115 protein-coding genes and 3 pseudogenes (2 of these 118 running past the window's edge) are annotated in these 111,960 nt (G+C 66.6%); 56 read left to right on the forward strand and 62 right to left on the reverse strand.

The annotated features are described in order from the left end of the window. Positions 1-1,782 carry the 5' portion of an NAD-binding protein gene (locus MJO54_RS11235; RefSeq protein ID WP_046285439.1) on the reverse strand. The gene continues 33 nt to the left of window position 1, outside the view, so only the first 1,782 of its 1,815 coding nucleotides appear in the window; its start codon is at positions 1,780-1,782; the stop codon falls past the left edge of the window. A 170-nt stretch (positions 1,783-1,952) separates the two neighbouring features. On the opposite strand from MJO54_RS11235, the gene MJO54_RS11240 reads away from it, so the two are divergent. Then, positions 1,953-3,434 carry a sensor domain-containing protein gene (locus tag MJO54_RS11240; protein WP_165797876.1) on the forward strand — a complete coding sequence of 494 codons (1,482 nt, stop codon included), beginning with the start codon at positions 1,953-1,955 and terminating at the stop codon, positions 3,432-3,434. 16 nt (positions 3,435-3,450) lie between these two features. Here MJO54_RS11240 and MJO54_RS11245 read toward each other — a convergent pair whose 3' ends face one another. After that, on the reverse strand, positions 3,451-4,689 hold the full coding sequence (locus MJO54_RS11245; RefSeq protein ID WP_046285441.1) for an alpha-hydroxy acid oxidase: 1,239 nt from the start codon (positions 4,687-4,689) through the stop codon (positions 3,451-3,453). Between the two features lie 48 nt (positions 4,690-4,737). Between MJO54_RS11245 and MJO54_RS11250 the strand changes: the two genes are divergently transcribed. Beyond that, positions 4,738-5,208: a DUF1810 domain-containing protein gene (locus MJO54_RS11250; RefSeq protein WP_046285442.1), complete on the forward strand. Its 471-nt coding sequence runs from the start codon at positions 4,738-4,740 to the stop codon at positions 5,206-5,208. Positions 5,209-5,211: 3 nt separating this feature from the next. Here the strand turns inward: MJO54_RS11250 and MJO54_RS11255 are convergent, their stop codons facing one another. From MJO54_RS11255 to MJO54_RS11265, 3 genes are all read right to left on the reverse strand, one after another. Further along, positions 5,212-5,694 (reverse strand): cytidine/deoxycytidylate deaminase family protein, encoded by a 483-nt coding sequence (locus MJO54_RS11255; protein ID WP_064888595.1) that lies wholly within the window; start codon positions 5,692-5,694, stop codon positions 5,212-5,214. 63 nt (positions 5,695-5,757) lie between these two features. Then, positions 5,758-6,294, reverse strand: coding sequence for an alkylhydroperoxidase, AhpD family (ahpD, locus tag MJO54_RS11260; protein ID WP_046285444.1), 537 nt, complete (start codon positions 6,292-6,294; stop codon positions 5,758-5,760). Positions 6,295-6,358: 64 nt separating this feature from the next. Next, entirely contained in the window at positions 6,359-6,946 is a 588-nt protein-coding gene (locus MJO54_RS11265; protein ID WP_046285445.1) for a peroxiredoxin, read from the reverse strand. A gap of 116 nt (positions 6,947-7,062) precedes the next feature. On the opposite strand from MJO54_RS11265, the gene MJO54_RS11270 reads away from it, so the two are divergent. Continuing rightward, the gene (locus tag MJO54_RS11270; RefSeq protein ID WP_064888594.1) at positions 7,063-7,995 is read left to right on the forward strand and encodes a hydrogen peroxide-inducible genes activator; all 933 of its coding nucleotides are present in this window, start codon (positions 7,063-7,065) and stop codon (positions 7,993-7,995) included. A 46-nt stretch (positions 7,996-8,041) separates the two neighbouring features. Beyond that, positions 8,042-8,809, forward strand: coding sequence for an enoyl-CoA hydratase/isomerase family protein (locus MJO54_RS11275; RefSeq protein ID WP_064888593.1), 768 nt, complete (start codon positions 8,042-8,044; stop codon positions 8,807-8,809). Here the strand turns inward: MJO54_RS11275 and MJO54_RS11280 are convergent. Together MJO54_RS11280 and MJO54_RS11285 are read right to left on the reverse strand one after the other, a co-directional pair. Next, entirely contained in the window at positions 8,801-9,037 is a 237-nt protein-coding gene (locus MJO54_RS11280) for a (2Fe-2S)-binding protein (RefSeq protein ID WP_046285448.1), read from the reverse strand. The genes MJO54_RS11275 and MJO54_RS11280 overlap by 9 nt on opposite strands. A 9-nt stretch (positions 9,038-9,046) precedes the next feature. Next, a complete protein-coding gene (locus tag MJO54_RS11285) occupies positions 9,047-9,694 on the reverse strand; it encodes a hypothetical protein (RefSeq protein ID WP_064888592.1) in 648 nt (215 codons plus the stop codon). 283 nt (positions 9,695-9,977) lie between these two features. Here MJO54_RS11285 and bfr point away from each other — a divergent pair, with 283 nt between their 5' ends. The 3 genes from bfr to MJO54_RS11300 are packed head-to-tail and all read left to right on the forward strand — an operon-like array spanning position 9,978 to position 13,032. Beyond that, the gene (gene bfr / locus MJO54_RS11290; RefSeq protein ID WP_046285450.1) at positions 9,978-10,457 is read left to right on the forward strand and encodes a bacterioferritin; all 480 of its coding nucleotides are present in this window, start codon (positions 9,978-9,980) and stop codon (positions 10,455-10,457) included. A gap of 16 nt (positions 10,458-10,473) precedes the next feature. Then, positions 10,474-12,519, forward strand: a complete 2,046-nt coding sequence (locus MJO54_RS11295) for an MDR family MFS transporter (protein ID WP_065153393.1) — start codon at positions 10,474-10,476, stop codon at positions 12,517-12,519. A gap of 18 nt (positions 12,520-12,537) precedes the next feature. Further along, entirely contained in the window at positions 12,538-13,032 is a 495-nt protein-coding gene (locus MJO54_RS11300; RefSeq protein WP_046285452.1) for a carboxymuconolactone decarboxylase family protein, read from the forward strand. 7 nt (positions 13,033-13,039) lie between these two features. On the opposite strand, the gene MJO54_RS11305 is transcribed toward MJO54_RS11300, so the two are convergent. Continuing rightward, positions 13,040-13,489 carry a nuclear transport factor 2 family protein gene (locus MJO54_RS11305; RefSeq protein ID WP_046285453.1) on the reverse strand — a complete coding sequence of 150 codons (450 nt, stop codon included), beginning with the start codon at positions 13,487-13,489 and terminating at the stop codon, positions 13,040-13,042. 297 nt (positions 13,490-13,786) lie between these two features. Here MJO54_RS11305 and MJO54_RS11310 point away from each other — a divergent pair, with 297 nt between their 5' ends. Next, positions 13,787-15,550 (forward strand): CocE/NonD family hydrolase, encoded by a 1,764-nt coding sequence (locus tag MJO54_RS11310; RefSeq protein WP_046285457.1) that lies wholly within the window; start codon positions 13,787-13,789, stop codon positions 15,548-15,550. A gap of 4 nt (positions 15,551-15,554) precedes the next feature. Here MJO54_RS11310 and MJO54_RS11315 read toward each other — a convergent pair whose 3' ends face one another. After that, complete coding sequence (locus tag MJO54_RS11315) at positions 15,555-16,031, reverse strand: SRPBCC family protein (protein ID WP_082108342.1); 477 nt, start codon at positions 16,029-16,031, stop codon at positions 15,555-15,557. A gap of 97 nt (positions 16,032-16,128) precedes the next feature. Beyond that, entirely contained in the window at positions 16,129-17,112 is a 984-nt protein-coding gene (locus tag MJO54_RS11320; RefSeq protein WP_064888590.1) for an esterase family protein, read from the reverse strand. A 347-nt stretch (positions 17,113-17,459) separates the two neighbouring features. Between MJO54_RS11320 and MJO54_RS11325 the strand changes: the two genes are divergently transcribed. Next, positions 17,460-18,572, forward strand: coding sequence for a DUF7159 family protein (locus MJO54_RS11325; protein ID WP_105294848.1), 1,113 nt, complete (start codon positions 17,460-17,462; stop codon positions 18,570-18,572). Between the two features lies 1 nt (position 18,573). Here MJO54_RS11325 and MJO54_RS11330 read toward each other — a convergent pair whose 3' ends face one another. Continuing rightward, complete coding sequence (locus tag MJO54_RS11330; protein WP_046286515.1) at positions 18,574-19,122, reverse strand: YceI family protein; 549 nt, start codon at positions 19,120-19,122, stop codon at positions 18,574-18,576. A gap of 125 nt (positions 19,123-19,247) precedes the next feature. Between MJO54_RS11330 and MJO54_RS11335 the strand changes: the two genes are divergently transcribed. The 7 genes from MJO54_RS11335 to MJO54_RS11365 all read left to right on the forward strand — a co-directional run bounded on the left by MJO54_RS11335 (position 19,248) and on the right by MJO54_RS11365 (position 25,044). Beyond that, positions 19,248-19,670 carry a hypothetical protein gene (locus MJO54_RS11335; protein ID WP_046286505.1) on the forward strand — a complete coding sequence of 141 codons (423 nt, stop codon included), beginning with the start codon at positions 19,248-19,250 and terminating at the stop codon, positions 19,668-19,670. A 63-nt stretch (positions 19,671-19,733) separates the two neighbouring features. Beyond that, positions 19,734-20,783, forward strand: a complete 1,050-nt coding sequence (gnd, locus tag MJO54_RS11340; protein WP_109469973.1) for a phosphogluconate dehydrogenase (NAD(+)-dependent, decarboxylating) — start codon at positions 19,734-19,736, stop codon at positions 20,781-20,783. 119 nt (positions 20,784-20,902) lie between these two features. Then, positions 20,903-21,841, forward strand: coding sequence for a DUF4129 domain-containing protein (locus MJO54_RS11345; RefSeq protein ID WP_046286504.1), 939 nt, complete (start codon positions 20,903-20,905; stop codon positions 21,839-21,841). Further along, positions 21,838-22,326, forward strand: coding sequence for a hypothetical protein (locus tag MJO54_RS11350; RefSeq protein ID WP_046286503.1), 489 nt, complete (start codon positions 21,838-21,840; stop codon positions 22,324-22,326). Before MJO54_RS11345 ends, MJO54_RS11350 begins: the two co-directional genes overlap by 4 nt. Beyond that, a complete protein-coding gene (locus MJO54_RS11355; RefSeq protein ID WP_396877033.1) occupies positions 22,323-23,306 on the forward strand; it encodes an AAA family ATPase in 984 nt (327 codons plus the stop codon). The genes MJO54_RS11350 and MJO54_RS11355 overlap by 4 nt, the downstream gene beginning before the upstream one ends. A 23-nt stretch (positions 23,307-23,329) precedes the next feature. Beyond that, positions 23,330-24,577 carry a DUF58 domain-containing protein gene (locus tag MJO54_RS11360; protein WP_240175969.1) on the forward strand — a complete coding sequence of 416 codons (1,248 nt, stop codon included), beginning with the start codon at positions 23,330-23,332 and terminating at the stop codon, positions 24,575-24,577. Next, positions 24,577-25,044: a hypothetical protein gene (locus MJO54_RS11365; RefSeq protein ID WP_082108437.1), complete on the forward strand. Its 468-nt coding sequence runs from the start codon at positions 24,577-24,579 to the stop codon at positions 25,042-25,044. The genes MJO54_RS11360 and MJO54_RS11365 overlap by 1 nt, the downstream gene beginning before the upstream one ends. Positions 25,045-25,048: 4 nt before the next feature. Here the strand turns inward: MJO54_RS11365 and MJO54_RS11370 are convergent, their stop codons facing one another. Both MJO54_RS11370 and MJO54_RS11375 read right to left on the reverse strand, forming a co-directional pair. Then, positions 25,049-26,179, reverse strand: coding sequence for a nitronate monooxygenase (locus MJO54_RS11370; protein ID WP_046286510.1), 1,131 nt, complete (start codon positions 26,177-26,179; stop codon positions 25,049-25,051). Between the two features lie 143 nt (positions 26,180-26,322). Beyond that, complete coding sequence (locus MJO54_RS11375; RefSeq protein WP_105294849.1) at positions 26,323-27,114, reverse strand: HAD family hydrolase; 792 nt, start codon at positions 27,112-27,114, stop codon at positions 26,323-26,325. Between the two features lie 118 nt (positions 27,115-27,232). On the opposite strand from MJO54_RS11375, the gene MJO54_RS11380 reads away from it, so the two are divergent. The 4 genes from MJO54_RS11380 (at position 27,233) to MJO54_RS11395 (ending at position 30,918) form a co-directional block, all read left to right on the forward strand. Next, positions 27,233-27,469: a hypothetical protein gene (locus MJO54_RS11380; RefSeq protein WP_046287077.1), complete on the forward strand. Its 237-nt coding sequence runs from the start codon at positions 27,233-27,235 to the stop codon at positions 27,467-27,469. A 131-nt stretch (positions 27,470-27,600) separates the two neighbouring features. Further along, a complete protein-coding gene (locus MJO54_RS11385) occupies positions 27,601-28,107 on the forward strand; it encodes a hypothetical protein (protein WP_046287078.1) in 507 nt (168 codons plus the stop codon). A gap of 24 nt (positions 28,108-28,131) precedes the next feature. Then, on the forward strand, positions 28,132-29,406 hold the full coding sequence (locus MJO54_RS11390) for a competence/damage-inducible protein A (RefSeq protein WP_064889389.1): 1,275 nt from the start codon (positions 28,132-28,134) through the stop codon (positions 29,404-29,406). A 48-nt stretch (positions 29,407-29,454) separates the two neighbouring features. Continuing rightward, the gene (locus tag MJO54_RS11395; RefSeq protein WP_105294850.1) at positions 29,455-30,918 is read left to right on the forward strand and encodes a lipase maturation factor family protein; all 1,464 of its coding nucleotides are present in this window, start codon (positions 29,455-29,457) and stop codon (positions 30,916-30,918) included. An 11-nt stretch (positions 30,919-30,929) separates the two neighbouring features. Here MJO54_RS11395 and MJO54_RS11400 read toward each other — a convergent pair. The 3 genes and pseudogenes from MJO54_RS11400 to dtd all read right to left on the reverse strand — a co-directional run bounded on the left by MJO54_RS11400 (position 30,930) and on the right by dtd (position 33,581). Further along, a pseudogene (locus MJO54_RS11400) lies at positions 30,930-32,413 on the reverse strand (HNH endonuclease signature motif containing protein). A 261-nt stretch (positions 32,414-32,674) separates the two neighbouring features. Then, positions 32,675-33,103 (reverse strand): DUF2834 domain-containing protein, encoded by a 429-nt coding sequence (locus MJO54_RS11410; protein WP_046286282.1) that lies wholly within the window; start codon positions 33,101-33,103, stop codon positions 32,675-32,677. Positions 33,104-33,149: 46 nt separating this feature from the next. Further along, the gene (gene dtd, locus MJO54_RS11415; protein WP_046286281.1) at positions 33,150-33,581 is read right to left on the reverse strand and encodes a D-aminoacyl-tRNA deacylase; all 432 of its coding nucleotides are present in this window, start codon (positions 33,579-33,581) and stop codon (positions 33,150-33,152) included. A 52-nt stretch (positions 33,582-33,633) separates the two neighbouring features. Between dtd and MJO54_RS11420 the strand changes: the two genes are divergently transcribed. Then, the gene (locus tag MJO54_RS11420) at positions 33,634-33,948 is read left to right on the forward strand and encodes a thiamine-binding protein (RefSeq protein ID WP_046286288.1); all 315 of its coding nucleotides are present in this window, start codon (positions 33,634-33,636) and stop codon (positions 33,946-33,948) included. Here the strand turns inward: MJO54_RS11420 and MJO54_RS11425 are convergent. The 5 genes from MJO54_RS11425 to MJO54_RS11445 form a co-directional block, all read right to left on the reverse strand. Next, positions 33,941-34,600, reverse strand: a complete 660-nt coding sequence (locus tag MJO54_RS11425) for a M15 family metallopeptidase (RefSeq protein WP_064889392.1) — start codon at positions 34,598-34,600, stop codon at positions 33,941-33,943. The genes MJO54_RS11420 and MJO54_RS11425 overlap by 8 nt on opposite strands. Positions 34,601-34,617: 17 nt before the next feature. Then, complete coding sequence (gene yaaA, locus MJO54_RS11430) at positions 34,618-35,364, reverse strand: peroxide stress protein YaaA (protein WP_065153400.1); 747 nt, start codon at positions 35,362-35,364, stop codon at positions 34,618-34,620. Further along, entirely contained in the window at positions 35,361-35,870 is a 510-nt protein-coding gene (locus MJO54_RS11435; RefSeq protein WP_064889394.1) for a phosphatase PAP2 family protein, read from the reverse strand. Before MJO54_RS11435 ends, yaaA begins: the two co-directional genes overlap by 4 nt. A gap of 49 nt (positions 35,871-35,919) precedes the next feature. After that, positions 35,920-36,366 carry an STAS domain-containing protein gene (locus tag MJO54_RS11440; protein WP_064889395.1) on the reverse strand — a complete coding sequence of 149 codons (447 nt, stop codon included), beginning with the start codon at positions 36,364-36,366 and terminating at the stop codon, positions 35,920-35,922. A 98-nt stretch (positions 36,367-36,464) separates the two neighbouring features. Further along, entirely contained in the window at positions 36,465-38,417 is a 1,953-nt protein-coding gene (locus tag MJO54_RS11445; protein WP_046286277.1) for a neutral/alkaline ceramidase, read from the reverse strand. A gap of 194 nt (positions 38,418-38,611) precedes the next feature. Between MJO54_RS11445 and MJO54_RS11450 the strand changes: the two genes are divergently transcribed. Genes MJO54_RS11450 through MJO54_RS11465 form a run of 4 tightly spaced genes read left to right on the forward strand, consistent with a single transcriptional unit; the run spans position 38,612 to position 42,688 of the window. Next, a complete protein-coding gene (locus MJO54_RS11450) occupies positions 38,612-39,901 on the forward strand; it encodes an acyltransferase family protein (RefSeq protein ID WP_240175922.1) in 1,290 nt (429 codons plus the stop codon). Positions 39,902-39,922: 21 nt separating this feature from the next. Next, the gene (locus MJO54_RS11455) at positions 39,923-40,636 is read left to right on the forward strand and encodes an Rv0518 family GDSL lipase (RefSeq protein WP_082108410.1); all 714 of its coding nucleotides are present in this window, start codon (positions 39,923-39,925) and stop codon (positions 40,634-40,636) included. 53 nt (positions 40,637-40,689) lie between these two features. Further along, on the forward strand, positions 40,690-41,667 hold the full coding sequence (locus MJO54_RS11460; RefSeq protein WP_240175970.1) for an NAD-dependent epimerase/dehydratase family protein: 978 nt from the start codon (positions 40,690-40,692) through the stop codon (positions 41,665-41,667). Between the two features lie 49 nt (positions 41,668-41,716). Next, a complete protein-coding gene (locus tag MJO54_RS11465) occupies positions 41,717-42,688 on the forward strand; it encodes a GlxA family transcriptional regulator (RefSeq protein WP_256364636.1) in 972 nt (323 codons plus the stop codon). Positions 42,689-42,716: 28 nt separating this feature from the next. Here the strand turns inward: MJO54_RS11465 and MJO54_RS11470 are convergent, their stop codons facing one another. Both MJO54_RS11470 and MJO54_RS11475 read right to left on the reverse strand, forming a co-directional pair. Next, positions 42,717-44,309 carry a UbiD family decarboxylase gene (locus tag MJO54_RS11470; RefSeq protein WP_240175923.1) on the reverse strand — a complete coding sequence of 531 codons (1,593 nt, stop codon included), beginning with the start codon at positions 44,307-44,309 and terminating at the stop codon, positions 42,717-42,719. Continuing rightward, a complete protein-coding gene (locus MJO54_RS11475) occupies positions 44,306-44,899 on the reverse strand; it encodes a UbiX family flavin prenyltransferase (protein WP_046283201.1) in 594 nt (197 codons plus the stop codon). The genes MJO54_RS11470 and MJO54_RS11475 overlap by 4 nt, the downstream gene beginning before the upstream one ends. Before the next feature lie 245 nt (positions 44,900-45,144). On the opposite strand from MJO54_RS11475, the gene MJO54_RS11480 reads away from it, so the two are divergent. Both MJO54_RS11480 and MJO54_RS11485 read left to right on the forward strand, forming a co-directional pair. Further along, the gene (locus MJO54_RS11480) at positions 45,145-45,867 is read left to right on the forward strand and encodes an SDR family oxidoreductase (RefSeq protein WP_046283200.1); all 723 of its coding nucleotides are present in this window, start codon (positions 45,145-45,147) and stop codon (positions 45,865-45,867) included. Positions 45,868-45,902: 35 nt separating this feature from the next. Continuing rightward, positions 45,903-46,550 (forward strand): HD domain-containing protein, encoded by a 648-nt coding sequence (locus tag MJO54_RS11485; protein WP_046283199.1) that lies wholly within the window; start codon positions 45,903-45,905, stop codon positions 46,548-46,550. A gap of 6 nt (positions 46,551-46,556) precedes the next feature. On the opposite strand, the gene aceA is transcribed toward MJO54_RS11485, so the two are convergent. Next, positions 46,557-48,857 carry an isocitrate lyase ICL2 gene (gene aceA, locus MJO54_RS11490; RefSeq protein ID WP_046283198.1) on the reverse strand — a complete coding sequence of 767 codons (2,301 nt, stop codon included), beginning with the start codon at positions 48,855-48,857 and terminating at the stop codon, positions 46,557-46,559. Positions 48,858-49,052: 195 nt separating this feature from the next. Here aceA and MJO54_RS11495 point away from each other — a divergent pair, with 195 nt between their 5' ends. From MJO54_RS11495 to MJO54_RS11505, 3 genes are all read left to right on the forward strand, one after another. Then, a complete protein-coding gene (locus MJO54_RS11495) occupies positions 49,053-49,418 on the forward strand; it encodes a hypothetical protein (protein ID WP_046283197.1) in 366 nt (121 codons plus the stop codon). Positions 49,419-49,508: 90 nt separating this feature from the next. Then, positions 49,509-51,341 carry a fatty acyl-AMP ligase gene (locus tag MJO54_RS11500; RefSeq protein ID WP_240175924.1) on the forward strand — a complete coding sequence of 611 codons (1,833 nt, stop codon included), beginning with the start codon at positions 49,509-49,511 and terminating at the stop codon, positions 51,339-51,341. A 141-nt stretch (positions 51,342-51,482) separates the two neighbouring features. Then, complete coding sequence (locus MJO54_RS11505) at positions 51,483-52,667, forward strand: PPE family protein (RefSeq protein ID WP_065153403.1); 1,185 nt, start codon at positions 51,483-51,485, stop codon at positions 52,665-52,667. Here the strand turns inward: MJO54_RS11505 and MJO54_RS11510 are convergent. The 3 genes from MJO54_RS11510 to MJO54_RS11520 form a co-directional block, all read right to left on the reverse strand. Further along, positions 52,633-55,515: an MMPL/RND family transporter gene (locus MJO54_RS11510; protein WP_065153404.1), complete on the reverse strand. Its 2,883-nt coding sequence runs from the start codon at positions 55,513-55,515 to the stop codon at positions 52,633-52,635. The two genes, MJO54_RS11505 and MJO54_RS11510, sit on opposite strands and share 35 nt — an antisense overlap. Then, on the reverse strand, positions 55,512-55,943 hold the full coding sequence (locus MJO54_RS11515) for an MmpS family transport accessory protein (RefSeq protein WP_065153413.1): 432 nt from the start codon (positions 55,941-55,943) through the stop codon (positions 55,512-55,514). The genes MJO54_RS11510 and MJO54_RS11515 overlap by 4 nt, the downstream gene beginning before the upstream one ends. A gap of 105 nt (positions 55,944-56,048) precedes the next feature. Beyond that, positions 56,049-56,660 carry a TetR/AcrR family transcriptional regulator gene (locus MJO54_RS11520; RefSeq protein ID WP_240175925.1) on the reverse strand — a complete coding sequence of 204 codons (612 nt, stop codon included), beginning with the start codon at positions 56,658-56,660 and terminating at the stop codon, positions 56,049-56,051. Between the two features lie 80 nt (positions 56,661-56,740). On the opposite strand from MJO54_RS11520, the gene MJO54_RS11525 reads away from it, so the two are divergent. Genes MJO54_RS11525 through tpx form a run of 3 tightly spaced genes read left to right on the forward strand, consistent with a single transcriptional unit; the run spans position 56,741 to position 59,367 of the window. Further along, a complete protein-coding gene (locus MJO54_RS11525) occupies positions 56,741-57,667 on the forward strand; it encodes a metal-dependent hydrolase (protein ID WP_064889407.1) in 927 nt (308 codons plus the stop codon). Next, on the forward strand, positions 57,667-58,812 hold the full coding sequence (locus MJO54_RS11530) for a hypothetical protein (RefSeq protein WP_046283191.1): 1,146 nt from the start codon (positions 57,667-57,669) through the stop codon (positions 58,810-58,812). Before MJO54_RS11525 ends, MJO54_RS11530 begins: the two co-directional genes overlap by 1 nt. Before the next feature lie 57 nt (positions 58,813-58,869). Continuing rightward, complete coding sequence (gene tpx, locus MJO54_RS11535) at positions 58,870-59,367, forward strand: thiol peroxidase (RefSeq protein WP_046283190.1); 498 nt, start codon at positions 58,870-58,872, stop codon at positions 59,365-59,367. A gap of 13 nt (positions 59,368-59,380) precedes the next feature. Here tpx and MJO54_RS11540 read toward each other — a convergent pair whose 3' ends face one another. Beyond that, complete coding sequence (locus MJO54_RS11540) at positions 59,381-60,154, reverse strand: enoyl-CoA hydratase/isomerase family protein (protein ID WP_240175971.1); 774 nt, start codon at positions 60,152-60,154, stop codon at positions 59,381-59,383. 32 nt (positions 60,155-60,186) lie between these two features. On the opposite strand from MJO54_RS11540, the gene MJO54_RS11545 reads away from it, so the two are divergent. The 5 genes from MJO54_RS11545 (at position 60,187) to MJO54_RS11565 (ending at position 65,811) form a co-directional block, all read left to right on the forward strand. After that, positions 60,187-60,561 (forward strand): NYN domain-containing protein, encoded by a 375-nt coding sequence (locus MJO54_RS11545; protein ID WP_240175926.1) that lies wholly within the window; start codon positions 60,187-60,189, stop codon positions 60,559-60,561. Further along, a complete protein-coding gene (locus MJO54_RS11550; protein WP_240175927.1) occupies positions 60,558-61,451 on the forward strand; it encodes a helix-turn-helix domain-containing protein in 894 nt (297 codons plus the stop codon). Before MJO54_RS11545 ends, MJO54_RS11550 begins: the two co-directional genes overlap by 4 nt. A gap of 7 nt (positions 61,452-61,458) precedes the next feature. Continuing rightward, the gene (locus MJO54_RS11555) at positions 61,459-62,274 is read left to right on the forward strand and encodes an SAM-dependent methyltransferase (RefSeq protein WP_240175928.1); all 816 of its coding nucleotides are present in this window, start codon (positions 61,459-61,461) and stop codon (positions 62,272-62,274) included. A gap of 351 nt (positions 62,275-62,625) precedes the next feature. Beyond that, positions 62,626-64,434: a S8 family peptidase gene (locus MJO54_RS11560; protein ID WP_240175929.1), complete on the forward strand. Its 1,809-nt coding sequence runs from the start codon at positions 62,626-62,628 to the stop codon at positions 64,432-64,434. Positions 64,435-64,455: 21 nt separating this feature from the next. Beyond that, complete coding sequence (locus MJO54_RS11565) at positions 64,456-65,811, forward strand: alpha/beta fold hydrolase (protein WP_240175930.1); 1,356 nt, start codon at positions 64,456-64,458, stop codon at positions 65,809-65,811. Here the strand turns inward: MJO54_RS11565 and MJO54_RS11570 are convergent. Beyond that, positions 65,801-67,402 (reverse strand): FAD-binding protein, encoded by a 1,602-nt coding sequence (locus MJO54_RS11570; RefSeq protein ID WP_046283186.1) that lies wholly within the window; start codon positions 67,400-67,402, stop codon positions 65,801-65,803. The genes MJO54_RS11565 and MJO54_RS11570 overlap by 11 nt on opposite strands. Before the next feature lie 188 nt (positions 67,403-67,590). On the opposite strand from MJO54_RS11570, the gene MJO54_RS11575 reads away from it, so the two are divergent. After that, positions 67,591-68,436 (forward strand): lytic transglycosylase domain-containing protein, encoded by an 846-nt coding sequence (locus MJO54_RS11575; protein ID WP_105295719.1) that lies wholly within the window; start codon positions 67,591-67,593, stop codon positions 68,434-68,436. Between the two features lie 4 nt (positions 68,437-68,440). Here MJO54_RS11575 and MJO54_RS11580 read toward each other — a convergent pair whose 3' ends face one another. After that, positions 68,441-68,806, reverse strand: a complete 366-nt coding sequence (locus MJO54_RS11580; RefSeq protein WP_064889414.1) for an Hsp15 family ribosome-associated heat shock protein — start codon at positions 68,804-68,806, stop codon at positions 68,441-68,443. A gap of 12 nt (positions 68,807-68,818) precedes the next feature. Next, positions 68,819-69,421, reverse strand: a complete 603-nt coding sequence (locus MJO54_RS11585) for an FKBP-type peptidyl-prolyl cis-trans isomerase (RefSeq protein WP_046283184.1) — start codon at positions 69,419-69,421, stop codon at positions 68,819-68,821. A gap of 162 nt (positions 69,422-69,583) precedes the next feature. Here MJO54_RS11585 and MJO54_RS11590 point away from each other — a divergent pair, with 162 nt between their 5' ends. Beyond that, on the forward strand, positions 69,584-69,973 hold the full coding sequence (locus MJO54_RS11590) for a TA system antitoxin ParD family protein (protein ID WP_046283183.1): 390 nt from the start codon (positions 69,584-69,586) through the stop codon (positions 69,971-69,973). Then, the gene (locus MJO54_RS11595) at positions 69,970-70,548 is read left to right on the forward strand and encodes an ATPase (protein WP_046283182.1); all 579 of its coding nucleotides are present in this window, start codon (positions 69,970-69,972) and stop codon (positions 70,546-70,548) included. The genes MJO54_RS11590 and MJO54_RS11595 overlap by 4 nt, the downstream gene beginning before the upstream one ends. Here the strand turns inward: MJO54_RS11595 and MJO54_RS11600 are convergent. From MJO54_RS11600 to MJO54_RS11610, 3 genes are all read right to left on the reverse strand, one after another. Further along, complete coding sequence (locus tag MJO54_RS11600; RefSeq protein WP_046283181.1) at positions 70,545-71,558, reverse strand: NADP-dependent oxidoreductase; 1,014 nt, start codon at positions 71,556-71,558, stop codon at positions 70,545-70,547. The two genes, MJO54_RS11595 and MJO54_RS11600, sit on opposite strands and share 4 nt — an antisense overlap. 73 nt (positions 71,559-71,631) lie before the next feature. Next, a complete protein-coding gene (locus MJO54_RS11605) occupies positions 71,632-72,282 on the reverse strand; it encodes a maleylpyruvate isomerase family mycothiol-dependent enzyme (RefSeq protein ID WP_046283180.1) in 651 nt (216 codons plus the stop codon). A 6-nt stretch (positions 72,283-72,288) separates the two neighbouring features. Continuing rightward, a complete protein-coding gene (locus MJO54_RS11610) occupies positions 72,289-72,828 on the reverse strand; it encodes an FKBP-type peptidyl-prolyl cis-trans isomerase (protein WP_046283179.1) in 540 nt (179 codons plus the stop codon). 79 nt (positions 72,829-72,907) lie between these two features. Here MJO54_RS11610 and MJO54_RS11615 point away from each other — a divergent pair, with 79 nt between their 5' ends. Then, a complete protein-coding gene (locus MJO54_RS11615) occupies positions 72,908-73,945 on the forward strand; it encodes a TIGR03617 family F420-dependent LLM class oxidoreductase (protein ID WP_105295702.1) in 1,038 nt (345 codons plus the stop codon). Positions 73,946-73,955: 10 nt separating this feature from the next. Beyond that, positions 73,956-74,843: a hypothetical protein gene (locus tag MJO54_RS11620; protein WP_105295703.1), complete on the forward strand. Its 888-nt coding sequence runs from the start codon at positions 73,956-73,958 to the stop codon at positions 74,841-74,843. Here the strand turns inward: MJO54_RS11620 and MJO54_RS11625 are convergent. The 3 genes from MJO54_RS11625 to MJO54_RS11635 all read right to left on the reverse strand — a co-directional run bounded on the left by MJO54_RS11625 (position 74,840) and on the right by MJO54_RS11635 (position 77,515). Further along, positions 74,840-75,670 (reverse strand): DUF6498-containing protein, encoded by an 831-nt coding sequence (locus MJO54_RS11625; protein WP_434006652.1) that lies wholly within the window; start codon positions 75,668-75,670, stop codon positions 74,840-74,842. The two genes, MJO54_RS11620 and MJO54_RS11625, sit on opposite strands and share 4 nt — an antisense overlap. Before the next feature lie 70 nt (positions 75,671-75,740). Next, positions 75,741-76,664, reverse strand: coding sequence for an NAD(P)H-dependent flavin oxidoreductase (locus MJO54_RS11630; RefSeq protein WP_046283176.1), 924 nt, complete (start codon positions 76,662-76,664; stop codon positions 75,741-75,743). A gap of 50 nt (positions 76,665-76,714) precedes the next feature. Beyond that, positions 76,715-77,515, reverse strand: coding sequence for an alpha/beta fold hydrolase (locus MJO54_RS11635; protein ID WP_105295704.1), 801 nt, complete (start codon positions 77,513-77,515; stop codon positions 76,715-76,717). Positions 77,516-77,647: 132 nt separating this feature from the next. On the opposite strand from MJO54_RS11635, the gene MJO54_RS11640 reads away from it, so the two are divergent. Next, positions 77,648-78,409, forward strand: coding sequence for an MgtC/SapB family protein (locus MJO54_RS11640; protein WP_105295705.1), 762 nt, complete (start codon positions 77,648-77,650; stop codon positions 78,407-78,409). Between the two features lie 92 nt (positions 78,410-78,501). Beyond that, positions 78,502-78,933 (forward strand): cellulose-binding domain-containing protein, encoded by a 432-nt coding sequence (locus MJO54_RS11645; protein ID WP_065153410.1) that lies wholly within the window; start codon positions 78,502-78,504, stop codon positions 78,931-78,933. A gap of 28 nt (positions 78,934-78,961) precedes the next feature. On the opposite strand, the gene MJO54_RS11650 is transcribed toward MJO54_RS11645, so the two are convergent. Together MJO54_RS11650 and MJO54_RS11655 are read right to left on the reverse strand one after the other, a co-directional pair. Further along, positions 78,962-80,212 (reverse strand): HNH endonuclease signature motif containing protein, encoded by a 1,251-nt coding sequence (locus MJO54_RS11650; protein WP_046283172.1) that lies wholly within the window; start codon positions 80,210-80,212, stop codon positions 78,962-78,964. A gap of 188 nt (positions 80,213-80,400) precedes the next feature. Continuing rightward, positions 80,401-80,967 (reverse strand): dihydrofolate reductase family protein, encoded by a 567-nt coding sequence (locus tag MJO54_RS11655; protein WP_046283171.1) that lies wholly within the window; start codon positions 80,965-80,967, stop codon positions 80,401-80,403. A gap of 50 nt (positions 80,968-81,017) precedes the next feature. Between MJO54_RS11655 and MJO54_RS11660 the strand changes: the two genes are divergently transcribed. Beyond that, positions 81,018-81,164, forward strand: a complete 147-nt coding sequence (locus MJO54_RS11660) for a hypothetical protein (RefSeq protein WP_105295707.1) — start codon at positions 81,018-81,020, stop codon at positions 81,162-81,164. Between the two features lie 24 nt (positions 81,165-81,188). Here the strand turns inward: MJO54_RS11660 and MJO54_RS11665 are convergent. The 5 genes and pseudogenes from MJO54_RS11665 to MJO54_RS11685 form a co-directional block, all read right to left on the reverse strand. Continuing rightward, positions 81,189-81,344 (reverse strand): annotated as a pseudogene (locus MJO54_RS11665) (YaeQ family protein); the annotation flags it as partial. Between the two features lie 53 nt (positions 81,345-81,397). After that, positions 81,398-82,696 (reverse strand): IS256 family transposase, encoded by a 1,299-nt coding sequence (locus MJO54_RS11670; RefSeq protein ID WP_240175972.1) that lies wholly within the window; start codon positions 82,694-82,696, stop codon positions 81,398-81,400. A 19-nt stretch (positions 82,697-82,715) separates the two neighbouring features. Continuing rightward, a complete protein-coding gene (locus MJO54_RS11675; RefSeq protein ID WP_350355700.1) occupies positions 82,716-83,210 on the reverse strand; it encodes a YaeQ family protein in 495 nt (164 codons plus the stop codon). 108 nt (positions 83,211-83,318) lie between these two features. Continuing rightward, the gene (locus tag MJO54_RS11680; RefSeq protein WP_046283169.1) at positions 83,319-83,528 is read right to left on the reverse strand and encodes a hypothetical protein; all 210 of its coding nucleotides are present in this window, start codon (positions 83,526-83,528) and stop codon (positions 83,319-83,321) included. Between the two features lie 451 nt (positions 83,529-83,979). Then, positions 83,980-84,510, reverse strand: a complete 531-nt coding sequence (locus MJO54_RS11685; protein ID WP_065153300.1) for an Rv1443c family protein — start codon at positions 84,508-84,510, stop codon at positions 83,980-83,982. 152 nt (positions 84,511-84,662) lie between these two features. On the opposite strand from MJO54_RS11685, the gene MJO54_RS11695 reads away from it, so the two are divergent. After that, positions 84,663-85,286, forward strand: a complete 624-nt coding sequence (locus MJO54_RS11695) for a TetR/AcrR family transcriptional regulator (protein ID WP_065153301.1) — start codon at positions 84,663-84,665, stop codon at positions 85,284-85,286. A gap of 26 nt (positions 85,287-85,312) precedes the next feature. Here the strand turns inward: MJO54_RS11695 and MJO54_RS11700 are convergent, their stop codons facing one another. Beyond that, entirely contained in the window at positions 85,313-85,870 is a 558-nt protein-coding gene (locus MJO54_RS11700; protein WP_065153302.1) for an NAD(P)H-dependent oxidoreductase, read from the reverse strand. A 288-nt stretch (positions 85,871-86,158) separates the two neighbouring features. Here MJO54_RS11700 and MJO54_RS11705 point away from each other — a divergent pair, with 288 nt between their 5' ends. Together MJO54_RS11705 and MJO54_RS11710 are read left to right on the forward strand one after the other, a co-directional pair. Then, positions 86,159-87,076 (forward strand): NAD-dependent epimerase/dehydratase family protein, encoded by a 918-nt coding sequence (locus MJO54_RS11705; RefSeq protein WP_065153304.1) that lies wholly within the window; start codon positions 86,159-86,161, stop codon positions 87,074-87,076. Positions 87,077-87,089: 13 nt separating this feature from the next. Beyond that, positions 87,090-87,248: a hypothetical protein gene (locus MJO54_RS11710; RefSeq protein ID WP_165604589.1), complete on the forward strand. Its 159-nt coding sequence runs from the start codon at positions 87,090-87,092 to the stop codon at positions 87,246-87,248. Between the two features lie 198 nt (positions 87,249-87,446). Here MJO54_RS11710 and MJO54_RS23645 read toward each other — a convergent pair whose 3' ends face one another. Both MJO54_RS23645 and MJO54_RS11720 read right to left on the reverse strand, forming a co-directional pair. Continuing rightward, complete coding sequence (locus tag MJO54_RS23645) at positions 87,447-89,474, reverse strand: serine/threonine-protein kinase (protein WP_065153305.1); 2,028 nt, start codon at positions 89,472-89,474, stop codon at positions 87,447-87,449. Between the two features lie 82 nt (positions 89,475-89,556). Further along, positions 89,557-90,765: an oxygenase MpaB family protein gene (locus tag MJO54_RS11720; protein ID WP_065153306.1), complete on the reverse strand. Its 1,209-nt coding sequence runs from the start codon at positions 90,763-90,765 to the stop codon at positions 89,557-89,559. 105 nt (positions 90,766-90,870) lie between these two features. Between MJO54_RS11720 and MJO54_RS11725 the strand changes: the two genes are divergently transcribed. Both MJO54_RS11725 and MJO54_RS11730 read left to right on the forward strand, forming a co-directional pair. Continuing rightward, entirely contained in the window at positions 90,871-91,452 is a 582-nt protein-coding gene (locus MJO54_RS11725) for a TetR/AcrR family transcriptional regulator (RefSeq protein ID WP_065153360.1), read from the forward strand. A 141-nt stretch (positions 91,453-91,593) separates the two neighbouring features. Next, a complete protein-coding gene (locus MJO54_RS11730; protein ID WP_065153361.1) occupies positions 91,594-92,418 on the forward strand; it encodes an SDR family oxidoreductase in 825 nt (274 codons plus the stop codon). Here MJO54_RS11730 and MJO54_RS11735 read toward each other — a convergent pair. Together MJO54_RS11735 and MJO54_RS11740 are read right to left on the reverse strand one after the other, a co-directional pair. Next, on the reverse strand, positions 92,415-93,203 hold the full coding sequence (locus tag MJO54_RS11735) for an enoyl-CoA hydratase/isomerase family protein (protein WP_064889424.1): 789 nt from the start codon (positions 93,201-93,203) through the stop codon (positions 92,415-92,417). The genes MJO54_RS11730 and MJO54_RS11735 overlap by 4 nt on opposite strands. Continuing rightward, on the reverse strand, positions 93,200-93,835 hold the full coding sequence (locus tag MJO54_RS11740; RefSeq protein ID WP_174549787.1) for a VldE C-terminal domain-containing protein: 636 nt from the start codon (positions 93,833-93,835) through the stop codon (positions 93,200-93,202). The genes MJO54_RS11735 and MJO54_RS11740 overlap by 4 nt, the downstream gene beginning before the upstream one ends. Positions 93,836-94,035: 200 nt before the next feature. On the opposite strand from MJO54_RS11740, the gene MJO54_RS11745 reads away from it, so the two are divergent. The 3 genes from MJO54_RS11745 (at position 94,036) to MJO54_RS11755 (ending at position 98,313) form a co-directional block, all read left to right on the forward strand. After that, the gene (locus MJO54_RS11745) at positions 94,036-94,368 is read left to right on the forward strand and encodes a DUF732 domain-containing protein (protein ID WP_046283159.1); all 333 of its coding nucleotides are present in this window, start codon (positions 94,036-94,038) and stop codon (positions 94,366-94,368) included. 82 nt (positions 94,369-94,450) lie between these two features. Next, a complete protein-coding gene (locus tag MJO54_RS11750) occupies positions 94,451-97,249 on the forward strand; it encodes an aconitate hydratase (RefSeq protein ID WP_065153307.1) in 2,799 nt (932 codons plus the stop codon). Then, a complete protein-coding gene (locus MJO54_RS11755) occupies positions 97,249-98,313 on the forward strand; it encodes a tellurite resistance/C4-dicarboxylate transporter family protein (protein ID WP_105295709.1) in 1,065 nt (354 codons plus the stop codon). Before MJO54_RS11750 ends, MJO54_RS11755 begins: the two co-directional genes overlap by 1 nt. Here MJO54_RS11755 and MJO54_RS11760 read toward each other — a convergent pair. The 8 genes from MJO54_RS11760 to MJO54_RS11795 form a co-directional block, all read right to left on the reverse strand. Further along, positions 98,310-99,788, reverse strand: a complete 1,479-nt coding sequence (locus MJO54_RS11760) for an HNH endonuclease signature motif containing protein (RefSeq protein ID WP_046283156.1) — start codon at positions 99,786-99,788, stop codon at positions 98,310-98,312. The genes MJO54_RS11755 and MJO54_RS11760 overlap by 4 nt on opposite strands. Before the next feature lie 44 nt (positions 99,789-99,832). Next, entirely contained in the window at positions 99,833-100,897 is a 1,065-nt protein-coding gene (locus MJO54_RS11765; RefSeq protein WP_105295723.1) for an ABC transporter ATP-binding protein, read from the reverse strand. Positions 100,898-100,910: 13 nt separating this feature from the next. Further along, positions 100,911-101,750: a carbohydrate ABC transporter permease gene (locus MJO54_RS11770; RefSeq protein WP_105295710.1), complete on the reverse strand. Its 840-nt coding sequence runs from the start codon at positions 101,748-101,750 to the stop codon at positions 100,911-100,913. Beyond that, a complete protein-coding gene (locus MJO54_RS11775) occupies positions 101,747-102,631 on the reverse strand; it encodes a carbohydrate ABC transporter permease (protein ID WP_105295711.1) in 885 nt (294 codons plus the stop codon). The genes MJO54_RS11770 and MJO54_RS11775 overlap by 4 nt, the downstream gene beginning before the upstream one ends. Next, positions 102,628-103,881 (reverse strand): ABC transporter substrate-binding protein, encoded by a 1,254-nt coding sequence (locus MJO54_RS11780; protein WP_165797937.1) that lies wholly within the window; start codon positions 103,879-103,881, stop codon positions 102,628-102,630. Before MJO54_RS11780 ends, MJO54_RS11775 begins: the two co-directional genes overlap by 4 nt. Before the next feature lie 98 nt (positions 103,882-103,979). After that, positions 103,980-105,893: a YhgE/Pip domain-containing protein gene (locus tag MJO54_RS11785; RefSeq protein WP_105295712.1), complete on the reverse strand. Its 1,914-nt coding sequence runs from the start codon at positions 105,891-105,893 to the stop codon at positions 103,980-103,982. A gap of 2 nt (positions 105,894-105,895) precedes the next feature. Continuing rightward, positions 105,896-106,657 carry an ATP-binding cassette domain-containing protein gene (locus MJO54_RS11790; protein ID WP_082957257.1) on the reverse strand — a complete coding sequence of 254 codons (762 nt, stop codon included), beginning with the start codon at positions 106,655-106,657 and terminating at the stop codon, positions 105,896-105,898. 85 nt (positions 106,658-106,742) lie between these two features. After that, positions 106,743-107,630, reverse strand: coding sequence for a sigma-70 family RNA polymerase sigma factor (locus MJO54_RS11795; RefSeq protein WP_046284025.1), 888 nt, complete (start codon positions 107,628-107,630; stop codon positions 106,743-106,745). Positions 107,631-107,702: 72 nt separating this feature from the next. On the opposite strand from MJO54_RS11795, the gene MJO54_RS11800 reads away from it, so the two are divergent. Further along, entirely contained in the window at positions 107,703-108,056 is a 354-nt protein-coding gene (locus MJO54_RS11800) for a DoxX family protein (RefSeq protein ID WP_046284026.1), read from the forward strand. A 1-nt stretch (position 108,057) separates the two neighbouring features. Here MJO54_RS11800 and MJO54_RS11805 read toward each other — a convergent pair whose 3' ends face one another. The 4 genes and pseudogenes from MJO54_RS11805 to MJO54_RS11820 all read right to left on the reverse strand — a co-directional run. Continuing rightward, a complete protein-coding gene (locus MJO54_RS11805) occupies positions 108,058-108,501 on the reverse strand; it encodes a TOBE domain-containing protein (protein ID WP_105295713.1) in 444 nt (147 codons plus the stop codon). 31 nt (positions 108,502-108,532) lie between these two features. Beyond that, positions 108,533-109,333, reverse strand: a complete 801-nt coding sequence (locus MJO54_RS11810; RefSeq protein WP_105295714.1) for a nuclear transport factor 2 family protein — start codon at positions 109,331-109,333, stop codon at positions 108,533-108,535. Beyond that, positions 109,330-109,902: an isochorismatase family protein gene (locus MJO54_RS11815; RefSeq protein ID WP_046284057.1), complete on the reverse strand. Its 573-nt coding sequence runs from the start codon at positions 109,900-109,902 to the stop codon at positions 109,330-109,332. Before MJO54_RS11815 ends, MJO54_RS11810 begins: the two co-directional genes overlap by 4 nt. A gap of 54 nt (positions 109,903-109,956) precedes the next feature. Continuing rightward, positions 109,957-110,271, reverse strand: a pseudogene (locus tag MJO54_RS11820) (DUF2784 domain-containing protein); the annotation flags it as partial. 92 nt (positions 110,272-110,363) lie between these two features. Between MJO54_RS11820 and MJO54_RS11825 the strand changes: the two are divergent. Then, positions 110,364-110,933 (forward strand): RDD family protein, encoded by a 570-nt coding sequence (locus MJO54_RS11825; RefSeq protein ID WP_105295715.1) that lies wholly within the window; start codon positions 110,364-110,366, stop codon positions 110,931-110,933. 16 nt (positions 110,934-110,949) lie between these two features. Here the strand turns inward: MJO54_RS11825 and MJO54_RS11830 are convergent, their stop codons facing one another. Next, on the reverse strand, positions 110,950-111,960 hold the 3' portion of the coding sequence (locus MJO54_RS11830) for a carboxylesterase/lipase family protein (protein WP_065153313.1). It continues 495 nt past the right edge of the window; 1,011 of the gene's 1,506 nt are visible here — the last part of the coding sequence; the start codon falls outside the window, past its right edge; the stop codon is at positions 110,950-110,952.

The following is a 111,960-nucleotide window of genomic DNA, read 5'->3' on the forward strand; positions in this document are numbered from 1 at the left end:
TGCGGTCTGCGCTACGTCGATGATCTCCAGGCCGACAGCCGCCAGCATCTCCGGGATCGCCCGCACGAAGATCCGGTCGACCTCGGCGACCTCGGGTGGCAATTGCTCCATCGGCACCAAGTGCGGGTCCTTCTTGAGCACCGGGTCCTCGTCGCCCAGAGTCCAGCCGGCGTCGAGCTTCTCCTGCATCCACCGGTCGTGCTCCATGGTGCCCAGCTTGTCCATCTCGTCGTCGGTGAACTGGAAGTCGCGGGCATGCCAGTTGCGCAGTGGAGCGATCACGCAGCCGATGCTGCGCAGCTTCACCCCGATGTGGCGGGCCTGGGCACGGCTGGAGTCCTTGAGCGCATCCGCCAACTCCGGCCAGGGCGGCGGCGCCGGCGCGCCCGCGGGTTGCATCAGGCAGTAGCGCCGGTGGATCTCGTGGGCAACGGCCTCCAGTGATCCGCCCTCGACGAGCTCAACGGTGCAGGTCTCCTGCAGGGTCCGGAAGACCGTGACACCGGAGCCGCCGAGCGCCTGCTCCTCGAGCAGGTCGGCCACACCGTAGGCGCGTGAGATTGTCGTGACCACCGGCACCGCGTTGTCGAGCGCGCGGCGCAGGTTCAACGCCGACTCGACGTTGCGTTCGTCGTGATAACCGGTCACATAGGCCTGGGTAACCGGCCAGTCGGTGTCCTGCGCCACCCGATCGATGTCGCGTACCGAGGCGGGCGAGCAGTGGAATTCGCAGACTTCCTCGAGGGCGGGGTGGTTGGACACCAGCTTGGCCACCTTGGCCGCGGCCTGGTCGTCGATCACGGTCACCCGCAGTGGTTGGTCGTCCACGCGTTCTTCGTGCCATTGGCGGGCTGCCTGAAACACCAAACCCGATCCGACACCGTCAAGGTGGGCGACGGCGATGTGGGGACGCTGCACGATCGTCACCGGATGTTCGGCTAGCAGCAGCCGAGCGCCGACGGTGTCGATGTTGAAGAAGTCGACGGCCAACCGGTCATCGCCGCGATTGAACTCCGCGAGTCGTAACAGCACGCACAACCCGGGGTCCTCAATGCGCGCCAGGCAGCGCAAGTGGTCTTTGCTCGAGCGCCCGAAGATCCTGCGTGAACTCTTGGAGTCATCGGCCAGACGGCGTGCCAGCGTGACGATTTCGGTGTTGGCAACGCTGTCTGAAGTCACCGCGAGCAGCCGGGCTGCGCGCCGTACTCCCGCTGATTCAAGGGTCGCGCTGAGCTGGGCATCTCCGATGACGACCGGGAATCCCCAGTTGCGGCAAGTCTTGATTCGAGGGTTGGCCTCGTCGGACTCGATCACAACGGCCCGGTATCCCGCGGCACGGAGCTCGCGGACGAACTCAAACCCGGCGTAGCCCAGACCGCAGACCACCACATGCCCGTGCTTGAACGGGATAAGCAGTTGCTGCACCCGGTCCCGAAACATCGACACCAGTGCTATGAGCGCCGCCCAGCCGGCTACCACCGGTGCCAGGAAGCGTGCGATGTCCAGGGCCGGGCCGACATGGTTCTCCGGTTGCGGAGCCGCGTGCAGGAAGAACAACTTGACCGCGCCATAGACCGCGTCGGAGTACGAATGCTCGCCGCCCTGATAGGAGCCGTAGCCCCAGAACCCCAGCGCGAAGGCAACGATCCCCGCCGGGATCAGCAGCCAGTACCAGTGTGGATCAGTCAGTCCGGTCAGCACCTTGTGCTGCAGGGTCTCCGGCGGCGGGGCTTCGCGCCCGGGCTTGGCCGGAGCACTCGGTTCGGCCGCACGACCGGTCATCGGCGTTTCTCCTCCCGCGCTTTCTTTGCTGGGCCTGCTCGGCCCATCGCAAAAGCGCTCTGTTCTCTCGTACACTAACCCGGACGCAGGACGACCGATATCGGCCTTCAGTCTGACAAACTGGAGAGCAATTCGGTCCGCTTCTGCGCATGCCGGCCCTGGAGAGGATCATGCTGTTTGTCAGTTACGCCAGCCAGGATCGCGCGTTGGTCGATCCGCTGGTTTCCGTCCTGCGCAGCGCCGACCAGCACGTGTGGCTGGACGAAGAACTGGGCGGTGGCGAGGCGTGGTGGCAGACAATCCTGGACCGGATCCGGTGTTGCTCGGTGTTCGTCGTCGCGTTGTCCAACAACTCATTGCGGTCCAAGCCTTGTCAGGCGGAGTTGGCCTATGCGCGGGCGCTGCAACGCCCGGTTCTGCCGGTGCAGATCGGCCCGGTCGACAGTGTGCGTGTCACCCCACTGGCCGCGACCCAGGTCATCGACTACCGGATGCGTGACGCCGCCGCCCACGCTCGATTGGTCGCCGCCCTGCAGAGCCTGTCGCGCCGTGCCGTACCGCTGCCTGCACAGTTGCCGGAGGAACCAATGGTGCCCTTCGCCTACCTGATGCGGCTTTCCTCGGAGCTGTCGGGACCCGAGCTGAGCTACCACAAGCAGGGCGAACTCCTCTTGGAGCTTCGGTCGCGGCTCGACGAGGACTGTCACGATCCCACCGTCCGCAATGACATCGTCCAGCTCCTGTGCCGGTTGCGTGACCGGCCGGACGTCACCGTGCGAACCCGAGCCGACGTCGACGCGGTTCTGGCCGCTAACGACCCGAGCTTCACTGCCGCTACCGTCGGCATGCCGGTCGCCGCGGTAACCGGGCCGCGGCCCGTGATCACCCGCCCGGCGCCCGACGTAGCGCGGGCCGGTACGGACGGTTCGGATCGCGTTGACGCCGACCCGCGGCATCGGGGTGGACCGGTGAAGAAGCTGCTGCTCGCCGGCGCCGCCGTGGCGGTGGCGGTGGCCGGTGCGCTGGCATTCGGACTCACCCGCACGCCACCCGAGTTGCCGACACCGAACCTGGCCGCTGACGATGACGTACAGGCCGTAATGGCAACCCCCGCAATGGAGACCGTGCAGGCCGACCTCGAAGCGCTCAAGCCGGCCGGATCAATAGCGGCGTCAGAGCCGGAATGCCTGGGTGTTCTGTACCCGGGCTTGGACTCGGATTACCGGGACACTCAGGTCCAGCGGGCGGCGTGGAAGGTGCTGGAAGAACCGGGCGGCCTGCAACGGGCCGGCGTCAACGGCCGGCCTTTCGTGGACCAGGACATTGTGGCCTTCGCCCCGAACTCCGGGCGGGCTGCGGCTTTCGTCGAGCAGTCGGTGGCGCGGTGGCAGGCCTGTGCGGGCAAGACGGTCACCGTGACCTATCCCGACCACAACACCTACACCTGGACTATCGGGGACACCGTCGGTGGCGCACCGCGGATCTCGCAGACCTACACCCTGGGCTCCGAGGCATACAGCTGCCAGCGGGTGCTCAATGCGGTAGCTGACACGGTGATCGACGTCAAAGCCTGCGGCGCGCACATCACCGACGAGGCGGATGCGCTCAACGACGTGATCGCCGCGCTGGTGACGCGGGCTCCCGCGTTCTGAGCGAAGTACGCAACCGCTACCGGCGCGGCACCAGTCGCTGTAGCTGGGTGACATGCTGTGGTGTCAGTTCAGCGAGTTCGCTGACCCCGAGCAACCGCATGGTGCGCCGGATCTGTTCGGCGAGGATTTCGATCACGCGGTGCACACCGGCCTGCCCACCGGCCATCAGGCCATAGAGGTAGGCCCGGCCGATCAGGGTGCAGCGGGCACCCAGCGCGACCGCTGCCACGATGTCGGCGCCCGACATGATGCCGGTGTCCAGCAGGATCTCGGTGTCGGCCCCGACCTCGCGCACCACTTCGGGCAACAGCTGGAACGGCACCGGCGCTCGATCGAGCTGGCGGCCGCCATGGTTGGACAACACGATGCCGTCCACACCGCGATCGACCACCGCGCGGGCATCGTCGAGGCTCTGGATGCCTTTTACGACGAATCGGCCCGGCCATTGTGACTTGACCCAGGCCAGATCGTCGAAGGTGAGGCTCGGATCGAACATGGTGTCCATGTACTGCGCGACGGTGCCCGACCATCGGTCCAGCGACGCAAAGGACAACGGTTCAGTGGTGAGCAGGTCGAACCACCAGGCCGGATGCACCGCGGCATCGGCGACCGTGCGCAGCGTCAGCGCCGGTGGGATGGACATGCCGTTGCGGGAGTCGCGTCGCCGCGCTCCGGCGACCGGACAGTCGACGGTGGCCAGCAGGGTGTCGTAGCCGGCTTCGGCGGCGCGGCGCAGCAGCGCCATCGACCGGTCGCGGTCATGCCACATGTACAGCTGAAACCAGCGGCGGGCCCCGGGGGCGGCCGCCGCGACATCTTCGATCGAGGCGGTGCCCAAGGTCGACAGCGCGAACGGGATACCGGCGGCCTCGGCGGCGCGGGCGCCGGCCAGCTCGCCCGCGGTGTGCATCAGCCGGGTGAAGCCGGTCGGTGCGATCGCGAACGGCAACGCCACCGGCGCGCCGAGCACCTCGCGGCTGGTGTCGACCTTCGAGACATCGCGCAGGATGGCCGGATGAAACTCGATGTCCCGGAAGGCCTGTCGGGCTCGTTCCAGCGAGATCTCGTCTTCGGCGGCGCCGTCGGTGTAGTCGAAGGCGGCTCGGGGGGTGCGTCGTTTGGCGAGCAGACGTAGGTCTTCGACGGTCAATGCGGTCTCAAGCCGGCGCGCGGTGCGATTCAATCGTGGCCTGCGGAAACGGATCAGTGGCGCAAGTTCACCGATCCTGGGAACCCGTCGCTTGATCGCCGACATCGCTGACTCCTTCCCTGCTGTACGTCGAACTGTGCCACGGTTGATGTCATGGCCGGAACCTCCGACCCATTCGGGCTACAGCGTTTCGTCGACGCACAGGCCGGTGTGTACGACACTGTGGTCGCCGAACTGCGCGACGGCCGCAAGCGCAGCCACTGGATGTGGTTCGTGTTTCCGCAGCTCTCCGGCTTAGGGGCCAGCGCGATGGCGCAGCGTTACGGCATCGCGTCGCCCGCCGAGGCACGCGCGTATCTGGCTCACGCCGTGCTGGGGCCGCGGCTGCGGGAGTGCGTGGGCTTGATCAACGCGGTGAGCGGCCGGTCCATCGAGGAGATCCTGGGCTGGCCCGACGACATCAAGCTGCGGTCCTCGATGACATTGTTCGGGCGGGCGTGTGAAGGTGGTGGCCACGTCGGCCGGTGCTGCTGCCGCGACTTTCGTGAGGTACTGGACCGCTATTACGACGGGCAGGAGGATCCGGTGACCCTGGACCGACTGGCGTGGCTTGCCCGAGGGTGAGGATTACCGATTTTGGTAGCGGGCCCTAAACAGCGCCTTCAAGTCCTGTTCGAACTCCGGTGCCGGCCCGTCGACCACCGCGTGCGGGGCGACTGCGGTGATCGGCAGCGGGGCGACCGGGGCCGCCGGCACCTGCAGCTCGCGCAGCCATTCGGTCAGTTGCGCCGCCGATGAGGCGTAGACGATCCGGCCCAGTCCGACCCAGGCGTGGGCCGCGGCGCACATCGCGCAGTGTTCGCCGGAGGTGTAGACGGTGGTCTGGATGCGTTGCGCTGGAATGAGATTGGCTACCGCCCACTGGGCGATGGTGAACTCGGGATGGCGGGTGGCATCGCCGTCGCCGGCCCGGTTGCGGTCCTCGAAGAGCACCGTGCCGTCGGCGTCGACCAACAGCGATCCGAACGGATCGTCGCCGTGTATCAATGCCTCGCCGGCCAATTCGACGCAGCGGGCCAGATAACCACGGTCGGCATCGCTGAGCGTCACGAGAGCAAAGTCTACGGCGCGCGCCGGGCATCGCCCGGCGCGCGCCGATAGGGACTGGAACGCCTAAGTAGCAGTTGGGTCGGCGCTGGCGGCGAAGACCGCCTGCGCCACCCCAGCCACGATCGAGGCGACCTTGAGAGCTTCCAGTACCGCTTCGCGGCCGACGCCCGCCTCCCGGACGACCTGTTCGTGGGAGGCAACGCACGCCTGGCAGCCGTTGATGGCCGAGACTGCGAAGCTCCACAGTTCGAAGTTGGCCTTGTCGACCCCCGGGTTGCCGATGATGTTCATCCGCAACCCGGGCCGCAGGTCGTCATAGCTGCCGTCCAGGAAGTGCCGACCACGGTAGAACACGTTGTTCATGCCCATGATCGACGCGGCGCCCAGGGCGGCCTGATAGGCCTCCGCCGACAGGTTGTCGGCGGCCTCGGCCCCGATCTCGGCCAGCACTGTGGCGTTGCGGGTGGCCGCGGCAGTGGCCAGCAGGCTGCCCCAGAGCTGCTCTTCGTTCAGGACCGTGGTGCGGGCGATCGAACCCAGGTTGAGCTTGAGGTCCTTGGCGTACTCCGGGATCGCGTTCTTGAGGTTCTCAATACTCATTGGCGCTGTTCCTCCTCATCCTGGCGCCCGACATCACCGCGAGTGCGATTCATACGGCTGCGATCTACAGGGATTCTTTGAGCAGTTCGCCGACGTTGAGGGTCGCCTCGCCCTTCTTCCAGTTGCAGGCGCACAGCTCGTCGGACTGCAGCGCGTCCAGCACCCGCAGCACCTCGTCGACGTTGCGACCCACCGAACCCGCCGTCACCGAGACGAACTGAATCTCGTTGTTGGGGTCGATGATGAAGGTGGCCCGGTCGGCGACGCCGTCGGAGTTGAGCACACCGGTGGCGGTCACCAGTTCGCGGTTGAGGTCCGACAGCATCGGGAACGGCAGCGTCTTGAGGTCCTCGTGCTGGGCGCGCCAGTTGTAGTGCACGAACTCGTTGTCGGTCGAGGCGCCGAGAATCTGGGCGTCGCGGTCGGCGAACTCGTCGTTCAGCTTGCCGAACGCCGCGATCTCGGTGGGGCAGATGAAGGTGAAGTCCTTGGGCCAGAAGAACACCACGCGCCACTTGCCGGCGTAGTCATCGCTGGTGATGGTGGTGAAGAAGTCGTCGGGCCCGCTCGCGTCGACCTTCGACAGATCGCCCGGGATCAAGGCGGTGAGCCGGTAGGACGGGAACTGCTCGCCGATAGTCAACAGTGCCATGACACTCCTTGTGATGTGAGATTTCTGCATTCGGGGCGCGTTCGACGCCCGCACGCTCCATCGTGCCCTATCTGAATTAAAAATAAAAGGTGATGCCACGCACTATAATTATCGGCATGACCGATGCAAGCTATCAGCCGACGCTCGCCGGCCTGCGGGCATTCACCGCCGTGGCCGAGAAGCACCACTTCAGTCTGGCGGCGGCCGGGCTGGGCCTGAGCCAGTCGACACTGTCGCAGGCGCTGTCGTCGTTGGAGGCCGGGTTGGGCGTCCAACTGATCGAGCGCTCCACACGGCGGGTTTTTCTGACCGCCGAGGGGCAGCAGTTGCTGCCGTACGCCCACGCCGTATTGGATGCGGCGGCGCAGTTCTCGGCGGCCGCCGCCGGGGTGGCCGACCCGCTGCAGGGTGCCATGCGGCTCGGCCTGATCCCGACAGTGGCGCCGTATGTGCTGCCCGCCGTGCTGGCGGGATTGTCCGAGCAACTACCGGACCTGAATCTGCGAGTGATCGAAGACCAGACCGAACGGCTGCTCACCGGACTGCGGGAGGGTGCGGTCGACGCGGCCGTGATGGCGTTGCCGGCAGAGGTGGCCGGGCTGACCGAAATACCGATCTACGACGAGGATTTCGTGTTGGCGCTGCCGCCCGGCCATGCGCTGGCCGGCAAGCGTCGGGTAGCGCCGACAGTGCTGGCGGACCTACCGTTGCTGCTGCTCGACGAGGGCCACTGCCTGCGTGACCAGACCTTGGAGATCTGCCGTAACGCAGGAGTGCGTGCCGAGTTGGCCACCACCCGCGCCGCATCGCTGGCCACCGCGGTCCAGTGCGTCAACGGTGGACTGGGGGTGACGTTGATCCCGCAGACCGCGGTGGCGGTCGAAGCGGAGCGCAACGGCCTGGCATTGGCCTATTTCGCGCCGCCGGCGCCCGGCCGGCGGATCGGGCTGGTATTTCGCACCTCCAGTGGACGCGACGAGTCCTATCGGCGGTTGGCGGGCATCATCGGCCACGTCGTTGCCGCGGGCCACCAGGTCGAGCTGGTCTGAGTAGCGTCGCGGTCGCGGCCCGGTGGGCGGCGTTTAGGCTGCACGGGTGATCCTGACGATCGAAGAAGAGAACCGGGTTCGGACTCTCACGCTTAATCGCCCCGATGCCCTCAACGCGTTCAACGAGGCGCTCTACGACGCCACGGCCGAGGCGTTGCTCGCCGCAGCCGACGACCCCGACGTCGCGGTGGTCCTGATAACCGGGGCCGGGCGGGCATTCAGCGCCGGCACCGACCTGGCCGAGATGCAGGCCATGGTGACCGATCCGGATTTCGTTCCCGGTAAACACGGCTTCCGCGGTCTTATCGCGGCGCTGGGGCAATTCCCGAAGCCGCTGATCTGCGCGGTCAACGGCCTCGGTCTGGGGATCGGAACGACGATCCTGGGCTTCGCCGACCTGGCGTTCATGTCATCGAGCGCGCGACTGAAGTGCCCGTTCACCAGCCTGGGGGTGGCGCCGGAGGCGGCCTCCTCCTACCTGCTTCCGCGATTGATGGGACGGCAGAACGCGGCCTGGCTCTTGATGTCCTCGGAGTGGATCACCGCGGACGAGGCGCTGCGGATGGGCTTGGTCTTCGCGGTCTGTGAGCCGGAGGAGCTACTGGGCGAGGCCCGTCGGCACGCGGAAGTCCTTGCATCCCGGCCTATTTCGAGCCTCATGGCGGTCAAGAGTGCGATGGTCGAGCCGACTAGGGCAGAGACCCTGGCCGCGGTTGAGCGGGAGAACGCGTTCTTCGCCGAGCTCTTGGGTGGTCAGGCCAACGCCGATGCGCTGGCCGAGTTCACCGGCCGGCGAGGCGGCGAATCAGTGTGATCCGACGGGGCTGATGTCCAGCGCGAGATGCCGCAGCGCACCGTTGTCGGCAGTGCGGGGCGCCGCGGCCAGGGTGGCCTCGATGATGCCGCGCACGGTGCAGCGGCACCGGCCGCAGTCGCCACCCGCGCCGCACATCGCGGCAACCTCTTTCGACGTCGACGCCCCGGCGGCGACGGCGTCGGACACCATCTGATTGGTGGCTCCGACACACAGGCATACGTACATGCGATACCCCTACCGACCCTCGCCCACGGGCGCCATCAGATCGATCGAGGTGGCGACCTTCCCGACGAACGGCCCGGGGTAACCACCGATTCCGATGCCGGACATCCACTCCGCGGCGGTGTCCGGGTGGTCGATCCATCGCTGTGCACTTGCCGCACTGTCGATTTCCAGCAGTGTCATCACCTCATGTCCGTCATCGACCGCTTGATACACCCACACTTTGCGCACTCCCGCGCCGGCGAACCGGTCCAATCCGGCGTGCACCTTGGCCATCAGGTCCGCGGGGTCGGCGACGGTGGCAACCGCGCCGACGATCACCTCCGAACGGTCCTGTTCGTCAACCGACGTGGCCAGGTTGATCTTTTCGATAACCTCGCCGGCGAAGATCGCGGGCAGATCGTTGACCCCGGAGCGGTCGAACCATTCGAAGACCGCGGGGGAGCGCAGGAGCTCCTTGACCGAGACTCGGTGCCGCAGGCCGATGGTGACCAGCACCCGGTCCGGCTCGAACTCCGAGGTGTAGAGCACGGCATGGCGGGCACCCAAGTCGACGAGCGGGGAATGGTCCCGCTGAATCAGCGACCATGTCCGACCTACGTCGTCGACTCGGTAGTCCAGCGCCAGCACCAGCGAATGCGGATCGTTGCGGTGAGACATGCCGCTGCCCGAAATGCCGACACGATTGCCGGGCGAAACAAGTCTCATGTTAGTAGAGTCTAACCTAAGTAAGGCGCACCTTGCGCGGGTCCGGTGATGTACGGCGATCTCCCACTCGCCCGAAGACCCAGAGCGGTGCGGCGATTCGACGCGCCGAGACGCGGGTAAACAGCCCACTGCAAGCGATGGCCTGCACTAGATTGAATTTGGCGCGTTACGGCGATGATTCAAGCCCCGTCCGTCGCGGCCGGCATGCGAGGTTCTTCACATCAGAGGAGAGATCATGCAAGGCGACCCCGAGGTTCTCAAACTGCTCAACGAGCAGCTGACCAGTGAGCTCACCGCGATCAACCAGTACTTCCTGCACGCGAAGATGCAGGACAACTGGGGTTTCACCGAATTAGCCGGCCATACCCGCGAAGAATCGATGGAGGAGATGCGCCACGCCGAGACCGTCACCGACCGGATTCTGGTGCTCGGCGGCCTGCCGAATTATCAGCGCATCGGGTCGCTGCGCATTGGACAGACGCTGCGGGAACAGTTCGAAAGCGACCTGGCGCTGGAAATTGACGTGCTGAACCGGTTGCGGCCCGGCATCGTCATGTGCCGTGAGAAGCAGGACAGCACCACCGCCCAGATTCTTGAAACCATCCTCGCCGACGAGGAATCGCACATCGACCACCTGGAAACCCAACTGGAGCTGATGGACAAGCTCGGCGAGGCGCTGTACTCGGCACAGTGCGTCTCCCGCCCGCCGTCGTGATCGGCGCAGCCGGAGTATGACCGCATCGACGCCGGTCGCCGACGATGTGCGACCTGCGCCGGTAAGTCCGCACCGCCGCAATCTGATCTTCCTGGCGATCGTGTTCGGCCTGCTGATGGCCGCGCTGGACCAGACCATCGTGGCGACCGCCTTGCCGACGATCGTCTCGGATCTGGGCAACGCCGGGCATCAGTCGTGGGTGGTGACGAGCTACCTACTGACGTCCACGATCGCGACGATCCTGGCCGGCAAGCTCGGCGACCTGTTCGGCCGCAAGCGGGTGTTCCAGGCCGCCGTGGTGTGTTTCGTCGCCGGATCGGTGCTGTGTGGGTTGTCCGCCTCGATGGGGATGCTGGTCGCCGCGCGGGCGCTGCAAGGCATCGGCGGGGGCGCCATCACCGTCACCGCCGCGGCTCTCATCGGTGAAGTCATTCCGCTGCGTGACCGGGGCCGCTATCAGGGCATGCTGGGCGCGGTTTTCGGAGTGACCACGGTCATCGGCCCGCTGCTGGGCGGGTATGTCACCGACTACCTCACCTGGCGCTGGGCGTTCTGGATCAATCTGCCGATTTCGGTGGTCGTGTTGCTGGTGGCCGGCGTCGCGATCCCGGCCTTGGCGGGCCGCGCCAAGCCCGTCATCGACTACGCCGGAATCGTCTTGATCGGGTTGGGTGCCACGGGATTGACACTGGCCACCAGCTGGGGCGGCAGCCGCTACCCCTGGGGGTCAGCGGCGATCATCGCGCTGTTCGGCGGGTCCGTGGTGGCGCTGGCGCTGTTCGTCTGGGTGGAGAACCGGGCCGCGGCGCCCATCCTGCCGACCCGGCTGTTCGCCGACCCGGTATTCGCGGTCTGCTGCGTGCTGGCGTTCGTCGTCGGCTTCGCGATGCTGGGCGCGCTCACCTTCCTACCCACCTTCATGCAGTACGTCGACGGTGTCTCGGCGATCACCTCGGGCCTGCGCACCCTGCCGATGGTGGTGGGGATGTTGGTGACCTCCACCGGCAGCGGGGCCCTGGTGGGCCGGACCGGCCGTTACAAGATCTTTCCGGTGGTCGGCACCGCGCTGATGACGATCGCGTTCGCGCTGATGTCGCAGATGAATGCCGCCACCCCGGCGCTGCTGCAGTCGGTCTACCTGGTGATCCTGGGAGCCGGTATCGGGTTGTCGATGCAGGTGCTGGTGCTCGTCGTGCAGAACACCTCGAGCTTCGCCGACCTCGGCGTGGCCACCTCCGGGGTCACGTTCTTCCGGACCATCGGCAGCTCGTTCGGTGCCGCGGTGTTCGGGTCGCTGTTCGTGAACTTCCTGGGCCACCGGCTCGGACCGGCACTGAGCAGCGCCGGACTGGCCGCCGGTGCGGCCGACTCACCTGAGGCGGTGCGCCGCCTGTCGCCACAGCAGGCGGAGCCGATTGTGGCGGCCTATGCCGACTCACTCGGACAGGTGTTCTTGTGCGCCGCACCGGTCGCGCTGCTCGGATTCGTGCTGGCTCTGTTCCTGCGCGAGGTCCCGCTCAAGGAGCTGCGCGACAGCGCGGTCGACCTGGGCGACGGGTTCGGCATGCCCACCAACGCGTCGTCGGACGATCTGCTGGAGAACGCGATCGGGCGACTGCTGCACAACGAACCCGGGATGCGGCTGCGCTCCATCGCGCTGCGGCCGGACTGTCAGCTCGACGTCGCCGGGCTGTGGACGGTGCTGCGGATCTACCGGTACACGCAGGTGTTTCGGACCGCGCGGCTCAGTGACATCGGCAAGCGCCTCCGGGTGCCTTATGAGATCCTCGAACCCACCGTCGACCAGCTGGTGTCTCACGGCTATGTGTTGCGCGAAGGCGACCACCTCGGTCTCACCCGCGCCGGTCTGCGCCAGGTCGGGTTCGTGTCCTCGCTGGTACAGGACTGGGTGGTCGACAAACTGGCTCGTTCGCCCGGGTTCGAGGGCCGACCGGATCGCGCCGAGGTCTCAGCCGCGCTAGAGCGGATCGCACGCCGGGCCATCATCGATCCCGACGACGCGGGGGAGTCGGCGGAGTTCAGCAGCACTGCCCACGGTTGACCGCTAGCATCGCCAAGTATGAGCCGAATCGGGACGTTCGCCGCAGACGACGTGATGGGCTGGATGGTCAAATCACCTGACCTGGCAGCGGGAATCGGCGGATTCAGTACAGCGGTCTACACCAAGGGCCGGTTGCCGATGCGCACCCGCGAGCTGGCCCGGATGGTGATCGCCTTCGACAACGAGTGCACGGTGTGCGTCAACACCCGTGACGCCGACGGCCCGGCGGCGGGGGTCGACGAGGAGCTCTACGAGCACGTGTCGCAGTGGCGCACCTGGCCGGGCTACAGCCCGCAGGAGCGGCTCGCCGCCGAGTTCGCCCATCGCTTCGCCACTGACCACACCGGCCTGCGCGACGACGAGGACTTCTGGTCGCGCTGCGCCGAGCACCTCAGTGACGAACTGCTGGCCGACCTCGCGCTGTCGTGTGCGCTCTGGCTTGGTATGGGACGGCTGCTTCGCACGCTGGACATCGGACAGGCCTGCGCACTGACCCTGCCCAGCAGGGCCTGATTCCAACTCAGATCAGGCCGGTGGCGTCGAATATCCACGACATGTCGGCCTCGGCAAAGTCTTCCAGCCAGGTCGGCGGCGCATGGGCCGTCAGGCCGGCCATGTCCCAATAGTCTTTCCACAGCGTGATTTTTCCGTCGATCACCTGGTGCACAGTGACGAAACGCAGCAGCGCGGTCTCCCCGGTGGCCCAGTTCCACGTTTCAGAGTGCTCGTAGAGCACGTCGGCGCCTTCGGCGACCAGCAGGCCCGGATGGTTCTCGTATCCGGCCAGCGGCTCCAGACCGATCTTGAGGCGCTTGACGATGTCGTGTGGCCCGCGGGCGGCTGCAGCCGGACCCACCGGCATGTCGACATAGATGCAGTCTTCGGCCAGAAAGGGTTTCACCGCGTCCCAGTCGCGACGCGATAATGCCTGCCACATCTCGGTGACGATGTGTTTGACGTCAGCCGGCATGCCGATGCCCCTTTCCGGAGAAGCACATGACACGCCGAAATATACGCCGCCGTTGGACAGGTGCCCGGGAGGGGCGGGCGCGGAGTTTAGAGTCTGGGCATGGCTGATCGGCGGACGGCGCGAAGGGTCGGATGGGTGCTGGCAGCAGCCGCTGCAGCGGGGGCAGCAGGTGTCGCACTGCGCAAGCCCCGGTCGGCCGTGCGGGTCCGCCGGAGCAGCCCGTCGCCGTTGAGCCCGGAGTGGACCGCGCCGCCCGCGCGCTACGGCGTCGGGATTCGGCGCAACGTCGCTGTGAAGATGAGCGACGGAGTCGTGCTGCGCGCCAACATCCATTACCCCACCGTCCCCGAGACTGGCGCGCCCGCCGAAGGACCGTTCCCGGTGCTGTTGTCGGTGACCCCCTACGGCAAGTTGGCACCGCCGCCGGCGGCGCAGATCGGCGGCGGTCCGTCACCGCATCTGATTCGGCGGGGCTACATCGAGGTGATGGTCGACGTCCGTGGCACCGGGGCATCTGGTGGCTCGTTCGAAATGTTCGGCGCGGACCAGACGCGCGACGGTGTCGAGCTGGTCAGCTGGGCCTCCACGCTGCCCAACGCCAATGGGCGCGTCGGCATGTTCGGCATCTCCTACCTGGCCATCAACCAGCTGTTCACCGCGGCCGCGGTCGGCCCGGACTCTCCGCTCAAGGCGATCTTCCCGGTGATGGCCGCCAACGACTTCTATCGGGATGCCGCCGCGATGGGCGGGGTATCGCACCTGCGGACGGTGCGCGCCTACGGCTCGATCTACGCATTGCTCAACGTGATCAACCCGGCGCTGGAGTTCTTCACCCCGGGGAGTCATTCGCGGCCCCGGGCCGGCGGGCTTGCCGCGGTACGCCAGCGCGGTAAAGATCAGCGCAGCTACTTCGGACCGCTGATCGCCGAGGCGCGCACCGGTGGCGACGCCGCCTACGACGGGCCGTTCTGGGACGACATGCGACCGGACTTGGTGCTGCCGGAGATCGCCGCCAACAACGTGGCTGTCTTCCTCACCGGTGGCTGGCACGATGCCTTTCAGCGCGGCGCACCGCTGAACTACGCGGCGTTGCAGAACGCCTACACCGGCCGCCCGCCCAATGCGGCGATGCAGCCCGGGCAGCCCCTGACCGACCGCGTCAAACTGATGATGGGGCCGTGGTACCACGTTTCGGATTACGACGGTCTGCACCTGTTGGATCTGCAGCTGCGCTGGTTTGACTACTGGCTGAAAGATGATGCGGCGGCAGCTATCTCGGGCTCACCGTTCACCTTCCAGGCGATAGGCGACCGCCGCTGGTTCCACACCAGGGAGTACCCGATTCCCGAGGCGACACCGACCCGGCTCTACCTGTCCCACGCCGGCCGGCTGACTGCCGACGCCCAGGAGGAGCAAAGCCTGGCCGCGTTGCCGTACCGCTCGCACGGTCCGGTATCGGGGCGCAGCCTCGAACAGTGGTCGTTGGGGCTGAACAGTTTCGCCACCGCCGCAGCGGGCGGCCGCACCCGTCACGACCAGGACAACCGCCGGGTGCAGCGCGGGGCGCTGACCTACACCACTGAGGCATTCGACTCGCCGACCCTGATCGCCGGCCCGATCACGCTGCGCGTGCAGGCGACCGCCGACACCACCGAGACACTGTGGGTCGCCCACCTCGACGATGTTGCGCCGGAGGGCGTCAATCGGCCGCTGACGCTGGGGGCGCTGCTGGGCTCACACCGCGAGTTGGACCCGGACCGGACCTGGTACCTGCCGGATGGCACCGTGCTGCGCCCGCATCACATCAGCACGCGGTCTGCGATGCGACCGGTGGAGCCAGGGGAGTTGACCGCCTACGACATCGAGATCTTCCCGACCGCAGCGCTGATCGCGCCGGGGCATCGGTTGCGACTGACGGTGACCACCTACGATTTCCCGCACTTGGTTCCAACCGCGGCTACCCGACAGGCGTTGGCGGGTGGGCTCTACCAGGTGCATCAGGGCGGTCCCACCCCGTCATTCCTGCTGCTGCCGTTGGCCGACCCGGACAGCCTGGACTGAGCCGCTAGGGCTGCGCGGGCGCTTCTGCGACGTCGCGGATTCGTTCCAGGGTGCGGCGCATATCGCGAATGTTGTTGCGCTGCCGTAGAAAACCGCCAAACACGTAGTAGTACACGGTGGTCAGGAAGGAATTGGCCAGCTGGAACGATTCGGTGACGTCGGTGCCATCCGCAGTGGGGGTGAGCTCGTAACGCCACCGGTTCACCGCGCGGTCACCGGCGAGCACCGCGAAGCCGAAGACCCGATTCGGTTCGCACTCGGTGACCCGGCACGTGGTCCAGTACACCGGCCCGATCCCGTTGCGCCGCACATGCCCGCGGAATCGTGCGCCCACCGCGGGACCCTCAGCACCGTCGAGCCACTGCGCCTCAAAGGTCTCTGGAGAAAACTTCCCGATGTTACGAACGTCGGCCACCAGATCCCAGATCCGCTCGGCCGGGGCCGCCATATGAACTGTCGCCGAACCCTGCATGTTCGCCATCCAATCACGTCGGCGACGCCACGGTAACCCCATCGGCGACAAAGCACTGGGCCCCACCCGGAATCGGGTGGGGCCCAGTGGGATGTCGGTGCAGAACCTAGCTGCCGCCGCCGCTGGCGCCCAGGTGGCTCTGCAGGTCAGGCTTCATGGCCTGCAGCTGCTGGCCCCAGTACTCCCAGCTGTGGGTGCCGTAGTCGGGGAAGTTGAAGATCGCGTTGTTGCCACCGGCCGCGGTGTAGAGCTCCTGGAACTTCTTGTTCTGGCCGATCATGAAGTTGCCCTCAAGGAACGTCGCGGGGATATTGTCGCCGCCCAGCTCGTTCGGACGACCGTTACCGCAGTAGACCCACAGGCGGGTGTTGTTGGCGACCAGCTTGCCGACGTTGACCGTCGGGTCGTTGCGCAACCACGCTGGGTCGTCGTCCGGGCCCCACATGTCTTCCTTCTTGTAGCCGCCGGCGTCACCCATGGCCAGGCCGATCCAGCTCTTGCCGTCCGAGGGGTTGATGTAACCCGACAGCGAACCGGCGTAGGTGAACTGGTTGGGGTGGTAGATCGCCAGCGTCAGGGCCGACGCACCGGCCATCGACAGGCCGACCGCGGCGTTGCGGCTCTGGCTCACGCCGTACTCGGAGGCCAGGTAGGCCGGCAGCTCGCTGGTGAGGAAGGTCTCCCACTTGTAGGTGGAGCAGCCCGCCTTGCCGCAAGCCGGCTTGTACCAGTCGCTGTAGAAGCTGGACTGGCCACCGACCGGCATGATCACCGAGATGCCGGACTGGTAGTACCACTCGAAGGCCGGGGTGTTGATGTCCCAGCCGTTGTAGTCGTCCTGGGCCCGCATGCCGTCGAGCAGGTACAGGCCCGGGGAGCCCTGACCACCGGGCTGGAACTGGACCTTGATGTCACGGCCCATACCTGCCGAAGGCACCTGCAGGTACTCGACCGGCAGACCCGGCCGGGAGAACGCCGATGCGGTCGCCTCGCTACCTGTCAGGCCGATCAGGCCCGGCAGCGCTGCGGCAGCTACCGCGCCGACCAAAAGTCGGCGTGCCCAGCGCAATCCCTTGCTCACGTCTGTCATTCCTGCCCCTTGTCGTCGTGCTGTGGACCGTTCAATCTCTCGATCGCGACGCCACGCGCGCCGCCACTTCGGCATCGGCCCTTACATGCAGCAACGGCCGCAATTTGCAAGTTAAGCGGCCGTCAAGGGATCCGACTCGCATATAGCATACCCGATTTTCGCCCCGGACCCGGTTAGGACAAGTAGTACGACACGCGTAGGCTCCCCTCCGGTAAGCCGACAAGACCACACAGTCCTGAGCTGTCGCCGGTCTGTTCCGGCGCCTCGCCGAGCCCGGTCACGGGCCCGGCGAAGGCCCTGAGCAGACGTGGTGACAGCGCAGATCAGGACGATTGGGGCGCGCGATTTTGGACACCGTACTGGGGCTGGCGATCACGCCGTCGACAATCGGCTGGGTCATGGCCGACGCCGGGGGCTCGGACTGCCCGACGGTTATCGGTGACGAGGTGAATGTCGCCGTCGGCGACGCCGGACCCGACGCGGTAGATCTGGCGGCACAAGCCTCAGCGGTGGCTGACCAGGTACGCACCATGCTGGCCGCGCGCGATGAACGACTGCACGGCGTGGCAGTGACCTGGAGCGATGAAGCGGCCGTCGGCGCCGCGCTGCTGCTCGAGTCGCTGGCCGACGCCGGCTTCGAGCACGTGGTTCCGGTGCGCTACAGCCAGGCCGCTATGTCGCTGGCCGCCGGAATCGGCGCACGACACGCACGGGCCGCGGTATGCGTCGTCGAAGCCGAGGTGGCCAGCTTGGTCCTGCCCGACCAGCCGGATTCCCCCGAAGCGGTTGTCACCTGCCCGATCAACGGTCCCGACGATGTGATCGGCTGGCTGGGTGACACGGTGGCTTCGAGAGGCCAGCGACCGGAGGTGCTCCTGGTGGCCGGATCGGTGCGGGGCATGGACCGACTCGGGCGCCGTTTGGAGTCCAAGCTGTCGATTCCGGTGTTCGTTCAGGGCGGGGCGTTTCAGGAGTTGGCACGAGGCGCGGCCCAGGCCTTGGCGCCGCATGCCGAATTGACTTCGACGCCGCTCGAGGCGCCCGCGGCCGGCGTGGCGGTCGGTAGCAGCGGCCCGCGTCGTGTGCGGTCACTGCCCTATGCCGCAGCGCTGCTGATGTTGGCGGCAGGAGCGGTGACGTTGGTGGCCTCGGTAGCCGCCGCGTTGAGCTTGCAACTCGGCCCGAGCAGGGTAGAGCCGGATGCGACGCCACCGCAGCGCGCCACGGTGGCGCGCGTCGCCGTTCCCGCCGCGCCACCCCCGGCGGCCGCCCCGGCCCTTCCGCCGCCACCTGCCGCCCCCGTGCCCCCGAGCGAGACCCCGGAAGAGGCGCCAGCCGAGCTCGGTTCACTGTGGGATGCACCGCAGGCCGCACCGGACCTGCAGGAAACGTCACCCGATGGCGTCCCCTCGCGGCTAGAACAGGTGCGGGACCACATTTTCGGCCCACCCGGCCGCTGAGTCAGGCTGCGACGGTCCCCGAGAAGGACACCGTCACCTCGTCGGCGACCTGCATGGCCCCCATGAGCATCGAATAGCGCCGCACACCGAAGTCGCTGTGCAGCACCCTGCTGTCGCCGCTCAGCTGCCAGGAACCGTCGGGTTGGTGGGCCGCCCGAAGTTCGACGACATGCGGCTTGCGCCGGCCGTGGATCTCCAGCTCACCGGTGAGCCGATAGCCGTCGTCGGTCGGTTCGATGTCGCTGGACCCGAACCGGATCAGTCGATGTTTCTTGCTGTCGAGGCATTTGAGCGCATTGCCGCGGATCAGCGTCTTCTCCGGTGCGGTTAGCGGAGTCATCCCGCCGTCGCCCTGCAGCACGCGCAGCGAATCGACCTCGACCGCCAGCTCTACTGCGGTAGGCCGGTCACCGGACCACGACACGGTTGCTTCCCAACGCTCCATAACGATGGTCAGCCGATGCCCCATCTTTGCCGCTCGCCCCGCCACATCGGTGCGGACCAGCAGCTGGCCGTGCGATGCGTCGAGCTGCCATTGCTTTCCGGTCATCCGCGGCACTTTAGCGGTCCCGCCCCGCCGGGTTTCGGCGGATTCGCGCTGACGTGCGACGACCACCCGTTAGGCTCTGACGCGTCGCCGATGGGTGGCGTGGATCGACAGACTGAGGGCGAAGAATGATTCGTGAACTAGCTGCAGCTGCTTTCATCGCGGGAGCCGCGGGTGCAGTCGCTATCAGCGCCGCACCGGATGCCGGTGCCTACCCCGGCGACGTGCCGGGGATGGTCGATGGCCAGCGCCAGGGCGACGCCTGCTTCAGCTGGGAGCGCTTCATCTACGGCCACGGCCCCAACGGCCAGGCGCTGGCGTGCCACTTCATCGCCAACCAGTTCCCGGCCAAGGACACCGGTTTCTGGCAGATCTCCTACCCGCTCTACGGGGTGCAGGAGATCGGTTCGCCATGCCCGAACCCGCAGTCGGCCGCGCAGTCGCCCGACGGGCTGCCGTTGCTGTGCCTGGGCGCGCGCGGTTGGCAGCCCGGTATCTACACCGGAGGCATCGGTCCCTACTTCCCGCCGGGGATCGCCCAGGTCGGGTAGGCACACCTGCCGCATCCACCGGTCAGCTTCTGCCCAGACTGGTGCGCTAGCTTCGAGCGGACGATGGCCGCTCACGGTAAGGAGCAGCGCACCATGCAACTGGGGATGATCGGTCTGGGGCGTATGGGCGCCAATCTCGTTCGGCGCATGGTCGACGGCGGTCACGAATGCGTCGTCTACGACCACAACGCCGACGCGGTCAGCGCACTGACCACCGAACCCAACACCACCGGCGTCTCGTCGTTGGCCGAGCTCGCGGCGCAGCTGTCCGCGCCGCGGGTGGTGTGGGTGATGGTGCCCGCCGGTGCCATCACCACCGGGGTCATCGAAGAACTTGCCGGCACACTGGAAGCTGGCGACATCGTGATCGACGGCGGCAACTCCTATTACCGCGACGACATCGCGCACGCAAAGGTCTTGGCCGACAAAGGTATTCATCTTCTCGATTGCGGAACCAGTGGTGGGGTGTGGGGCCGCGAACGGGGCTACTGCCTCATGGTCGGCGGGGATCGGGCAGCGTTCGACCATGTCGAGCCGATCTTCGCGACCGTGGCTCCGGGGGTGGACGCGGCCCCGCGCACCCCGGGACGCGAGGGCGAGATCGCGCAAGCCGAGAAAGGCTATCTGTACTGCGGCCCGTCGGGGGCCGGGCACTTCGTGAAGATGGTGCACAACGGCATCGAGTACGGGATGATGGCCTCGATCGCCGAGGGGCTGAACATCTTGCACCACGCCAACATCGGCAAACAGGATCAGCAGGGTGATGCCGAAACCGCGCCGTTGAGCAATCCCGAGTTCTATCGGTACGACATCGACATCGAGCAGGTCACCGAGGTCTGGCGGCGGGGCAGCGTAATCGGTTCCTGGTTGCTGGATCTGACCGCCAGTGCGCTGCAGAAGTCGCCGCAATTGGAGGAATTCGCCGGCCGGGTCTCCGATTCCGGCGAAGGCCGGTGGACCGTTATCGCCGCCATCGACGAGGGCGTCCCCGCGCCGGTGCTCACCACCGCGCTGTACGCACGATTCGCCTCTCGCCAGCTGTTCGAGTTTGGCGCAAAGGTGCTCTCGGCCATGCGCAAGCAGTTCGGCGGGCACGACGAGAAGTCCGGGTGACCGGCTCGGCCTAACAACGCGGGGCTGTCGGCGCGATCCTGGCCGCTTCCCGCCCTGGCGTGCCAGTATGGGGAATGCCGCGGCGACGGCGGGAAACCCAGGTACCTGGTGCTCCGGTGATGGCCGGTAGCGACAGGGCGACCGTGCGAGTGATCGCCCTGGGCGTGCTGCTGCTCGCGGCCGGCGCCACCACGCGCGGATACCTTCCCGGTGCCGCGCCCGAGTCACACCGCGCGAGCGCCGCTAGCACCGTGGAACCGATTGTGTTGTCGGCGTTGTTGGCGCTATCGGGCACGATCATCGCGGTCGCTGTCGTGCACCGGGCACGGCATCAACGCGCACGGGCCGGCAGCATCGGCCAGTTGTCCCTGACCGCTGGTGCCGGACGAGGACCGGTCTGGCGCGCGGTGCTGATCGTCGCGGCGGCGCTGGCGTTGTGGCTGCTGACCATCGTGATGCTGGCGAAGCTCGGTGGAGGACTCCGTATCGAGCTGCCGGCGGAGGTGCCCGGAACGGGTGAGACGCCACCGGGTACACCGGGTGCGCCGGCCCCGCCGCCGGCCGCACCCAGCGGACTGGCCGGTGGCGCGTCCGCGTATCTGCTGGCCGTGGCCACCCTGCTGCTGGCTCTGCTGGCCACCGCGGTCCTCGCCGCACGCGCCCGGCGCCCACATCCCGCGCTGCCTGCGACCTTCGTGGTCCCGTCGATGGCGGACGCACCGAGTCCCGGTGAAAACCTGGTTCGGGCAGCAGAACTCGGCTTGGCCCGGATCGTCGATCCCAGTCGCGAGCCTCGCGCGGCGATCATCGCCTGCTACGCGGTGATGGAAAGCCACCTGGGCGCCGTTCCCGATATCGCACCCCGCGCCTTCGACACCCCCACCGAAGTGCTGGCGCGAGCCGTCGAACACCATGCCCTGCCCGCGGCCAACGCGACCCGGCTGGTGGAACTGTTCACCGAGGCGCGCTTCAGCGCCCACCTGATGACCGAGCGCGATCGCGCTGATGCGATCGCTGCGCTGCGGCAGGTTCTCGAGGAATTGCGGAATCCACGATGAAAGTGCTAGCGCTGCAAGGTGTCCTACTGATAGTTGGCGCTGAGCTCGTGGCGCTGATGACCCACCAGCGTCAGCTGTTGTTCGCGGCGGCGGGCCTCGCGGTCGCGCTACCGGTCTTCGGTATTCGGCGCCTGCTGACCACGGGAGGCTCGCGACCACCGGCAGATCCGGCGGCGACCGATGAACCCGGTGAGGCCCTGCGCCGGTGGCGCTCGGGAACCGAAGCCAGAATCCGCTGGTCGGAATCGACCAGAGCCGACTGGGATCGGCGATGGCGACCGATCCTGGCGCGGCGGTTCGAGGTCTCCACCGGGCAGGGGAGGGCGAAGGATCCCGCTGCGTTCGCTGCCACCGGGGCGCTGTTGTTCGGCGACGAGCTTTGGCCGTGGGTCGATCCCGGCAACGTCGCACCCACCGGCGACAGCGGGTCCGGCCCCGGACGTGCTGTGCTGGAAGAGATCCTGTGCCGCCTGGAGCAGCGATGAGCACCGGGCTGTCCGGCGCGGCGGCCACCACCGGAGAACGCTGCACCGCGGTGCTCGACGAGATCGAGCGGGCCGTGGTGGGCAAGCGGTCCGCGCTCACCCTGATTCTGACCACGGTGCTCGCCGGCGGGCACGTGCTCATCGAGGACTTGCCGGGCCTGGGCAAGACCTTGATCGCACGGTCGTTCGCGGCCGCGCTCGGACTGGACTTCATCCGCGTGCAGTTCACCCCCGACTTGCTGCCGGCTGACCTGCTCGGCACGACGGTCTACGACATGTCCTCGGGCCGTTTCGAGTTCCGGCGCGGGCCGATCTTCACCAACCTGGTGCTGGCCGACGAGATCAATCGGACGCCGCCCAAGACCCAGGCGGCGCTCCTGGAGGCGATGGCCGAAGGTCAGGTCAGCATCGACGGCAACACGCATCGGTTGCCGTCGCCGTTCATCGTGCTGGCCACCGACAACCCGATCGAGTACGAGGGCACCTATCCGCTGCCGGAGGCGCAACTGGACCGGTTCGCGATCAGGCTGCGCCTGGGTTATCTCTCGGAACAGGGGGAGGCGGCCATGCTGCGCCGTCGCCTGGACCGCGGCGCCGCATTACCGACGGTGCGCAAGGTGGTTGACGCCGACGATCTAGTGGCGATGCGCGAAGCGGTGGAGCAGGTCGGTGTGCACGACGACGTGCTGCGCTACGTCGTGTCGCTGGCCACCGGAACCCGGCGCCATCCGCAGGTGGCTGTGGGGGCCAGCCCGCGATCGGAACTCGACCTGGTCCAGCTCGCTCGGGCCCGCGCTCTGCTGCTCGGCCGCGACTACGTGATCCCCGAGGACGTCAAAGCGTTGGCCACGTCTGCGATCGCGCACCGGATCACGCTGCGGCCGGAGATGTGGGTACGTCGAGTTCAGGGCGCCGATGTGGTGGAGGAACTGCTGCGGCGGCTGCCGGTGCCGCGTACCCCGGAGGCGACACCGACGTGACGCACGACCCAGAGTTGCTCGAGATGGACGTCGTCATGCATTGGCGGGCATCCCCATTCGCCAAGGCGGTGGCCACCGGTGCCGCGCTGGCCCTGGTGCTGGCCGTGGGTGCATCGCGCTGGCAGCTGATCGCCTTTGCGGCACCGTTGCTCGGCGTCTTGTGCTCGTTGGACAGCCAGCGACCCGTTCCGAGCCTGCGGGTACATGCCACGCCGTCGGTGCAGCGCTGCTTCGAGACCGAGTCGGTCGAATTATCGGTCGGCGCAACGGTATCGGACGCCGACATGGTTCACGTGAGGCTGGCGGTATCGGCGCATCCGGCGCTCAGTCTCGAGACCGCGGAGTCCACCGTCGCAGCTGGGAGCCGACATACGGTCACTGCCACCGCCGGACGCTGGGGACGGTACCCGATCCGGGCCATCGTGAGCACCGTGGCCCGGGGTGGTCTGCTGGTCGGGACGGGAACTGTCAAGGTCGCCGAGGTCACCGTATTCCCGCTGGCGCCGCCGCAGGCCACACCGGTCCCGCACAGCGACCTGCTCGACCGGGTCGGGACCCACCTCACCCGGCATCCGGGCCGCGGCGTGGAGTACGCCGACATCCGCGCCTACGTTCCCGGCGATCCGCTGCGCTCGGTGAATTGGCCGGTCAGCGCACGACGCGGGAGCCTGCATGTCACTCAGCGTCTGACCGATCGTGGCGCCGACGTCGTGGTGTTGATCGACGCCTACCCGCAGCCTGCCGGCCCGGCGACCGAGGCAACCGAACGGTCGGTACTCGGCGCGGCGCAGGTGGTGCAGACCGCGTTGCGCAATGGCGACCGTGCCGGCATCGTCATTCTCGGTGGCCGCCACCCGCGGTGGGTCGGTGCGGAGATCGGGCAGCGCCAGTTCTATCGCATCGTCGACGCGGTCCTCGGTGCCGGCGACGGAGTCGAGTCGACCACCGGAACGCTGGCACCCCGGGCCGCGGTTCCATCGGGTGCGTTGATCATTGCGTTCTCCACGCTGCTGGACACCGAATTCGCACTGGCGCTGACCGATCTGCGAAAACGGGGCCACGTGGTGCTCGCGGTCGACGTGCTCGGCGGCTCACCATTCGAGAGCGACCTGGATCCGTTGGTGGCCCGGATCTGGACGCTGCAGCGCAGTGCCATGTATCGCGACATGGCCACCATCGGCGTCGATGTCGCCTCCTGGTCGTACGAGCAGCCGCTGGAGCAGGCGATGCGTGTGGTCACGCAGCGGCGCAGGCCTGCGGCGGTGCGGTGATGGCGCTTTCGCCCGGAATCGACGCGCGCCTGTCGCTGGGGCTGTCCGCCCTGTGCGGTCTGGCCGGCCTGTCGATGGCCGCGGTCGCCGGTTTCGGCGCCTCGGGTTTGGCAGTGACCGCGGCGCTGCTGGCCGCCGGTGCGGTGTTACTCGGGCTTCGCTGGAAAGCGGCGGCGACGATGGCGGTGTTGCTTGCGGCCGTCGCAATCGGTCTGGCCGATCCACCTGATGTTTCGGCGGCGGTGGCCGGGCTGGCCGCGGTCGGCTACCTTGCGCTGCGCCACGTCGGCACACTGACTTTGCCGACAGCGATCTTTGCCCTCGGGTTCACCGTCGCGGGGTTAGTCGCGACGGTGTTCCCGTGGCAGCTTCCTTGGCTACCGCTATTGGCGCCGTTTGCGGTATTCGGCCTTTATGCCGTTGCCGCACAACCGTTTCTGCGCCCTTCTCTGGGCGCCGAGCGGTAATCGATCAGACGCCCGATGCCTCGTTGAGGGCTTCCAGGGTGCCGGTGGCCTCGAGGTATTCCTGAATCCACCGCTCGATGACGGTCGCGGTCTTCTCCACCTTGGTGAACTGGCCGACGACCTGGCCGACCGGGTTGAAGGCGACGTCGACGCTCTCGTTCGGGTACTTGTTGGTGGCCCGCACGGCCATGCCGGAGACCATGTACTGCAGCGGCATACCCAGCGGCTTCGGGTTCTCCGGAGCTTCCCAGGCCTCGGTCCAGTCGTTGCGCAGCATCCGGGCCGGCTTGCCGGTGAAGGAGCGGCTGCGCACGGTGTCGCGGCTGCCGGCCTTGATGTATGCCGCGTGCTGGGCCTCGGTGTTCGAGGACTCCTCGACCATCAGCCACTGCGAACCGGTCCACGCGCCCTGCGCGCCCAGCGCGAGGGCCGCGGCGATCTGCTGGCCGCTGCCGATGCCGCCCGCCGCCAGCACCGGTACCGGTGCTACCGCCTTGACGACCTCGGGCCACAGCACGATCGAGCCCACGTCGCCACAGTGTCCGCCGGCTTCGCCGCCCTGGGCGATGATGATGTCCACGCCGGCCGCGGCGTGCTTCTGCGCCTGTCGTGCGGAGCCGCACAGCGCGGCGACCTTGCGGCCCGCCTCGTGGATGTGCTTGATCATGTCCGCCGGGGGAGTCCCGAGTGCGTTGGCGATCATCGTCACCTTCGGGTGCTGCAGCGCGACCTCGACCTGCGGGGTGGCGGTCGCCTCGGTCCAGCCGAGCAGCTGCAGGCTGTCGGCGTCGGCGCCCTCAACGGGCACACCGTGGTCGGCGAGCAGCTTCTTGCCGAAGTCGAGGTGCTGCTGGGGGACCAGCTTGCGCAGCGATTCGGCGAGTTCCTCGGCGGACTGCCCGGAGTCCATGCCCTCGTACTTGTTCGGGATGACGATGTCCACGCCGTACGGGTGGTCGCCGATGTTCTCGTCGATCCACTTCAGCTCGATCTCGAGCTGCTCCGGGGTGAAGCCCACCGCGCCCAGCACCCCGAAACCGCCGGCCTTACTCACCGCGACGACAACGTCGCGACAGTGGGTAAAAGCGAAGATCGGGAACTCGATGCCGAGTTCGTCGCAGAGGGGAGTGTGCATGACGGACTCCTTCACAGGGCGTGGGATCGAAGTGAAACGTGTTCTAATTAAGTACCAGACGCGGCATCATGAGGCCAGTCGGGCCTAGGTGTGCTGGTGAAACCTAACACTACCGGCAATCGTGTCTTAGAGCATCGGGTGGCTTAGCGCGTGGAAAAAGCGCGCAGCACCGCCACCCCGAAACCGGCGGCGCGTCGCAACGATCGCCCGCCGGTGCGGTCGGGGCCGGTGATGCGCAGCACCGGCCACCCGTGTTCGGCGGCCAGCGCCGCCAGCCTGGGCCGGGGATTGACCGGCCGGGGCCGGCCTACCAGCGCCATCAGCGCGGCATCCTCGTCGCCATCGGCGTAGAAGAAGCTCTGGGTGAGGTCGACCCCGTTGGCCGCACAGAAATCCTGCACGGTGGCCGCCTTCTGCGCGCCCCACACCACGGGCTTGACGATGTCCCCGGTGAGCACGCCCCGCTCGTCGAGCTCGAAGCGGTTGCACAGCACCTGCGCGATACCCAGGAACCGGGCCACCGGTTCGGCGTGGATGGTCAGTGCCGAAGAGCTCAGTACGACGGTGTGGCCGCGCTGCTGATGCGCCCGCACGATCTCGTGCATGTGCGGGTAGATCCGGCTGGTGATGTGGTCGGCGAACAGTCGGGCGCCGACGTCGTTGAGTTCGCCGATGGTCTCGCCGCGCAGGTAGCCCGCCGCCCGCACCAGCAGCCGTTCGAATTGCATACGCCCCAGGCGATACCGCACGGCGGCCTCGACGACGCCGAACACCTCACCTGCCCGGGCCTGGCGCCGGCGGATCCGGTCGCCGGCATGTGCGGTGGCGGTGAAGCCTGAGACCAAGGTGCCGTCCAGGTCGAAGAACGCCCCGACCCGCGCGCCCGATTCGGTCCGGGCGACGTCGGCGATCGGATCACTCGGTACTGCGGTCATCGCCGTCGATGTTACGTCGGCGCCCGGCGCGTCGGGGGCGGTCGCGCGCCGCGCCACCGGAGGACCTATCTGGGCAGCTGATAGCGTGTTTGGCCTATGCGAAAAGAGGGTCGGCTTCATGACCAGTGAGACCACCGCGACCGACGCGCGGGAAACTTTGTCGGAGAAGGCAGAGCAGCAGGGCTGGGCGCGTACCCAGCGTGAGCGTGTCGATGTCTACAGCCGCGGGATCTACCAGGTTCACGCGATTTGGCGCGACAGCACCGCCCTCAACGGCGGAGCCCACTACGAGGACGGCGTCCTGCTGGCCTACACCACCGACCTGGCGAAGACTGCGAGCTGGTTGGCCCGCTGAGGCCGGCTCGGTAACTGCCGCGGCTCCGGTTCGCAACGGTTGCATAAACGCCCCTCGTGTCACACTGGCATCAGTTTTCACACGGCTAACTTCGGTCCCGACCTTGTAGTTGTTGGGATTGGGGAGAAGCCATGTCACGAATCCGTAAGTACCTGACCGTCGCGGCCGGCGCCGCTGCGGGTCTGTTCCTCACTGCGCTGGCGTCCAGCGCCACCGCGAACGCCGACACCGCGCCGATCAACCCGGGGTTGTCCGGCGTGGTCGAGCAGATGGTCGCGTCCTCGACGAGCCTGCCGCAGCAGTTGCTGCAGACCACCACGGGGGCGCTGAGCGGCACCACCTTCGCGCCGCCCGCGACACCCGGGCAGGCACCGCTGGCCACCGCGACCTTCAACGTGCCGCCGTCGCCGAGCGCGATGCCCCAGCAGCAGGCCGCCACCGGGCTGCCCGGACTGGGGAACCTTCCGGCCAGCCTGAGCTCGGTGCTGCCGTTCCCGCTGCCGAACTTCGGTGGTTCGGCCCCGGTGCCTGCGGCACCGACGGCGTTCGCTCCCACTGGCTACCTGCCGAGCGTTCCGGTTGCGCCGGTTGCTCCGGTGACGCCGATGGAGGTCATGCTGATTCCGGGCTTGCCCTGACGCTGACTGCGTAATCTCGGACCGGTGAGCGCACGCGCAGGAATCGTCGTCACCGGTACCGAGGTACTCACCGGACGTGTGACCGACCGGAACGGACCGTGGTTGGCTGACCGGCTCCTAGAACTGGGAGTCGAGTTGGCGCACATCACGATCTGTGGCGACCGGCCCAGGGACATCGAGAGTCAGCTGCGGTTCCTGGCCGCCGAGGGTGTGGACTTGATCATCACCAGCGGCGGCCTGGGGCCGACGGCTGACGACCTGACGGTCGAGACCGTCGCCAGGTTCTGCGGCCGTGATGTCGTGCTCGACGACGAGCTGGAAGCCCGGATCGCCGAGATCATCAAACCGATGATGGCGCGCTACACCGGTCCGGGCGCTCCGGATTTCGCGACGGTCCGGGCGGCCAACCGCAAACAGGCGATGGTTCCGGCCGGCGCGACAATCCTGGACCCGGTGGGCACCGCGCCCGGAGTCGTGGTGCCCGGCTCGCCGACGGTCGTGGTGCTGCCGGGGCCGCCTCGTGAGCTGCAACCGATGTGGCACAAGGCAATAGAGACCGCCGCGGTGCAGGAGGCCTTGGCCGGCCGGACGCACTACGAGCAGCAGATGATCCGGATGTTCGGCTTGCCCGAGTCCGGGCTGGCCGACACGCTGCGGCACGCCCAAGATGCCATCGGCGACTTCCATCGGCTGGAGATCACCACCTGCCTGCGTCGCGGTGAACTGGAGATCGTCACGCGCTACGAACCGGACGCGGCAGGCGCCTACGAGCAATTGCTGACATTGCTGCGCGAGCGGCATTCCCGAGCGATCTTTTCCGAGGACGGTTCGCAGATCGACGATCTGGTGGCGGCGGCGCTGGCCGGTCGACAGATCGCGACCGCCGAATCCTGCACCGCGGGCCTACTGGCGGGCCGACTGGCCGACCCGCCGGGCGCCTCGAACTACTTGGCCGGCGGAGTGGTGTCCTACTCCAACGAGGCGAAGATCGAACTGCTGGGCGTCGACGCGGCATTGATCGCGGAACACGGCGCGGTGTCCGAGCCGGTGGCCGAGGCGATGGCCGCGGGCGCGCTGCGCCGCTTCGGTGCCGACACCGCGGTGGCGATCACCGGCATCGCCGGGCCTGGCGGCGGAACGCCGGACAAACCGGTGGGCACGGTGTGTTTCTGTGTGGCGCTCGGTGATGGCCGGATGACCACCCGGACTACGCGTTTGCCGGGGGAGCGGGCCGATGTCCGGGAGCGCTCGACGACCGTAGCCATGCATTTGCTGTACCGAGCCCTGTCAACCGGCTGACTCCTGCCCCTACCGGTGGTATGAACATCACACCGAGGAGTTGCAGGTGTGAGCACACAGTGGGCGTGGTTGAGCGGTTCCGGGTACTGGCTGGGACGGCTGCTCCTCGAACGCGGGATCGCGGCCATCTACGTCATCGCCTTTGTCGCGGCCGCCCGGCAGTTCCGCGCCCTGATCGGCGAAAACGGTATGACGCCGGTGCCGCAGTACGTGCGGCGCCGCCCGTTTCGGCTGACGCCCAGCATCTTTCATCTGCATTACTCGGATCGCTTCTTCGCGTTCGTGTGCTGGCTGGGTGCTGGACTGGCCGCGGCTCTGGTGGCGGGGGTCGGAGAGTTGGTGCCGCTGTGGACGGTGATGGCGATCTGGCTGCTGCTGTGGGCGCTGTATCTGTCGATCGTCAACGTCGGCCAGACCTGGTATGCGTTCGGCTGGGAATCGATTCTGCTGGAAACCGGGTTGTTGGCGGTCTTCTTGGGCAACGACCGGGTTGCGCCGCCGGTGCTCATCATGTGGCTGGCGCGGTGGCTGCTGTTCCGCATCGAGTTCGGCGCGGGGCTGATCAAGTTGCGCGGCGATTCCTGCTGGCGTGACTTGACCTGCCTGTACTACCACCACGAGACCCAGCCGATGCCCGGGCCGTTGAGCTGGTTCTTCCACCACCTGCCCAAACCGTTGCACCGAATGGAGGCAGCGGGCAACCATGTCGCCCAACTGGTGGTTCCATTCGGGTTGTTCGCTCCGCAACCCATCGCCGGGGTGGCCGCCGGGATCATCATCATCACCCAGTTGTGGCTGGTCGCCTCCGGCAACTTCGCCTGGCTGAATTGGATCACGATCGTTTTGGCGGCCGGGGCTCTCGACGAATCCTGGTTCACCGGAACGATTTCGGGCCTGCAGCCACCGGACATGCCGCGGGCCCCGATGTGGTTCGCCGCGCTGGTGATGGTGTACGCGGCGGTGGTCGTGATATTGAGCTATTGGCCGGTGCGCAACATGGCGTCGCGCAATCAGCGCATGAATGCCAGCTTCACCCCGCTTCATCTGGTCAACAGCTACGGTGCGTTCGGGGCTGTTGGCCGCTCCCGGCGGGAGCTGGTGATCGAGGGAACGGCGGCGGCGGAGCTCACCGAGCGAACGCCCTGGAGCGAATATCACTTCAAAGGTAAACCCGGTGCGGTGGACCGACTTCCGCGGCAATGGGCGCCCTATCATCTTCGGCTGGATTGGCTGATGTGGTTCGCTGCGCTCTCGCCGCGGTATGGGCTGCCGTGGCGTGATGCGCTGCTGCAGCGGTTACTGCGCAATGACCGCGACACGTTACGTCTGTTGCGCTACAACCCGTTTCCGGATACCCCGCCGCGCTTCGTGCGGATCCTGCTCTACGAGTACCGCTTCACCACGTGGGCCGAGCGGCGGCGGGACGGGGCCTGGTGGCATCGGACCCTGGTGGGCGTCTATCTGTCGCCGGTATCGGCTGCCGGGTTGTCCGCTCCGCGCGACTTCCGTTAGTGCCGCGGCGGTCACCCCGCTTCGGGCCAATCGTCGATGGACGATGATTGTTCCTCGGGCAGATCGTCGACCTTGTTGGGGGTCGGGTTCGGTCGGGTGTGGTAGTCGATGACGGCTTCGATGAAGTGGAACGGGTTCACTCGGGGTTGGCCGCGTTCAAGTTTCGGTGGCGGAATCCATGCGACGCGGCCGTCGTCTCCGAGGGTGGTGGTCCAGCCTTGTTCGGTGGACATCCGGTTATCGGGTGCACACGCCAACGCCAGGGCGTCGACGTCGGTTTGTCCGTTGTGGGCCCAGTCCTTTTCGAGATGATGCGCCTGGGACAAATACCCCGATACGGTGCAGCCGGGTCTCGTGCAGCCGCGATCTCGGGCATGTAGCACGATGCGCTGATCCGCTGACGCGAGCCGCTTGCTACGTCCTAGCCAGAGCGCGCGCCCTCGGCCGTCGAACACGCTCAAGTAGTGATATGCGTGCTCGGCCATCCGCAGTAGGTCGGACATGGGGATGAGCGATCCGCCGGCCGTGTGTGCTTTGCCGCTGGTGCGGGAGTCGGTCACCGGTGCGTGGCCGGCGGCGGCGTGTAGCTCGGCCAGGGTGGTGGTGACGATGACGGTCACCGGTAGGCCGTTGAGTTGGCCGAGTTCGCCGCAGGCCAGTAGGGCGCGGGAGGCAGCCAATAGCGCGTCGTGGGTGCGTTGGTCGGGGCGGCGATTATCGCGCTGGATCTGCTCTTGGCTCGGTGTCCCGCTGATGCAGGGGTGCTCGTCGGCGGCGTTGCACATCCCGGGGGCGGCGAGTTTGGCCAGGATCGGCTCAAGGGTGGCGCGCAGTTCCGGGGTGATCTTGCCCGACAGGGTGCTCATCCCGTCGACGTCTTGGCGGCCCAGGCGCAGTCCGCGCTTCGCGAGGCGTTCCCGGTCGGTGAAGTCTCCGTCGGGATCGAGTACGGCTACCAGGTGATCGGCCAGGCGGGCGAAGGTTTCCGGTCCGAATTGGGTTGCCAGTACCGCGAGGTCGCGCTCGGCCGCTGACGGTAGGCAGCACTGACCGTGGCCGGGATTTTCGTCAGGGCCTTGCGGGCGATCGTCACGTGCTCCGGCCCGATCCGACCCGCAGCCTGTGCGGCGGCCAATTCCGGTAACACCGGCTCCAAGGGTTCCCCAGTCACCGCGGCGCGTGGACCGAGCTCGGCGGCTTCGGCCAATCGGCGCCGCGCGCGGGCGCTGCTGATCCGCAATCGCTCGGCCAATGCCTTGGCCAGCGAGCACGCCCCCAAAGCGCCCGGATCGCCGTCGATGACCAGCCGGGCCAGGATTCGGTGATCGACCACCGGCGCCCGCCACGCCAACGTTTCCCGACGGGCCAGCACCGCCATCAAGTCGTCGGCGCTCAAGCCATCCAGCGAGCAGCGTTCGAGCTGGTCATAGGCGGCCTCGACCGCGTCGAGGCACCCCAGAATGGTGTCCCGATCCGCGATCGCATTCCTACCCATATATCGAACATTAGTGCGATTGGCCGACGGAAAGGCTGGCTGATCAGAACCTGTTAGCAGAATCGTCAAGTGTGGATAACTGTGGCCACGGCTGGAAGGTTCTGGAGGTGGCTCATTCGCGACGGCAGGCGGGTCGGTAGAAGCCGACCGAGAATCGAATGTTCTAGGCAGTCCTTACCGCATAGCCGAGCTGACGGTGTAGGCGGTGCCGCCACCGTCCTGGGTGAAGTACTCCAGGATTTCCAGGGCGTTCCCACGGCCCTACCGGGTATCAACCCACAGCGTTGCGCCCACCAGGACCAGGGTGACCACGGCCAGCAGTGCCGCATCGAGGGCACCCAGTCGGGGCGTCGAGGCGCCCTCGGCGGCCAGCCGACGTTCGCGGGCGATCAGAAACAACGGGAAGGTGAAACTGATCGCCGTGAGGAATCCGCCGAAGATATAGGCCCAGACGAACCGGACGTTGTGCTTGCGGGCTTCGGTGACCATCAACACCGCCGCCGCGAGGAACAGCATCAGGATGTCGGCGGTGATCGAGCGGGACGCGGGTGTTACCGCAGTGTCCGGCAGCCACCGGGAGAAAAACGATTCGGTTCCGTCGTAGGCCAGATTCTGGCTCCAGGTGGCGACCAACGCGGCGACGGCAATCACGGCGTAGACGCCACAACGGACCTTGGCTGCTGTATTCATCGGGCCACGTTAGCGCCCACGAACCCGGGCGTAGCGCGGTTTCGCGTCAGAGCTCGAGCAGCACCGTCACCGGACCGTCATTGACCAATTCCACCTGCATATGTGCCCCGAACTGCCCGGTCGCCACCTGCGCGCCCAACCCGCGCAGTGCCTCGGCGAACTCCGCGACCAGAGGTTCGGCGACCGGTCCCGGCGCGGCGGCATTCCACGACGGCCGCCGGCCTTTGGCGGTGTCGGCGTAGAGCGTGAACTGGCTGACCACCAGAATCGGCGCATCGACATCCGCCGCCGACTTCTGATCGTCGAGAATGCGTAACTGCCAAAGCTTTTCGGCAAGTCGCTGGGCCTTGACGGAATCGTCGGCATGGGTCACGCCGACCAGTGCGAGCAGGCCCTGGCCCTCCGGTTCGATCGCGCCGACCGTCTGACCGTCGACGGTGACCCGGGCCGATGAGACACGCTGGACCAGAACTCGCACGGCCTCGATGCTAGGTACGCTCGCGGTGACGCTGTCGAGAGGGGTGAGTGACGTGTCGGTCTTGGTTGCGTTCTCGGTAACGCCGCTCGGCGTGGGGGAGGGAGTCGGCGAGATCGTCGCCGAGGCGGTACGGGTCGTTCGGGAATCGGGACTGCCCAATCGCACCGATTCGATGTTCACCGTGATCGAAAGCGAGAGCTGGGCTGAAGCGATGGCCGTGGTGCAACGGGCGGTGGAAGCGGTAGCGGCCCGCTCACCTCGGGTCAGCACGGTGATCAAAGCCGACTGGCGAGACGGCGCGGTCGACGCCATGCACACCAAAGTCGTATCGGTGGAACGGCACCTGGCGGCGCCGCCGCCTAGTTGACCGGCACGTCGAGGATCGGGCGGCCCACATCGGCGCCGGGGCCGTTGAAATGCCACCATTCACCCGAATACACGGCCAGCCCACCGGCACTCATCGCGTCGCGCAGGGCGGCACGCTCGGCCGCGGCACGGGCGCTGATCCCGTCGGCGAATGCCGTTGCAGCCGGCGAGAAGTCATCGAATCCGGTGCCCATCTCTGACAGCCGCCCATACGCGTCGGCGGTCGTCACGTCGACCGACCGCCCGGTCTCGTGGCTGCGGGCCAATGAACCTGGCCGGGCCACCCAATTCGGGTTCGGCACTACCTGGAACATCCGCACCTGCACGTTGTGTGGCCGGTAGCAGTCCCAGAACACCAGAATTCGTCCTCGGCTGCGCAGCGCGGCGGCCGCCGTCGTCAAGCCCGGCGCCAGCGACTCGTGCACCAGGCACCGAGCGTTCGACGGGTAGAGCTGTTCGCCGACGAAGTTGTTCGCGGTGGCATATCGCAGGTCGATGATCGCGTCCGGCACCGCGCTGCGCACGTCGACGAACCCGGCTGCGCGGGCCGGCTCCGACAGTGCCGGCACCTCCGATCCCGGCGCGGCGGCTGCGGTGCCGGAGGCTCCGGCGAGCAGCAGCGCAACAACAATCACCATCCGCAGACTCGGCATCTGCCCATTGTCGCCTGTCAGGCGGCAACCACGATCGTCAGCCGACGGTCGTCGCGTTCCACCCGCATGCCGGCCCGCCGAGCTATGGCGGCCACCGCGGCGGCATCGTCAGGTTCGGCCCTGGTGGTGGCCAGCGCCCGCGCCAGTTGCCCCTTGTGCGCTTTGTTGAAGTGACTCACCGAGACTCGTCGCCCATCGGGGTGCTCGGCGACCACATCGACGCGCACTGCGCCGGGAACGCCGGCCAGTGCCGCATAGGAACCGGACCTCAGGTCGACGACCAACTCGGCTGCGGCGATCTCGGCCAGCACCGGTTCCAGCACCGGCCGCCAGCGCTTGGCCAACCCCGGCTGTCCGGGCAGCTTCGAGGACGCCGAGAGTCGGTATGCCGGTACCGGATCCGTTGCCCGCAGCAGCCCGAACAAGGCGGAGCCGACGGCCAGGCGGGCGCCGGCCCGGGCGGCTGCGGCGCCGCGCAGCGAGTCGATGTCCAGTGCCTCGTACAACACACCGGTGTAGCGGTGGATCGCCGGCGCGGTAGGAGCGGTACGCAGTGCGGCGTTGCGCTCGATCTCAGCGTCTTGCGACGCCGACAACCCCAACGCGCTGCGACTGGCCTCCCGATCAGCGGCCAAACCCACCAGCTCGTCGACCAGTTCGGCCCGCAGGCCGGTGAGTTGCGGGGACGCCAGGGCTTCGAGGCTCAGCGGTGGTCCGTCGCCGCCGGCACGTTTGGTCTCCGACGGGGGCAGCAGCACGATCACAGCGCAGACGTTAACCGAGCCGTTCCACACACCAGCGCGGTGGCGAGCATTGCCGCACCGACGGTATCGGTGACGTAGTGGTAGCCGCAGGCCACCAACCCGAGCATGCCCAGCAGGCTCACCAGCGCCGCGGCGGCCAGTGCCCAGAGCCGAGCAGCCGCCACCACGACCATCATTCCCAGCACCGCGACCAACAGCGCGGTATGGCCGCTGGGGTATTCGAGGTAGGGCCCGTTACGCCGGTCGAAGAGGTGCTTGAGCCCCATGGTGATGGCGGTGACGGCGAACGGGCAGGCCAGCACCGCGGCCGCCAAAACCCACTGCCTACGGGATAAGGCCACCACCAGGCACGCCACCGTCACCGCCAGCACCAGCCAGCCGCTGGTGAAGATCAACAGCCACCGGGGTTGCTCACCGATCAGAGTGAAGGTGGCGTTACTGAACCAGTTGTCGATCGGTGTCGAGCCGCGGCCCACCGCCCAACCGAGGGCCAATGTCGCCAGCACACCGGCCAGCGGCCACCAGCGCAGCGTGGTGGCGAGGCCCCGACCTATTTCAGGCCGACTTCTGGAACAGCGGCAGCAGCATCTGGCGGCGCTGGTCGTTGCCGTCGGCAAGAGCGTGCAGCGCCTGGTCCACCGAACGCGACGTCGGGAACATGGCGTCCTCGTCGAAGTCGCCGAGCAGTTCGTGCACGGCTGAGCTCTCGATGAGGGTCCACTCCACGCCCGCGGCACGGCAGTCGCCGTCCAGGACGCAGAGCAGCCAGATGCCGGCGGCGGCGAACGAGGTGACCCCGCTCAGGTCGAGCACCAGCGGCTCCTTGGCAAGGACGAAGCGCCGGGCGTGTTCGCTGAGCTGGTCCACGTTGGTGGCATCGATCCGGCCCCGGATCGCGATCACCGTCGCGAGGTGACGGTAGTGCGCCCGAATCTGCGCCCCGCCGCACTCGACGACCGGGTTGATCCGAGCAGTGCCTCGTGTGGTGATGTCGATTGCCATGCCAGCCCCCGCCTTCCTGTCGATCGCTGTCGGCAGCTGTGCCGACCTCGATGTTTCCCGACGTTATGCGGCGAAGTTAAGGCCTCTTGGGCGGCCGATTAACGCTTTGGTGAGATCTCGAACGGCTCGGTCGCCCCGGTGAACGCGCTGATCCGGCCGTCTCGGTCCCGAGCGTCGCCGTCATAGCGAAGCCGGTATCGCCCGGCCGCGGTGTCGTCGGGAATCGCCCAGGTCACGGTGATGGTCGACCCGCGCCGGCCGGCGCGTCGCCAGCGGAACGTCGTCGACCAGTCGCTGTCGTCGGCCACGGTGTTCCAGCCGTCGCCGGTCTGCTGCTCCACTCGCACATAGCTGCCGCCGCGGTGCAGGTCATTGTTCGGGTACGCCCCGGCGAACACCGCCGACACCGTGCTGCCCGGCTGATACGCAGGCTGCGGGGCTTCCAAGACATCACCGAACTGCTGGCCGCCGGCCAGCGCATCCGGCTTCGCCCGGCGACGTGACCGGCGCCGGCGGGACGGCTCGGCCGGTCGTTGGCCCTGCGGGGCCGGCCGCTGGTCGCGCATCGCGGTGGCCAGCTCGGCCACCACCTGCTGCAGCGCCGGCAGCTCCCAGCGCCCGAACAAAGTGCTGCCACCTTCGTAGCGCTGCTCGTCGTACTCTTCCGGCGTCGTCACGTAGTGCAGATAGCCGTTGCTGTAGCCGGCCACCAGCACGTCGCGCAGTTCGGCGCCGACGATCTGCGCTACCGTGCGGCGCAACCGCAGACCCGCCACGATGGTCACTTCGGCCGGAATGCCGATCAGGTACAGCTGCCCGATACGCAGCAGCTGGACAGGCCCGCCTTCGGGCATCAGCGACAGCGCCTTGTTCAGCCGGATACCCGGCCCTACCGCCCCTTTCGGGGCGTGCGCTTCACGGAGCCGCGGGGAGAGGCGATAAACCGTGTTGGCGACCAGGCCGTCGAAGATGCGGTTGCGGCCCTGCTTCAACAGCGGGTACAAGGGGCCGGCGCCCTCGTCGGTGCCGGCCACACACGACGCGCCTGCGAGGGCGGGACCGGTGCGATGGGTCCGGCCGTCGCCGGTGAATTCGGGCCCGACCTCAAAATCCGTCAGATCGACATAGGTGGTGCGGGCGTCGAGGCCCCCGGTGACCTCGGTGCCATGCCCCAACGTCAGCTCGGTGGCCGCGGCGGCTTGGCGGGACCCGATGATTCGGGTGTTCTCGAACTCGTCCTCGGTCGGGCCGCTGCCGGGGCGATGGTTCAGATTCGGCGACATGTCCCCGGAGTTGGTCTGGGCGAACGCCGCGATGAAGTCCGGTGGCGTGGCGGCCAGATAGTCGACGCCGTGGTCCAGGCGCTCGCACTGGTAGGCGGCGTAGCCCTTGTTGTCCCCGCTGATCAAGGTGTTGCGGTTGGTCATGGACGTGCCGTGGGTGGCGAACCAGTTCACCGCGCCGACCAGCCGGCCGTCGCGTTCGATACGCAGCAAGGTGGTCTGCGGGTCGATCTTGTCCGGGAAGTGGGCACGCTCGGCCTCGGGGTTCCGGGCGAACGACGACGGCGAACGGTTGCTGCTGGCGTCGTGCAGCCGGCCCACGGCAAGGCTCAAGCTGGCCGGCGCCAGGTCGGCATGCGCTCGGTCGACGGCCTCGCAGATTCCGTCGACGATCGCGTTGAACGTCTGGTGCCGGAACCCGTTGGTGTTCGAGTTGTAGAGCCGGTGGTCGGAGTAACCGCCAGGGCCGCAATGGGTGTGCGTCGCCGTCAACATCACGTTGTGGAACGTGTACAGCTCGCCATAAGTCGCGGCCAGGCGTCCGAGCACCTCGTGGTGCACGCTTTCCAGCAGTAGCGGTATCTCGCAGACCACCAGCAGCAGCCGGGTTCCGGCGGCCGCGTCGGCGATGACGAATGCCCGCGCGCGCAGCCGATTGTGCAGTCCGTCAGTCTGCTGTGAGGCCACGCCGTAGCCGAGCATTCCGCACTCGGCCGGCTCGCCGGTGATGTCGGCGATTCCGCGCCCAACCTGATAGTCGTCTGGCATCGCTACAGTATTCACAACGGCCCCGTCGGTTTCAGCGCCGACGTGCCCGGCCGATTACTTCACCCGGGCCAGTCCCGCTGCTAGTCTTCGAGGGCTGCCGGCCACCGGGCTGCGGCTGCCGATCGCCGGGCCGTCTCGGCGGGCCCGCACCCGAGGCAGCCAGGACATGCGATGCCCACCGGCGAAAGAGTGTTGTGCGCAGCGGAGAGATCAAGGCCCTGACCGGGCTTCGCATCATCGCCGCGGTATGGGTGGTGCTGTTTCACTTCCGGCCCTTGTTGCGACTGGCGTCGCCGGAGCTCAGCGATGCGCTCGCCCCGGTGCTCGACCGCGGCGCCCAGGGCGTCGATCTGTTCTTCATCCTCAGTGGTTTCGTGCTGACCTGGAACTACCTGGAGCGCATGGGGGAGACGTTCTCCGTGCGCGCCACGGTGCACTTCCTGTGGTTGCGTCTGGCCCGGGTGTGGCCGATCTACCTGGTCACGATGCACCTGGCGCTGTTGTGGGTGATCTTCACTCTGCACGTCGGGCACGTCCCGACCGAGGACCTCAGCCGGATTACCGCGATCAGCTACGTGCGGCAGGTCCTGCTGGTGCAGCTGTGGTTCGAGCCGTTCTTTGACGGGTCGAGCTGGGACGGCCCGGCCTGGTCGATCAGCGCCGAATGGCTGGCCTACCTGTTGTTCGGCGTGCTGGTGCTGGCGGTCTACCGGGTGATGCGGGTGACCTCGGCGCGCGGACTGGCGGCACTGGCGATCATCGCCTCGCTCCCACCGCTGCTGCTGTTGCTGGCGACCGGCCAGTTCTATAGCCCGTGGAGCTGGTTGCCGCGCATCGTCATGCAGTTCACCGCGGGCGCACTGGCCTGCGCCGCGGTGCGCAAGATCAATCCTCCCGATTCGGCCCGCCGTGCCGCGGGCTATTGCTCCGCCCTGCTCATCGCCGCCATGGTCGGTGTCCTCTACTACTTCGACGGCCATCCGATCTCGGGGCTCTACGACAGCGGCGGCCTGGTCGATGTGCTGTTCGTGCCGCTGGTGATGGCCCTGGCGATCGGTATCGGCAGCCTTCCCGCTCTGCTGTCCACCCGCGTGATGGTCTACGGCGGGCAGATCTCGTTCTGCCTGTATATGGTCCACGAGCTGGTGCACACGTCCTGGAATTGGGCGGCAAAGCAATTCGAGATTGTGCTCGACGAGGGCGCGACCGCGGCCAAGTGGATGGTGTGCGGCCTGCTGGTGGCGGCGACGTTGTTGTCGATGCTGCTGTACCACGCCGTTGAAGAGCCCGGGCGGCACTGGATGCGCAAGATGATCGGCGCCCGGCCCGAGTCTGCCCAGGTGGCGCCGACCGAAGATCCCCTGGCGGTCGAACCGGTGGAGCTGGACCACTCGGATGAGGTGATCGATTCGATTGACTCGGACGACTCGGATGACCAAGTCCTTGAGGAGCCCTCGGTCGCGGTTCCGGCTAGTCTTCGCTGAAGTTGATTGGGGGAGGTAGCCGTGAGTCGGGTGATGACGTTCGCCGTCGTGATGGTGGCCGGGGTCGTCGCGGTGGTCGCAGGAACCAGCTATTTGTCGCGCAATCACGAGTCGCCGCGCCACTACGAGACGGTGCCGCTGAGTGCCTCCCCGAATCGGATTGCGGTGATCGGTGACTCCTACACCGCCGGCTACGAGGACACCGGCCGCGGCGCGGCGAACTGGACCGAGCGAGCATGGCAGAACCTGGCCGGCCGCGGGGTGTACGTCAGCGCCGATGTGGCGGCTGAGGGCGGCGCGGGGTACGGGGTGCGCGGCAACCGCGGCGCCCTGTTCGGCGACCTGACCCGCCGCGCGGTGCAACCCGACGATGCACTGGTGGTGTTCTTCGGCTCGCGTAACGACCAAGACGTCGAACCGGGCGAGTTGGGCCGGCTGATCGCCGACACCCTGGGATTGGCGCGCCGTACCGCGCCGGGGGCGCGCATGCTGGTGGTCGGGCCGCCGTGGCCCACCGCCGACGTCCCGGGCAATGTGTGGCGGATCCGCGATGTCCTCAGTACCGAGGCGCGTGTGGTCGGCGCGGAGTTCGTCGACCCGCTCGCCGAGCGGTGGTTCGTCGGCCTGCCCGACCTGATCGGACCGGACGGCGTACACCCCACCGACGCCGGTCATGCCTACATGGCCGACAAGATCGCACCGCTGATCGCGGGTCAGCTTCCGAAGCGGACTTAGCGCAAAACCGGACGGAACCGGGCTGGGCTCAGCAGTATTGGTGAATGGACACCATGCGCGTACTGATCACCGGTGGAACCGGATTCGTCGGAGGCTGGACCGCCAAGGCGATCGCCGATGCCGGGCACCGGCCGCGGTTCCTGGTCCGAAACCCGGCGGGCCTGCACAGCAGTGTGGAGCGGCTGGGTGTCGATGTGTCCGACTACGTCGTCGGTGACATCACCGACGCGGACTCGGTGCGCGAGGCGCTGCGCGGCTGCGATGCGGTGGTACACGCTGCCGCGGTGGTGGCCACCGACCCACGCCAGACGGAGCAGATGTTGGCCACGAACTCGGCCGGGGCCCACAACGTGCTCGGCGGAGCGGTCGAGCTGGGACTGGACCCGATCATTCACGTCTCCAGCTTCACCGCGCTGTTTCACCCGGGCCTGACGTCCTTGCGGGCTGACCTGCCGGTGGCCGGTGGCGCAGACGGTTACGGACAGTCGAAAGCCCGTGAAGACCTTTATGCGCGCGGCCTGCAGGACGCCGGTGCCCCCGTCAACATCACCTACCCGGGCATGGTGCTCGGACCTCCGGTCGGAGACCGGCTGGGGGAGGCCGGCGAAGGAGTGCGGGCGGCGCTGCAGATGCATGTCATCCCCGGGCGTGGCAGTGCCTGGATGGTGATCGACGTTCGTGACCTCGCGGCCATGCACCTGGCGCTGCTGGAGCCGGGCCGTGGTCCGCGCCGCTACATGGCCGGTGGCCAGCGGGTACCGCCGGGAGAGTTGGCGAGCCTGCTCCAAGAGCTGTCGGGTTCTCCCATGATGGCGCTGCCGATTCCGGACATCGCCTTGCGTTGGGCGGGCCGCGTCTTGGATCAGGTCGAGCGAGCGCTTCCGATCTCGACTCCGTTCACCGAAGCCGGGATGCAGTACTACACCCAGATGCCCGAATCCGATGACACCCCTGCCGAGCGCGATCTCGGCATCGTGTTCCGAACCCCCCGGGAAACACTGGCCGACACCATTGCCGGGATCCGCGGTTAGCCCCCTTCCCGGGATCCGGCTTTCTACGTAGTCGCGACATAATGGCTGCGTGACTGACGCCGGTGCCGGGGCGCGGCTGGTGGTGATCGTCGTCTTTGACGACGTGACGATGCTCGATGTCGCAGGGGCCGCGGAAGTCTTCGTCGAAGCCAATCGGTTTGGCGCGAACTATGCGGTCACGATCGCCTCGGTGGATGGCCGCGATGTGACGACCTCGATCGGCGCCCGGTTGGGTGTCACCGACAGCCTCGCCGCCATCGATTCTGCCGACACCGTGTTGGTGGCCGGGGGCGACCATCTGCCCCGGCGCGCCATCGACCCCGCACTCGTCGAAGCAGTCAGGTCGGTGGCCGGTCGGACACGGCGCCTGGCGTCCATCTGCACCGGGTCGTTCATCTTGGCTCAGGCCGGCATGCTCAGCGGCCGTCGTGCCACCACTCACTGGCACGACGCCCGGTTGTTCGCGCGAGCATTTCCCGACATCACGGTCGAGCCGGACGCCATCTTCATCCGCGATGGTGACGTCTACACTTCGGCCGGCGTGTCAGCCGGTATCGACCTCGCGTTGGCGTTGGTCGAAATGGATCACGGCAGCAAGCTGGTTCGCGAGGTCGCTCGGTGGTTGGTGGTCTATCTCAAACGCGCAGGCGGACAGTCACAATTCTCGGCGCTGGTCGAGGCCGATCCGCCGCCGCAGTCCGCGCTGCGCAAGGTTACCGATGCGATCGTGGCCGACCCGGCCGACGACCACAGCGTGAACGCACTCGCCCGGCGAGCGGCCTTGAGCAGCCGTCAACTGACCAGGCTGTTTCAGGCCGAGCTCGGGACCACCCCGGCCCGCTACGTCGAAACGGTACGTATCGATGCCGCCCGTGCCGCGCTCGACGCCGGCCACAGCGTCACCGAGTCCGCGCACCGAGCAGGTTTCGGCAGCCCCGAAACTCTCCGTCGGGTATTCACCGACCACCTAGGCGTGTCGCCGAAGGCCTACCGGGATCGGTTCCGCACGACGGTCCGCTGAGACCGTTCGGCCCAATGCTGCCACGGTTCTACACCGCCGGAAACCGCTTGCTCAGCTTCTCCAGAGTCAGCATTTCGCGCCCCTTGTCATCGAGGTAGGGGATACCGATCCCATACTCTGCCCACCGGGCGGCGACTCGAGATTCCAGTTCGGGAGCGAGCCGATCGGTCGGCGGGAAGCGGCGCCCACCCCACACCTCCCGGGGTGCGACCTCCCAGCTGCGGGTGGCGTCGACGAGGACCCGGGTCCATTCTCCGGCGCCGTACTTGTTAGCGTCGTTGCGCTCCGGCGGAGTCGATGGATCCAGTGATGACCCGAAACCCGGTCCGAAGAAGGCGATATCGCCCAGACCGGCGTTGACTCGGTATGACATGGCCCAGTCCAGCGCCGCCGGGTCATGGAGATCGATGTCTTCCTCGACAACCACGACATTCTTGTGGAACCAGACCGCGCCGCCGGTTCCCCATAGCGCCGCGGCGATCTGTTGCGCATGACCCCGGTATCGCTTTTGGATCTGCACCAGGGTGTTCTGACCGTTGGTGACCTCTGTCATCCAGAGGTCGGTGATACCACCGATCCCCAGATCGTCGAGGGCGTTCCAGGTGATCGCCGATCGCGCGAAGTTGACGATGCTGTCCTCATTCAACATCCCGGGCCGAATGCCCTCGAGGGTTCCGCGCAGCACCGGATCATTGCGGTGGGTGATGCAGGTGACGCGCAGGACCGGCGCGGGTGCCGCATCGCCGATGAAACCGGGGTACTCCGCGAACGGGCCCTCCATGGCGAACGTCGCGGGGTCTGGATCGATAAACCCTTCGACCACGATCTCCGCCGACGCCGGTACGTGTAGCGGAACTGACTCGCAGGCGACCAGATCGACTGGGCGCTCGAGTAAAGCGCCCATCATGTCCCATTCGCAGATGCTTTTCGGGAAGGGACTGCCGGCGCAGAACGGCAGCACGTCGTGCCAACCGTAAACGACGGCAACCGGCATCGGCTCCGGCTTGTACTCCGCCATATGACCGCCCCCGCCCTGACTCGGCACCAGGAGTTTGGCGATCTTGTCGCGGTCGATGATCATGCCCCGGTAAAGGCCGATGTTGTCGCGGCCCGTCACTTTGTCTTGGGTGACCACACCGCAGTAGGTGTCGATGTAACGGCCGCCGTCTTCGCCATGCCACTTCGGCACGGGCAGCTCATTCAGGTCGATAGCGGCGCCCTCGACGACGTTCTCCTTGACCGGACCGGTCTGCACCACGCGCGGTGGAATGGGCTTTCTGAAGGCATCTCGAAGGTGCGCCACGATCTGCGAATCGCTGGTGCCCTCGGGCAGATCCAACATCAACAGGAGTTGGCGCCGACTCCCGAGCGCCGACGTTACGAGCTTGGTGCATCGGGTGTCGTTGTGGCCGACGATGTTCTCGAACAGCAATGCGGGCCCGCCCAGGGAAAGGTTGGCGCGGGTGATCGCGCCGATCTCTTCGTTCCAGTCGACCGGAACGGTGATGCGGCGTAACTGGTCCGCGGCCTCCAGAGTGGCAAGCCAGCTACGCATATCCGGACCGGTATCGACTGGCTCAGTGACGTTGTTGCGGTGGGGAATGCCTGTTGCGAAAGTCATTTCGCTCTCCTCACGATTGCCAGCCGAGCTGCAGCATCGTCCTTCCAACGGTTGATCAACGAGTGTTCGATTCCGAGCTGATCGATGACGCGGCCGACCACGTAGTCGGTCACCTCGTCGACGGAGCTGGGCCGGCTGTAGTAGGCGACGGTCGGCGGGAAGATCACCGCGCCGGCACGCGCCAGGTAATGCATGTTCTCCAGGTGAATCTCGCTCAGCGGCGCTTCCCGAGCGACCAGAACCAGCTTGCGTCGCTCCTTGAGCGTGACATCGGCGGCGCGGGTGATCAGGTTGTCGCTGAAGCCGATTCGGATGGCGCTCAACGTCTTCATGCTGCACGGGCACACAACCATGCCGTCGGTGCGAAAGGATCCACTGGAAATTGCCGCTGCGAGATCCCTAGCGCTGTAGCTGTGGGTGGCCAGTGCTCGGACATCGGCGACGGTGGCATCGGTCTCGATCTTGATCGTCGCCCGTGCCCACTCGCTGAGGACCAGGTGCGTCTCCACACCCAGCTCTCCGAGGGTTTCCAACAGGCGGATGCCCAAGGTGGCGCCCGTTGCTCCGGTCATCGCGACGACTAGGCGCATCTTCTTCTCCTCTCACCCGATGGTCCGGCTGATCGACGGGATCAGTCCTGGGAGCTCCGAATCAGTCTGCGGGGCAGCCTGGCTGGACTGGCCGGTCATTTCCGCCGTCAATCCCACAGAATCCGACACACGTGCAGGGGCTACAGCCTGTCGCATTCTGTGGGATTCACGGCAGAACAGCCATGGCCGGTTTGTCAGTTCCACGACCAAGATTGGAGACAACAGGCCGCAGGAGAGGAGCCCCGATGTCCGAGACCAAGCCGACACGGCGAATATTGATCACCGGTGCGTCCAAGGGCATCGGTCGGGCCGTCGCAGACCGGCTGGCCGCGGATGGCGTCGAGCCGATCGGTATCGCCCGCACCGCACCCCAGGATTTCCCGGGCAAGTTCTACGCGGTGGACCTGGCCGACCGCTCGGCGACTGCCACGACTTTGGGTGCGATCCTCGCCGACGGACCTGTCGACGCGGTGGTCAACAACGTCGGTTTCGCGCGGTTCGGTCGAATCGGTTCGGTCGATCTCGAGGACTTGTTCGACACCTATGACCTCAACGTGCGCACGGCTGTGCAGGTCGTCCAAGCAGTGTTGCCGGGAATGCTTAGTCAAGGCTGGGGGCGCATTGTCAATGTCACAAGCCTGACGGCATTAGGTACTCCCGAACGCACGCCCTATGCCGCCGCCAAGGCAGCCCTGGACGCTTGTACCCGGATTTGGGCTGCCGAGTTGGCCGCCACGGGCATCACCGTGAATGCCGTTGCGCCGGGCCCCACTGAAACGGAGATGTACCGCGAGCGAAGCCCGATCGGATCCGAGCGGGAAAGCCGTTTCCTGCAGAGCATCCCGATGGGTCGCGTCGGAAGGCCACCGGAGATTGCGCACGCGATCTGCTTCCTGCTGCACGAAGACGCCTCGTACATCACCGGGCAGATCATCCGGGTAGACGGTGGCGGAAGCATCGGCGGTTAAAGCACAGCAGTTTCGAAACCAAAGGAGTCAGACCAATGACCAGAGCAGTTGACACCATCGCCGGCGTTGCGATTCCCGACACCGCGCTGGTGCGGGAGACCACCGAGTACATCCGCGACGTCGAAAGCGACCTGTTGTTTCATCATTCCCGCCGGGTTTTCCTCTTCGGAGCGCTGCACGGCCGCCTACGCGGTCTGGCACCCGACTTGGAACTGCTGTACGTGGGGGCGATGTTTCACGATCTGGGCTTGACCGAGCGCTATCGCGACTCGCAGCTGCGCTTCGAGGTGGACAGCGCCAACGCTGCCCACGACTTTCTGCGCCAGGCAGGCATCAACGAATCCGATGCCCGCAAGGTCTGGTTGGGGATCGCGTTGCACACCACCCCCGGTGTGCCGGAATTTCTGGACCCGGAGATCGCTCTGGTCACCGCCGGCGTCGAAACCGATGTGCTCGGTATCGGCCGCGCCGAGCTGCCGGCGCACTTACTCGACGCGGTGACCGACGCGCACCCGCGACCGGACTTTAAGCGCCGGATCCTGCATGCCTTCACCGAAGGTGTCCGGCACCGCCCTGACAGCACTTTCGGCACGGTGAACGCCGACGTGCTCGCGCACTTCGACCCGTCTTTTGTCCGCGGTGATTTCGTCGAGACGATTCTCGGCAACGCTTGGCCCGAGTAGCCGCAGTCAGCCCTCTTTGCTGATCAGCTTGCCCAGTGCCGCCCGGTCGGAGGCCAGCAGCTCGTCGATGCGCGGCTGGTTGACATCGGCGACGATGATCTCGCCGACCTCCTGGTTGACGCTGCTGAAGATGCCGTGCTCCTTCATCTTCTCGGTCTGGTACAGGTTGTCCTGGGTCGGCGTGACGTAGTGCACCGCCGCGGCTTTGAACCGGTGGATCAGCCACAAGTGGGTCAAGTCCATCAGCCGCTTCTGGCGCAGCTTCTCGGCGAAGGTGTTCTGGTCGCGGACCGTCAAGATGCTGCGACCGTGCCGGTCCTTGATCGGGTCGACGATCACGTTGGCGAGTTTGTCGTCGCCCTCGCCGTAGATCCCCAGTTCCAGCACATCGGAGCCGGGACGGGTGGGTCGCAGCTGCACCCGCAGCTTCTCGCCGAGCTGGTAGTGCTCGGCCCACAACGCCAGCCAGTCCTCCAGCAGCTTCTTGGGCACCTCGGTCTGCACCAGATGCTGATGCTGGGTGGACCCGGCGCCCATCGCCTTGGTGGTGGCGGTGCGGCCCGACGACGCGGCCAGCGCAGCGTCGCTGCGTGGCCCGCCGACCAGGGTCTGCGGCGTGCGGTAGGGCGACTCCACCAGCCGCATCTTGCGCTGCAGTCGGGCCAGCGCCAGCATGCCGTCCTGCAACAGGGTGGCCGCGAACTCCTCGGAGGCCACACCGTCGACCTGGTGGCCTCCGTAGGTGATGAAGTTGAAGACGAAACCCATCTTGCCGAGCTCGGCGGGGAAGGCCCGCATCTGCTCGTCCGTCATGCCGGTGGTGTCCCAGTTGAACGAGGGGGACAGGTTGTAGGCGAGCATCTGGTCGGGGTACTGGGCGTGGATCGCCTCGGCGAACTCGCGGGCGTCGGCGAGGTCGGCGGTCTTGGTCTCCATCCACAACAGGTCGGCGAAGGGGGCGGCGGCTAGCGACTTGGCGATCGCGTAGGGAATGCCGCCACGCACCTGGAAGTAGCCCTCGGGAGTCTTGGCCCGTTCGCAATCCCAGCCGGGATCGGCGTTGAGTTCCGCGGCCTTCTGCCGGGCGGTGTAAAGCGGTGCCCGGGCGGCGAACTCCCGCCACTGCGCGGCGCTCATCTCTTTGGGCTCGCCTTCACGCTCGGCGAATTCGAGCATCTCGGCGACGGCGTCCCCGAACGTCATCAGCCCGGCATCGTTCTGCCACGCTTCGACGAACTTCGATTCGATGTCGTCGAAGAGGCCGTCCACCGAGGTGCGCCCATCACCGCGCCAGCCTTCGGCGGCCTTGGCGATCGACGCGGTGATGCCGTGGCGTTCCAGCCAGGCGTCCGCGGCGGCGTACTCGCCCTCGGGCAGGGCGTAGAGCAGGTGACCGTTGATCTCGGTGATGCCAGAGTTGTAGAACTGCCGCGTCATTGCCAGGAAACAGGACTTGTAGGACGGGATCTTCAAGTTCGTGGTGCCCAGGATGAACGGCTGGTCACGTTCGTCGCCCCGGCTCTCGACCAGGTTCGCCGCCTCGGCGTCGGTGCGCGCGACGATGATGCCGGGCACGCCCATCAGGTCCAACTGGAATCGGGCGGTGTTCAGCCGTTTGATCTGCTCGTCGGAGGGCACCAGGACTTTGCCACCTTGGTGGCCGCACTTCTTGGTGCCGGGACGCTGATCCTCGATGTGGTAACCGGGGACACCGGCCTCCACGAAGCGCCGGATCAGATTGCGCACGTGCGGATCACCGCCGTGCCCGGTGTCGGCGTCGGCGATGATGAACGGCCGGTAGTCCACGGCCGGAGTGGCGGCGCGCTGCTCGTCGGTCATCTTCAGGCGCAGGTACTGCTGGTTGCGGTCGGCGGTGAGCAGGGCACGCACCAGTCCGGCGGCCTCGTCGGGAACCTGACTGAGCGGGTAGCTGGCCAGGTCGGGACCCGGGTCCTCGGTGATGGAGCCCTTCGCCGAGGTGGCCCAGCCGCCGAGATAGATGCCCTCGATGCCGACTCGCTTCATCACCACCGCCTGGCCGGGGGAATACGGGCCGAAGGTGGTGATGCTCTTCTTGGCGGCGAACAGCTCACGCAGCCGCGTGTAGAACGCGGTCGCCGCTTCGCGAGCCACGATGTAGTCCGACGGGATGGTGCCGCGCTGTTCGACGACTTGGCGGGCGCTGTAGAGACGGGTGATGCCTTCGAACCGGGGGCTGTCGAAGTACTTCTGCACCGCTGCGACGTCGGCGTCGACATCGCGTTCGACCGGTGTGCTTGCCGTCGGGTTCGTCTCGATCGTCGTCATGGAAATTCGCTCCCTTTCACCGGGTTGACCCGGCGGTTGATGCGGCGGTCCCAGCTTGTTTCCTCTTCGTATTGTGCCGCCGCACGCTGAGCGATAGTTCGGTTTTGCCTACATCTTCAGCACTGTGCCGCTGATGCCGCTGAACTGGCCCGAAGGCATCGGAATAGGCGGCCGAAGTGGCTAGACTCAAGCTTCATGACGTACCGGTCGGACCGGTGGGCAGAACACTGGGAGCAGGCGCCGCAGCCGGTGGTGGTCGGCCGCTGGGCCGCCCGTCGGATGAGCCGACGCTTCGCCGGGGTGGGCGTCCGCATTCCGCCCGCTCGGCTTCGTGAGATGGCGGTCGGTGCACCGCTGGCGTCGGCGGAATCGGTCGACTACGCGTTCGCGCTCGCCGCTACTGAGATAAAGCACGAACAGCGACTGGCCCGGTCCCGGCGCAACCGGCGACGCCTGATCAACGCGCTCATCGTGGCCGGCCTGATGATCGCTTCACTCAATCTGCTGATCTGCATGGGCTATCTCTTCATCAGCCTGGCGCTGCGCGAACCGGCTATGTGATCCGTCACTACACCAACTCCATTGTGGTGGAAGTCCTTTGACGTCCGAAGCGGGCTTCGTCGAAGGAGCCGGGGCCCTAGACTGCGGGGCATGACACGGTCGCAGCGCTCGACGCCCCTCAAGGGACTGGTTCAGATCGAAGAGTGCTTGGACGCGTGCGGCGGTATTGTGCTGCCGCCGGGCGAAACCCTGATCTCGCTGATCGACCGCAATATCGCCAACGTTGGGGATGCGGTGGCGTTCCGCTACCTCGACTACGCCGGTCAGGTGGAGGGCCAGGCGGTCGAGCTGACCTGGACGCAACTCGGCGAGCGACTGCGCGCCGTCGGGGCCCGGTTGCAAAGTCTCACAGCTCCCGGCGATCGGGTGGCGATCCTGGCGCCGCAGGGACTGGACTACGTCACGGGGTTCTATGCGGCCGTCAAGTGCGCAACCGTCGCGGTGCCGCTGTTCGCTCCCGAACTCCCGGGGCACACCGAGCGACTCGACACCGCATTGCGAGACGCCACTCCGGCTGTGGTTCTGACGACGGCTGCGGTGCGACACATCGTCGATGATTTTCTGGGCAAGCTGCCCCAGCAGTTGCAGCCCCGCGTGGTGGTCATCGACGAGATACCGGATTCGGCGGGGGAGGACTTCGTGCCCGTCGACATCGACGTCGACGACGTGTCGCACCTGCAGTACACCTCGGGCACCACGCGGCCACCGGTCGGTGTGCAGGTGACCCACCGCTCGGTGGCCACCAACCTGCTGCAGATGATTCTGTCCATCGACATGCTGGATCGAAACACGCACGGGCTCAGCTGGTTACCGCTGTATCACGATATGGGTCTATCGATGATCGGATTTCCGGCGGTCTATGGCGGACACTCCACGCTGATCTCGCCGACGGCGTTCATCCGGCGACCGCAGCGCTGGATCAATGCGCTGTCGGACGCCTCGCGGCGCGGCCGGGTGGTCACCGCCGCACCGAACTTCGCCTATGAGTTGACCGCGGCACGGGGCCTGCCGGCTCCGGATGCCGACATCGACCTGTCGAACGTCGTGATGATCATCGGATCCGAACCGGTGAACATGGCGGCGATCACCACATTCAACGGGGCATTCGCGCCGTACGGGTTGCCGCCCACCGCCATCAAGCCGTCCTACGGGATCGCCGAGGCCACGCTGTTTGTCGCCACCATCGCTCCCGATGCGGAGGCGAGCGTGCTGTACCTGGACCGCGATCAACTCGGTGCCGGCCGCGCGGTGCCGGTGGCCGCCGACGCCCCGGGCGCGGTGGCCCAGGTGTCGTGCGGGCAGGTGGCCCGCAGTCTGTCGGCGGTGATCGTCGACGCCGAGGCCGGCGCGGAAGTGCCCGACGGGAGTATCGGCGAGATCTGGCTGCACGGCGACAACGTGACCGCCGGCTACTGGGGCCGGCCCGACGAGACCCGGCACGCGTTCGGCGCCCGCCTGCGTTCTCGGCCGGACCACGGCAGCCACGCCGGGCCTACACCCGCCGACGGCGCGTGGTTGCGCACCGGTGACCTGGGCTTCTATCTCGACGGTGAGCTCTACGTGACCGGTCGCACCGTGGATCTGATGACCCTGGCGGGGCGCGGTCACTATCCGCAGGACATCGAAGCCACCGTGGCGGCGGCCTCACCGATGGTTCGTGACGGTTATGTGGTCGCCTTCGCGGTGCCGGCCGAGGGCGCCGAGCAGCTGGTGATCGTCGCCGAGCGCGCGACCGGCACCGGCCGCAAAGATCCCGCGCCGGCGATCGCGGCCGTCCGTGCCGAGGTGCGGCGGGTGCATGGGGTGAGCGCCGCCGATATCCAATTCGTCCGAGCCGGCGCCATCCCTCGCACCACCAGTGGAAAGCTCGGCCGCACCGCGTGCCGCGAGCAGTATGTGGCGGGCACGCTCGGGGTGCACTGAGACGGCTGTGTTGGTCTGCCGACTCCGCCGCGGGTGCACAGCGGGCGCACAGCGCAGACCTGTCAGGCGCCAAAAATAGCTAGCTAGCCTTCCTAAAACGTCTTGCCGGATCGATTGCCGGCCAAGAGATAAGGGGAGGCCATGGACTACGGAGCCCTGCCGCCGGAGATCAACTCGGCGCGCATGTACGCCGGCCCCGGCCCGGCTTCGTTGCTGGCCTCTGCGAGCGCCTGGCAGGACTTGGCCGCCGAACTGAACTCCGCTGCCGCGACCTATGGTTCAGTGATTGCGGGTCTGACGAGTGGTTCCTGGCTTGGCGCCTCGGCGGTGACGATGGCCGCGGCGGCAAGCCCCTACGTGACCTGGCTCAGTGCCACCGGGGCCCAGGCCGAGCAGGCCGGCGCCCAACTGGCCGCCGCCGTCACGGCCTACGAATCCGCCCACGCGGCTACCGTTCCGCCGCCACTGATCGCGGCCAACCGCACCCTGCAGCAGACCCTGATCGCCACCAATCTGCTCGGGCAGAACACCGCGGCAGTCGCCACGACCGAGGCGCAGTACCTGGAGATGTGGGCGCAGGACGCCGCGGCCATGTACGGCTACGCCGGGGCGTCGGCGGTCGCCACCCAGGTCACGCCATTCGCCTCGCCGCCGCAGACCACCGACCCGTCCCGGCAGGCCGGCCAGGTCGCCTCGGTCGCGCAGTCGGCCGTCGCGACCACCGGTACCGACACCGAGGCATTGATGTCGCAAGGGCCGCAACTACTCTCGACGACCCCGACGGCGCTGCAGGCGCTGGCCGCACCCACCGAGGAGGCGTCGACGGGCGGCTCGATGTCGTCGTCGATGTCGAGCCTGAACTCGCTGATGATGCCGATGCGTATGGCGATGATGCCGATGAGCATGCTGATGCGGATGCTGATGGGCGGCTCCAATGGGGCCAAGGGTGCCGCGGCCGGTGTGGCAGCCGCCGGCGGGGCGGCCTCGGGCCTACTCAGCTCCGCGGGTGGCGCGTCCAGCACGGTGACGTTGGCGGGCTTCTCCGGCGGATCGGCGGCCACCGCCGGCCTGGGCCGGGCCGCCTCGATCGGTGCGTTGTCGGTGCCGCCGGCCTGGACCGGTCTGGGCGTGGCCAGCGCTCCGGCGGCCGCGGCGTTGCCGTCGGTCGGTGGGGGAGCGGTCCCGGCAGCGGGGATGGGCAATGCTGCCGCGGTGCCGCCGATGGTGCCGTTCGCCAGCCTGGCCGCCCGCGGTGGGGTCGGCGGCTCGGCCACCCAGTACGACTTTCGGCCTACGGTGATCCCGCGGTCACCGGCAGCGGGGTAGCGGCCGGGTCGGATTCGACCGCAGCGGGACGGCTCGGCGCCGACCGCACGCGCCAGAAGTTCTGGATGTTTTGAGGCCACCAGAACCATCGGCCCAGCAGCGCCGCGATCGAGGGCGTCAAGAACGAGCGCACGATCAAGGTGTCGAACAGCAGGCCGAGTCCGATCGTGCTACCGGCCTGCCCGATCGAGTACAGATCGCTGGCCGCCATCGACATCATCGTGAAGGCGAACACCAGCCCCGCAGCGGTCACCACTGAGCCGGTGCCGCCGATCGAGCGGATGATCCCGGTCTTGATTCCCGCGCCGATCTCCTCGGAGAACCGGGAGACCAGCAACAAGTTGTAGTCCGAGCCGACCGCAAGCAGGATGATCACCCCGAAAACCGGTGCGATCCAGTTCAATTGGAGGCCGAGGATGTGCTGCCACACCACCACGGTCAGGCCGAATGCCGCACTCAGCGACAGCAGCACCGTCCCGACGATCACCGCGGAGGCGACCAGTGCCCGGGTGATCAGCAGCATCACGATGAAGATCAGCGTCACTGCTGCCGCCCCGACGATCAGGATGTCGTAGGTCGAGCCGACTTGGATGTCCTTGTACACCGCCGCGGTTCCGGTGAGGTAGAACTTGGCGCCGGTCAGCGGCGTTCCCTTCACCGCGTCGTGGGCGGCGGCCAGCATCGGTTCGACGAAGGCGATGCCCTTCGGCGTGGCCGGGTCGGCGTCGTAGGTGACGATGAATCGCGCCGCCTTACCGTCCGGGGACAGGAACAGTTTCAGGCCCTTCTGGAAATCGGCATTGTCGAAGGCCTCCGGGGGCAGGTAGAAGTAGTCGTCGGCCTTGGAGGCGTCGAAGGCCCGGCCCATCTCGGTGGCTGTGTCGGTCATCCTCGACATCTGGGTCACCAGGCCGGAGAAGCTCGAATGCATGGTGAGCAGGCTGCCCTGCATCGATTTCGCCACCGCGATCATCGGATCGAACTGTCCGACCATCTGCGGCATCACCGTGTTCACCTCTGCCATGTCGGCCAGCAGCGGCCGCATGTCCTCGCTGAACTTGTCCATCCCATCGTAGGCGTCGAAGACCGACCGGATCGCGTCGCACGCGGGAATGTTGAGGCAGTGCTGCTCCCAGTAGAAGTAGTTACGAATCGGGCGCACGACATCGTCGAAATCGGCTATGTGGTCGCGGATCTCGTCGACGGTCGCCGTCACTGTTGCCATGTCGACGCTCATCTTGTCGGTGGTGTTGTTCATCTGGTTGACCAGGTCGCGTAGACGCACCATGGAGTCGACCGTGGCGCCCAGGTCGTCGCTCATCCTGACCATGTCGGATAGCCGGTCGGTCATGAACTGCAGGTTCTCCTGGATCGGGACGGCCTGCATGCTGATCTGGAACGGGATCGAGGTGTGGTCGATGGGACTGCCCAATGGTCGAGTGATGCTTTGCACGCGTTCCACTCCGCGGGTCCGAAAGATGTTCTTGGCGATCCGGTCCAAGATGATCATGTCGGCAGGATTGCGAAGGTCGTGGTCGCTTTCGACCATCAAGACATCGGGGTTCATCCGGGCGGCGCTGAAATGACGTTCGGCTGCGTCATAGCCGACGTTCGCGGGCAGGCTCGCCGGGATGTAATAGCGGTCGTTGAAGCTGATCTTCATGCCGGGCACCGCCAGCATGCCGGCGAGGGTGACCAGCAGTGCCGCCACGAAAACCGCACCGGGCCAACGGACATTGGCGGTTCCGATCCGTCGCCAGCCACGGCCCTCGGCCCGCTTGGGTTCCAGCAGGCCGTGCCGGGTGGCGATCGCGACGATGGCCGGGGCCACGGTGAGCGCACCGGCGATGACCACCAGCAGGCCCAGTGCCGACGGGATACCCAGGGCCTTGAAGTAGGACAGCCTGGCGAAATGCAGACACAGTGACGCGCCCGCGATCGTCAGTCCCGAGCCCAAGATGACATGCCAGGTGCCGCGGAACATCGAGTACCAGGCGGTCTCGGGGTCTTCGCCGGCATTGCGGGCTTCGTGGTAGCGCCCGATCAGGAAGATCGCATAGTCGGTGCCGGCCGCGATCGCCAGGGACGACAGCATCGCAACCACGAAGGTCGAAAAGCCGAGTAAGCCATGGTGTCCGAGCAGCGCGACAAGGCCGCGGGCGCTGCCCATCTCGAAGCCCACCATCACCAGGGCGAGTGCCACGGTGGCGGCCGAACGGTAGACGATGGCCAGCATGACGATGATGACCACGCCGGTCACGGCCATCATCTTGAGCATGCTCTTGTCGGCCGCTTCGGTCATATCAGTGGTCAGTGCCGCTTGGCCGGTGACGTAGGCCCTGACCCCTTCCGGTGCGGGCACCGAGGCGACGATCGCGCGGACCGCGTCGACCGATTTGTTGCCCAGGGTGCTGCCCTGATCGCCAGCGGTGTTGATCTGCGCGTAGGCGGCTTTGCCGTCGGCGCTTTGCACTCCGGCGGCGGTGATCGGGTCGCCCCACAGATCCGCGATGTGCTGGACGTGTTCGTGATCGGCGGCCAGTTTGGCGATCAGGGCGTCGTAGTAGCGGTGCGCCTCGGGCCCCAACTCGGTCTCGCCCTCGAGCACCAGCATCACCATGGCGTCGGAGTCGAATTCCTCGAACGTCGCGCCGATGTGCTTTGCCGCGATCATCGACGGCGCGTCCTGCGGCGACATCGTCACGGCGTTCTCGCGCGCCACCGACTCGATCGGCGGAACCAGCACATTGAGCCCGGCGGTCAGCAACAGCCAGAAGATCACCAGCGGCCAGGCCAGCCGGCGAACTGCCCGCATATACCCCGGGCGACGGGTGCCGTGGCCGCTCATGCGCCTTTGACCAGACAGAACACCTGGGCGTGGTGCCCAGTGGCCAGCTGTTCGTCTTTGACGGCGCCGTTGACCGTGATGCGGCAGCCGATCTCCTCGCCGTCGCCTTGGGCGACCAGGTTGCCGATGACCGACGGGCTCGTGGTGATGATGGTGTGACTCCAGGGCAGGCCGCTGAACGTCGCCCGCGCGGGTTGGGTCTCTCGGTCGAGGTAGCTCACCGAACCGGCGACGGTATCGGACCCGAAAACCTCGTAGCGGACCTGTTTTTCGTTGATCGAGTTGATCACCTGCGAACCGCTGCCGTCCCAGCGGAAGATCTCGTCGGCGCCGAACACGCTGCGCAGGTTCACGACCGCCAGCGTCCCGACTAGTGCCGCCGTCGCGACCACGACGGGCACCCAGGCTCGGCTGACAAACGTGCGCATGCCCATCACCTCTCGATTCCTCCGCTGAGTAACTCTTCGTGAATACTATACCCCGTAGGGTATACGAATATTCCTGAAGTACCCACGGGGGTATGGGGAAGGTGGTCAGTCGACGGTGTGTCGCGACTGCGCGGCGACGGCTTCGCCGAGCCAACGTCGCAGGAAGCGGCGCAGCTCGTCGGGGGACCGATCTGGATCGTTGGGCGCCACGACGAACGAGAGCATGATCCGCAGGGTGAACTCCACGAGTTCGCGCAGCGCGGCTTCGTCGTAGCCGTGCTGCTTCCAGTCGACGTCGAACCGCTCGATCATTCGCATCCCGAAGACGCGGGCCTCTTCGGAGGCCATCTCTCGGTTGTGTGCCGAAGACGACGACAGCATGGCGCCCAGGTGTGGGGAGCGGGCCACCTCATCCAGGGTGTAGACCGCGCCTTCGGCGAGTGCGTCGGCGGGATCGTGGATGCCGTGTACGTGCTCAGTGAGCCGGTCGAGGAAGTCGTCGACGGAGGCGATGGCTACGGCGCGCATCAGCGCGTCGGCGGTGGGGAAGTAGCGATACACCGTCTGCCGGATCACCCCGAGTGAGGTGGCGACGTCGGCCAGCGACACTGCGGAACCGGTCTCGGCGACCAGCTCGACGGCCGCGGCGATGATCCGCCGGCCGGCTTCCTCGTCGGTGTGCGGCGGGTTACCTCCCCAGCCGCGTCGGCGTGCCATCAGTGACCTGCTTGACAAGCTTGGTGCATCGAACAATCATACGCGAAGATGTCCAGTTGTATGTTCGAGCTGAGGTAGCGATGACCGACCTGATCGTGCGCAAACTGCGGTTTGCGTTCGCCGAGTACCCCGTGCCGTTCTTGTGGAACGAAGCCAACCCGGCGTTCTCGTCGATGGCCAATGCTGTCTCGCTGCTGGCGATCGGCTTCGAGAAGATGATCGGCGGCATGATCGCCGAGGCGATGCCGCTGATCACCGACCCCGCGGTCGCCGAAGAGGCCGACGCGTTCGTGCGGCAGGAGGGCCAGCACTCGATGGCCCACCGCGGCCACGCCAAGGCACTGGTCAGGGCCTACCCGGGGCTCAAGGAGACCGTCGACGAATGCAACGCCATGTTCGACAAGATGGCCGCCGAAAAATCACTGGACTACCGGCTGGCCTACACCGCCGACCTGGAGGCCACCTTCACCCCGGTCTTCAAGCTGATGCTCGACCACGACAACACCCTGTTCGCTCCGGGTGACGACCGGGTGGCGTCACTGTTCTTGTGGCACTTCGTCGAGGAAGTCGAACACCGCAGCTCCGCGCTGATCATCTACGACCACGTCATCAACGACCCGTGGTACCGGATGCGGATGGCGCCGTCGATCTTCAAGCACGTGATGAGCGTGATCAAGGTGGCATGCGAGGGCTTCAATCGCCACATTCCCTTGGAAGACCGCAAGGTTGACGCGCTGTCACTGTTCAGTACCTACCGCGCCAAGCAGGCTTGGCGACGCCGGGTCCCGTTCGGCTGGCCGGCCGACGAGGGCCCGGTCGCGGATGCCTTCAAACATCTGCCAAAGCGCGAAATGGCCACCGCCGTCGCCGGTATCATCCGCAGCCAGCTGCCCAATCACAAACCGGCCCACGAGAAGATCCCGGTCCTGGCCAACGAGTGGTTCGCCCGCTATGACGACGGCTACGACGTGACCAAGTGGTACACCGCAGAGGAGAAGAGCGCCTGATGCCCGACTTGTGTGCCCCGACATTCGAGCGCCTCGCTGAGTCGCTGGGCTTCTCCTGCGGTGAGGCCGGCGGATTGCTGGAATTCCGCAACCCCCTGCAGCTGGAGAATTGGACACTGCCGGTTCTGGAGATCACCGTGATCACCGGGGCGGTGCTGGCACTGATCTACGCGATCAGGCGGTACCGCCGCGGCGACGCCACCAACTTGGCGTTGTGGTTCGGGGCGATCGCCTATCTGCTGATCATCGAACCGCCGCTGTACTTCCCGGGCGCGTTCGGCATCGCCGATCATGTCGACACGATGTTCGCGCACAACGTGTTCACCGTCGACTTCATGTGGGGGCGGCTCCCGCTGTACATCGTCGCGATCTATCCGATGATGGCCACCATCTCCTTCGAGATCGTCCGGATCCTGGGCGTGTTCCGCCGCTACGGAACGATCGTCGGGGCCATCTGCGTGGGCTTCGTCCACCACGCGTTCTACGAGATCTTCGACCACCTCGGCCCGCAGCTGCGTTGGTGGGAATGGTCGGTGGACAATCCGCTGAACCAGCCCATGTTCACCTCGGTGCCGATGGGTAGTGTCGTGGTGTTCGCGGCGCTCTGGCCTGCCTCGCTGGCCTTCTGTGTCCAACTGCTGGTCGGTCGTCAGGTCGATCACGGCCGGACATTCGGTGGGCTGCAGGTGCTCTGGCGAACGATCGTCATCGGCATCCTGGCCTCGCTCGGGACGGGCATCCTGCCGCTGCCGGCGACTCTGCTCGGTGCCGCCACCGACGGCAGGCTGATCGGAATCGCCTATGCCGTGGAACTTCTCATCATCGCCGCGGTGGCCATCCCGGTGTTGATCATCCAGTGGAGGCGCTTGCGGCTGAATCTCTTTGCCGCCGGTCGCTACGACAACCGGCTGATGGTCCGCTACGCCGCGGTGTATCTGTCGGTCATGACGGTGCTGTGGCTGACGGCCTTGCCGGCCTACCTGGATGCCTCGGGCGGGCTGACCGCTAACGGTGACCCGGTGGGATGTCTCTGGTATGTGGTGCTGTGCTTCGTGGTGGCTTACTTGAGTGTGGTGGCCGCCGCGACGGTCCCACCGATCCTGGAGCCGCACGAGACGCCTGAGCCGGTGTCGGCCGGGCACTGAGCTCGGCGACTGCGGCCCGCCGTGGACGCTGGTTGACGCGCTTGGCAGACTGTTGCCATGGCGCAGATCACGTTAAAGGGAAACCAGATCAACACCGTAGGCGAGTTGCCGGCTGTCGGTTCGGCAGCACCGGCGTTCAGCTTGACCGGAACCGACCTGAGTGTGGTGGACAGTGGGCAGTTCGCCGGTAAGCCGGTTCTGCTGAACATCTTCCCGTCGGTCGACACCCCGGTCTGTGCGACCAGCGTGCGGACCTTCAACGAGCGGGCGGCCGCCGGCGGGGCCGTGCTGTGTGTCTCCAACGACCTGCCGTTCGCGCAGAAGCGGTTCTGCGGTGCCGAGGGCATCGAGAACGTCGCCAGTGCCTCGGGTTTCCGGGCCAGCTTCGGTGCCGACTACGGGATCACCATCGCCGACGGTCCGCTGGCCGGGCTGCTGGGCCGGGCGATCGTGGTGATCGGTGCAGACGGCAACGTCGCCTACACCGAGTTGGTGCCGGAGATCGGCCAGGAGCCGAATTACGACGCGGCGTTGGCGGCGCTGAGCGGGGCCTAGCTCGTTCGGGAGGTCAGCGGCCCCGCCACTGCGGTGGCCGCTGTTCCCGCCATGCTTGTAGTCCCTCGGCGACGTCCTCGGTCGCCGCGGCGACCTTGCGCATCGTCTCACCGAACCGCACGGCGTCGATCCAGCTCATGTCGGTGCTGCGCCACGCCACTTCCTTAGTGGCTCGCTGCGCCAGGGGAGCGGCCTTGGTGAGGGTGTGTGCCCAGGCTCGGGCCGTCTCCTGCAGGGCGTCGGGCTCGACGAGTTTCCACACCAGTCCGATGTCTTTGGCGCGTTGCGCGCTCATCGGCTCTCCGGTCAACAGCAGCTCCATCGCGTTGGCCCAGCCCACCCGCCGCGGTAGCCGGATCGCCCCGACGATGGTGGGCACCCCGAGGGTCACCTCCGGGAAGCGGAACACCGCGTCGGTGCTGGCGATGATGAAGTCGCAGAACAGCAGTCCGGTGAGGCCGTAACCCACACACGGGCCGTGCACCGCGGCGATGGTCGGCTTGAAAAGCTCCATGCCGGATTCGAACGAGTTGATCGTGGGCTTCTCCCAGAACGTGCCGGGAAATGTGCCGACGGCGCCGGCCGAGTCCTTGAGATCGGCGCCGGCGCAGAACACGTCGCCTTCGGCGGTGAGAATCCCGACCCAGGCGTCCTCCTCGGCGCGAAACCGGTCCCAGGCGGTGTTGAGGTCCTGGCGCATCGCCCCATTGATGGCGTTGCGGGCCTCGGGCCGGTTCAGGGTGATGGTCGCGACGTGGTCGTGGCACTCATAGGTGACCAGGGGCATGGCGCTCATTTCTGCACCGTACCGTCGGAGTGGTGCGGTGGATCGTGGACGCGATGAACGTGATCGGTGCGCGTCCAGACGGCTGGTGGAAGGACCGCCACGCCGCGATGGTCCGTCTGACCCGCCAGCTGGAAGCCTGGGCGCCATCGCAGGACGGGAAAGTCACGGTGGTCTTCGAGAAGCCGCCGTCGCCGCCCATCGAATCGGATGCCGTCACGATCGCGGCGGCGCCGCGCCCCGCTGCCAACTCTGCCGACGACGAGATCGTGCGGCTGGTCCGGGCCGATGACCGGCCGCAGGACATCACCGTGGTGACCTCTGATCTTGCCCTGGTGGAGCGGGTCTCGTCGGCGGGCGCGGCCACCTGTCCGGCGGCACGTTTCCGCAGGCTCATCGAGGAGGGGTGATGCAGCCGCAACTATTTCGGCCCCGGCAACCGTTGTCGGAGAGCATCGCTTACTTCGGGTACTGGGACCGCCGTACGGGCGGCCCACACCGAAGCCGCGCTCTACCGCGCGGAGCGGCGACCATCGTCATCGATATCGGCGACCGCCCGCAGGTGGATTTCTTCGGCGCCGATGCGCACACCCGGCTGACGGTGCCACCGGCGTTCTTCATCGGCGCCGGCACCGCGTCCTACGTGACGCACATCGACACGGCGCAGACCGTCATCACGGTCCACTTTCGCCCCGGCGGCGCGTGGCCGTTCGTCGGCATCGCGCAGGGGGAGTTGACGGACGCCTGCGTCGGGCTGTCCGAGCTGTGGGGGCACGAGGCGGCGACGCTGCGCCCGCGGTTGGCGGAGGCACCCTCGGCGACCGCGCGGGTCATGCTGCTCGAAGCATTCCTGGTGAACCGGTTGCGGGACAAGCAAATCGCCCCGCACGTGGATGTGACCGCAGTGCTGGACGCCGCGGAACGCAACCCATCGATGCGCGTCGGTGACGCGGTGACGCTCACCGGCTTATCGCCCAAACGGCTGATCAACATGTTTCGCACCCAGATCGGTCTGACGCCCAAGGCGTACCTGCGGGTGCGGCGACTGCAGGCCGCCCTCACCCGCCTCGACAGCGGGGCGGCAGGGGGTGCTGTCCTGGCGGCTGAGTTGGGGTACTTCGATCAGGCGCACTTCGTGCGGGAGTTTCGGGCGTTCACCGAGACCACCCCGACTCAGTACTTGCGGCGTCGTTCGTGGCTGGCCGGGCACATTGATCTCGTCGAGGACTGCCCCGGCGAGGCGGCGCGGGTGAGCGCTGACAAAAATATCCAAGCCAACTGCCACCGCCGTCCCAGATGATGGCGTGATGCACCGCACCCGAGAAGCCGTGGCCAGCACCGGAATCCTCGTCGCCGCGATCCGCGCCAAGGAATCCGCCCGCGACGACGCCCTGTTCACCGATCCGTTTGCGGACAAGCTGGCGGGGGAGGGCGGCCGGCGGATGCTGGAGGCAGCCATCGCCAACTCCGGTGAGCAGTCGACCTGGCAGATCGTCGTCCGGACCCGATTCTGGGACGAGGCCCTACTACGGGCCGGCCTCACCCAGGTGGTCATCCTGGCGGCCGGAATGGACGCCCGGGCATACCGGCTGCCGTGGCCGGAACACACCACCGTCTACGAAGTGGATCAACCAGCGGTCGTCGCGGCCAAAACCGAGCTGCTCGCCGGCCATGAGCCGCGTTGCCTGCGGGTGCCGCTGGGTATCGACCTTGCTGAGGACTGGCCTGCCGCCCTGGCGGCGGCCGGTTTCGACGCGGCCACTCCCACCGTCTGGCTTATCGAGGGGCTGCTGCAGTACCTGGACGAAGCCGCGGTGCGGGCGCTGTTCGCCCGTGTCGACGCGTTGTCGGCGTCCGGCTCGGTGTTGCTGTACGACGTGGTTGGTAAGACGTTGCTGGAAGCGCCGTCGATGGCGCCGTTGTTGCAGTCCATGGCACAGCAGGGTTCACCGTGGCTGTTCGGCACGGACGAGCCCGGAGAGCTTGCCGAACGACACGGTTGGTCGGCTGCGGTGACCGATGTGGCCGAGCCGGGTAATCGGTGGAACCGCTGGTTCCCGTCGGTGACCGCAGCGGCCGGACCGGATGTGCCGCGCGGCTACTTCGTCGAGGCGCAGCGATAGCTGGCCGCGCACCGCTGCGGTCGGGAATCCACGAATGCCCGGTGCGCGGGCCTAGCGGCGGAGTAAGTTGCAAACACGGTAGCTGTATCGCCTGCGTAGCACTCAGCATCACATGGGGTTGGGACATGGCAGTCTGCGGATCGTCACGGATGAACCGGCAGGGTGATGCCACTCGGCGTAGATCCCGTCATGACTGATCACCCAGGATTCAACGAACTGGATCCGCCGCCGCCCGAAATCTCTTGGGCGGCAAGGGTGATGTGCGCGGTGCTTGAGTTGGAGACAGCGGATGCCCCGCCCACCGCAACCCGGGTGAAGGAGATGGTGGGTGCCAAGTTCGCGGCATCGTTCTTGCCCGGGGACCGGCTCTATGACGGCGCCCGCCCGTCGTGGGAGCGTCGGGTCGACGAGGCCACCAATGCGCTGATAAAGCAGAAGTACCTGCGTCGACTCAAGGGCGTGGCGCGCACCACCTCTGCCGGTCGCAAACACTACGACAACGCGTGCCAGATCGGCGCTCTGGTCGCCGCGGCCCCCGCGCCGCCGAGTGTCGGTCAAGCGCCTCCTCCGCCTGATCTGTTGCAGCCCGGGGTTGTCACCGCACCATTGCAACAGAAGCTCCGGCCAGCTGCAGAACATGCCGCGAACCTCGACCTCTTCCGAGCGACGCATTCATTCAGGTCATCGGTTCGGGACACCGGGCCAGACTTCTTCGACGAGCAGCCGGCGGACCAACCCGAACCGATCATGATTGAGCTGAATCTCCGCTACGGGATTGGTGCAGGCCCAGCCGTAACCGGTGGCCTTGACGGGGCGATCGCCCGAGTCCAGGATCTGTGGAAACTGGTTGGTGCGCCGGGTGAGCCGACCGTCGTTGCGGATCAATACCTTTCTGGTGAATTAACGCCGGCGCAGATGCAGAACATCGCGACGGCAGACTCGGCCGCCGGCGACTGGCCATACCGCGCCATCTTCCGCATCTGGCCCGACTTCGAGGTGCATCGCCAGATCGACGTCTCCACCACGACGGTCAAGGCGGTACCCGCGCAACGTTCATTCGCGGCTTTCGGCGACGGAATCGTCTGGGCGGTGATCGATTCCGGCATCGACGGCACCCACCCGCATTTCCAGGGTGAACACACACTCAGTGACCCATCGGTCGCAGACCTGCATCACGACTTCGTGTCCGGCAGCAATGATCCCGCTGCAGCGCTCGTTGATGACGACGGGCACGGAACGCACGTGGCCGGCATCATCGCCGGGGGGTTGGCTCGCTGGAAGCCTGAACGAGGCAAGCCCCACGCGATTGCCGTCGAGAGGCGGCGGAACAACGGGGCCATGGCGGGTACCGACCCGATCCTCTCGCCGCGCCCGGTGGATCTCGAGAAACTCAACGGCGTTGCACCGCATGCCAAGTTGGTCAGCCTGAAGGTACTCGGCGGCCTCGGCGACCTCACCGCGAGGACAGTCAGGGTTATCAACGCGCTGGCCTACATTCGCGAGAAGAACGGCGACACCGGCAAGCTGAGCAGAATCCACGGCGTCAATCTCAGCCTGGGCTACGACTTCCTCGCCGAATGGTTCGCCTGCGGACAGAGTCCGCTGTGCTTGGAGGTGAACCGGCTGGTGCGAACCGGCGTCGTCGTGGTGGTCGCGGCCGGCAACTCCGGCTATGTCAAACTCAACGTTCAGAAATCCGAGGTCAACCAGTTCAGTGCCGCGACGACGATCAATGATCCGGGCAACGCCGACTTAGCCATCACGGTTGGCTCGACGCATCGAGATTCGCCACACACCAACGGAATTTCCTACTTCTCTTCGCGCGGCCCAACGGGGGACGGTCGGCCCAAACCCGACCTGGTGGCACCCGGCGAACTGATCACCTCGGCTGCCGCCGGCAAGAACCTCACCAAGATCCAGCAAGCCAACTTCGACGGGTTCGACGGCGCAGCGGTGTACATCCAAGACAGCGGTACCAGCATGGCAGCCCCGCACGTGTCCGGTGCCATCGCGGCGTTTCTGTCGGTACAGCGCGAGTTCGTGGGGAAGCCCGCAGAGGTCAAGCGAATCTTCACCTCGTCCGCGACGTCGCTCAATCGTGACCCGAGCTTCCAAGGCTCCGGCCTGGTCGACCTCATGCGCGCACTGCAAACACCGTGAGATCGGCGAAGGGGATCCATCATGACCACGACCACCACCACCACCCCCTGGGCGCTGTCATTCGACACTCGAGGAGATGTCAGCCGCGAAGGCGAAGAGCAATTCCTGGCGCAACTCAAGGCCGCCAACGTCGCTGACCTGGTGATCTTCAGTCACGGCTGGAACAACGACGAGGCTACCGCTGCCTCGCTGTACCAGCGGTGGTCTACGTTGCTCAACGACCAACTCGGCCCTGGCCGCACCATCGGCTTCCTCGGCATCCGCTGGCCTTCGGCGATGTGGCGCGACGAACGCATTCCGAACTTCGAGCCCACGCCCGGCGGTGCGGGAACCGGTGCCGCCGGATTGGACGACACCGCTGCGACTTTCGATGCCGACCCGAGTCTGAGCCCACAACAGTTGGCTGACCTGGTCACCCTGTTCCCTTCGGGGGCGGCTGAGCTCAACCAACTCACCGCGCTGCTGGCGACCCAACCCGACCAGGCGCAGCGTGACGAGATATTCACACTCATGCGCAAATTCAGCGACAAGGTGCGGGCTGGGTTTGACGATGGCGAGGCCGAGACCGTAGACCCCGCCCGGCCAGGCATGCTCGACGACGACAAAAGGGCCGACGACGTCTTCGAGAACTTCGCCGATGCGCTGACCGACGCGGGGATCGACCTCAGCGATGGTGGCGGGGGTGGTGGCGCCGGGCTGGTAGACAACATCAGAAAGCTGTGGCTCGGCGCCAAGCAGGCGCTGCGTCAGCTGACTTACTGGCAGATGAAGAACCGCGCCGGGGTCGTCGGAGAGCGTGGCGTCGGGCCCCTGCTGGTACGCATCGCCGCCAAGTGCCCCAACGTGCGAATCCACCTGGTGGGCCACAGTTTCGGCGCGCGGGTGGTGTCCTTTGCGCTGGCCGGCGGGCCAACCACCACGCCGTCCCCGGTCAAGTCGGTCACGCTGCTTGAAGGCGCCTTCTCCCGGTTCGCCTTCCTCGACAAGCTTCCGTTCTCATCCCCGCACCCCAGCGGCGCATTGGCCGGCCGGCTGTCCCGGGTCGACGGACCGCTGACCGTCTGCTATTCCAGTCATGACATGGCCCTAGGCGTGATGTACCCGCTGGCCTCGGCGGCTGCCGGCGACGACAGTGCCGGCATCGACAACGATCCGCTGGGCCGATGGCGCGCGATCGGTTCGCTGGGTGCCTACCAGGCGCCGACCGAGCCCATCGGCGCAGTGCGGACCACGTATTCCTTCGTCAAAGGCGCCATCCTCAATGTGGATTCGTCGGCGATAGTGACCAAGGGCGGTCCTCCGGCGGGCGCGCACAGCGACATCTTCTATCCCGAGCTGGCCTGGATCGTCGCGTCAGCGGCTGGGCTTACCGCCTAGCGGCCGCGCTGGCCGCGTTGGCTCCCGCCCGGCGCCCGGCGAACACACAGTCGGCGATCGACAGCCCGCTGACATAGGACCGCGAGGCAATGCCGATGGCGGTGCGCCCGGCGCCGTAGAGCCCTGGGATCGGATTGCCGTCGGCGTCGACCACCGCACCGGTGTCCTCGCAGACTCGGACGCCGCCCAGGGTGAGCATAGGGGTGGGGCGTAAGACGTTGGGCCGCACCGAGATATCCATCAGAGTAAAAGGTCCCTGATCGATGCGCCGGCAGAACTCGGCGGGTTTGCCAGCCGGGTCTTCGGAGCCGGAGTCGATCGCATCGTTGTGCGCGGTGACGGTGGCCTGCAGGCCCTCGGCATCGATGCCGGCGGCGCGTGCCACCTCGGCCAGCGTGGCGCCCCGCACCGCGCCGCCGAAGATCAGCGCGGCGCCCTGGGCGCGCTGGAACCACAGCGTCTGGGTCAACAGTTGGCGCCGGGCCTCCGACATCAAGCGGGCATCGGCCAAGATCCAGCCCTGGCTGCCGTGGTTCTTCACCATGGCCTGTCCGACCGCGGCGCCGTAACGAGACTCGTCGATCACCCGTCGGCCGTCGGCGTCGACGATGATGGCGGAGATGAATGCGCTCGGGGGCGTGATGAACTTCCACACCGAGACGTTGTCCATCCGATCGGGAACCGCGCCGACGCTCTCGGCCAGCGCGATGCCGCTACCGTCGTCACCGCTGGTGCCCAGGGGCAGGCCGCCGTTGAACTCTGGTGCGTAGCGCTTGCGCCACTCGGTGTTGGCGATGAAGCCGCCGGCGCAGATGATCACGCCGCGCCGCGCGATGATCTCGATGGTCTGGCCGTAGCGCTGCTGCAGCTTCGCCAATCGCCGGTCCATCGCGGCGCGCAGCGGCGGGTAGTAGACGCCGGGTTTCGACGAGAGTGCGGCCAGGCGCGCGTAGCGGCGCTGGATGCGGCGCGGTGCCTGTCCCATGGTCGTGGCCCGTACGCCGATCACCCGGCCCGACGGGTCCTGCAGCAGTTCGGTGACTTCTGTGTGCGGGCGGAAGTCCACACCGCGCTTGCGGGCCGATTCGGCCAGCGGCGCGTAGATCTGCTTGCCGGATGTGCCTTTGCCGTAGGCGCGGTGCCCGCGCTGCACCGGCGGGGTGTGGGCGCGGAAGGCTCCGGCGTTCTCGCTGCCCGAGTGGTACAGGTAGTAGCGATTATTGGGAAACGACGTCTTGTAGGGGCACAGGCCGGAGTTGAACGGCACCCCACGGGCCTGCAGCCACTCGATCATCTCCGGGCTGCCGTCGACGAACCGCTGCAGTGTTTCCGGCCGGACCGCGTCGCCGACCTCCAGGCGTAGGTAGTCCAGCATCTGCTCGGCGGTGTCGTGCACGCCCGCTTCCGTCTGAACTGACGTCCCGCCGCCGGCGTAGATGATGCCCCCGGAGATCGCGGTCGCGCCGCCGCCGTTGGCACGATCGACCGCGATGACCTCGGCGCCCAGTTCGCGGGCGGTGATCGCGGCAGAGGTACCGGCCGCGCCGTACCCGACGATGACGACGTCGGTCGTCACGCTGGTGGTGGTCATGCGCTCTCCCTTGACGACGTGAGCTGAACGGCCCCCAATGTAACAGTCGCTAGTTTTCTGCTTGCGGAGGTGACCAGCGGTGATTGGTTTGCAGACGAGGCAAAGCGAAACGTGTTCTAGGTTGCCGCGGACGCTCCGATCAGCCGCCCTGCGCGGTTCGCGACCGGTCACGGGAGAAGATGAACGGCATGGCTGTTCGGTTGTGGCGCCTGGTCGCCTCCCTGGTTGTGATCCTCGGCTGTGCGGTGACGGCGGCACTACCTGCCGGCGCGGCGCCCGGCGTGGACCCCGCGGCGCTGGCCGCCGACCTGGTCGCGGCCGATCAGGCGTTGCGGAATACGTCGTCGCCCGAGCCGGTGCTGGCGGCGGCGGCCCGCCGCCAACAGGTCGCCTACCGGACCCTCGGCGCCCACCCCGAGTGGGACGCGATCGCCCGTCCGCAGATCCCGCCGGCGTTGCTCGACGTCTACGACCGCAACATCGACGCCCGCCGGCAACTCATGGCGCTCACCGACCCCAAGCCCACCATGCCGCCTTGGCGGGTGGTGCCACCGGTCCCGGCCAACGAGCTGCTGACCGCCTACCGCGCGGCCGAGGCCGCGTCCGGGGTGCCGTGGAACTACCTCGCGGCGATCAACTTCGTCGAGACCGGCTTCGGCCGCATCAACGGGGTCAGCGATGACGCGGCCCAAGGGCCGATGCAGTTCCTGCCGTCGACGTTCGCGGCCTACGGCAACGGGGGAGACATCCACTCGCCGCGTGATTCCATCATGGCGGCCGGTCGTCTGTTGGCCGCCAACGGTTTTGCCACTAATCGCGACAAGGCGATCTGGGGTTACAACCATTCCGACTACTACGTGCGGGCGGTCAACGACTACGCCGCGGTCATGGGTGGAGACCCGGCCGGATTCGCCAGCTACTACCGCTGGGACACCTACTACCGAACCACCGCCGGCGACCTGCTGCTGCCGATCGGCTATGTCTCGGCGTCGCGGATTCCGGTGGGGGAGTACCTGGCTGCGCACCCGCAGTGACCGCTCAGCGCTGCTGGGCCCGCCACTTGTCCAGCACCCGGCGATCCCGTTTGGTCGGCCGTCCGGCGCCGCGGTCACGGGTGGCCATCGCCGTGGCGGATGCCGGTGGGGGCGGCGGCGTTCGATCCAGGTAACAGGTCACCGCGTCAGCCGCACCGACACGCTTTTGAATCACCCGCAGCACCTCGACGACGCGGGTGCGGTCACCCACCAGAGCACTGACCACGTCACCGGGCGAGACCATTGTCGCGGGCTTGGCCGGTCGGTTGTTCACCCGCACGTGTCCGCCGCGGCATGCGGCCGCGGCGTCCGGCCGGGTCTTGGTGATCCGCACCGCCCACAGCCACCGATCCACCCGGCTCGATTCCATGGCGGCCCAGGCTCAGCGTGAGGCGTTGAGGATCTTGATCGCGAAGACGAGCGTGTCGCCCGGCAGGATGCCGGCGGCCGGCTGCCCCTCGGGATAGCCGTCGGCGGGGACCATCGCGACCGCCACCGTCGAGCCGACCTTCTGGCCCGCAATGGCCTTCTGGAATCCCGGGACCACGCGGTCCAGTCCGAAGTCGACCGGCTTGCCGCGTTCGTAGCTGCTGTCGAACACCGATCCATCACGCCCGTTGACACCCATGTAGCAGACCGAGACCGTTGCGGTGTCCCCGACGACGCGGCCGTCGCCGGCGTGCAGCGTGTGCACCTCGGTCTGGGTGACCTTGAACGGCCCGGTCACGACGACGCTGGGCGCGGCGGAGTTCGTGGAGCCGGTCACCGCGATACTGCCGGTGGCGCCCTTCAACGTCCAGTCCGCCGCGACGCCCTCGGCCGGCGGCTTGGAGGGGCAGGCGGTGACGGTTTCGCCACCCGGGGGCAGGAACAGGTCGGTGACCGACGACGTCTTCGACGACGAGGTGCTGTCCGAACCGCCACAACCGGCGAGCGCCGCCGCCAACGAGGCGACACCGGCGGCGAGTACGACTAACCGAGGCATACGCGAATTCACCTTGGCCACGCTACAGCGCCGTGGCGGAGTTGCCCGCGATGCACTGGAGGTTGCTGCCGATGTCCCGCTACGCGTCAATCTGGCGAAAGCCCCGTCGTGTAGCATTTTGTTATGCATCGTTACAAGATGCTACGTAGTAGGGAGTCGCTGATGCCTGAGGTCGCCGACCGGGTCACCAGGTTCGCCGCGGACCTGGTGGATAGCGCCGCCGCCGAAGGCGCGCGCCAGAGCAGATCAGCCAAGCAGCAGCTTGACCACTGGGCGCGGGTCGGCCGCGCGGTGTCGGCGCAGCAGAGCGCGGCGCGGCGACGGGTCGAGGCGGCCCTGGCCGGTCACCTCGATACCGGTGCGTTGACAGCCGAAGAGGGCGTGGTGTTCAACGCCGAGATCTCCGCAGCGATCGAGGAGAACCTGTCGCACACTCACTACGGTGACATCCTCGCCGAGCGTGGCGTCACCACCGTCGCCCTCGACGACGACGGCCGCATCGTCGAATACCGGCCCGACGGCACCTCGGTGATCGTGGAGGCGTCGCGCTGAGGCGACTCGACCTCGTCGTCGGCCCCAACGGGGCGGGGAAATCGACCTTTGTCGCCCTCACGTTGGCGCCGCTGTTGCCGGGCGTACCGTTCGTCAACGCCGATGAGATCGCCAAGAACCGTTGGCCCGACGAGGCGGCCGCGCACGCCTACGACGCGGCGCGGTTGGCCGCCCAGACCCGGATGAAACTCATCGAGGCGGGACGTTCGTTCATCGCCGAGACCGTCTTCTCCCATGAGTCGAAGATCGAGTTGATCCGCACCGCAGACGCCCACGACTACACGGTGGTGCTTCACGCGGTGCTCATCCCCGAAGCATTGGCGATCCACCGGGTCCGGTATCGGGTGGCCGCAGGCGGACACACCGTTCCCGAGGGGAAGATCCGCGAACGCTACCACCGGCTCTGGCCGCTGGTCGCCGAAGCGATCGGAATGGTCGACGTCGCAACGGTTTACGAAAACTCGCGGGCTGCCGGGCCGAAGATTGTGGCGCAGTTCGCGGGCGGCGCGCCGATCGGTGAGCTGAGCTGGCCGGCCTGGGCGCCCGACGCGCTGGTGACGCGCTGGCGCGCCTAAGCGGAGATCTTTACCACGAGCTTGCCGACGTTCTTGCCGTCGAACAGCATGTTGATCGCGGACGGCAGCTGCTCGAAGCCGTCGACGACGGTCTCCAGCGGGGTGAGTTTGCCGGCGCCGATCAGCTCGGAGATCTCGGTGTTGGCCTGCGGCGCCCGAAGGAAGTGATCGAGGACGATGAAGCCCTTCAAGGTGGCGCGCTGGATCAGCAGGTTGCCGAACGCGCGCGGGCCGGGCGGGGGATTGGTCTCGTTGTACCCCGAGATGAGTCCGCAGAGCGCGATTCGGGCGCCGACGTTCACGCGCGCAAAGATCGCATCCATGATGTCGCCGCCGACGTTCTCGAAGTCGACGTCGATACCGTTGGGCGTCGCGGCGGCAAGCTGGCGGGCCCAGTCATCGGCGCGGTAGTCCACCGCCGCGTCAAACCCGAGTTGGTCGGTGAGCAGCGCGCATTTCTCCGGTCCGCCGGCAATCCCGACGACCCGGGCGCCGCTGGCCTTGGCGAGCTGACCTGCGACCGAACCGACTGCGCCGGCTGCCGCCGAGACGACGACGGTCTCGCCTGGCTGCGGCTTGCCGATGTCGCGGATCCCGATCCACGCGGTGAGCCCGGTCATGCCGAGCGCGCCCAGGTAGGCGCTGGGCGAGACACCGTCCGCGACGTCGACCGGGAACAGCGGCATGGTGTCGGAGACCACCACGTACTCCTGCCAGCCGGTCAGGCCCTGCACGGTCTGACCGACCGAATAGTTCGGGTTGTTCGATGCGATGACCACGCCGAGGCCGGCCGCGCGCATGACTTCGCCGATGCCGACGGGCGGCAGGTACGACGGAGTCTCGTTGATCCACATCCGGTTGGTCGGGTCCAGCGAGATCCAATCGACACGCACCAGCGCCTCGCCGTCGCCGATCTCCGGTACCGCCTGCTCGCTGAGTTCGAAGGTGTCCGGGCCAATCCGGCCGGCGGGGCGTTCGCGGAGAAGGAAGCGGCGATTGCGATCGGTCATGAGCGCACGCTACCGGATGCGGACGACCATGGCAATGGCAATTAAATCAGTTGGGGCACAACGCAAGAGAGCTTCACACGTGGCCCGTGAACGTTCGCAGTGCCTGCACATGGACGGCGGGGCCGGTCAGCTCGACGTCGGCTCGTGTCTGGCGTCCCGCCAGCCAGCGAACCAGGTTGGCCGGCGTCCCCCTGACCAGTACCGCCTGCTCCGTCTGGGGGCCCACGGCTGCCAAGACGTGGCCGTCATCAGTGCTGACTCTCAACGCCGCGCCCACGGGCAGTTTTGTGTGCTGATAGCGCAGTAGTGGGGCGATGGCCTGTTGCAGTGTTGCCGGGGCGGGGTGGTCGGCGCCGTTGGCGGCGGCGAGGTCATCGTGATGGGTCCAGTACTCGAACAGCGTCAGCGGTGCTACCGGCGACCTGAGCAGCAGTCGCGGCAGTGGGCGCCCCAGCCGGTCGATCAACTCGGTGAAGCCGTAACGATGCTCACGCCGAATTGCGAACTCCACCAACCGCGTTGGCGCCGGCACCGTGATCCCGCGCGCCACCAGCGATCGCGCAATGAACGTCGAGACGCCACCGAGGCGTTCCTCGGCCGCCAGGTGGGCCGCAAGATCTCGCGCGGTCCACGACCCGCACCCGGCGGGCGCTGAGGCGCCGGCGGCACTCAACGAGCTCGTGAGTGCCACCCGTTCCGCCTCGATGTCCCCGGCGAGCGTCACCGTGGATCAGCCTGAGGCGCCCAGAATCTTGATCGCGAAGACGAGGGTGTCGCCCTGCCGGATGCCGGCGCTGGGCTGGCCGTCAGGGTAGCCGTCCGCGGAGGTCATGGCCACCGCGACGGTGGAGCCGACCGTTTGGCCGGCGATCGCCTTCTGGAATCCGGGGATGACGCCGTCGAGCGGGAAGTCCACCGGGGCGCCGCGCTTGTAACTGCTGTCGAACACCGAACCGTCGCGTCCGTTGACGCCCATGTAGCAGACCGACACCTTGGCCGTGCCCGGAACCACCGGGCCGCTGCCGGCCTGCAACGTGTGCACCTGGGTCGACGTCACGCTGAACGGCGCCGACACATCCACCCGGGGCGCGGCCGTTTCGGTCGATCCGGTGACCGCGACGCTGCCGGTGGCCCCGGTCAGCGTCCACTCCGGCGTGCCGGCGGCGGGTGCGGCCGTGGGGCAGGTGCCGGCGGCTACGGCCGTGCCTGCCGCCGCCAAGGGCAGGACGATTGCCGCGAGACTAGCGGCAACAGCGACGAATGAGTGCATCCGAGTGGGTTTCACTTCCGCCACGTTACAGACGCAAAGTAGCCCCGGCAGCAAGGACTCGGCACGTAGTCTCACCCACGTGCACATAGACGTCATGGCCCTGCCGCAGCCGTTGGCCAAGGCCGGCGACCTCGCCCGCAACACCCAAAAGGCGGGTTTTTCCGGTCTGCTGTTCACCGAAGCCGGTCGCACCGCGTACCTCAACGCCGCCATCGCATCTCAGGCCGCACCGGGTCTGGAGCTGTCGACCGGTGTCGCGGTTGCCTTTCCCCGCAGCCCGTTCGTCACGGCGGCTACCGCGTGGGAACTGCAGGAGGCGAGCGGCGGCAAGTTCCGGTTGGGACTTGGCACCCAGGTGCGTACCCATGTGGTGCGGCGCTACGGCGCGGCGTTCGACCATCCCGGCCCCCGGTTGCGTGACTACGTGCTTGCGGTCAAGGCGTGCTTTGCCGCCTTTCGAACGGGAAAGCTGGATCATCATGGGGAGTTCTACGACCTGGATTTCATCACCCCGCAGTGGAGCGCAGGGCCGATCGAGGCAGCAGATCCCAAAGTCGATGTCGCGGCGGTGAATCCATGGATGTTGCGGATGGCCGGCGAGGTGGCTGACGGTGTGCATGTTCACCCGCTCGGCGAGCCTGGCTACCTGGCGCGTCACGTGGTGCCGAAGGTGGCCGAAGGCGCCGCGACGGCGGGCCGTTCCGCGTCGGAGGTCGCCGTGATCGTGCCCGCGATGACGATCGTCGGCGACAGCGATGAAGAGCGGCACAAGGAGCGGGAGTTCGTGCGGGCTAGCCTGAGCTTCTACGGAAGCACCCCGAATTACGCCTTCATCTGGGATGAGGCCGGATTCGACGGCACCACCGCCCGGATCCGTGAGAAGCAGAAGGCCGGCGACTTCGCCGGGATGGCAGCGCAGATCAGCGACGAGCACCTGGCCGCGTTCGCCACCGAGTCGACGTGGGATGAGTTGGCAGACAAGCTGATCGGCAAGTATGGGGGAGTTGCGACGCGGCTGGTCCTGTACAACGCGCTCGGCGACGCTGAGCGCTTCGAGCGATACGGTGAGATCGCCCAGCGGATTTCGGCCGGGCCGCACACCGTCCAGGCGCGTTGAGGTCAATGGCGTGCTGATCGGGGTGGCCGCAGCGTTGCTGGCCTGTTTCGGGTACGGGGTTGCGTCGGTCCTGCAGGCTTACGGTGCACGGAATTCTCCTGCGGTGGAGAGTGCCCTCGTCACGTCCGACGGCCGACCGACCCTGCGCTCGACCGCCAACGCGGTGCTGACCACGGCATTCATTGCCGGGATGGTCCTCGACGTCATCGGTTTCGCCGGCAACATCGTCTCGGCGCGGCTGATACCGCTGTTTCTGTCGCAGACCATCGTCAGCGCCAATCTGGTTGTTACCGCGGTGCTCGGCATCGCTGTGCTCGGCGTTCGGCTGCGCCGCCGCGATTGGGTGGCGATCGCGACGGTGATTGTGTCACTGTGCGTGTTGGGGCTCAGCTCTGGTCAGGCCGGTACAGACACGTCGGGATCGGGGCTGCACTGGGCGCTGCTGTGGCTGGCAATGCTGATCGCCGCGCTCGGGGTTGGTCTCATTCGCCTACTGGGAGCCCGCGCCGCCATCGCCGCCGGCATGGTCGCCGGTGTCCTCTACGGGGTGATGGCCATCGCGGTCCGGGTGGTCGACGGCGTCGATCCGCTGCAGTTGCCGGTCTTGCTGAAGGACCCCGCGTTGTGGGCGATCGCCATTGCCGGAGCCGGGGGCTTCTACCTGTTTACCGTTGCGCTGCAGCTGGGTTCGGTGAACGGCGCTGTTGCGGCCTTGGTCGTCGGCGAGACGGTGATGCCCGGCATCGTCGGTGTGACACTGCTCGGGGATACCGCGCGAGCCGGGCTGGGCTGGCTGGTGGCGTTGGGGTTCTGCACCGCGGTCGCAGGTGCGGTGGGCGTCGCCATATTCGGTGCGGCCGCCCATGGGGAGGCGACCAATCCGGTCGTATTCCGTTAGGGCCTGGCGGTCTTCCAGGGCTGCTCGTTGCGTCGTTGCCGCTCGCGTTCGTTGGCTTGGTCCTTCACCCAAAAGTCCTCGAATCGTTCGCCGGGGTGCACGTTGGGGAGCCGATTCATCAGGTTGCTGAGCCCGCGTGGCGGCCTCGCCGGCTCCCATTGGGGAACCACCGCGCTGAGCGCGGCCAGACTCTTGAGCACGACGAATACCGTGAACAGCGCACCGGGCGCGTTCGTCGCGGCAATCCCGGCGAATCCGAGAAGCAGCGTCATGTGCACGACCATGACGCGGCCCAGGCCGACGTTGGCCGCGGTCTCGATATCCCGGAAGGACCAGCGGCGCAGGTCGACCAGGTCGGTGAGGAATTCCATCGTCAGGAATAGCACTACGCCCAGGCATCCCCATCCGACACTGCGCCAGTCCAGATCGATCATCGCAAGCTCGGGCGCTCGGTTGTGAATCAGCAGCGCGAGGATGGCCCCCAGGAACACGCCGTGGGCCGCGCAGAACACCAGGCTGATCAGGGCGAAGCCGCTCAAGAACGACGAATTGGACGGGCCGCCGGTTCCAGGGCCGCGGTAGCGGAAGTGCCCGTACTTGGGATTCAGGCGCTGGTGTATGGCGATGCGGGCGATCACGAGCAGACACATCGTGACGTTCTCAAACCAGTACACGACCACGGTCGTTGCGCCCGACCAATGTTGACCGAACCAGCCGAATGCCGGGACGGCGATGACGCCGAGCACGGCGAACAGATGAAGGGGCGAGAATTTCGAGCGGCGCCGCGAATCCTGCCCGGATTCGGGCCCCGACTCAGGCAAGGTCACGCGTCGGCCGTCCGACTCTGGCGAACCATTGCATGATCATGGACGCTCGGAGCTCATCTGCGGGCGAGGTTCACAAACTCTCGGCTCGCGATCGTGCGCCGTCCAGCACCGCTTCGATCTCGTCCCACGTGCGGCGAATGATCTCGGCCACCGGAAGAAGATCGACGATCCGGGACGATACTTGGCCGGTGTTGGCGACGCTGGCCTCCATGTCACCGTCGAAATACAGCTCGGTGATCTTTCCCAGCAGCCGTGAATCCGGGTCGTGCGCAGCGACCCGAGCGGCCAGTCCGGTCCGCAGGACCCGCATGGTCGGATTGCCGGGAACGTCGAGAAGCACTGTGCCGGAATCGTTTGCGGCCACAATGGCGTCCTTGAAGTTCGCGTGCACCGCGGATTCGTGACTGGCCAACATCCGGGTGCCCATCTGCACGCCCTCGGCGCCCAACACCAGCGCCGCTGCGGCCGAGCGGGCATCGCAGATGCCACCGGCGGCGATGATCGGCAGGTCAACGTTCTCGGCGACCAGGGGGAGCAGCACCATGGTTGAGGCGCCCAGCAGTGACTTGAACCCGCCGCCTTCGACGCCCTCAACCACCAGCGCATCGACACCGGCATCGGCGGCTTTGAGCGCGCCCTTGAGCGAGCCGACCACGTGGACCACCGTCATGCCGGCGTCGTGCAGTGGTTTGGTGAACAATGCCGGGTCGCCGGCGGAGGTGAAGACATGGCGCACGCCGGCTTCGGCCAGGGTGTCGACAATCGAAGGGTCGCCCTTCCATCCCTGGATCATCAGGTTGGCCGCCACCGGCTTGTCGGTGAGCTCGCGTACCCGTTGCAGATCGACACGCCCCTCGGGAGTGAGGGTCTCGATCACGCCGAGCCCGCCCGCCTCGGACACCGCAGCGGCGAGTTCGGCGCGCGCGATGTAGGTCATCGGGGCCTGGACGACGGGATAGGCGACGCCGAGCAGGGATTTGATGCGGTTGGCCACGGCCTATTCAAGCATCCGCGCCGGCCGCATAGTGGATCACTAAGGGCTTGCTACGAAGCCTCGGCCCGCGCGCTGGGAGCGCTACCCTCGAGCAGGACGCGTGCCACGAGCTCGGGGTCGTCGGCCATCGGGACGTGGCCGCACCCGGGCAGTCGGATGTGGCGGGCCTGGGGGAGTCGCTTCTCGGCGATCCGCGCTTGGTAGGGCAGCAGGATCCGGTCACGCGCGGCCCATGCGACGGTCACTGGGATGTCGGCCGGGATCTCGCGGTCGAACACTTCGGCGGCCGGGAAGATCTTCTTCATGGCGGGAATGGCCCGCCGCATGCCGTTGAGGTCGCCTATGAATTCGTCGGCCGGGATCCGCTCGGGGTGGGCTGACACCACCCCGCCCATGATGTGCCGTGCCCGCGGCGAACGAGCGAGCCTTGGCACCACGGGGGCCAGCAGGCGGGCGCTGGTCGTCAGCCACGTGAAGAGCAGACGGATGTAGGCGAAGTCGATGGCGTTGTGCCAATACGCCGCGGGGGAGAGCACGGTCGCGCTCGAGACCAGATTGTCTGCGGCGGCCTCCATCGCGATCCGGCCGCCCAGGGAGTTCCCGGCAATGTGCGGGCGCTCAAGTCCCAGCTGGTCCAAGAGCCCGACCAGTTCGTCGCGCAGGGTTCCCTGTACGTCGTCGTTGCGAACCACAAAGTCGTGCGATTCGCCGTGACCGGGCAGGTCGAAGAGCACGACGGTGCGATGGTCGGTGAGGTGCTCGAGTACGGGATACCAGGCCTGCCTGCGGTGCGTGATCCCGTGGACGAGCACCAAGGGCTCACCAGTTCCATGGATCTCGTGCTTCAACATGTCGGCTCCTTGTCGCGGACAGTGACTTCGCCCCTGGGCAACGGTAGCCCTGTTGATGATCCCGTGGGCACCGCGGGTGGACCGATCAGCTGCGTAGGTGTAGCCGTTCTCGATAAGTGGTAACCCCCCTCGATGACTACGTGGCTGGCGCAGGGGTTTTTCAGCGGAACAGGTCAGGGGACCCGGCAGGTCGTCGAGTTGGTGGCGGCGTTCGCGTTGACCGCGCTCATCGGTCTGGAACGCGAGATCCGGGGCAAAAGCGCCGGGTTGTGTACCCAGACGATTGTCGGCACGTCAGCGGGATTGATTCTGCTGGTCAGCAAGTACGGGTTCGGTGACGTCATCGCCGCGGGCACGGTGATCCTGGACCCGTCGCGCGTTGCGGCGCAGATTGTGTCGGGCATCGGCTTTCTGGGAGCGGGCCTGATCATCACGCGCCGTGGTGCGGTGATCGGGCTGACCACCGCGGCGGCCATCTGGGAGTCGGCGGCGATCGGGATGGCCGCCGCTGCGGGGCTGCTGTTGTTGGCCGTGGTGGTGACCATGCTGCACTTCGTGATCGTGATCGGGATCGCGCCGTCGGTGCGACGGATGGCGACGCGACTGCCCGGTTCGGTACGCGTGCATGTCATCTACCAGGACGGCCGGGGAATCCTGCGGAAACTGTTGGAGGCGTGCGATCTGCACAGCTGGCATCTGACCTCGTTGGTCACCGATTCACCTGCGACCTCGCCCGCGACGGTGGGATTGCCCCTTGGATCGCACAGCCAGACCGCCGATCACGTCGGTGTCACGATCACCTTGTCGGGTCCCCGCGTCGTCGAGGCAACGCGGATACTTGCTGATATCGAGGGTGTCACCCGGATCGACCAACTGCATGACGACGCCGACTGACGTCACGTGACGGTTTCAGTTGAGCAAAGGTACTGCAGGGGAGCGGCGGGGACAGGGGCGATAGCGCCCATTCGGCTTTAGTGTTGGCTGCTATGGGCGCAGTACTCCACAGTCGCGTGAAACGCTGGTGCACAGCGCTTCACGTTGGCCTGGCGGTGGCGATGGTGGCCATCCTCGGATTCGCTACCAGCGCGGTGGCTCATGCGGCCGCGGCCACCGCGACGTTGTCGGTGACCTCGACGTGGCAGACCGGCTTCATCGCCCGCTTCACCATCACCAACTGGAGCTCGGTGCCGATGACCGATTGGCGGCTTGAATTCGACCTGCCGGCCAATGAATCCATCTCGCACGCGTGGAACAGCAGCGTTGGCCGATCCGGCACGCACTATGTTCTGGCCCCGGCGAATTGGAATCGGATCATCGCGCCGGGCGGCACCGCCAGGGGTGGTTTTCGAGGCGTGGTGTCCGGGACATACTCGCCACCGGTGAATTGCATGCTCAACAGGCAGCTTCTCTGCACCTAGCGGACTGTGCGCTCCACTCGCGGCCGATCTAGTTGGTGCTTGGTGGGGCTTGGGGTTGGAAGGGTTGGTACCACCACCAGTCGGCGCGTTCGCCGGTCGGTCCGGGGCAGGGTGCGACTACCGGTGCTGGGGTGCGGGGTGGGCGGGCCAGTGATCCTCGGTGGAGTTGTCGGCCGTCGGCATCGGTGACAACGAGATTCTCGGCAGGTCCGGTGATGGTGATGATGCCGCGGTGATGCAGCCGGTGGTGGTAGGGGCAGAGCAGTACCAGGTTGTTCAGTTCGGTGGCGCCGCCGTCTTCCCAGTGCCGGATGTGGTGGGCGTGCAGGCCGCGGGTGGCGCTGCAGCCGGGAACAGCACAGGTGGCGTGGCGGTGTTCGAGGGCGCGGCGCAGTCGACGGCTGATGGTGCGGGTCGATCGACCGCACCCGATCACTTCGCCGGCACGCTCGAACCACACTTCGCAGGTGGCGTCACAGGTCAGGTACTGCCGCTCGGCTTCCGAGAGTAGGGGGCCCAGGTGCAGGGCGCCGATCTGCTGTTGGACATCAAGATGCACCACCACCGTGGTGCGCTGACCGTGCGGTCGTCGGCGCACCTCGGTGTCCCAGCCGGTTTCGACCAGCGCTAGGAAGGCGTCGATCTGGGTCGGCATCGGGGGAGTGTTGTCGGGTGTGGCGCTGCTGGTGTCGCGGTCGCGGTTCCACGCGGCGATGAGAGCATCGAGATGCGATTGCAGTGCGGCGTCGAAGATCGCTGATTCGGTGTGCGGCAAGGCGATGCGCCAGATGTCGAGTTCGGCGTTGGAGTTCTTGGTGATCGCCGGCTGCGGGTCGGGCCGCGGACCGGGGTCGGGGCGTGGTTCCAGGTTGACCGCGGTGCGTAGCTGGTTGACCGTGGCTACGCCGGCCAATTGTGCGTAGTGCTCGTCGGAACCCTCGGTTGCCCGCCCGGCGATGACGCCGACCTGGTCGAGGGAGAAGCGGCCTTCCCGCATCCCTTGGGCGCAGCGGGGAAACGCTTCGAGTCGGTGCGCCACCGTCGCGATGGTGTGCGCGTTGCCCGGCGATACGCCGGTCTTCCAGGCCACCAGCGCGCCGACCGAGCGTGCCCCGGTAGCGCCCCACAGTTCGTCGTGGTCGATCTCGGCGACGATCTCCACGATGCGGCCATCGATCGCGTTGCGCTGACCGGTCAATTCCGACAGTTCCTCGAAGAGCACCTCGAGGCGCTGGTCAGGACGCGTTTCGGCGCTGGCGGCGGTCGCGGTCGAGGACATGACATCAGCATGGCAGCAGGGTCTGACAAGTCGTCCGGAGACAACGGCAGCGCCAGGAACGGTCGAGTAACCCGGTCAGGAGGCGACACTGCTCGACGCATCACCGGATAGCAGGGGAGCCAAGTCGGAGACGATCACGGAGTGTGGTGCCCGCGTACCGTGGGCCTAGCGGCGACTCCTCTGTTGGTTCAGTCGTGCTTAGCCGCGTAGCGCAGCAGCACCGTGCCGCCCGGGAAGCTGCGGTTCTCCAACAGCCGCAGCGAGATCCAGGACGGCAGGGTCGGGAAGAATGGGGTGCCGCCGCCCACGGCGGTGGGGGCGATCACGATCCGGAATTCGTCCACGAGTCCGGCCTGCACGATCGGTGCCGCCAGCGTCGCGCCGGCCACCTCCAGGTTGCCGTCGGTTTCGGTTTTCAACTTCGACACCACCTCGACCGGGTCGCCGCGCTCCAGGCGGGAATTCCAGTCGACCGACTCCAGGGTGCGTGAGAACACGACCTTGGGCATGGCGCGCCAGATGCGGGCGAAGTCGACGATCAACGGGGGAGCGTCCGGGGCCTCGTCGGCAGTGGGCCAGTAAGCGGCCATCAGTTCGTAGAGCCGCCGCCCGTAGAACGACAGCGCGGTCTCGCGTTCGAAGTCGTTCCAGTACTGGTGCAGTTCGTCGCTCGGCTCGCTCCAGTCGATGCTGCCTTGTGCGTCGGCGATGTAGCCGTCCACCGACACGTTGAAGCCGTAGATGAGCTTGCCCATGGAGATCAGTGTGCACTGGACACCACCCGGGGCCAGGGGACAATTGCTGTATGTCGCCCGCGCTCTGGATCATCGTTGCCTTGCTCGCCGTCGGGACGATCGCCGGTGGGCTGATGCGGATGCGGGCGTGGTTGCAGAAACCGGTGCCGCCCGAGGTGATCGAGGCCGCGCACCGCGATGACGCCGAGGACGATTAGCCAGCGATCGCGGCGCTTAGATGTTCACTGCAATGGCTCGGGCGTGAAGGTGACGTCGACACCGCCCACGGTCATCGTCACCTGGCCTTCCATCAGCATTACCTGCGCCGAGACCCGTCGATCGACAGTCTGAGCCAGCTGCTGCACCGGTGCGTGCGGTATCTGCAGCACCGACAGGGAGCGTGTCAAGTTTTCTGTGTAAGTCGTCTGCCTGAATAGTTCGGTTGTGGTGCTTACAGATACGGATCGATGCGATCTGGGTAGACCAGCGTGAGCTGTTCGAGGGCCTTCTTCCAGTTGGTGACCACCTGTCCTTCCACGAGCCGTCCGGGGGCTGTTCGGCAACGTTTCTGGCCGCGTTCCTTGGCCCGATCAGCGGCCCGTTTGTCCTCGATGTTGCAGATCGCCAACCAGAGCAACTTCACCACGGCGGCGTCGTTGGGGAACTGGCCGCGAGTCTTGATGACTTTGCGCATCTGGTAGTTCAGCGACTCGATCGAGTTCGTCGTGTAGATCACCCGCCGCAGCTCAGGTGGGAATGCCAGGAACGGAATGAACTGCTCCCAGGCCCGATCGAAGACCCTGGTCACCGTCGGGTTCTTGGAGCCCAATTCCGATGCCCCGAAGGCATCAAGCTCGGCGCGGGCAGCGTCGGCGTCGACCGCGGTGTACACGGGTTTGAGGGCGTTGGCTACGGCCTTGCGGTCGCTGTAGGACACGAATCGCAGCGCGTTGCGGATTAAGTGCACCACACACGTCTGCACGGTGGCCTGTGACCAGGTGGCCGCGATCGCCTCGGGGAACCCGGTCAACCCGTCGCAGCAGACGATCAGCACGTCCTTGATCCCGCGGTTAGCCAGGTCAGCACACACCGACGCCCAGAACGCCGCTCCTTCGTTGTTCTGGACCCAGATGCCCAGAACATGCTTGATCCCGGCCATATCGACGCCTACGGCGATGTGAGCGGCCTTGTTGCGGGTATGGCCGCCGTCTTTGACCTTCACGATCATCGCGTCGAGGTAGATCACCGGGTACAGCGACTCCAGCGGCCGGCGCTGCCAGCTCAAAACCTCATCGGAGATCTCGTCGACGATCTTGGAGATCGTCTCATGGGAGACCTCGGCGCCGATCGTGGAGGCCAGGTGAAATTGGATGTCTCGCAATGTCATTCCACCGGCATACAGGGAGATGATCATGTCATCGAGGCCCCCGATGCGGCGTTGGCCCTTGGGCACCAGCCGCGGGGTGAACGAACCGTCCCGGTCCCGAGGCACATCCAAAGGCACCGGGCCCGCCTCAGTTAGCACCGTCTTGGGTGACGCGCCGTTACGGGCATTGGGCAGCTCCCGGCCGACCGGATCACCCTTCTCATAGCCCAGGTGATCAGTCAGCTCGGCCGCCAAACCCCGCTCCAAGGCGAGCTTGATCAAGCCGGGCAACAAGCCGCCCTCACCGGTCAGCGCAACCTGTCCGGTATCGATCTGAGCCAGCAGCTCATCCACCGTGCCCGAGGCCCGAAGCGCCTCGGCCATCTCCACCGTGGAGCCAGCCTCAACCAACTGCGAGTCCACATCCCTGTCTGTCGTCACGTCCTGAGATCCTTCCGCTTCCCGGACCTACACAGACCATCTGACACCCCCCCGACAGGTTCGGCAGCCCGGCCACTTTGGGGCCGACGGTGCGCCACCAGGTGGCCACGCCCGAAGCGAAGGGGAACAGCAGCACCTGGTCGGCCTGGCCGGCCGCCTTGCCCAAGGCGCGTTCGTCGGGCTGGCCGACGTTGATCCACTCCAGGATCCGGCCGGTGTAGTCGGTGAGCGCCAAGTCCGGTACGCCGGGTGTGGACAGGCCCGCCCCGAACGCCAACTCACCGTCGACGTCGGCGAGGCGGTGCGCGCGCAGCCCAAAGGCCAACAGCCGCACCACCATGCGCTCATCGTTCTCACTGGGGTGACGGGCCACGGTCAGCGCGTGATCGGCGTAGTAACCGTGATCGACATCGGAGACGCCAAGTTCGACTTTGAATACCGTTGCAGAAAGGGCCACGCCATAGTGTCCACCAATATGGCTGTCCATCGAGCAGCGAGGCCGCATCGAGTGGACAGGAAGCCGCGCTAGCCGTCGGATCGAGTCGCTGAGCTCACGCTGCCGGGTTCACGCGATGCTGCTGAAAATCGCCGCAACCAGCCCGATCAGGATCAGCACGCCCGCCATGACCACGGCGTAGATCGCGCGGCGGTGTCGGTGTCGGCGGGCGCTGTCGATCGCCACAGCAATGATGACGAGGATCAACGCTGGATAGACCGACAGTCCGACGGTCAGCAGTGCCGCTTCACCGGCGCTGGCCAGAGTCACTTCGTGCATGCGGTGAGCCTACGGGGAACGGAGGGTGACCCCGTGATTCGTCCAATGAACATGGCGTACATAAACTGACATAATGTACGTTATCGGCGTTAGGGATACCTGCTGGAAGAGGCCGGGTCGGATCTGTATCGTCGTTTCCTTCGCCTTGTATGCGGAGTCACCCCTGGAGTGACACCATGGCCAACCATCACCCGTCTCGGTCTTGGCGCGGTTGCCCGCTGCGCAAACCACACAAGCGTCGCGGCGCCGGCCGCGCCGCCAAAGATCCCGCGCAGGTGCGTCGCCGCCTCGGATACGCTCGCCGCTATTCGCGGCGCGACGCCGGCCGCGACTGACCTGGAGTCGCCCCCCGCCTCACCCCTGTCCACCGCGTCAATACGTCACAGTGACGAAATGATTAGGTATGGCCGGAGCGCCCTATCGACGTGAAATCACTTCTCGGAGTGGCGAATCAGGCCTGAGGCGGCTCGGAGCTACCACGGGTGCGCATCGTCCGCGCCAGCCGCCGGTGACGATGAGCGAAGAAGTGCCCGAGGATGGTGCGCACTAGTGTGCTCGATCCAGGGATGAGTCCTAATAGCGTCCGCGGAGCTACGGTGATCTCGTCGGTGACGATGGTTGTCTCGCCGGCGGTACCGTTCGTTGGCTCCAGGGTGCGGTGATGCACCCAAATACGCATTCCGGTCATTCGAGACTCTTCTCGGAACATCCGACCCGGCTCGATCCTGGCGATTGTGATGTCGTCGAAGCCGACCGGGATGACTCCGAAGAGCAACAGGTAGCTTTTGCCGATCCGAGTGCCGGGTGTCACGTCGCCGATGGAATTGCCACGGAAGCTGCGCGGCATAGTCATCTTGAGATACGGACCCATCTCATCGTTGATCCCGTCCTGCGAGGTGATCCGCCGCCACACCAAGTCAGGCGGGCTCTCGATCACGCTGGCTGTGCGGATTACCTGTTCATCGGTACGAGCCGATCTCATGTCATTCCTCTGTTGGCTTGATTGGCGTGCTTGATCTGGGTTACGCAGGGCTGTTGTGAGACGCCGAGCAACCCCTCGCCGTTGTTAGGATCACCTCAATACTGAGGCGAATTCCTTGGTTTGACTACTCGCATTTCGGCAGGAGTCCAGCAATCGCTCCACCAGACCGGTACCGCCCCCGTAAGCAGCCGAAACAGGACCGTGCCAAGGAGACTCGGCAACGGGTCCTCGATGCTGCTGCTCAAGTTTTTTCCGAGCGCGGCTATTCGAAGGGCACCACCAACCGCATCGCTGAAATTGCGGAGCTGTCCATCGGTTCGCTGTATCAGTACTTCCCGAACAAGGATGCGATCCTGCGCGCCCTGATGGACCAGCACGTCGAGGCGGGTAGGGAACTGCTGGTCCAACGCACCGCCGACGGCCTGCCCGACCGCCTTGAGGACACGCTCCGAGTCTTTGTCCGCTCGGCCATCGACAACCATCGCGAAGACCCGGGGCTGCATCGAGTGCTCTTCGAGGAAGCTCCGCGATCCCCCGAGTTCCTCGACCACCTGCACCATCTCGAACGCATGGCGGTCGCATCCACCGTACAGCTACTCGCTGCGTACCCCGAGGTGAACGTCAGCGATCTCACGACCGCCGCACAGGTCACCGTCGCCACCATCGAAGCGCTGGTCCACCGACTTATCGCAACACCCACCCCGGTTGCCGCCGACGTAGCGGAAGACGCGATCGTCACGATGCTCTGCAGCTACCTTGCCGGCAGCGCCCGGTGATTTCTTAGACGGACGTCGGCCCGAAATCAGCTCTGCAAGTGGCGAATCAGCTGTGACCAGACTCCGCGCAGCGATTCGACTACTTCCTCTGACTCCTGCGGATGTAGCCCGTTGAAGTTCTTGGCCGGGATCGACAGTTCGATGTCGTCGGGTACCTTCGCGCCGGCGATCGCGAGCGTCTTTCGTGCGTCCGCGTGCGCCCAGGCCGCGCCATAGCGGCCCAGCGCGGTGCCGATCACGGCTGCGGGCTTGCCGGTCAATGCGGCCTCGCCGTACGGGCGTGAGAGCCAATCGAACGCGTTCTTGACGACGCCGGGCAAACCGCCGTTGTACTCGGGAGTGACCACCAACAGGGCGTCGGAGTTGGCCGCCTCTGCGCGAAGAGCTTCGACAGCTTCGTTGGCCGGTGCAACGTCGAGGTCTTCGTTGTAATGCGGCAACTCGCCTAAACGATCGAACAGAATCGGCTCGATCTGAGGGGGCGCAAGGTTGATGGCCGTCGCGGCCAGCTGACGATTAAGCGAACCGGATCGCAAGCTGCCGACGAGGACGAGAACCCGGGCACTGAGTAGTGATTGGCTCATTGGTTGCAACACATCTCCGCGCTAGCGTTGGAGTGCCGCGGGTTGGGCGGCTCGTTGCGATCGTAGTTGGCGATGCGGCGAAGGCCCTGCGCGGCAGGTATCCACTACCCTCTCCTCTCCCGGGCGCCGCTGGATCAATACGTCACTGTGACGAAACGGCATGTAGGCCCTGTCCGGCCCAGCTGTCGTGAAAACGGTTATGGCAAAAGAAAATTGACATGCACTAGCCGCGCTACATCGGCTGAGGCAACATGTAGAGATCGGCGAACTTCCCAGGAGGTGCTAGCAGTGCGCGTGTTCGTCACGGGCGGTACCGGCGCGATCGGCAGCCACGCGGTGCCCGCACTGATCGCCGCCGGCCACGAGGTCACCGCGATGGTGCGAAATGACGCGAAGGCATCGGTCGTGGCCAGCCAGGGTGCTACCCCGCTTCAGGTGTCGCTGTTCGATCGCGATGCGCTCAGCGAGGCGTTTCGCGGCCACGATGCGGTGGTGAACATGGCTTCGGCACTTCCGTCTCCGCAGCGGTTCGTGTTGAAATCCGCCTGGGAGCAGTGTCATCGCATCCGTACCGAGGGGTCGGCGGCGGTCGTCGACGCAGCGCACGCGGCAGGGGTTTCGCGAGTGGTGCAAGAGTCGGTGGCGATGCTCTACCGCGATGGAGCGGATCGCTGGCTTGACGAGGATTGCCCCGTCGACCACTACCCCAGCTCCACAGGCAACCACGCGGCCGAGGACAGCGCGCGGCGATTCGCCGAAACCGGCGGCGATGCAGTCATTTTGCGGTTCGGGCTGTTCTACGGGCCAGGAGCGGCGCATAGCGAACAGATCATAGATATGGCCCGGCGTCACGTGGCGTTCCAGGCCGGCCGCCGCGACTCCTACATGTCGTCGATCTACCTCACCGATGCGGCCAGCGCAGTGGTTGCCGCACTGACCTGCGCCGCCGGCACCTACAACGTCGTCGATGACGAGCCGGTCACCAAGTCGCAGAACACCCAGGCGCTAGCCGATTCCGCTGGTGTCAGGCCATGGATCACTGGGCCGGGTCGGTTGGCGCTGCTGCTCGGCGATCGCACCACGTCGATGACCAGATCACTGCGTGTCAGCAACAAACGCTTTCGCGAGGCCACCGGATGGGCACCTCGCTATCGCAGTGTCCGAGAGGGCTACTCAGCCATGGCGGCCATTGCCTGGGGCAGTTGACCGCCATCGCCGAGTGCCGCAGTGCTACCGCGGCGGTGGCGGCGTTACCGGCTGGCACGCATTGACTGCCGGATTCCACCAGTTACCCGGACCGCAGTTCGGCGGCGCGGTGGGCTGGCACGCATTGGCTCCGGGATTCCACCAGTTGCCCGGACCGCAGTCAGGCGGCTGAGCCGAGGCCACCGCGGGCTCTACCGTTGTCACATACGCCACAGGCGCTAACGCCACAGCCGCGGCGAATGCCACGCGAAGAACGAACATAGTGAGACCTCCTTCGGGAGTGCCTAGACCCCCACTTTGGGCGTCGATCTAGTAGCACTACCCCATGCGGCGGTCTCGCAATCACACGCAGGAGATAGCAATTCGAGAGTCAGCCGAACAGGGCCGGATCGGCGACAGTGACGCTCGCCGGGACCTCTCCTTCGCGCACTGCAGTAACAGGGACCTCGAACCATGACCCCTTACCGCCGCATTCGTTCGAATTGATCGTGTATCTGTATGTCCCACTGAGGGTGCCATCGGGTAGCGGATTCAGTGTCAGAGAATTATCTGTGGTGTGTTCGCGGGTGGGGTCGGAGTCGCAGGGGACGCGGATTGGTGTTGACATCTGGTGCCAGCGGCCATCGACCAGTCGCAGAACACTGGCCAGTCCTGTGGCTTGGGTGGGGTTAGCTTCATCGAGGGCGGCTGCGGTGGCTACGCATCCTGACGCTGTGCATCGTGATCGATACGCCCACCACTGGCGTAGTACGTCGCTGGTGTGGTTGAAAGTGCCATCGGAACGGGTTTGGCCGGTATTGAGAGTCAGTTGATACGCGCCAGCCAAGACGGGGCCCGTCATAGTTTCAGGAGTAGGCAGCTCAGCGATTATCGGATCTGGCATGGTGATCTCGGGCGGGTTGTCGCCGACTCGCACTGCTGTGAACGGTGTTTGGAAAACCCCGCCTTGCCGCCCACATTCACTGGTAATGACTGTCATGGTTACGGTGCTCTGGAACGATCCGTCAGACTGCGGTTGCAGCTGCGAAGCCGTTACGGTCGTGTCTTGGCCCTTCTCCATCGTGCCATCAGCGCCTATGGAACACGCGTCCATATCATCGCGTTTCCGCCTCGGAGACTCGTGCCAGTTGCCATCGACAAACTGAAAGCGCGTAGCAGTCCCGTTGTCTTGCAGCCGATTGTGATCCTCGGAATTCAATGGCAATCCAATGGCGAAACAGGCGGATTGGTTGCAGCTAGTTCGCATCGCCCACCACCGCTCGTAGTCCTCGTACGGCAGTGGATGCGGAGAACCCATCAAGGTCGACTGTGCGGGACGGTATTGAAAGCGAAATGTTCCGTCGAGTGGCGCCGTCGCGGCTATGGGGTGAATCTCCTCGACGTGGGTAGCCGGGTGGTTTCGGATATAGGTCCCCATGGCCACCACAGTGGCGATCAGGACGGTTACCACGGACAAGATTGCGACGCCACGCTTCCGGCCGCGTTGCCGACGGTTCTCCTGGGTTTGAATTGCGGCGGGGGTAGCCGTGACCTGGCGTCGCACGGTCGAACGGTCAGCATCATTCTCGGCCTGGCTCAGTGCGGATGCGAACTCCGCACACGTGGCGAACCGATCTGCCGGGGCCTTGGACAGTGCTTTCCCGAGTACCTCGTCAAGCGCAGCCAACTCCGGACGTAACGCGCTCAACTTCGGCGGTGTCGCGGTGAGGTGCTGCCCAATCACGGCTGCCGGGTTGGAGTTGCTAAACGGGGCTGAGCCGGTAAGCAGGTGATATGTGGTCGCCGCCAACGCGTACTGGTCAGCCCGCCCGTCCAGGCTCTGCCCCATCAGCTGTTCTGGTGCAGCGTAGGCAACAGTCCCGACCGTCAGATTCGTTGCCGTGAGTCCAGCAGAGTCAACGATCTCCCGGGCTATCCCGAAGTCAGACAGGGCGATACGCGGCGGGCCGGAGGACGCGGATTCGATCAGGATGTTTCCCGGCTTGACATCGCGGTGCAGCAGACCGCGCTGGTGCGCGTAGTCCAAAGCGCCGGCGATCGCCGAGACGATGGTTGTCACCTCGGCTACTGGCATGCCAGCGGGGTGCTTGGTACGCACCAATTGGCTGGCGTCGCAGCCGTCGACGTAGTCCATAGCGATCCACAGACGGCCGTCGAACTCGCCGCGATCGTGAACGCCGACGATGTGCGGGTGCCAAAGGCCTGCGGCAAGATCGGCTTCGCGAACGAACCGCCCCCGAAACTCGTGATTGCCGGTAAACGCTTCGGGCAAGATCTTCAGGGCGTCACGCCTGGGTAAGCGTGGATGTTCGGCGAGATACACCTCGCCCATCCCGCCTGCGCCAATACTTCTGACGATGGTGTAACCAGCGAATTCTGTACCGGCCAGCAGCGCCATGTAGCGCAGCGTAGCCGGTCGTCGGCGATGAACTCCGTAAGGACTTCGAATGGGTTGGCGTCGCCGGCGTTCCGTCGACCGCCTACGCGGAGCGCGCTGCCGCGGGATGGCCGCCATTGTCGGGTGCGGCATCGACCAGATCGTGGTGTACTCCGTAACGCTGCCGCTGTTCGGCCATCAGCCGCGGATAGTTGGCCAAAGCGCGCCGGGTCCGCAGTTCATTGACCCCGGGGATGCGCGCCAGTACCTCGTTGACCCCGCCGACGGCCGGGCCCAGTACCCGCGGCAGGTACTTGAAGGCCGTGTCCGCCACACCAAGCCGGCTGGCGTTGGCGTCACCGAGAAACGCCCGGGTCATGCCATTGATGATGTTCACACCGACGCGGTGCTTCCAGGCTCCCCCGAACGGCATTAGCTCGGCGATCTCGCGCGCCAGATAGTCGTGCGTCAATGCGCGGACGAAGTCACGGTCCCCGTCGTCGGGTTCCACCGCGGTCAGCGCATACAGTTCGGCGATGCGGATCTGATCGGCTTCGGTGGCCGGATTCAGCTCGGGTGCAACACCGTTGAGGAGACCGACGTAGCGCCAGAAGTGGTAGATGTCGTCGAGTTCGTCTTGGGTATAGCGAACCCCCAGTTGGTGCATCGCTGCCAGGGCGATCCGACCGAACTCAACGATGGTGAACGCCATGTAGCTCTGCGGAATGGGTGCACCCCACGCATCGCTGTTCCAGTCGTTCTCGGCCAGCAGATGACGCCGGACGAACGCATGAATCATTCGGACCCGCAACGTCGTGGCCAGACCGGCGCCGTCGCGCCGCAGGCCGCCGGGCGTCAGGATCTCCTCCAGCCACGCGCCGACCTCGATCGACCGCACGGCGGCCTGGCTGGTGTAGCGGCCGGTCAACACCAACGGCATCCCGGCGGCGGCGTTCATGGCACCGGCAGTCAACGAGGCCGCACCCAAGACGATGCCGTAGGACGCGGTGTGGCGCACGATATGACCCGCGGCCCTATCCAGGCGGTCGTGGTCGAGCCAGTCGGGCTCGTGGTCAATCTGGTCGAACAATGCCCGCAGCGATTCCGGCGGCGACTCGACAGAGTCGATGCCGTGCTGGACCGCTGCCCGAAACATGGCCATCCCCGCCCCGCTAGGCAGCGCGGCGAAATCGGCTACCACGGCATCGGCCAGCGGGTCGGCGATCCGTGTCCCGGCGATCCAGTCGCGGCCGGCCTGGCCGTATCGCGCAACGGCTAGGTCGGCATTGGGGACATTGGACACGTTTGCCATACAGCTATGAGAACATGAGAATGCCTCACCTACTACTCACTTTCATCCGGGGGTGCTATGCCCGCGCAGGCACGGTCGCGGCCACAGCAGCAGCGCGCCCGCGAGATGCGCAGCCGCCTGCTCGACACCGCCCGCCAGCTAATCGCGCGACGCGGTGTGGAAACGCTGACCACGCAGAGCATTGCTGACACTGCACATGTCAGCATCGGCACTGTCTATCGGTATTTTCCGGATCGCGCCGCCATCATCGCCGAGCTGGTGGACGATGCCACCCGCGACATCTCGTTCCAACTGGTGCGCGGCGTCGGCCAAGCCATCGATCTTGAGGTGGACCAGGCGGCGCTGCTTATCGTCGACACCCTGACGGCCGCGTACGAGCAGCACGGCCCGATCCTGCTCGCCGCGCTGACATCCTCATCTTTTGACCTACCGCCCTACCTCAACCACACCGCGATGGATGAGATTGAGCGCAGTCTTTTGCCGCTGGGCAGCGTCATCCCGAGCAGGGCGCGGCCGGATCTGTCGCCCGCGGAGTTGGACGATCTGGTGTTCGTGACTATGGGGGTGACGTCGAGCGCGTGCCTGCGCATCGCCTTGCAGCGGCCCGTGACCGCGGATCGCGAGGCGATGGTCCGGCTGACGGCGACCATGCTGGCCGCCGCACTCAAGGCCCCCGACGCTTCCTGACAGGCTTTACAATTCTGCGCCAAACTGTCACGCTTGCGGCCGGACGTGGGGCTGGCGAAACCAATCGGAAGGTCCGCTGCTCCACATGCATCGACGACAGGGAGTCAGCAGGTGGCAGGCACCGAATTCTCCGGCCGCACCATGGTGGTGTCCGGCGCAAGCCGCGGTATCGGCCTGGCCATCGGACTGGGCGCGGCACGACTAGGCGCCAACGTGGTGCTGTTGGCCAAGACTGGCGAGCCGCATCCGCGACTGCCCGGCACCGTGCACACCGCGGCCGCCGAGATCGAGGAAGCCGGCGGAAAGGCTCTGGCGGTCGTGGGCGACGTGCGCAGCGAGGAAGACGTGCAGCGCGCCGTGGACGCCGCGGTCGACAGGTTCGGCGGCATCGACATCTGCGTCAACAATGCCAGCTCCATCGCGACCGAGCCGTCAGAGCATTTGTCCGCCAAGAAGTTTGACCTCATGCAGGACATCAACGTGCGCGGGACATTCCTGCTGACCAAGGCGTGCCTGCCGCACCTACGCAAGTCCGCGGCACCGCACGTGCTGACGATCGCTCCCCCGATCAACATGAACCCGTACTGGTTGGGCGTACACCCGTCCTACACGCTGTCCAAATACGGAATGACGTTGCTGACGCTGGGCTGGGCCGCTGAATACGCCGACGCCGGAATCGCGAGCAACTGCCTGTGGCCGGAGACCTACATCGCGACCTCTGCGGTGGCCAACTCCCCCGACGGCGGCGAGTTACTGGAGAAGGCGCGCAGCCCGCAGATCATGGCTGATGCCGCCGTGGAGATTCTGCGGCGCCCGGCCGCCGAGGCCAGCGGCCAGTGCTACATCGACGCCGACGTGTTGGCGGAGGCCGGCGTGACCGACTTCTCCAGCTACGGGGGCGGACCAGAGCCGCTGATGGACTTCTTCGTCGACCGGCCGCTGGGCGCCGGGGTCTCCGGGCGCTAAGGCGTTGTGCTCCAGCGGGGTGCGCGTCGTTGGAGATACGCCTCGACGCCTTCGCGCGCGTCAGGGCTCCCCATCACCTGGTGATGGAGTTGGGTTTCCAGCTCAGCGACCTGCCGCGGGCCATAGCCGTTGATCACGGTGTCCCACAGCAACCGCTTGCTCAGCGTCGCCGACGTCGGTGCCACATTGACGGCAATGTCACGGGCGACCGAGAGCGCATGGTCGAGGACGTCCGCGGTCGGCAAGCAGCGGCTGGCGATGCCCATCTGGGCGGCCTCATGCCCGTCGAACGTGCGCCCGGTCAGCAGCACCTCGGCGGCAACGGCGGTGCCCGCCAGCCGGGGCAGCGTCCAATGCGCCATGCAGTCCGGAACGACGCCTCGGCGGACCTGTGGCACGGCGTATTTCGCGTCCGCGGCCATGATCCGGATATCGGCCTGCAAAGCGATGGTCAGCCCAATCCCGATGGCGTGACCATTGACCGCGGCGATAACGGGAGTGCTCAACTCGAATGCCGCCGGGCTTATCGGCGAGGCGGTGAACGCGCCGGAGTCCTCGGGCGCCTCGAAGGGGCTTGTCGGCGATGACAGGTCGGCTCCGGCGCAGAAGGCGTCGCCGGCACCGGTCAGAACGATCGCGCGAATCGCGTCGTCGGCGTCGCAGTCACGGTAGGCCTGGCTCAGCAGCCGCCCCATGGTTGCGGTGTAGGCGTTACGGGCCTGGGGCCGGTTCAGCGTGAGCAGCGCGACGCCGTCGGTGACGCTGACCGTCAGGTCGGTCGTCAGCGCAGGTAAACCTCGCTGCCGCTGGGATACCCGCCGCCGGTGGTAGTGACGTGGACGTGGTCGTAGTGGCCGTAGCCGCCGCGCTGGGCCCCGCCGCCGGGTGTGTAGTAGACACCGCGCCAGATGGCGTCCTGCAGGCCGAATCGGCCGGCGTTCTCCATCACGTAGGCCACGATCGAATCGCCGAGCGCGATGCCTTCGGCGCTGCTCGGGTTGGGGACCATCACATCGAGCGCCAAGCCGTTGGGGTGCCAGCGCAGCGCGTCGGCCCGTACGCCACCGATCTGCATGATCTGGGGAAAGGCGTCGCTGATGCTGCGCGCGGCCTGGATCGTGCGCACCTGCAGGCCACGTTCGGGCGCTACCCCGGCGGGCAGGAACCTCGGCACGGTGCGCGTTCGTGACGCCACTGCAAACCGCGCGGGTGGTCCCGCTTCCGGGGACGCTGCCGGTGCGGCTACCAACTGCAAACCGCCTGGTGAATTGTCTTCAGCAACCACCGCAATGGATTCTTTCGGCACCGCAGGATTGGCGCTACCTCCCACAGCAAAGAACAATGCAGCTGGTGCGAGGACTGCCGCCATCAATACCGATGATCGTTTGCGCTGGCTGGCTAACTCGTGTCGGCCCACGGGGAGACACAATACGAGAAATTTGGCTAATAGTCACAAATTTATAAACCTCATAAATTCCTTATTGTCTTGCTCGTCACATCTGAATGGGCGACGGGCGCCACATTGCGTGCGATTCGCGCAGGTGGGCGCGGACTCGGGGCGGCCTCGTCCGTCTGCAAAGGAAGATCACCTAAGCAGATGGGTCTACACTGCATCTCATGAAATCGATGACCCTCGCCGCAGCGGTCTTGGGCTTGGCCGTGACCCTGGCAGCACCCGCTCACGCCGACCCCGACACCGATTTCGCCCGAGAACTGCACACCTATGGCATCTACGGCCCGCGCGACTACAACGCCTGGTTGGGCAAGATCGTCTGCGAGCGGTTGGACAAGGGCGTCGACGGCGACGCGGCCAAGTCGGTCCGCTTCATCACCCCCAACCTGCAGAAGGGCACCAACCAGGCGCAGGCCTGGCAGTTCCTCGGCGCGTCGGTCAACACCTACTGCCCGGACAAGCGGCCGGTGCTGGAGCGCGCGGCCCAACAAGGCTGATTGAGGGCCTTCTCCCCCTGGTCCCGTCGGTAAAGCGGACTAGGGTCGGTGATAACCGATCCGACCGGTGGGAGGGCCCGCAATGGCCGCAGACAGAAACCTCGACAGCTTCGGAACCCGGGGCCAGCTGAGCGTCGACGACACCACGTATCAGATCCGACGGCTCGATCGCGTCGATGGCTCGGCGCGACTTCCCTACAGCCTCAAGGTTCTGCTGGAGAACCTGCTGCGCAACGAGGACGGCCGGCTGGTCACCGCCGAGCAGATCGACGCGATGGCGGACTGGGACCCGAGCGCCGCACACGGCCGGGAGATCGCCTACACGCCGGCACGGGTGTTGATGCAGGACTTCACCGGGGTGCCATGTGTGGTCGACCTGGTCGCGATGCGCGACGCAATCTCCGAGCTGGGCGGCAAGACCACTCGCATCAACCCGCTGTGCCCCACCGAGCTGGTGATCGACCACTCGGTGATCGCCGACGTCTTCGGCCGCACCGACGCGTTCGCGGTCAACGCCGAGCTGGAGTTCGAGCGCAATGCCGAGCGCTATCAGCTGCTGCGCTGGGGCCAGCAGGCATTCGATGACTTCTCCGTGGTCCCGCCCGACACCGGCATCTGCCACCAGGTGAACCTGGAGTACCTGGCGCGGGTGGTGTTCACCCGCGACAGTTCCGACGGACCGCTGGCCTACCCCGACACCCTCGTCGGCACCGACTCGCACACCCCGATGGTCAACGGGCTTGGCGTGCTGGGCTGGGGTGTCGGCGGGATCGAAGCCGAAGCGGCCATGCTCGGTCAACCGATGAGCATGCTGATCCCTCCGGTGGTCGGCTTGAAGCTGACCGGCGAACTGCAGCCCGGCACCACCGCCACCGACCTGGTCCTCACCGTCGCCGAGCTGCTGCGCGCCACGGGGGTGGTCGGCAAGTTCGTCGAGTTCTTCGGCCCCGGCGTGGCCAATGTCCCGCTGGCGAACCGGGCCACGATCGGCAATATGAGCCCGGAGTACGGGGCCACCTGCGCGATCTTCCCGATCGACCACGTCACCTGCGACTATCTACGGCTGACCGGCCGCTCTGAACACCAGATCAAGCTGGTGGAGGCCTACGCCAAAGAGCAGGGCATGTGGCACGACCCGGATCGCGAGCCGGTCTATTCGCAAACGCTGGAATTGGATCTGAGCAGTGTTGAGCCGTCGATCGCCGGCCCCAAACGGCCGCAGGACCGCATCCCGCTGCGGTTGGCCCCGCACACCGTCGCCGCGCTGCTCGACGGCGCCGAAACCACCGCTCAGGCTCTGTCGGACTTGGATAAGGCGTCGGCGGATTCGTTCCCGGCCAGCGACCCGATCGCGTTCGGCGAATCTCAGTCCGAAGGCAAACCGCGGGAACAGTGGGCAGGCGGCGAGAAGCTCCCGTGGCGAAGCGATGCCAAGCCGATCGAACTCGCCGACGGCACCCGCACCGAGATCGACAACGGCGACGTCGTGATCGCCGCGATCACCTCGTGCACCAACACCTCCAACCCCTCGGTGATGGTCGGCGCGGCACTGCTGGCCCGCAACGCCGTCGGCAAGGGTCTGTCACGCAAGCCGTGGGTGAAGACCACCCTGGCGCCCGGATCGCGGGTGGTCACCGACTATTACGAGCGGGCGGGTCTGACGCCCTACCTGGACAAGTTGGGCTTCAACCTGGTCGGCTACGGCTGCACCACGTGCATCGGCAACTCGGGACCGCTGATCCCCGAGGTGAGTAAAGCCGTGGTCGACAACGATCTGACCGTGTGCTCGGTGCTGTCGGGCAACCGCAACTTCGAGGGCCGCATCCACCCCGAAGTCCGCATGAACTTCCTGGCGTCCCCGCCTCTGGTGGTCGCCTACGCACTGGCCGGCACACTGCGCGTCAACCTGCTCACCGATCCGCTGGGCACCGGCAGCGACGGCGAACCGGTGTACCTGCGCGACATCTGGCCCACCACCGACGAGATCGCCGCCGTGGTTGACGACAACCTGCAGGCCGAGATGTTCACCAACAGCTATGCCGACGTCTTCACCGGCGACGACCGCTGGCGTTCCCTGGACGTCCCCGACACCGACACCTTCTCCTGGGCACCGGATTCCACCTACGTGCGCCAGCCGCCGTACTTCGACGGCATGACCCGCGACCCGGCGCCACTCGCCGACATCACCGGCGCCCGGGTGCTGGCCAAACTCGGCGACTCGGTCACCACCGACCACATCAGCCCGGCCGGCTCCATCCGATACGACTCACCCGCTGGAAAGTACCTGTCCGAGCACGGAATTGAGCGAAAAGACTTCAACTCCTACGGTTCGCGGCGCGGCAACCACGAGGTGATGATCCGCGGCACCTTCGCCAACGTGCGACTGCGCAACCAATTGGCACCCGACACCGAGGGCGGCTTCACCCGCGACTTCACCCAGCCGGACGGTCCGGTCAGCACCATCTACGACGCGTCGGTGAACTACCTCGCTGCCGGTACTCCCCTGGTGATCCTGGCCGGTAAGGAATACGGATCCGGCTCCTCGCGCGACTGGGCCGCCAAGGGCACCGTGCTACTCGGTGTGCGGGCGGTGCTGGCAGTGTCCTACGAGCGCATCCACCGGTCCAACCTGATCGGTATGGGCGTGCTTCCGCTGCAGTTCCCCGACGGCGCCGACGCAGACTCGCTGGGCCTGACCGGCGAAGAGACCTTCGACATCACCGGGGTGACCGCGCTGAGCGACAGCATCCCCGACACCGTGCATGTGCAGGCCGGCGACGTCGAATTCGATGCGACGGTGCGCATCGACACCCCGGGCGAGGCCGACTACTACCGGCACGGCGGCATCATGCAATACGTACTGCGCCAATTGCTCGACTGATGGGCACCCGAACGGGGGCGACGGTCTCGGCGACCGGGAGCCGTGAGGCGATCCGCACGCTCAACCCGGGCTACTTCGCGCTGGTGATGGCCAGCGGCATGGTGTCGACCGCGATGTATCACCAGAAGTCCCACTGGGTTTCGGTGCTGCTGCTGTGGGTGACGGTGTTCTCCTACCTGGTGTTGATCGTGGTCTCGACAGTGCGCATCGTCGCCTACCGGCGCGAATTCTTGGCCGATCTCTACGATTCCGGGCGCGCCTTCGGTCTGTTCACATTCGTCTCGGCCACCAATGTGCTGGGAGCGCGGCTAGTCATCGACGGGCACAGCACCGTCGCAGTCGGCCTGCTGGTGATCAGCACGCTGACCTGGCTGGTGCTGGGTTATCTGATTCCGTGGACCGCGGTGCTGGGGACCTCCGAGCGGCCGGTGGTGCGCCGGGCCAACGGCACCTGGTTCATCTGGGTGGTGGCCAGCCAGTCCATTGCGGTGTTGGCCGCGGTGCTCGAGGTGGAGGTGTCCGAGCCGTGGCGCCAAAGCCTGGCGCTGCTCGCGGTGGTCTCCTGGTCGATCGGGGTATTCCTCTACGGTGCCGCCGGAATCTTTGTCGCGCTGCGGCTGTTGCTCTACCCGCTGCTTCCCGAAGATCTCATCCCGCAGTACTGGGTCGCGATGGGTGCCACCGCGATCACGGTGCTGGCCGGCGCCCACATCGTCGAGATGGCCGAAGCGCCGATGGTGCACGCCACCCGCGGTCTGATCGCCGGCACGTCGGTGGTGTTCTGGGCGTTCGGCACCTGGCTGATCCCGCCGATGATCGCCGCCGGAGTGTGGCGCCATGTGGTGCATCGTGTTCCACTGCGCTACGAAGCGCCATGGTGGAGTGTGATCTTCCCGCTGGGCATGTACGGGGTGGGCAGTCACTACCTGGGACAGGCCGACCAGCTGCCGATCGTCTACTACATCGGTTCGGTCGAGACCTGGATCGCGCTGGGTGCCTGGACCGTTGTGTTCGTCCTGATGCTGCACCACCTGATCCATACCCTGGGTCCCGGGCCGCGCTAAAACGGGGGTGGGTCGTTGGCGGCGGCGATTCGTCTGGCGTGTTCGGCCGCGGCGGCTTCGATCGCTGCGTCGGCAATGCGTTCCTGGTTGTGGTTGCGTTCCAGCCAGATCCGGTAGGCCCGATCCTGAGCCCGGGTACGCCGGCGGGTGGGCATCATCACGCCGCGACTACCGGTCGGTGACCACTCGGGCAGATCCAGCTCGCCGGTGGGGTTGGCTAACTGCGGGAAATACAGGGCACCACCGGGTTTGGTGACATAGGTGTGCCCGGTGGGCGCGGTCCAGATCACCGTTCCGTCGGGTTCTTGGCGGTCGCGCCACCCAGTGGGCCCGACCCAGAAAGTCTTCAAAAGATGATGGAGCCGGCACAGCAACTTCAGATTGCTCGGATGCGTAGGCCCGAGCGGCCACGGCACGGTGTGGTCGATGTCGGCGACCTCGGCGGGTCGACCGCATCCGGGAAACCGACACGTGAGATCGCGGCAGCGGATGAAGTCCGCCAGGGCCGCCGACGGCCGATACCCTGCTTCCGGCGCTGCATCCCGTGGATGACGGACCGTCCGTAGCTTCGCCGATTTTGCGATCGTGCGCACTGCGTCGGCCTGCAGGCCACCGAACCCGGGCACATAGCCCGGCACGTCCGAGCGGCCCTCAAGAGTGGCCTGCTCAGCCATCACATGGATCATCACCGCACCCACCGAGGCATCGCCAGTGGTAGCCGGGCAATCCGGCGAGCCGCATTCGCACGCCATGATGGCCGCACCCGCGGTCAGTGCCGAGAGGGCGTCGGCGCGGCGCTGTTGCTTAGTGCGCGGATCCGCCGGGCACACCGTGCCGGCCAACTCATCGAGCCGGTGGTCGAAGGCCAACGCATCGGCGGTGCGCACCTCGCCGAAGATCTCCGCCAGCCCTGAATGCTGCGGAGTCACCAGGATGTGACGAGATTGATCCAGGATGCGGGCTTCACGCACTGCGGCCGGTTCCACCACCTGCACCCAATAGTCGACCGCTTCGACGATCCGGGCCCTCGACCACTTGCCCCACCGGGGCGCATTGCGCTCCAGCCACCGGTCCATCCGCGGGATCGCGTCCGGATCGATCATCAACTCGGTGCGATGCACTACCGCGGCCACCACCTGGTAATCGACCACACCCGCAGCGAACAACGCCTCCAGCTTGGGCAGCCGCTCAGCCAAGGCCAATCCCAGCCGCAACTGCCCCGCGGCCCGCCCGCGGCTGATGCCCTGAGCCGCCGCGATCTCCGCAGCCACCGCCTCCCAGCCATCGATGGCCCAGATCTCCCGAGCGGCAACCTGCTGCTCAGCCAGTCTGCGGTGATACAGCTCAGCCGCGGCGGCGAATACCCGCGCCAGAAAGGCCGCCTGCAGGCGCGCGGCCGCCTGCATCGCGTCTACCAGACCCGCGTCGTCACGCGCGCGGATGCCCTCCAGCGACGGAAGGGCGGTATCGAACATACATTCGATTGTACGCGAATCCACTGACGTTCGCAGGGCCGTTATCACCCGAGCCGGGCGCCGTCGGCGCCGAAGAAGTGCAGATCGTTCGCGTCGAAGCCCATTGACAGCCGGGCGCCGCGGCGTATCTCGGTGTTGCCGGGAACCCGGGCGACCACTGATTGCGAGGTCTGCGGGTCAACCGTCGTGCCATACAGGTAGGTGTCGGCACCCAGTTCCTCGACGAAGTCGACCTCGATACCGATCCCACGATCGGCGATCTGCAGGTGTTCGGGTCGAATACCGACGACCAGTTGCGTTGCAGCTGAAGATACTTCGCTCGGAACGTCGATCTGATGGCCGCCCAGCGAGACCGCGCCGTCGACGGTGGTGACCGTGAAGAGGTTCATCGCCGGAGACCCGATGAATCCGGCGACGAACACATTGGCCGGCGTGCGGTAGAGCTCGCGGGGCGGGGCGCACTGCTGCAGCACTCCGTCGCGCAAGACCGCGACGCGATCCCCCATCGTCATGGCCTCAACCTGGTCGTGGGTGACATAGACGGTGGTGATCCCCAGTCGCCGCTGCAGTTCGGCGATCTGATTACGGGTCTGTACCCGCAGCATGGCATCCAGGTTCGACAGCGGCTCGTCCATCAAGAAAACCTGCGGACGGCGCACGATCGCGCGGCCCATCGCGACGCGCTGGCGTTCGCCGCCGGAGAGGTCCTTGGGCTTGCGCGCCAAGAGCTCGGCCAGCCCCAGCAGCTGGGCGGCTTCGGCTACCCGCGCGCGGATCTCGGCCTTCGGGGTCTTGGCCACCTTCAGGGCGAAGCCCATGTTCTGCGCCACGGTCATGTGCGGATACAGGGCATAGTTCTGGAACACCATGGCGATGTCGCGATGGCCGGGATCGGTGGCGGTGACATCGGTATCCCCGATGTAGATCTGACCGGCGTCAACGGGTTCCAGGCCGGCCAGCATCCGCAGCGTCGTCGTCTTGCCGCAACCCGAGGGCCCGACGAGCACCATGAACTCACCGTCTTCGACCGCAAGGTTCAACGCGTCGAGGGCGGGGCGATCGGTACCCGGATAGTGCCGGGTCACCGAGTCGAAGGTCACTGAGGCCACTGCGCTCTCCTCACTACCGTCCACCGAAGCCCGTGGCCGCGATCCCGCTGACGAAGGACCGCTGGGCGATCGCGTAGATGATCACCAGTGGGGCCAACATCAGCATGGATGCGGCCATCAGCACCGGCCATTCGGCGACGTACTCCCCCTGCATCCACACCAACCCGAGGGTCAGGGTGGCGATGCCCTTGCGCTGGATCATCAGCAGCGGCCACAGAAAGTCATTCCAGACGTTGATCCAGGTCAGCACCGCCAGCACCATCACCGCAGGTTTGGCGTGCGGCAACAGAATCCGCCAATAGATCGCCCACGGTGAGCAGCCGTCCAAGATCGCGGCCTCCTCCAGATCGATAGGCAGGGTGGCGAAGAACTGTCGCATCAGATAGGTGCCGAACGCGCTGCCGAACAGACCGGGGATGATCATCGCCCACATGGTGTCGGTCCACCCGAACACCCGCATCAAGATGAACTGCGGAATCACAGTGACCGTCAACGGCACCATCAGCGTGGCCAGATACAGCACGAACAGCGTGTCACGGCCGGTGAACGGCAGCCGGGCGAAGGCATAGCCGGCCAGCGAACAGAAGAACACCTGCCCCGCCGTTACGCAGCCGGCGTAGAGAATGGTGTTGAACAGCATCCGCCAGAACGGCATTCGGGCGAACACTTCGATGTAGTTGGACCATTGCGGATGGGCTGGCAACAGTATCGGCTGGCTGATCTCGGCCTGGCGCTTCAGTGAGCCCGACAGCGCCCACAGAATCGGGAACAAGGCGCAGGCGGTGACGGCGCCCAATCCCGCGTAGACGCCCAGCAGCCCGGCAATGCGATGCCGCGTTCGTGGGCCGGTCACTGGTCCACCGCGTTCCTGCGTGACAAGCGCAGTTGGACGACGGTCAGGACCAGCAGCACGGCAAACATCACCCAGGCCAGCGCGGACGCATACCCGAAGTCCAAGAAGGCAAAGGCCTGCTGGAACAGCATGATGGCCAACACGTAAGTACCGGTCTCGGGCCCGCCGCTGCTGCCGGTGAGCACGTACACCAGATCGAATGCCTGGAATGCGTTGATCACCGAGATCACCACCACAAACCACACCGCGCCGCGGATCATCGGCACCGTGATGGACACGAAGCGCCGCACCTCGCCGGCGCCGTCGATGCGGGCTGCCTCGTGCAGGGAGTCGGGCACGCCCTGCATGGCCGCCAGCAGGATCACCGTCGCAAACGGCACGCTCTTCCAGACGCTGACCAGACACAACGAGGCCATCGCCCAGTGCGGTTCGGTGAGCCAGGGCACCGGTGCGATGCCGATCCAGCCGAGCATGATGTTGAGCAGGCCGCTGTCGGTGTTGAACACGAACTGCCACACCACCGCGATCACCACCGAGGACACCGCCAACGGCAGAAAGGCGATCGCCCGAAACACGCCGATTCCCTTGATCTTCCGGTTCAGCAGTCCCGCCACCGCCAGGCTGATCAGCACCGTCGGGATCACGGTGCCCAGGGTGAACACCGTCGTATTGCGGACCGCGATGCCCAACAGCGGGTCAGCGGTGAACAGGTCGCGATAGTTCGCGGCGCCGACGAACATCGGCGGCGTAAACAGATCCCATCGCTGAAAGCTCATGTAGAGCGAGAAGGCCAGCGGGAACGCCATGAACACCGCGACCGCCGCCAGGTTCGGGGCGATGAACCAGCGTCCTGCGCGTGCTCGTCTGCGGGTGGGATTCATGCGGTGGCCAACACTTCGTCGATCTGCGGCGTAAGCCCACGTTTGAGAGAAGCCGCGGGGCGCTTGCCGCGCAGTACCGGCCCGATCGCGCGGTCCATCAGCGCGTGGACCTTCTGCCAGTCCGGGGAGATCGGCAGTCCTTCGGAATGCGCCGGGCCGCCGGTCAGCACCGCAAGGTTGCGGATCCCGGTGTGCGCGGCGGTGAATCCGGGCGTGTCGATCGCCGAGCGCAATACCGGCACGAACAGCCCGGACTCGCCGATCAGCCGCTGTCCCACCGGCCCCGCCGCGAATTTGACGAATTCCCAGGCCTGTTCCCGATGGCGGCTGTCGGCGGCAATGGCCAGGCCGGTGCTGCCGATCGCGGATTGAGCCGCCATGCCCTTGGCTGCGGCAGCCGGTCCGGTCGGCAGCACCGCCACGTCGAATTCCAGCTCCTGCGCTTGGACGAAGGTCTGGTAGCGCCAGTGCCCACCGAGCGCCATCGCCGCGTTGCCCGCGGTGAACAGGCCCATCGTGGAGATGGACTGGGTGTCCGCGGCGGCGGGCGCCACGCGATGCACGTTGGACAGGTCGGAGTAGAACTGGATGCCGGCGAGAAAGTCGTCGTCGTCGAAGTTCAGGTGCGTCGGGTTGACGCGCGGCACTGCCCACGGCACCCCGTTGTTCATGCCGAACAGTGCCGCGGAGTACGGCGGCGACCAGGTGTCGACGAAACCCCACTGGGTGACTCGGCCGTTTTCGGACCGCCGGGTGAGTGCGGCGGCGGTGGCCAGGAACTCGTCGAACGTCCAGGGCGTGTCCCAGCGGCCCGGCGGTGGCGGCACACCGGCGTCAGCGAAGATCTTGGTGTTGTAGAACAGGAACGCACCCGACCACTGCTCCGGGAACGCGTACTGGCCGCCGTTGAAGCCGAACGTCTCGTAGAGCGCGGGGATGCTGTCGGAGCGGAGCGCCGCCGCGAACTGCCGATCCCGTTCCAGCAGAGTGTTCAAGTCCAACAGCACACCGCGGTCGGCAAGTCCGGCGTAGTTGAACTCCCACGCCATCAGCACATCCGGGCATTTCCCGCCGGCGCAGAACGTCGACATCTGCTGGGTCGGGTCGCCGCCGGCCAGAATCGTGCGCACCCGAATGTCGGGGTGTTCGTGCTGGAACGCGTTGACGATCCGCATCCGGGCGTCGGCTTCTTCGGGATTGGCCGCGAAGAAGAACGTGAGGGTGTCGTCGTCGCTGCCGCAGGCTGACATCGCGGGCAACACTGCTGCGGCCCCGATCGCTCCGGCGCCGCGCAGCACGCTGCGGCGCGTCAGCGATCGTGCACCGGAGGCCAGCACCCGCGAAACCGTCAGACTTCGATCGGCGGGTAGAGGCGTTCGAGGGTGAACTGACGATCTCGGCGCGCAGCCCAGGAGCTGGCGACAAGTGACACCACCAGGATCCCGGCCAACACAGCAACCGACGTCCACAGCCGCTCGTCAATACCGCCGACGGTCAGTTGGCGTAACCCGTTGACGGCGTAGGTCATCGGGTCGTAGGGATGCAATATCTGGAACGGTTTCGCCGTGGTCTCCACCGGATACACCCCGCCGGAGGACACCAGCTGAAACATCAGGAAGGCCAGGGTGAACACCCGGCCCACGGCCACACCGAGCACGGCGTTGAACGCCTGGATCATCGCCAGGAACGACGCGGCGATCAACGCCAGGAAGGCGACCATGCCCAAGGCGTGTCGGGCCTGCAGCCCCACGCCGAAGTGCACCACCGTGTACATGAGCAAGACCTGGCACACCCCCAGCAGCAGGGCCGGCCAGTACGAGGCCAGCACCACCCGCAGCGCGCCAAGGCCGTTGACGATGGCGCGAGTCTGCAGCGGGGTCAACAACATCCACACGATCAGCGAGCCGATGAACAACGCCAGCGGCAAGAAGAACGGGGCGAACCCGGTGCCGAAGGTGGCGGCTTGATGAGTGAAGTCCATGTCCACCCCGACCGGGCTGGCCAGGATTGCCGCGACGTCGACACGTTGCTGGTCGGTGATGGTCGAGGCACGCTGGTCGGCCTCGCCCAGTCCCGACGCCAGCTGGGCGGCGCCGTCCTTGAGCTGATTGCTGCCATCGGTCAGTTGGACCAGGCCGTCGCTGAGCTGGTTCGCCCCGGCTACCAGCGCGGTGGCGCCGTCGCGCAGCGCGACCACATCCGACCGGAGACCGCCGTCGAGGGCGTGGGTCATGAAGGTGCGCAACCCGCTGTTGGGATTGGCCAGATCGTTCTCCAGCCGTTGGGTGTCGGCGCGCAGCTGATTCAGGCCCTCGTCGGTGGCCGGGTCCAGTCCCTCGACATCGAGCAGCCGCTGGGCGCCGGCGAGGGTGTCGCCGAGCCCGCGGACCGCCGGATCTGGGTTGGCGCGCAAGGCGTCCACCACCTGGTTGACGATCCCCGCGGCCTGTTGGTAGTTGATGTTGAGCGACGCGATCCGGTCGCTGACCGTCTTGAGGTTGCCGCTGAGGCTCGCCGCGGCAGCGCCGGCGGCGTTCGGGTCGAAGCCCATGTTGGCGAGGTCATCGGTCACCTTGAGCAACGGATCGGTCGCCTGTTGGACACCATGGTTCAGCTGGCGGATTCCGTCCGCGAGCGCCGCCGAGCCGTCCCGGGCCGTGCCCATGTTGTCGGCCAACGTTTTTGACCCGTCCGAGAGCTGGCCGGCTCCATCCGCCGCCTTCTTGACCTCGTCGGTCACCTGGGTCAGCGCGGTTCCGATCACCTGTTGGCCGACCTTGGAGCTCACTTCGTTGAGCACCTCGCGGGCGGCGTTCTGCCCCATGACCGAAGCCAGGTAGTTGTTGGCATCGTTGAACCGGAACTGGATCTCTGCCTTCTGCGGATGCGGGCCCGCCGGGGACACCACCGCCGTGCTGAAGTCAGAGGGCAGGGTGATCGAGAAGTAATAGGTTCCTTCGGAAACACCCTTGACGGCTTCGCTTTCCGACACCTGATGCAGATCGAGCTGCTTAGAGTCGACCAGCGCGCGGGTCACCTCGTCACCGGCATGCAACTGTTCCCCGGAGACCACCGCGCCGGTGTCCTCGTTGACCAAGGCGACCGGGATCTTGTCGATGGCGGCGAACGGATTCCAGAACGCCCACAGGTACATCGCGCCGTACAGCAGCGGCAGCACGATTATGGTGATCAGGGCCAAACGCGGCATGGTGCCACGCGAGTAGCGTTTGAGGTCGGTTCCCAGCGACATTCCGGCGAGCATGGTCAGCGGTTCCCCTTCTCGTGCCGGCCGGGAACGAGCTCAGCACGCTCCAGACGGTCGACGGTGATCTGCCCGGCGAGCCCGAACCCGTCGGGAATCGGATTGGCCGATGAGGTGATCACGGTCTGCTTCTCCCCCAGCGCCACCAGCCGAGTAAGCAGGATGGCGCGATCGCGACTGTTCTTGATCTCGTCGATGCTGCCGACCACCAGCAGCGGTGGACGTGCGGTGTTGGCCAGTGCGATGCGCAGCAACAACCCGGTCATTTCGTCGAGGTGCTCGACGTAGTCGTGCAGTTGGGGTACCGGCAGGTCACCGAAGACCGGGCCGCAGATCGCGTCGCGCTCGGCATCACCGGCGCGGCGGATCAACTGGTACCAGGGTGCATCCCAGCGGATCTGTTCGGTGATCAGGTCTGCCACCGTCACCGACTCGTAGATCGCATCGATCTGTTCGATACCGGCCAGGGCAGCGACGCCGAAGATGTCGCGGGCCTTGCTGTGCCCGAGCACGGTGAGCGTGCCCGACGACGGCTTCATCCGGCCGGCCAGGTTCATCATCAGGGCGGTGCGACCCGAGCCGGGCGGGCCGACCAACACGGTGGTGCCGCCGGCCGGGATATCCAGGTCAAGCGGTCCGAAGACGCGCCCCCACGGCCCGGTCATGGTGATGCCGCGGGCCGTCACGGCCGGCGGTGACGGCGCTGCCTCCGTACTCTCCCCTGCCGCCGTGGTCTCCCCCGCGGCCGTCGTTTCGTCTGGCATGGACGCCCCCTCACACATCGGTTCGCGTGACCCATCAAAGCAGAACCGGCAGCCATGGGCGGCCGTCACGTGTTCTTGCAGCGGATCAGGTCCCTGGCAGTTGCAGCGTCGCGGTGCGCAACCGCTCGGGATCACCGGCGATATCAATGGTGTGGATGCGGCCGTCGTCGCCGATTCCAATGCGCAACAGGGCCAGCAGGCGGCCTGCGGGGGCGATCGCGATACCCGGTGCGCCGTCGATGAGCAGCACGGTACCGGCGCGCGCCCGCCGGGTGAAGTGCCGAGTCTCGGTGGCGACATCGCCGGCGCCACGCATCTCGGTGGGCACACCGGCAGGTATCAACACGGGGTCGACGCGGCGCACCACGTCCGGTGCCAACAACTCCAGCAGGGTGGGGATGTCGCCGCCACGCGAGGCGGCCAGGAACGCGCGCACAATCTCGAGATGCTCGGCGCGGCGTCGCGGCTGGTCGGCCGGCGTGGCCCGCAGCCGGGCCCGGGCACGGCTGGCCAGCTTCTTGGCCGCGTCCGGTGAGCGGTCCAGTACCTCGCCGATCTGCTCGAACGGCACATCGAACACGTCGTGCAGCACGAAGGCGACGCGCTGCGCCGGCGACAACCGGTCCAGCACCACCAGCAGGGCCCGGCTGACCGCCTCGGAGCGCAGCACCTGTTCGTCGGCGGCCGGTGCGGCCAGCTCTGGGGAGCTTGCCAACTCGGGTGCCTCCGACAGTGATTGCTCGACGCGACGCGCGCGTGCCCGCAACTGGTCTATGGCGGTGCGTGCGGTGATGGTGGTGAGCCAGCCGGGCAGATTGTCCACCGCGGCGAAATCGGCACTGCTGGCCTTCAGCCAAGCGGATTGGACAGCGTCGTCGGCGTCTGCCGCCGAGCCGAGCAGATGAAACGCCACCGAATGCAGATGTCGGCGGTTGTCTTCGAACCGTTGGGCCAAAACGTCGGTGTTGCCCATGGGTCACCTTTCCCGTTCGGGAGTCGTCACAGGGATAGAGCCACATCCACCGACGACAGGAAGAGCAACACCATGAGCGTACAGACGATCTACCTGGTGACCGTCGTGGTGACCGCGGTCGCCACCGTCGCCATCGCCGTACCCGATTTCATACCGGCACAGTTCGTCCTGGCCAATTCCGCGCGGGTGGGAGTGCCGCGGTCCTGGTTGCCGCTGCTGGGCGGGCTGAAACTGGCCGGCGGCGCCGGCCTGCTCGTCGGGCTGGCAGGGGTTCCGGAGCTTGGCGTCGCCGCCGCAGCTGGGCTGGTCGCGTACTTCATCGGGGCGGTCGTGACCCACGTGCGAGCCGGGGTGTTGTCCAACATCGGTTTCCCGGCCGCCTATCTGCTGCTGTCGACGGCGTCGCTGGCGATCTTGCTGGCCTGACCTAACCGAATTCGGCGGCCGGGTCGGTGTGGCTGACCGCACCGGCCCGTCGTGGCAGTTCGACCACGACGTTGGTGGCCTTGACCGAGGCGACCACCAGGCTGCCGGGTTGCAGCTGCAATTCGTCGGCGGCCTCCCTGCTGACCAGTGAGACCAATCGGAACGGTCCGGCCTGGACCTCGACCTGCGCCATCACCGTGTCGCGGGTGACCTTGGTGACCAGCCCGACCATCCGGTTGCGTGCCGACTGGCCCACCACCGGATTGCGTGAGACCGGTTCGACGGCAGCACGCTCCTGGGCGAACCGGGCCAGCTCGGCACCGTCGACCATGCGGGGGCCACTGCCCGCCGTCAGAGACAGGCGACCGGAGTCGATCCACCGGCGGACGGTGTCGTCGCTGACCCCGAGGAGCTCGGCGACTTCGGCAATTCGGAAGCTCGGCACGAGGTGAGTTTATCGCCGCTGTGGCGCCCGATCAGGCTCCTGGGAAATACCGGATTGTCGTGATCGGCGCCCCACGGCCGGCCACGTCGAAGAAGAGCACGGCGCGTCGCCGTGCCGCGGTGATCGCCACCGCGACGGTGCTGCCCGCAGCCAACATCTTGGTCAGCCGCGCGCCGTCCAGCTGCGCCCCGAGTTCGGCAAGTTCCAAGGCGGTGTCATCACCGTAAGTTACTGTGGCACTGGGTGATAGCGAAACCCGGGCGGTGGCTGTGTTACCCGCGGCGAGTGCTTCCAGGAAGGCTTGCACCGGCTTCTTGCCCCTGCTGCCCGGTCGGCGGAACCCGGCGACGAATCCGGCGGCGCCGGCCAGTCGCTGATTGCGTAGCAGTGCTTGTGACAACCCGATCCCGGCGGGCAGCGACGCGACACCGTTGCCGAGGAACTGGCCCACCATGGCCGGGAGTTCCCAGTAGGCACGCAACCGCTGCAGTTCCCAGCCGCCGGCCGACTCGTGCAGGTCATAGCGCAGGATCGCCGGGATGTGCATGGTGACCGACGGTCCCATCGCGACCTCGAGCTGCAGATCCCGGACGACCGTCGTCCCACACACAATGTCGAGATCGCGGTGGAAGGTGATGTCGCGCGGACCGATGAACGTGTCGTAGAACCGGCCGATCTGCTCGGGGCCGACGTGCGGGCGTGACCCCACCGGATCCTCCACCCGGCCGTCGGCGCTGAACAGGCCCGCCCAAGCGGACCTATCGTGGGCAGCCGCGGCGGCCGGTGACTGCTCGACTGCGGCCAACAGCTCCGCGGCCTTGGCGCCCGTCATCGGGCCGCCTCCGCCACAACGACACCGGCGCTGTGTATCGCAGCCAGCGCGGCGGCGCTCGACTCGGCCGACACGCTCGCGGTCAGGTGCGACAACACGGTGGTGGAAAAGCCCTCGCGGACAGCGTCTTTGGCGGTAGCGCACACGCAGTGCTCGGTGGCGACACCGACCACGTCGACGTTGTGTACTCGATGTTGGATCAGCCAGTCGCGCAGTGAGGTGCCCTCGTCATCGACACCCTCGAAGCCGCTGTATCCCGCGCTGTACGCGCCCTTTTTGAAGACCGCCTCGATCCGAGCCGTGCTCAGTGCCGGATGAAATTGCGCACCGGGACTTCCCGCGACGCAGTGCGGCGGCCAGGACGTTCGATAGTCCGGATGTTCGGAGAAATGCGCGCCGGGATCGACGTGCCAGTCCGCAGTAGCCACCACGTGCGCGTAGCGGGCCTTGCCCGCTGGGCTGTCCACGTAATGGCTGATCTCCTGCGCGACGGTCACGGCACCAGGCACCGGGATCGCTCCCCCCTCGCAGAAATCGTTCTGCACATCGACGATGACCAGCGCCCGCATGCGTCCACAGTATCGTCGGCGGCGCAGCGCTTCTCGGCCACACAGCGCCCAGGATCCGAGGACCGTCACCAGCACCGCGGCCTCGACCGCGGTGGTCCACGCCGGCGGGTAAAGCACACCGGCCAGATAGTGGGCGATGAATCCGTCCGCTGGTAGCGGGGCCATTCCAGCGGCGGCACGCGCCCGGCGCTCCAGCCAGGTCAGCGGGCAGTCCAGATGACCGATGACGATCAGCCCCGCCCAGATCGCCGCCGCCCCGTGCAGCCAAACGGTGCGCGGCCAGCGCACGGCGAGAAAGCCGCCGACCACGACGTAGCCGACGAACGCAAGATGCGATGCGACGATGAGCACCACCGCGATCTGGTACATCGGTCCGCCGTTTCGCCCTCCGCAGAAACCGCTTCCGTCCCTGTTCGTCACGGTACATTGGCGAACATCCAACGTGGTCAGGAGCAAATCTGATGACAACCGGCGATTTCGGCCCGAACGGTCCTGGCTACGGCCCCGGAGGCCCCGGAGGCCCCGGAGGCCCCGGATATGGCCCCGGATATGGCCAGCCCGGCGGCTATCCGCCGCCGCAGGGCTGGGGGCCGCAGCCCGGAGGGGGACAGAAACCGGGCGGGCTGGGCAGGCGCTTTTGGGCCCGCGTGCTCGACGGCTTCCTGGTCGGCATCGTGGCGTTCTTCCTGTCGGTGTTCCTGTTCTCCGACGACTACCCGTTCCTGGTCACCGGCCTGTTCTCCGGGGCGCTGACGTTCGGCTACTTCGTGCTGTTCGAGGTGACCCAGGGCGCCACCCCGGGCAAGCGGCTGCTGGGCCTGGCGGTGCACGGGCCCGACGGGGTCTCGAAGCCGACGGCTTCGCAGTCGGCCATCCGCAATTCGTTCACCTTGCTGGCCGTGGTCCCCTACCTCGGTGCGCTGCTGGCCTTCGTGGCCTACGTGGTGATCGCCGTGACGATCAGCGGCAGCCCGACCAAGCAGGGCAAGCACGACGAGTTGGCCGGTGGCACCCGGGTGACTCGGGCCTGATTCCCAACGCGAGACGTCAGTGCGCTAACGAAAAACCTTGCCAGGCCTTGCGTCGCTCGGGGGCCGGGTCGTATTCCAAGCGGGTCTTGCGGTCGAACACCATGACGGCACGCTCGTCGGCGGTGTAGGCCGGCCAGCCCTCGTCCGGCACCCCCGCCCGGCTGAACGCTCCCCAACGGCGCTGCACCTGCTTGCTGACCTGCAACGCCGTCCGGCGGTCCGCACCGGCCGTGAGCAGCCGGCCAAAACCGCCAGTGCGGTACACATCGAACACCGCGAACAACTCGGTGGCGTGCGTGGCACCCATGCCCGACCAGCGCAGCATCCGCGGCGCGTAGTCGTAGCGGTAGACGTAGGTGGGGGCATGGGCCCCATGGGCATCGGCGATTTGCCACACCGCGGCATTGAAGGCGAAATCACCGCCGAGCCGGATGCACGCCGCCCGCTTCGGGTAGTCCGGATAGGCGGCGATGATGCGGTCACGCACCCCCGCGTCGGTGCCGGCCAGTACCGCCTCGACCATCGGCTCGTCCACCGGCAGCATCTTGAGGAATCGGGTGAACAGCCGCCCCTCATCGGCGTTGCTGCCCACGATGAGCGGAACCCGGTGGGCTGATCCCTGCCGCATCGCCTCAATCGGGTCCACCGGCAGCACGTCGTCGCCGCAGACCGGCCCGATCGGGAACGCGCCCAGCATGTCTCGGTTGCCGTCGGCGATCAATCGGTCTTGGGCGGCCAGCAGCTCCGACGGCGTCACGCGCAGCAGTGCCTGGGCGCCGGACGGTCGTACCCCGAGCAATGCGGCGAATCGCTCGGCGAAGGCGGCAGCAATGTCGGTGTTGCGCACCAGACCTGCGGCCGGGCTTTCGGCGATCGCACGAGTGAACAAGCCTTGCGCCGCGGGAACCGCCAACAGGGTGGCCACCGCGTGCGCACCCGCGCTCTCCCCGAAGATGGTGACGTTGTCGGGGTCACCGCCGAATGTCGCGATGTTCTCCTGAACCCAGCCCAGGGCTAGCACCAGATC

The sequence above is a fragment of the Mycolicibacter virginiensis genome, from assembly GCF_022374935.2.
GTDB lineage: Bacteria > Actinomycetota > Actinomycetes > Mycobacteriales > Mycobacteriaceae > Mycobacterium > Mycobacterium virginiense.

Coding starts and splice junctions, on each gene's coding strand:
- MJO54_RS11240 (WP_165797876.1), top strand. CDS start 1,953: ATGCTGTTTGTCAGTTACGCCAGCCAGGATCGCGCGTTGGTCGATCCG.
- MJO54_RS11245 (WP_046285441.1), bottom strand. CDS start 4,689: ATGTCGGCGATCAAGCGACGGGTTCCCAGGATCGGTGAACTTGCGCCA.
- MJO54_RS11250 (WP_046285442.1), top strand. CDS start 4,738: ATGGCCGGAACCTCCGACCCATTCGGGCTACAGCGTTTCGTCGACGCA.
- ahpD (WP_046285444.1), bottom strand. CDS start 6,294: ATGAGTATTGAGAACCTCAAGAACGCGATCCCGGAGTACGCCAAGGAC.
- MJO54_RS11265 (WP_046285445.1), bottom strand. CDS start 6,946: ATGGCACTGTTGACTATCGGCGAGCAGTTCCCGTCCTACCGGCTCACC.
- MJO54_RS11270 (WP_064888594.1), top strand. CDS start 7,063: ATGACCGATGCAAGCTATCAGCCGACGCTCGCCGGCCTGCGGGCATTC.
- MJO54_RS11280 (WP_046285448.1), bottom strand. CDS start 9,037: ATGTACGTATGCCTGTGTGTCGGAGCCACCAATCAGATGGTGTCCGAC.
- MJO54_RS11285 (WP_064888592.1), bottom strand. CDS start 9,694: ATGTCTCACCGCAACGATCCGCATTCGCTGGTGCTGGCGCTGGACTAC.
- bfr (WP_046285450.1), top strand. CDS start 9,978: ATGCAAGGCGACCCCGAGGTTCTCAAACTGCTCAACGAGCAGCTGACC.
- MJO54_RS11295 (WP_065153393.1), top strand. CDS start 10,474: ATGACCGCATCGACGCCGGTCGCCGACGATGTGCGACCTGCGCCGGTA.
- MJO54_RS11300 (WP_046285452.1), top strand. CDS start 12,538: ATGAGCCGAATCGGGACGTTCGCCGCAGACGACGTGATGGGCTGGATG.
- MJO54_RS11305 (WP_046285453.1), bottom strand. CDS start 13,489: ATGCCGGCTGACGTCAAACACATCGTCACCGAGATGTGGCAGGCATTA.
- MJO54_RS11310 (WP_046285457.1), top strand. CDS start 13,787: ATGAGCGACGGAGTCGTGCTGCGCGCCAACATCCATTACCCCACCGTC.
- MJO54_RS11315 (WP_082108342.1), bottom strand. CDS start 16,031: ATGGCGAACATGCAGGGTTCGGCGACAGTTCATATGGCGGCCCCGGCC.
- MJO54_RS11320 (WP_064888590.1), bottom strand. CDS start 17,112: ATGACAGACGTGAGCAAGGGATTGCGCTGGGCACGCCGACTTTTGGTC.
- MJO54_RS11330 (WP_046286515.1), bottom strand. CDS start 19,122: ATGACCGGAAAGCAATGGCAGCTCGACGCATCGCACGGCCAGCTGCTG.
- MJO54_RS11335 (WP_046286505.1), top strand. CDS start 19,248: ATGATTCGTGAACTAGCTGCAGCTGCTTTCATCGCGGGAGCCGCGGGT.
- gnd (WP_109469973.1), top strand. CDS start 19,734: ATGGCCGCTCACGGTAAGGAGCAGCGCACCATGCAACTGGGGATGATC.
- MJO54_RS11345 (WP_046286504.1), top strand. CDS start 20,903: ATGGCCGGTAGCGACAGGGCGACCGTGCGAGTGATCGCCCTGGGCGTG.
- MJO54_RS11350 (WP_046286503.1), top strand. CDS start 21,838: ATGAAAGTGCTAGCGCTGCAAGGTGTCCTACTGATAGTTGGCGCTGAG.
- MJO54_RS11355 (WP_396877033.1), top strand. CDS start 22,323: ATGAGCACCGGGCTGTCCGGCGCGGCGGCCACCACCGGAGAACGCTGC.
- MJO54_RS11360 (WP_240175969.1), top strand. CDS start 23,330: ATGGACGTCGTCATGCATTGGCGGGCATCCCCATTCGCCAAGGCGGTG.
- MJO54_RS11365 (WP_082108437.1), top strand. CDS start 24,577: ATGGCGCTTTCGCCCGGAATCGACGCGCGCCTGTCGCTGGGGCTGTCC.
- MJO54_RS11370 (WP_046286510.1), bottom strand. CDS start 26,179: ATGCACACTCCCCTCTGCGACGAACTCGGCATCGAGTTCCCGATCTTC.
- MJO54_RS11375 (WP_105294849.1), bottom strand. CDS start 27,114: ATGACCGCAGTACCGAGTGATCCGATCGCCGACGTCGCCCGGACCGAA.
- MJO54_RS11380 (WP_046287077.1), top strand. CDS start 27,233: ATGACCAGTGAGACCACCGCGACCGACGCGCGGGAAACTTTGTCGGAG.
- MJO54_RS11385 (WP_046287078.1), top strand. CDS start 27,601: ATGTCACGAATCCGTAAGTACCTGACCGTCGCGGCCGGCGCCGCTGCG.
- MJO54_RS11410 (WP_046286282.1), bottom strand. CDS start 33,103: ATGAATACAGCAGCCAAGGTCCGTTGTGGCGTCTACGCCGTGATTGCC.
- MJO54_RS11425 (WP_064889392.1), bottom strand. CDS start 34,600: ATGCCGAGTCTGCGGATGGTGATTGTTGTTGCGCTGCTGCTCGCCGGA.
- MJO54_RS11440 (WP_064889395.1), bottom strand. CDS start 36,366: ATGGCAATCGACATCACCACACGAGGCACTGCTCGGATCAACCCGGTC.
- MJO54_RS11445 (WP_046286277.1), bottom strand. CDS start 38,417: ATGCCAGACGACTATCAGGTTGGGCGCGGAATCGCCGACATCACCGGC.
- MJO54_RS11460 (WP_240175970.1), top strand. CDS start 40,690: ATGCGCGTACTGATCACCGGTGGAACCGGATTCGTCGGAGGCTGGACC.
- MJO54_RS11470 (WP_240175923.1), bottom strand. CDS start 44,309: ATGACTTTCGCAACAGGCATTCCCCACCGCAACAACGTCACTGAGCCA.
- MJO54_RS11475 (WP_046283201.1), bottom strand. CDS start 44,899: ATGCGCCTAGTCGTCGCGATGACCGGAGCAACGGGCGCCACCTTGGGC.
- MJO54_RS11480 (WP_046283200.1), top strand. CDS start 45,145: ATGTCCGAGACCAAGCCGACACGGCGAATATTGATCACCGGTGCGTCC.
- MJO54_RS11485 (WP_046283199.1), top strand. CDS start 45,903: ATGACCAGAGCAGTTGACACCATCGCCGGCGTTGCGATTCCCGACACC.
- aceA (WP_046283198.1), bottom strand. CDS start 48,857: ATGACGACGATCGAGACGAACCCGACGGCAAGCACACCGGTCGAACGC.
- MJO54_RS11495 (WP_046283197.1), top strand. CDS start 49,053: ATGACGTACCGGTCGGACCGGTGGGCAGAACACTGGGAGCAGGCGCCG.
- MJO54_RS11500 (WP_240175924.1), top strand. CDS start 49,509: ATGACACGGTCGCAGCGCTCGACGCCCCTCAAGGGACTGGTTCAGATC.
- MJO54_RS11505 (WP_065153403.1), top strand. CDS start 51,483: ATGGACTACGGAGCCCTGCCGCCGGAGATCAACTCGGCGCGCATGTAC.
- MJO54_RS11510 (WP_065153404.1), bottom strand. CDS start 55,515: ATGAGCGGCCACGGCACCCGTCGCCCGGGGTATATGCGGGCAGTTCGC.
- MJO54_RS11515 (WP_065153413.1), bottom strand. CDS start 55,943: ATGCGCACGTTTGTCAGCCGAGCCTGGGTGCCCGTCGTGGTCGCGACG.
- MJO54_RS11520 (WP_240175925.1), bottom strand. CDS start 56,660: ATGGCACGCCGACGCGGCTGGGGAGGTAACCCGCCGCACACCGACGAG.
- MJO54_RS11525 (WP_064889407.1), top strand. CDS start 56,741: ATGACCGACCTGATCGTGCGCAAACTGCGGTTTGCGTTCGCCGAGTAC.
- MJO54_RS11530 (WP_046283191.1), top strand. CDS start 57,667: ATGCCCGACTTGTGTGCCCCGACATTCGAGCGCCTCGCTGAGTCGCTG.
- tpx (WP_046283190.1), top strand. CDS start 58,870: ATGGCGCAGATCACGTTAAAGGGAAACCAGATCAACACCGTAGGCGAG.
- MJO54_RS11540 (WP_240175971.1), bottom strand. CDS start 60,154: ATGCCCCTGGTCACCTATGAGTGCCACGACCACGTCGCGACCATCACC.
- MJO54_RS11555 (WP_240175928.1), top strand. CDS start 61,459: ATGCACCGCACCCGAGAAGCCGTGGCCAGCACCGGAATCCTCGTCGCC.
- MJO54_RS11565 (WP_240175930.1), top strand. CDS start 64,456: ATGACCACGACCACCACCACCACCCCCTGGGCGCTGTCATTCGACACT.
- MJO54_RS11570 (WP_046283186.1), bottom strand. CDS start 67,402: ATGACCACCACCAGCGTGACGACCGACGTCGTCATCGTCGGGTACGGC.
- MJO54_RS11575 (WP_105295719.1), top strand. CDS start 67,591: ATGGCTGTTCGGTTGTGGCGCCTGGTCGCCTCCCTGGTTGTGATCCTC.
- MJO54_RS11580 (WP_064889414.1), bottom strand. CDS start 68,806: ATGGAATCGAGCCGGGTGGATCGGTGGCTGTGGGCGGTGCGGATCACC.
- MJO54_RS11585 (WP_046283184.1), bottom strand. CDS start 69,421: ATGCCTCGGTTAGTCGTACTCGCCGCCGGTGTCGCCTCGTTGGCGGCG.
- MJO54_RS11590 (WP_046283183.1), top strand. CDS start 69,584: ATGCCTGAGGTCGCCGACCGGGTCACCAGGTTCGCCGCGGACCTGGTG.
- MJO54_RS11600 (WP_046283181.1), bottom strand. CDS start 71,558: ATGACCGATCGCAATCGCCGCTTCCTTCTCCGCGAACGCCCCGCCGGC.
- MJO54_RS11610 (WP_046283179.1), bottom strand. CDS start 72,828: ATGCACTCATTCGTCGCTGTTGCCGCTAGTCTCGCGGCAATCGTCCTG.
- MJO54_RS11635 (WP_105295704.1), bottom strand. CDS start 77,515: ATGTTGAAGCACGAGATCCATGGAACTGGTGAGCCCTTGGTGCTCGTC.
- MJO54_RS11640 (WP_105295705.1), top strand. CDS start 77,648: ATGACTACGTGGCTGGCGCAGGGGTTTTTCAGCGGAACAGGTCAGGGG.
- MJO54_RS11645 (WP_065153410.1), top strand. CDS start 78,502: ATGGGCGCAGTACTCCACAGTCGCGTGAAACGCTGGTGCACAGCGCTT.
- MJO54_RS11650 (WP_046283172.1), bottom strand. CDS start 80,212: ATGTCCTCGACCGCGACCGCCGCCAGCGCCGAAACGCGTCCTGACCAG.
- MJO54_RS11655 (WP_046283171.1), bottom strand. CDS start 80,967: ATGGGCAAGCTCATCTACGGCTTCAACGTGTCGGTGGACGGCTACATC.
- MJO54_RS11660 (WP_105295707.1), top strand. CDS start 81,018: ATGTCGCCCGCGCTCTGGATCATCGTTGCCTTGCTCGCCGTCGGGACG.
- MJO54_RS11670 (WP_240175972.1), bottom strand. CDS start 82,696: ATGGCCGAGGCGCTTCGGGCCTCGGGCACGGTGGATGAGCTGCTGGCT.
- MJO54_RS11680 (WP_046283169.1), bottom strand. CDS start 83,528: ATGCACGAAGTGACTCTGGCCAGCGCCGGTGAAGCGGCACTGCTGACC.
- MJO54_RS11685 (WP_065153300.1), bottom strand. CDS start 84,510: ATGAGATCGGCTCGTACCGATGAACAGGTAATCCGCACAGCCAGCGTG.
- MJO54_RS11700 (WP_065153302.1), bottom strand. CDS start 85,870: ATGAGCCAATCACTACTCAGTGCCCGGGTTCTCGTCCTCGTCGGCAGC.
- MJO54_RS23645 (WP_065153305.1), bottom strand. CDS start 89,474: ATGGCGCTGCTGGCCGGTACAGAATTCGCTGGTTACACCATCGTCAGA.
- MJO54_RS11720 (WP_065153306.1), bottom strand. CDS start 90,765: ATGGCAAACGTGTCCAATGTCCCCAATGCCGACCTAGCCGTTGCGCGA.
- MJO54_RS11725 (WP_065153360.1), top strand. CDS start 90,871: ATGCGCAGCCGCCTGCTCGACACCGCCCGCCAGCTAATCGCGCGACGC.
- MJO54_RS11730 (WP_065153361.1), top strand. CDS start 91,594: ATGGTGGTGTCCGGCGCAAGCCGCGGTATCGGCCTGGCCATCGGACTG.
- MJO54_RS11745 (WP_046283159.1), top strand. CDS start 94,036: ATGAAATCGATGACCCTCGCCGCAGCGGTCTTGGGCTTGGCCGTGACC.
- MJO54_RS11750 (WP_065153307.1), top strand. CDS start 94,451: ATGGCCGCAGACAGAAACCTCGACAGCTTCGGAACCCGGGGCCAGCTG.
- MJO54_RS11755 (WP_105295709.1), top strand. CDS start 97,249: ATGGGCACCCGAACGGGGGCGACGGTCTCGGCGACCGGGAGCCGTGAG.
- MJO54_RS11760 (WP_046283156.1), bottom strand. CDS start 99,788: ATGTTCGATACCGCCCTTCCGTCGCTGGAGGGCATCCGCGCGCGTGAC.
- MJO54_RS11775 (WP_105295711.1), bottom strand. CDS start 102,631: ATGAATCCCACCCGCAGACGAGCACGCGCAGGACGCTGGTTCATCGCC.
- MJO54_RS11780 (WP_165797937.1), bottom strand. CDS start 103,881: ATGTCAGCCTGCGGCAGCGACGACGACACCCTCACGTTCTTCTTCGCG.
- MJO54_RS11785 (WP_105295712.1), bottom strand. CDS start 105,893: ATGCTCGCCGGAATGTCGCTGGGAACCGACCTCAAACGCTACTCGCGT.
- MJO54_RS11790 (WP_082957257.1), bottom strand. CDS start 106,657: ATGCCAGACGAAACGACGGCCGCGGGGGAGACCACGGCGGCAGGGGAG.
- MJO54_RS11795 (WP_046284025.1), bottom strand. CDS start 107,630: ATGGGCAACACCGACGTTTTGGCCCAACGGTTCGAAGACAACCGCCGA.
- MJO54_RS11800 (WP_046284026.1), top strand. CDS start 107,703: ATGAGCGTACAGACGATCTACCTGGTGACCGTCGTGGTGACCGCGGTC.
- MJO54_RS11810 (WP_105295714.1), bottom strand. CDS start 109,333: ATGACGGGCGCCAAGGCCGCGGAGCTGTTGGCCGCAGTCGAGCAGTCA.
- MJO54_RS11815 (WP_046284057.1), bottom strand. CDS start 109,902: ATGCGGGCGCTGGTCATCGTCGATGTGCAGAACGATTTCTGCGAGGGG.
- MJO54_RS11825 (WP_105295715.1), top strand. CDS start 110,364: ATGACAACCGGCGATTTCGGCCCGAACGGTCCTGGCTACGGCCCCGGA.